Raw genomic sequence first — 115343 nt, 5'->3', positions numbered from 1 at the left:
GGTTGATCTCGAATGGCGTTACTTTCAATGGCAATGCCTCCGCGATCTATATCGTTCGGAGCAATCGACTTATCGTTCGCAACACCCAGGATCAACTCGATTTGATCGATAACATCCTTGGTTCCAGCAACGCAGCAGCGGGTTCGGCACAAGGCGCGAATAACTTGAGCTACGACGCCAAGGCGCGCATCCAGACCGGCCCCGGCGTGCCCGAGTGGAAATGGCGCGCCGTGAGCTTCGGCTGGAACGGACCCGTCTCGTCGTCGCAACAAGTTCGCCCGGTGCTGATCTCGCTGGCGATGGAGCGCGTCCTCACCGTCCTGCGCATCGGGCTCCTGCTGCTGCTCGCGGCGGTGTTGTTCGATGTCCGCAAGCTGCGTGCCCCGTCCGTACCCGCCGGCGCAAAGACGGCCGCAGCGGTATTGCTCTTCGCGTTCACCATCGCGCACGGCTCGGCGCAAACTTCGATTCCCGATTCCACCACTCTCGAAAAACTCCGGGAGCGTTTGCTCAAGCCTTCGGATGCCTATCCTCATGCCGCCGATATCCCGTCGGTGACGCTGACGCTCCAGCAAAACAAGGTCACCATGGATGCGGAGATCCACGCCGCCATCCGCACGGCGGTACCGATCCCCGGACGCCTGCCCGCATGGTCACCGATCAATGTCCTCGTCGACGACAAACCCGAGGTCTCGCTGCGGCGCGACGATGGCTTCCTGTGGGTGGTCTTGGAAGCCGGCATCCACCACGTGCATGTCGAAGGCTCACTCGGCAACATCACCGAATGGGAATGGAACTATGTGCTTCTGCCGCGGCAGCTCAAGGTGGACGCGCCTGACTGGAACGTGAGCGGGATCAAAGCCGATGGCGTCCCCGAAGCGCAGGTATTTCTCTCGCGCAAGCAGAAGGTCGTGGCCGCGCAATCCAGTTACGATCAACCGGCGTTGCAAACAGTCGTGAGCGTGGAGCGCGAACTCGAGCTTGGGCTCGTCTGGGAAGTGCACACCGTCGTCAAGCGACTCACGCCCACGGGTCGCGCGACCGAGCTACGCGTCCCGCTCCTACCCGGTGAAAATGTGCTGACCCCCGAGGCCGTGGTGAAAGAAGGGTTCATCGAAATCCGCCTCGGCGCGCGGGATCAATCCTTCGCCTGGGAAAGCGAACTGTCGGTGACCAAGCAACTGAGCCTCGCCACGCGTCCAGACGATACCTGGGTGGAGCATTGGCGCCTCGTCGCCTCGCCGGTCTGGAACGTGACGCTCGCCGGTCTCACTCCCACTTTCGAACAGCCGGATAGCCGCCTCGTCCCGGTGTGGCATCCGTGGCCGGGCGAAAAGGTGGACCTCAGCGTGAGCCGGCCCGAGGCAATCGCCGGCGCAACCATGACCGTGAATCACGCCACGCATGAACTGACCCTCGGCCGGCGTCAGCGCACCGCGAAGTTGAATCTCTCGTTGCGGAGCAGTCTCGGAGAAAATTTCCTCGTCGAGTTGCCGGCGGACGCGGAGGTCACTTCGCTGGTCCACGACGGCAACGCCGTGCCCGTACACAAGGAAGCGGGCAAGCTCGTCATCCCGCTGCATCCCGGCGAACAGAATGTGGCCATCGACTGGAAGCGCGATGTCTCGCTCGGAGCGTCCACGGCCATCGACGACGTGCGCCTGCCAGTGGAAAGCGCGAACGTCTCGAGCACGATTAGCGTGCCCGAGGATCGCTGGGTGCTATGGGCCGGCGGACCGCAACGCGGCCCGGCGGTGCGTTTCTGGGGCATCCTGATCTGCGCACTGCTCGCGGCCCTGGCCCTCGGTCGCATGGCGCGCTCGCCGCTCAAGACCGCGGAGTGGATGCTGCTCGTCATCGGCCTCACGCAAGTCCCCCTGGCCGCCGGACTCGCCGTGGTCGGCTGGCTCTTCTTCGTGACCTGGCGCGGCGGCGAAGGGTTCCAGCGTTTGAGTCGTTACAGCTACAATGTTCTGCAGATCTTCCTCATTCTTCTCACGATCGCCGCGCTCGTTATCCTCATCGCGGCGGTCGGCGAAGGATTGCTCGGTCGTCCGGAGATGTTCATCGCCGGCAATGACTCGACAGCCACCGAGCTGCATTGGTTCAAGGCGCGCAGCGAAGACTCACTCCCGCATTGCCGGTGTCTCTCCGTCTCCATCTGGTGGTATCGCCTCTTCATGCTCATCTGGGCGCTCTGGCTGGCCATGGCGCTCATTCGCTGGCTGCAACGCGGCTGGAAGAACTTTGGCACCGGCGGCTACTTCCACCACAAGCCGAAGAAAGCGCCGGCTCCGAGCACAACTCCCACGACGCCCACGACGCCCAACCCACCACCGCTCCCGGCGCAGAGTTAGGTTGAGACAAGACCCCGTTCTCTAGCGGCAGGACACCGCCCCCCGGGAGGATAGGAAGCATAGGAGATATAGGAGGAATGGGATTCTCATAACTCCTATTCTTCCTATCACTCCTATTCGGTGGTCACCGCTGCTCTTCATCGGTGAGCGTCTTGAGAAACGCCACCAACGCATGGCGATCCGCGGCGCTGAGATGCAGGCCACCGTCAGGATGCTTGGCGAGGTTCGGGTCCAGCGTGGCGCTCCGTTGCACTCCACTGCTGTAATGCTCGATCACTTCATCGAGCGTCGCCAGGCGACCGTCGTGCATGTAAGGCGCGGTGCGGGCGATATTGCGCAGGCTCGGCGTGGCAAACTTCCCGCGGTCGCTCTCCCGCCCGGTCACGCGAAAACGGCCAGGGTCGCTCCCGCTCGGCGCGAGGCCATTGTTGTGAAACTGGTGATCGGTGAAAAGCGGACCGCCGTGGCAATGAAAACAATCCGCTCCGAATTGCTGCGTGCGCGGATCGTATTCGGTCATAAACAGCTCGAACCCGCGCTGTTCGTCTGCACTGAGCGCTCCTTTTCCACGCATCGCGCGATCGAATTTCGAGTCATGCGTCGTGAGCGTGAGCAGATAATTCTCCAGCGCGAGACCGATCTTTTCCGAGGTGATTTCCGGCGAGCCAAACGTCGCCGCGAAGAGCGCGGGATAATCCTCCTTCGCCGCCAATTTCGCGGTGACGCGATCCAACGTCTCGTCCATCTCGGCATGATCTTGAATCGGCATCAACGCTTGCTCGCGGAGCGAGGGCGCACGCCCGTCCCAGAAGAAGCTCGTCTTCCACGCGAGATTGAACAGCGGCATGGCGTTGCGTGTGCCCAGCTGGTTGCGCACCCCCCGGCTCACCTTGCGCGGATCGGCGAACGCGGCGGAGGCCTGATGGCACGAAGCGCAAGAGAGGGTGCCATCCCGGGAGAGCGCCGTTTCGGTGAAAAGCTTCCTGCCCAGCGCCACGCGCTCCTCGAGCAAGGGATTGTCCCGCGGCAGATCGGGCATCGGAAACGTCGCATTCATCGTGAAGCGATAAGGCGTGTACTTCGCCGGCAGGAAAAGCGGACGCACGGGCGACGGTTGCGCAATCTCCGGCGCGGAAGACAGCACCTGCTGCACACGAAAAGCGCCGGGCAGATTCGCCACGAGCGCCGCCGCAATCGGATCACCTTCCCGCGAATGCGTTGCCTCGCCATCCCGGCCAAACGCCAAAGGCCGGGGCGCACTGAGCAGCGCCGCGACATCGAAGTCGAGCAACACGCCGGCATCGTGCGAGAGATCCAGTGGTGCAGTAAGATGAATCCGCGTGCGCTGTGGATCGCGTGCGAGGTGATAAGCAAAGCCTTTCATCTCCCCGTGGCTGTTCCGATACATGCCTTCCATCGCGAGAAAGATGTATCCTCCCTGCCAACTCCAGTGCAGCCCGTTCAGATTCGGGTTCAACGGATCGTCCGGCGCGAAGCGACTCGCCGGCGCCGCATTCGTTCCCGCATCGAGCCCCACATCAAAGCGCAGCGCTCGATACTTCCCTTCGGGCACCGCTTCGAAACGTGTTTCCATGCGCTGCTGGCCGGCATCCATCCACGCGTCCCGGCCGGGAAGTTCCACCCACGTGCCATCCTCGCGCTCCAACGCGAAACCGCTGAGCAAATAGCTCAGGCGCGTAATGGAGAACATCTCGTCCGTCGCATCCTGGTAACGCAGTGAATCGAGGCGCAACGGCTCACCATGGACGACAGGCCGGATTGCCACCTGCAAGGCCGCCGCCGAAGCAATGGCCCGCCCGAAGATGAGCGCAACGATCAACGCAATGGCCTGTCGGCGGAAGCGCATCGGATCGCTCAGTAACCAGTCGAGTCGTACGTCGCGAGACTCAACCGCGTGACCTTGTAGAAGCGTCTCGTGTTCAATCCCCCGCCCGTCTCCGTAGTGGTCGCCGAGCTAATGATTGAACCCACGGTCGGCGCGAGACTGATACTCGGCGTCACGGTGAGTGACAGCGTGGTCCAGTTCGTCAGATCGCTCGACGCACTGACCTGATAATTCCCGCCTTCCACCTCGTTCCAGGTGAGCGTGACATTCGAACTACCCTCGCTGATCGGGGCGTTCGCGTTCCACGTTTCGGTGGTCGACGCCGCGCCCTTGAAATACTGCGTCACCGTCTCGGTGATGGAACTCACCGTCCCACCCGTGGGACTGCCATAGTACCAGCGACTCCCGATGTAAGGATAAACCGGCGTGCCGTCGGCCTGGATCGTCACGAAATAGGCCCACGTGCCATTGGGAAACTCCGGCGTCACACAGTAACGCGCATTGTACATATTCAGGTCGAAGAAGATTCCGCCTGAATTCGTGCGCGAGCCCTGGGTGTAGCCAAGATTGCCGAGGTAATCATAATCTTCCCAATAATGCCCGAGCGTGTAAGTCGTCTGGTTCGGCGCCGTGCCCGTGACATAAGTCGTGCTCGGGCCGTACTGACCGCTGGTCAGCGTGTAGGGCGTGCCGGAAAGCGTACCGGTTTTGCCCTGCGCAAAAGCCGCCCATCCTGGCAAGGTGGTGCGACCGGTGGAGTTCAGGTTGGTCGTTCCGTTGGTCCCGTCGCGCAACTGATAGCCCGACACCATGCGCCGCACGCCGCCAATCGTTACCACCGGCGCGGACGTATAGCCCGAACCTCCGCTGGTCATGGTGACTCCCATCACCACGCCGCCCGAGATCACGGCCGTCCCGGCGGCGCCGGTTCCTCCTCCGCCCGTAAACGCGATCAGCGGGACCGATTGATAAAGCGAACCACCACTGATGATATTCACGCTGGTCACCGAGCCCCCACTGATATTCGCCGTCGCCGTGGCTCCAATGCTGCCGCCGTCATAACCATACGGGCCGTAGACTGGCAGGCCATCCGCGAGCCAGCCGAGAATCGGCGAATGCAGGAAGGTCGTGGTCGCGGTGTTTTCCGCATACTGCTTGGTGCCGCTGTTGTAGGTGACGTTGTCGCCCATGAGATAACGCGTGGCGATGGGATCGACGTGCGAGTGATATTGGCCGCTCTGCGGATTGTGCGAGAACGCATAGTCGAAGGAGACCGCTTCGTTCGGATACGCATCGCGATTCCACACGCCATCCCCCTGGCCGATGCCGGCCACCGGACTCGCGTCCTCGGCGTGCGACACGGAGTAGGAGAAGCCATCCGACATATTGAAGATCGCGATCCCATCGACAAGGAAGCCGATCGCGCCGCCCGCGGTGTGCGTCTTCGTGGTCGGAATCGCCGCCGGAGTCCGTGGAAAGCGGTAGACGGGCGTGAGTCCGCTGGCGCCCTGGTTCTTCGGCAGGTTGGGGTTATTCCAAGGCCCCATGATGTGCGCGCCCAAGCCGGTGTTTTTGAGGTAGACCCAACTCGCCGAGTAATCGATCTCATGCACCCCGCAGTAGGTCGGCGAAGTCTGCCCGGTCCACGTCGTTGCGGAGACGCCGTTGGTGCGATTGGTCGCGCTGGTGTAGATCCGGGCGTATTTGGTGGAGATCTGCGTCTGCCAGGAAGTGAGCAAGGGTTCAGCCTGAACCGATGCGTTGGTGATCAACGCGAGCGCCGTGAGAGGCGGAAAGAAGACGAGGCGATGCATAAGGGTGGTGGATTTGCCCTCCATACTGTCCGCCTCCCTTTAACCAATGATGAAGCGCCAACCGCAAAATTGTAAAGGGATGGTAAAAGATCGTGGCGGTTGTGCGATCCGAACGCCTCTACATTAAACGCAGAGGACGGTGAGAACGCAGAGGGCCGCAGAGGAGGGAGGATGAGGGATTAAAAAATGCGCGATCGGCAACCCCTACTCTTCTCCTAAATCGCGAAGCGCCATTTATTTCATTTTTTCGTCCTTTTCACTTCCTATCCTTTGTTCGGGCTCCGTCAGCGCCTAATATGGGCGCCGGCGGAACTACGCCGCTGCCAGCGGTCGGCAGCGGCGCAATCTCGACTTTATTTATACCGGAGAAAGTGGTCCCAGTCCGCGACACCGTGGTGATTGCGAATGAACACCGAGGCCGGCAACACACGCGGCGCGATCGGGCGCGCGCGCAAACGCAGGCCCGCCTCCTGCGGGAGACGGTCCGCCTTGCGCGTGTTCACTTCGCGGTGGGCGAGCACGCAGTTCTCCCACGTGGTCTTGCCTCCGCGCGAACGCGGCACGACATGGTCGATGTTCCCTTCCTTCGGCGTGAGCTTGCGGCCGGTGTATTGACACACGCCGCCGTCGCGCTCCCAAATCCCTCGTGCGCCGAATCTCGGACGCCGCATCGGCATCCGGGTGTAATTGGCCGCGACCACGACGGTGGGCACGCGCACGAGGCCGCGCCCCGTCTTCACCGCGAGATCATGCTCGCGGATCGGCAGCACGATCCAGTCGCGCCACTTGGTCGGAATGAAGTTGCCCTCGGCGATGTCCAGCGCGGTCGCCGCGTCGGAAGCCATCATGCAGAAAGCCTCCGCCGGCGTCTTGACGTGAATCGCCTGCCAGTGCCGGTTCAGGACCAGGACGGTTGGTTGGTTGAGGATGGAGGACATGGAAAAGTTGATAGTTGAGGGTTGAGAGTAGAGAGCCGCGGGAGCCGCATCGATCGCACCGAGCCGGGCGATCGATGGGCTTCCATTGGATGTTCGATGTTGGGTATTGGATGTTAGCGCGTAGCGCTCAGTCCTCCGCCCGTTCGCCCGCCGGGCACATCTTCACGAGCTTCGGGTCGAAACGGCCGAGCACGTCGACGAGGTCGGTCTGTGCGGCCATCACTTGCGCGATGTCCTTGTAGACGCCCGGCACTTCATCGAGGCCCGCGGAGAGCAGCTCCACGCCGGCGGCGGCGAGTTGCTTTTTCACCGCGCTCCACGTGAAGGACTGCAGGGCCTTCGTACGGCTCATCACGCGGCCTGCGCCGTGCGATGCGCTGAGCAGCGACTCGGGCGAACCCTTGCCGCGCACGACGTAACCCGGCGAAGCCATCGAGCCCGGGATGATCCCGAGCACTCCGGCACCGGCGGGCGTCGCGCCCTTGCGATGCACGATCACTTCGCGCTCTTCGCCGTTCACGACATGGCGCTCCTTCCAGGCGAAGTTGTGGTGGTTCTCGATATCGAGGATCGCATCCGCGCCGAGCTTCTTCGCAATGTGCTTGTGAATGAGCGCGTGGTTCGCCGCGGCGTAGCGGCCCATCAAGTTCATCGCGGCCCAGTATTCCTGGCCATCGGCATCGTCGAGCGAGAGCCAGGCAAGGTGCTTGAGCTCCTTCGGCAGGTGCTCGTGGCGCGCCATGGCGCGCTTGCTGTAAACGTCGCAGACCTGCGCGCCCGTGCCACGTGAACCGGAGTGCGAAAGTAGCGCGACGTGTTCACCCGGCTCGATGCCGAACGCTTCGGCCTGCGCTGCGTCCGCCGTAAACGCGCCGAACTCGACGAAGTGATTTCCGGAACCGCTCGTGCCGAGCTGCGACCACGCCTTGTCGCGCAGTCGCTGCGTCACCGGCGAGACGGTCCAGTCTTCGTCCATCACGTCGTGCTCACGGCGCTGTTTGAAGACACAGCCCATGCCGAAGCGCGTTTCGCTCTCGAGGATATTCGCGAGGCGATCGCGCTGGCCGGCGATGGTGTTGCCCTTGCGGTCGTAGACCGTGAGCTTCATGCGGCACGCGATGTCCACGCCGACGGCGTACGGGATCACCGCGTTGTCCGTGGCGAGCACGCCGCCGATCGGCAGGCCGTAGCCGACGTGCGCATCCGGCATGAGCGCGCCCGCCACCGCAACCGGCAGCGCACACGCATTGGCCATCTGCTTCACCGCTTCGGCTTCGAGGCCTTCTCCCCACTGGCGCCACGGTGCGAGTTCGGCGCGCGGCGTGAAAGGCGGACGATAGATGGCGCGGGCCAGCGGCGCGCGGACATCATCGGCAAAATAGGCCGGTGGATCGGCGACGATGCCAAAGATATCCGCCTCGACCTGGGCGCGATCGAGCCCCTGGGCGAAAAGGCGGCGCATGTGCGAGTTCGCGAGTTGGATCGCGTCGCCCTGCGGCACGCCGAGGCGGAGAAGATCTTGGATATTCATAGTGGTGGATTGGTTGGAAATCGAAAATCGGTTCGCCGCACGTGGGCCCATCGCGGGTGCAGAGCAGCGGTGTTTGTTCTTTTTGTCGCCATACTGCAGCCGGAGAGGGTTGTCACCCTTCCCCGGCTGCGATGATTGCGCTTCCTCAGTCGAGGAAGGCGACGTTCGCCTTTTGGCGCGTCTTGTTTTCGGTGTTCATCCGGACGCGATGCCACTCACGGAGCGTAATGGTCGCGTGGTCCGGGTGACGGACCGTGCCGCGAGCATACACGCCGGCGTCGCGGACGCGACGTTCCCAGCCCCAACGCCTGGCGCTCGGGCGATCGGCGATGAGCTGCTTGTATTCGCGATCGGTGAGGCCATTCGGGTATTCCGAGCACACATGCACCGGTTCGCCGCCGGTGCGGTAAAGCTCGGCCACCCAATGTGGCTTGCTTCCGCCTCCGCGGCTGATCGGTTCGTGGCGGTGGATCATTTTCTTGTCCACGTGGAAGCCCGGCACCGGCACGAAGAACCATTCACCCTGGCGGATGAAGGCACGATTGTGCCGGCGCGTGCGCTGCCCCTGGTTGAGGCGGGCCTCATCGGCCGCCTGGCGCACTTCGGCGGGCAGCAGGGCGAGTTTCGCCTGCGCCACGGACGAAGCGCCACCAGGCACGGCCGCGACAAACCATTCGCGTTCATCGTGTCCGCACAGGAAGCGATCGTTCGCCTCCGGGGTTTTCACGAGAAGCAGGAGATGGCGATCGTGGCGGTCGCACTGGAGCACGTCGATGTCGAGTTGCTCTTCGCGCACCGAGCTGAGCTGCATCTCGAAGAGCTGCCCCTGCTTGTCCGTGACGACATCGATGGCGTAATCCGCCCGGCGAAGACGCCGCGGCAGATTTTCTGGACGAACGATCCGGAAACGCGCGCCCATGTGGACGAACTGTTTCGCGATCGTTTTGGAACTCATAATGAATGAATTGGGTCACGCGCCCGGCTCGGCCGGTGGAAGACCGGAGAGCATCGAGGCGTGGCCCGGGTTATGTTTCAGGAAGAAGCCCCCATGAGGCTTCCCCGTCGGGTGGCAATGGAATGCGGAACTAACATTGGTGTGGATCGGTTGAGGTTTCGGTTTCGGGTGAAAGCGGTGGACACCGCCGGGCGCTGCGATCCCGGCGGTGTCGGTGCCAACGGCTCACGCCGTGAGCGCGTGGCGGCGGAAGAAACGGTTCAGTTCCTCCAGGTCGCCAACGGATTCTTCGGGCTCGGCGAGCGCTTCGAGTCGCGGCAGCTCAGCCGCGATGAATCGCGACAGCGCCTCGACTGGCGGCTCGACGGCGAGCTCCACCGCGGACTGCTTGCGCGCGACGAGAGCGTCGAGCGCGGCGCGCACTTCGGCTTCCTCGAGCACGCCCTCCACGAGTTCCGCGAAGAGCATCGGCACCGGGCCGAGCTGGCGCTCGATCCAGCGGCAGGCGAGGAGCGGCCGGAAGACGTAAAGATACTTCTTCAGGCTCACCTGTTCACGGCCGAGCAGGTAGTGGCGCCAGTTGCCGAAGGCCATGTGCAGGTAGTGCGCGAAGCAACGCCGCGGCGAGTAGAAGCCGGCGGCAAGTTCGCGAAACGCCGCGAAGAACTCCGGGTCGCAGCCATACACGACCGGCGACTGCAGCCACTCGAGCAGCGGCGGGTTGCTCTTGCGCAGGAGGCGCAGGGCTTTGCGCAGTTCCCAACCGCTGACGTCGAGATCCTCGGCGATCGGCAGTTCGATGACGTCGCGCCGCTCTTCGACCGAGAGATACCAGTCGCGCGAGTGGACGTAGAGAAAGCGCACGTCGTAATCGCTGTCGCGCGAGGCAAAACCCCACGCGCGGCTGCCGCTTTCGCATGCGTAGAGGACGCGCACGTTTCGCTCGGCTTCGACACGAGCGAGCGCGTCGCGGACGCGCTGATGGACAAGGTTGTCGGGCATGGGATTTCTCCTTTCTAATTAGGTTGATGGATGGAATTGCGGGATTTGGACGTGTCGTGAAAAGCAGTACGCAGAGAGTTAGCTATAAGCTGACGCTCTGTTACGTCAGATAGGGCAGAGCGGGCGGCGTTGCTGCCCGGCTCATCGAGTTCCCTGTTGTTTATGAAAGCTCTGTTGCCGCCGGTCCTCCTTCTGGCCGCATTCCTTTCTGGCTGCGTATCTGAACCCGACCCCGCCTACGATTTGGTCGCGGTGAATACCCTGGTGCTCAACGACCGGACGAAAGCGGCTGTCGCCGACGGCAATGCCGGGCGCTTGTCGCTGGCGGAGAGCCGTCGTTTCCTGAGGCAATCACGAGCACAAGCGCGCGGCGTCCGGGCGCGGGCCGATCAATGTCACTTGAGTAGGGACGAGTTGAAGATCCTCGATTGGCTCGATGGCGAATACGCCACGCTCTTGCGACGCCCGCGCCCTTTGCGCTCTGCCTCTGCGTTGCGCCTGCAAAACTCGCTCGCCGCCCTTCAGGACCTCCGGCCGGTCCGCATGTATTGGATCCAGGTCAAAGGCACGCCCGACACGAGTAATAATGACACCGATACTTCGGACACGGACAACAACCGGCACCACGATCACGACGGACATGATCACGGAGGGCATGATGGACACGACCATGGAGACAGCGGCGGCGGTCACGGTCACAAGTGATCGATGCGATCGAGATTAGTGACGGTGGGATGGATGGACAAGGAGCCTGTCTCTCAAGGCAGCACCGGGGCCGGAGCGGTCGCTCAATAGGATCCGCAGAGGGACGCCCGATAGCGTGTGGCTATCCGGCAATCGATCCAGCGAAGGAGAGCGGCGGGGCGCGGGCCGGCGTCTCCGCGAACGCGACCGCAGGGACGCGACGAGGAGCAAGCCAAGGAGAAACAGGCCATGTCCCAGACTGATTGGGATGGACATGGATATGGGTGGTTTAGGGTTGGAGGGCCGGCGAAGGCGGTAAACCTGCGCCGGGTGGAAAATCCGTTTGAGAAAAGCCCTAATGTTGGGAAAACTAGCCGGGTTAACCAAAATGCTTATGCCGCGTACCCCCACTCGGTTTTGCGCCCGCGTTGGTCTGGCTTTGCCCTTGGTCGTCGGCATGTACTGGTGCTCGAGTGGGAGCGTGAGTGCGGAGGAATCCGACGTTCACAAGACCGGCTCCGAAGCGGCGCTCTACAGTGGTGCGGCGTGCATCGCGCCGGACAACTATTTCCTCGACGAGGTCTGGACCAAGGTGGCCGCGCAGGCCTGCCTGAAGTGCCACAAGGTGGGCGGCGATGCGGAAGACACGAAACTTGTGCTGGAGGATCCGACACGGGAAAAGACGCCGGGGGAAGCGACGAAGCACAATCGTGCGGCCTTTGCCGATGTCGCCAGGCTGCGGGAGAAGAATGAATCCGCGATTGCTGCTCAAGGCGACCGGCGGGCTGGACCACGAAGGCAAGCAAGTGATCAAGGCCGACTCGACGGCTTACCGCATTCTCGCGGAATGGGTTCGTCAGGTGAACGATCCGCATGGTGGAAAGTCCGGCATGAAGATTGCCGTGAGTGCCCAGGACACCCGGTCTTTCTTCGACGGCGTGGCGATGCTGGATAATCGGAAGCTCATGCGGCGGATCACGCTTTCACTCGCCGGGCGGTTGCCGTCCGAAGACGAACTGGCCGCCGCGCAGAAAGATGGCGTGAAAGCCGTGGGGCCGATCCTCGACAAGCTAATGAAGGAGGATGCGTTCTACGATCGGCTCGCCGAGGCGTTCAACGACATCTTCCTCACGCGCGGTTACGATGGCGTGCCGGAAACGGCGCTCTCCTACGACAACTTCGAGAAGACGCGCAACTGGTGCCAGAAATACGACCTGAAGATCGAGGACAAGGCCGCGCAGCAAAAGGCACGTTACAAGCTGACCGATGATTATCGCGAGGCGATGCTGCGCGAACCGACGGAGCTGATTAAATACATCGTCCGCAACGAACGGCCTTTCACGGAAATCGTGACTGCGGATTACATCATGGTCTCGCCCTACACCGCACGGGGTTACGGCGTCTACGACGAGATGCGCGAGAAATTCCACAACCCCGAGGATCCGTTTGAATACCTGCCGGTGCGGCTCAGCGCGTTGAAGCATCGCAACGGCAAGGTGCAGGAATCGGCGACCAGCTTCTATCCGCACGCCGGGTTGCTCACCACCTTTCAATATCTGCGGCGCTATCCCACGACGGAGACGAATCGCAACCGTCTCCGGGCGCGCATGTATTTCCAGTTCTTCCTCGGCATCGATGTCCTGGAACTCGCTCCCCGCGTTTCGGACGCCGCCGCGATCACGGCGAAGTTCAAAGTGCCGACGATGGAGGCCTCCGAGTGCGTGATCTGCCATAAGACGATCGATCCGATCGCCGGGCTGTTTCAGGATTACTACGATTTGCCGGATGCACTTTTCGGCCCGCGCAAGGATGGCTGGTTCAAGGACATGTTTGTCCCCGGTTTCGAAGGCGAAAATTTGCCACCGCAGGATCGCTGGCGGGCGTTGCAATGGCTCGGCGAGCGCACGGCAAAGGATCCGCGCTTTGCCACGACCATGGTGGAGCACGTTTACTTTATTCTCACCGGCCGCAAGACGCTGCTGCAGCCGAAGTCACTCGACGATCCGCTCTACGATGCGAAACAGCGTGCCTATCGGGCGCAGCGCGCAGAGGTGGAACGCATCGCGAGTGTGCTGGTGAAAAATGGCTTCAATCTGAAAGTCGTTTTCAAGGAATGGGTGGCGTCGCCGTTCTATCGCGCGGATACCCGCAGCCCGATCGCCAATTCGCCGAACGCCGAACAGCGTCAGGCGGAAATGGCCGACCTCGGCATCGCGCGAATGCTCTCACCCGAACAACTCGAGCGCAAAATCACCGCGGTCTTCGGCAAGCCTTGGAACCGGTTGCGCGACAAACAGATCGCGATGCTCTACGGTGGCATCGATTCGAAGGAAGTAACCGAACGCGCGGTGGACCCGAGCGGGGCAATGGGCGCATTGCAGCGGATCATGTCGAACGATGTCGCCTGCAAAGAGGTATCCTCGGATTTTGCTCTCGAACCGACCCAGCGCCGGCTCTTCCCCGGCATCAAACCGGACGTGCTGCCCGGCGTCTCGACCGAAAATGACCAGCGCATTCGCGCGGCCATCGTGCATTTGCATCAGCTCTTGCTCGGTCAGTATGACATCAAGGAGAACGATCCCGAAGTGGACCGGACTTTCCAGTTGTTCGCCGGCATCCTCGAGGATGCCCACGCGCGCAAGGGCATCGAGCCGCAGGAGACATATAACTGCCGGGGCGATAATGAAAAGCGTCTTCCCGATCCCGACTATACCGTGCGTGCCTGGCGGGGTGTGGTCACTTATCTCCTCCGCCAGGAAGCCTTCCTCTATGAATAACAAATCCCGGCGCGATTTTCTGCAGCTCTGCGGCCTGGCTGGGCTCGGCGTGGCTGCGCCCGTGTGGTTTCCCACGCTCAGCCGCGCGGCCTCTGAGGAATTGGCGGCTTACGATGGACCCTACTACGTTGTCTTCAACGCCGCGGGCGGCTGGGACACGACGTATCTCATGGACCCGAAAGGGATCAATGGGATCAACCGTCTTTATAAAGACGGAGACATCCTCACTCATGGGAATCACAAATTCGCGCCGACCGCGGGGAAATTTCAGGTGGGGATGAGTAATGAGGATTTCTATGCCGAGTTTGGCAGCGAGTTGCTGGTGATCAACGGACTCGATTACTCGGTGAACAACCACTCGCCTGGCGCGCGTTACATGGCCACCGGCAAGCTCGACAGTGACGCCTATCCGACCTTTGCCGCGCTCGCCGCGGCCTGCAAAGGGCCGACGTGTCCGCTGGCCTTTCTGACTTTCGGCAACTACTCGAACACCGGCAATCTCGTGGCGATGTCGCGCATTCCGTACCTGCCTTCGCTGGCCAAGGTGGCGAATGCGGATTCCATCGAGGGCAACCTGCGGATGCCGTACGAAGACGACTTCGTCGTCGATCGCATCCAGCGGGCGCTGAAAGAACAGATCGACCAGCGCGTTGCGGATACGCTGCTGCCGCGCGTCGAGCGCGCGCAGAGCATGCTCTACGCGGCGCAGATGAATTCGCAATCGCTGCAGCGCATCACGCCTTTCATCCCGGCGAAGATCCCGAAGGAACGTTTGTCGCAGCAGGCGGAGATCGCGCTCGCGGCCTTCAAAGCCGGCGTTTGCGTGTCCGCAAACATCAGCATCGGGCAATTCGATAGTCACAATAACAACGACGTCGATCAGATGAAATTGATCCCGGAATTTCTCGCGGGCATCGCCTATTTTCTCCGGCGCGCGGAGGAATTGAAGATCCGGGAGAAGCTCGTGGTCATCGTGCAGAGCGAGATGGGCCGCACGCCGAATTACAACAACGGCAATGGCAAGGACCATTGGTCCATCGGCTCGGCGATGATCCTGGGGCCCGGCATCCGTGGCAACCGGGTGATTGGTGCGACGGATGAGAAGCAGTTCGCTGTGCCGGTGGTGCCCGATACGCTGGCGTGCGATGCCGCGAAGGGTCTGCGCATTCGTCCGGAGCATATTCATACCGAGCTGCGGGTGCTGGCGGGGATTGCCGATCATCCGATGAGCAAGAAGTTCCCGCTGGGTGTGGTGGAGAAGGATCGGTTGAAGGGGCTGTGGGGGGCGGAAAGTTGATAGTTGAGAGTTGAGAGTTGAGGGTTGAGAGCCGGTTTTCGGCTTGCCATGTCGCCAAGCCAAGGAAAGTGAGCCACCGGCGCCGGCGTCGCAAAGTGCATCGCCGACAGTGTTATCGCGGGAGATAACCCCGGCGGAGCGTATGCTCCACCGGGGCTTGTTCCCCCTCAAACAATTCTCGAATTCCGATTGCTCTCCCCTCCTACGAACTGAAGCCGAGCGACTTCAACGTGGTCGAGAAATGCAGCGAGACCATTTCCACGGCCTCGGCAAACACCTCCTTCACCGGAACACTGCGTTTCTTCGCCAGCGTCAACGCCGTGCGCCGAATCTCGCTGACGTGCGCGCCGGTAAAGGCGCGGCCATGGCAGAGTCGCCGCAGATCGGGCGTGAGCTGGCTCGCCTCGAAGTAGAGGTCCAGCAAACGATCCACTTCCTCGTCGCTCGGCCGCGTGAAGTGATATTTGCGATTGAACCGCACCGGACGGTTATTCACCGCCTTGTCGAGCAGGTGCAGATGGTTGGTCGTCGCCACGACGATCAATTGCTCCGGACGCTCGGTGAGGCCGGAGAGAAATTGCAGAAAATCCGCGAGCCGCAGACCTTCTCCATCGAGGCGCTCGCCGGCAAAGGAATCGATGTCCTCGAGGATGACCACGCACGGCGCCAGATAGTCGGTGATGAACGTAGTGAGCTCGGAAAAATTCACCTCCCCCACCAGGTAGCAACTGGAGAAGCCTTCGCGCACCGCTTCGTGGATGATCGCCTGGCACATCAGCGATTTGCCGGTGCCCGGTTCGCCGTAGAAGATCACCCCATTGGAAAAGCGCGTGTGCTTCAACTGGAAGAGCGTGTTGTCGTAGATGTCCTCGACCATGCGACGGTCGACGATGAGGCTTTCGAAGGTCGTCTCCGGTGTCGGTTTGATGACGGCGCGGAAGGTGTCCTCGTCGTCGCCCATGATCTGGAGATGTTTGCAGCGCAGCGGATTGCGAAGCCGGATTTCATCTTTCACTTCGCGCACGAGGCGCGTGAGATCGCGCGTAGCCTTGAACGCGTGGCCGCGGGTTTGGGGATCTGCGTGGTAGGCCAGCAGCACACCGCCCATGGAATAGACGACGATGCCCTTGGTAATCACCGGTTCGCAACGACCGTGCGCAATTTCCAATTCCGCCCGAGCGTCCACGGCGACCTCGAAGATGTCGTCGGCACGTTCTGCGAGAAAACGTTGAATCGTATAGCCGCACAGCCGGTAGCCGAACCAGGTCTGGTTGCTAAAGGTGTAGCTGAGGAGCGCGTCCTCGCGCACCGGGCCGTCGGAAAAGAGCGGCTCGCCGGCACGGGTAGCCTCGCGCAACAGGGTTTCAATTTCAGAGGTGGAAGTATTCATGGTGAATGGACTGATGGGTTGTGATGAGAGGGCTGCCCCGGCGAAGCGCGTGCCTCGCCGGAGCGTTGTTCCCCTCACAAATAGGGCGGACTAGTTTTCCGTGGCCGAAGGGCCAGGGTCGCTGGCACCGCGTGTTTTGTGCGTGGCAAGCAGCGGAGCGAGGTCGTTCATGACCAGCGTCTGCCGGCCTTCGGCGGCTTCGAGCGTTTGCAGGAAGCGCAGCGTGGCGAGGGCCGGGTGGTCTTCGAGCAGACGAGCGGCATTGGCCAGATTGCGCAGCGCTGCGGATTCACCGCGGGCTCGCTCCAACGCGGCCTGGCCTTGCTGACGGGCCTTGAGCGTTTCGCTGAAGGCCTTGCGCAGATCGCCTGGCAGCATGACATCGCGCACCTCAGCCGCATGGATTTGCACGCCGAGGGCCGCGGCTGCCGGAGCGACGAGCTCGCGCAGTTGAGCACCGAGCGCCACGCGCTGGCCGAGAAGAGCCTCCAGCGTCGCACCGGCCACCGCTGTGCGGATCGCTGTTTGTGTTGCACTGTAGATATGCCCGGTGTGATTGTCCGCGGTTTGCACCGCCTTCGCCGCATCGACCAATTGCGTGGTGAGTACGACGCTGAGCTTCACCGCGACGTTATCCGCGGTCAGCACTTCCTGTCCGGCCACCGCCAGCAGGACCTGGCGCCGATCAAGACACTGCAAACGGAAGTGCGTCCCCCAGCGCGCGTAAAGGCCCGGCGCAAATGCGGCGACGAGCTTGCCCCGACGATAGAGCAGCCCGACGAAGCCTTCGTTCACGAGGAATTCGCGGCGGTAGCGGGCACGCACCACGACCGTCGCCAGGGTGATGACAATGAAACAGGAAACGGTGAGAAAGATGAAATCGGCGTTCATGGGAATGGGTGTAGTTTGAGGTGAAAGGAATGCGCCCACGCCGGTGTCCATCGACTGGTCACGGGCAACGCGGCGCCATGGCCGGCTACGCAAAGCGGCCTCATCGATTGCGCGAGTGCGCCCGGAGCATCGGCGTGGTTGCTGTTTTGGGGCTTGAACCCAATCTCGGCTGTTTAAGCCGATTACCTGGTTTAATCGCGGGTGAGCCGATATGCGGAAACCGCAACCATCGATGACGGGCGGCCACTGGCGGAAATACCCAGCGAAAAAGGGAATGAACCCGTAGGGATTTGCACCCTCCTCAGCCGCTTAAAAGACGGCTGCTTCGCTATCAAAGCTTCGGGTTCGAAAGAGGTGTAAGGGGGGAACCAGAAAGCCCGCCCGGCGCGTCGGGCCGAACGGGCTTCTGGTTTGTTTGTGCTACCGCTAGAGTTCGATGGCCTCGATTTCGTGGACGAGGGCATGCTTGTCTTCCTCGAGGAAGCGCATCGTCTGGAACGCCTTGTCGGAGAATCCGGCGAGGCAGTAGACGTTGCGCTCCGGGAATTGGAGCGTGCCGTATCCGGCGAGGTCGAAGCTGAAGACATGCGGATCGCAACCCGTGCGCTGCTTGTAAGCGGCGAACGTGTCCGTCGGCGCCTGGTGGCCCATCCAGCCCTGCATGTCGGACAGGATGACGATGCGATCGTAGGCGCAGGTCGTGCGCTGGAAGATCGCGTGGAAGTTCGTGCCTCCCCCCGGCGCGTGACGCGCAATCTCACGCGTGAGCGTGAGCGTGGAGTCGCGGCGGTTGAGGGCGACGAAATCCGCATCGTTGCTGAAGACCATGACGGTGGCGCCGACATTGGCCTTGGCCAGCACGGCCGCGAAGAGCGAGCCAATGGCCAGCGGGCGGCCATTCATCGAGCCGGAACCGTCGAGCGCGATGAGCGTGCGGCCGTCGAACGCCGGCACATTGGCCAGCGACTTGTCGACCGCCTCGCTGAGCGCCGGCAGCACGTCACTGGCCCGCGGCAGCTTGCTCGACTGTACGGCCTCGAGGGCCGTGAGGTAGCGGAACGGCAGCACGAGCGACTTCGCGATGAGGCGCTCATCGACCAGCATGGCGAGCGCGGCATCCACGCACTGCGGAGCCTGCTCGAGAATGTTGCGCAGGTTTCGCAGGAGCGCGAAGTAGCCGAGCTTGCGCGAGGCGATGAGCTCTTCCCACGCGGCGCTCTTGAGCTCCGCGACTTCCTCCTCGTTCTCGCCGCGGGCACCCGCTTGCGTGAGCTTCGTCTCCCACGTGGCGGCCGGAGCGAGGTCACCACGCATGAGCTTGCGCAGCGGTTCGGAGTGCGGCGGATGGAGCAGATTCACCGCATCCACCAGCTTGAGCTCCGCCGTGTCGCGGCGGTACTTGGCGAGCTGGTACTCGTCAAACTCCGCGAGCGCCCGCGCCGAGGCCCTTCTTGAGGGCATTCGGGATCGGGCGCGCGTAGGCCGCGAGGTAGCAGGCGAGGATCTCGAGCACTGTCATCCGGTCGGTGGACGACACCGCGGTAGAAAGCGCTTCGTCCACGGGCGGCGCCCTTCACGCCACGCGCGAGTTCGGCGGCGACGAGGTGCGAGACCGAGCGCATGCCGGCACGCGTGCGCGCGTAGATGGCGGCCTTGGCGACGAAGGCCTTGTTTTCGGTGGCCGCGACGAGTTGCTTCACCCGCGCGGCAGTGGCATCGCCGCTGCGGTAGAATTGGTCGCCGAGCATCGCCGTGAGCAGGATCGAGACGAGCTCCGCCTTCGGCGATTGGGAGAAAGCGCAACCGCCGGCGAGGTTGGTGGTGTTGCCGCGGGCGATGCGCTTGAGCAGGGTGTTGAACTTCATGGTTCACCTCCATTGGTTGGTGGACGCGCGAAGGGCGCGACCGGGGTTGTGGTGGTTCTAAAAAAGGGGATTGCGCGGAGAATCCGGCCTGGGTGGTATCAGGCAATGAACGTGGCGTGCGAAATCACAGATCTCGCGTTGCCGGTTGGTGCCCGTCGAGGTGGATGGCCTCGCATTTCGGTTTCGAGTCGAAGGAACCCTGACCTCACTGCCGCGCAAAGGGATTTGAGGAGAAAAGCGGCGGGATAACTGCCGCAAAGCGGCAAGGCCGCAGCCCGATTTCTCGGACTATCGACTATCGAAGTAACCCCATCCTCACTGCCTCAAAGGTATTTTGCGGAGAAAGCTGGCCGGAGAATTGAAATCGAGCGGATTACGCCGCTCAATTCGACGGGATTTGAACCTGTAACATTGTACCTAACAGGTACATACTCTACCATTGAGTTACGAAGGAACTCCGGTCTCACTGCCGCAAAAGTGAATGAAAGCTTTTCCCGGAGAAAATCGGTGTGGGTTTCGCCCCCGGAAAATGGAGGCGGCAGGAGTCGAACCTACTAGTTCCAGAGGAACCAGCCGAAGTATCCCATACCTCGCTACCGGGAAAAAATCTTGCGGGGACTGGGTCGCTTATTTCTTGAGCAACTCGGACATCAGGCTGCCGTCCGTATCGAGCTTGCGTATTGCGAGGAGCAGGCGAGAGCGCGACTCCTGAAGATCTTCCCTCATTTGCGAAACGAAACCACTTTCGCGCTGCGCCAGATAGTTTATTTGCTGCCAATTGCGGACACCGTTCGTGTTCGGCGGCTGATAAGTGGCCATCGAACGCAAAGCGCCCGCGTAGGCGATGCAACATCTTTTCAGGTCCTGCGAGCGAGGATCCAGGATCGGCGTGACGCGTTGCAAAGACTTGATGCACTGGTTGAACTCGCGGTCGGGAAAAATGGCGAGGCCGCGGTCGTTGGTTGCCACCGGTCGGGCTTTGCTTTCCCCGGGACCCACGACATCGCTGACGAATAAATACGAGGCGGCAACGATCTCCTCGACTGAGCGGTTCAGGCTCAGCTCCGTTGGGAGCTGATTTTCCGCTGCCTTGAGCAGTGTCGCCGCGGAGAGATGATTCGGCGCGAGCCGCAGCACTTCCTTCAATTCCGTCTGCACGATGGGCGATTGCAAATAGTTTGGCGTGACCGTGGCCGGCAGACGGGCGCGGAGCGCATTGAATCGCGCAATCGCCTGCTGGACGTCTCCGGGCCGATCGGTTCGAGCCAGGCTGAGGGCCTGATCAATCGTGCCGATCGTGAAAATCTGCATCTCCCAAAGGGGCGAGGTGCCATCGAGCAAAGCAAAGTCCACGACGTCACGTGCATTGCGCTCGGGAACGAGCGCGATCTTGCATTTGCCTACGATCGCGCCACGCAACTTGTCGACCACCGCGCCAACCGGCTGCACCGTGCCGTCGACGGTGAGATCGCCGGTCACCGCTACCGAAGAGTCGAGCGCAATCTCCTGGGTCGCCGCCAGCATGACGATCGTAAAGCCCGTCCCGGCGGAGCCGCCATCCTTCGAAGTGAACTTATCCTCGAAACTCAGCCGCACGGAAAAGTTCTGCTCCCAATCCCGCGACCGCTTGCGCACGTAGCGAAGTCCTTCATCGAACGAAGTCTGCATCTCCGAACCAACTTCGGTGGTGAGCTTCGCGCTCACGTTATCCGGCGCTTCCCGGGTGGCATAAATTTGGGAAGTCAGCCCCATGCGACCATCCGTCCCGGGTCGCATGACAAAGAGAAGATGCAGATGGCCCGCGTCTTCGACCGAACGGCGTTTTGGATTGGAGAAAAGATGTTTGAACCACGGCGCTTCCACTTCCCCGGCCTGGATGGAGGGCGCGGACGGAGCTGCCGCCCCGCTCGGATCCGGCGACGGCGGCGTCACCGGTTCGATCTCTTCCGCCGATGACGCGGGCGCGGTTTGCGCCGTAGTGGTGCCGATGGAGTCGAGCCAATGATGGAACGAGCGACGCAGATACCAAGGCGAGAATCCCGTGGCCGTCATCGTGGCCCAGCCGACGAAACCCAGGCAGAAAGCAGCAAACCCGATGGCGGGCCAGCGGGATCTTTTACTCACCGCCCGTAAGCGGGCGAGGCACTCGGCTGACCGCTCCGTGGCGCAAGTCCGGCAAAAATTCTGTTTTCCTCGCAACACCACCTCGGCGGCCGAGTAGGTGCGACAACACAAGTCGCACCTCAAGGACAGGTTGTAGCTGGGCTGAGCACTCTCCGGCATGGGCGTTGGCAATTTCCGATTTCCTTCTCTGAGAAAGCAATACGGATGCCCTGCATCCGGGATATTACGTTTAAATACGCCGCGGCGGAATAGTAGTCGCGGCTGGATTCGAACCAGCACTCGCGGCGCTCTCGACGCCGTGCCTCTGCCAGGTTGGGCTACGCGACCTTTGGAATTGCGAAATGAGATTGGCGGAACGCGGAGGGCATGCTCCCCATCCGCTGTGAGGCGGACGATTTCTTTAGCGGAGAATCCCGGCTCGCTAGTCCGGTTCACGTTCCATGGTGCCCGCGGTGAGACTTGCACTCACACTTTTCCGCTTTTGAGGCGGATGTCTCTGCTCTTGGACTACGGGGGTCTGTTTTGGGGATGCTCCCGGTCGGGGTTGCACCGACACTGGACCGGGTTTAAGCCGGCTGCCTCTGCGTTGGGCTACGAGAGCAATCTCCCCTGTTTGGGATAAATGTTTCCCGGCGGCGTCTGCTGGTCGGGCTCCACCGGGAAAAAATGAAGTGGTGCTCCCGGCAGGAGTTTCGCCTGCAACCGCCGCGTTCGAAGCGCGGTGCTCTCTACATTGAGCTACGGGAGCGTTTTGATGGTATGAAAGTGGAGCGCGCGCCCGGATTGCCGCTCCGGCGGCATGCGGGATGCGCTCCGCGGTTCGGCATGGCGCTTCCGCGCTTGGCGTTCGCACCGGGTAAGAGCGGAGTTGCAGTCCGCCGCCGCGACTTCTTTGGCATCGCGCGCTTGTGTTTTAGTGATGGGGTGGCCGTCGGGAATCGCACCCGAATCTCCTGGTTCACAGCCAGGAACTCTAACTCTTGAGCTACGGCCACAGCTGGTTCGCCACAGGCGAAAGGGATTTCCTCCGGACGCCGACTCGAGGAGTGGCGGGAGGCTAATGTAAAGATGGTTGATGGCGGGAAACTGAAGCGGTTTCGAATCGAAATACGGCACCTGAGTTGCTATGAAAGCGGCCGATGACATCGTTCCTGCGCGCGCTGCCGGTTTGGCTGGTTCTAGGTGGGGTTTCGTGGTTGCTGGCCACAGCCGCTGGCGGGGATCTCACTGACCCAATCACTGTCGGCGCGTTAACTGCGGTACTTTTGCTGGCCGCCTGGCTGACTGCCATCTCCGGCTCGGACGATCTCGAATCCCGCTTCGGAAAGGCTTTCGCTGCGACGATCACCGTTCTCGTTTGGTTCGCGACATCGGTCATCGCCCAAGGGCGGATCGAAGCGCACCCCGAAGAAACGCCGAAGCTTCGGGTATCCTTCGGTGTAGCCGCCTTGCTCGCGACGGGAGTCGTTATTAAGACGCGATCTTATCCACGCTGGGCGACCCTTCGGGGCATCGGGATCACCCTCGCCGTTCCGGCGGTGCTCATCGGGATATTCCTAGGCTGTTATGAACTGAAGACCAAGTCGATCGCCGCCCGCGCCGAGGCGCGTTGGAACGAAATCGGCCTGCCGATGGCGGACATTGAAAAGACATTCGTCGCAGATCGTGAAAATGGCGGCTCGGAAGTGCTGCGCAAGATCCTCAGAGAAGAAATCGGTACCCGCTATTACAAGGATGGCACTCCCGCGGCAGCGCAGGAGCCGGAGATTGGGAACGCAAAAGGCCCTACGGCTCTCGTTGATGAGGCCGTCAAATCGCTCAGAGAATATCCGCCCACAGACGATCTCGATCTCTCTCTACAGACCGTGAGCCGGCTCCAAAGCATGGCGCCGACCATGGACGCCTGTTACCGGAAAATACTCGCCGCGGAACCGCCTACCTGGAGCACCGATCTTCATGACGGATATCAATTGAGCGTGCCGAATTTTCTCGGCGTTCGCAAATTCGCTCAGGTGGCGGCCGCCGATGCGTTGCGACGATTATCCAACGGTGACCAGGAAGGGGCCACGCGCGCAATCAATGCAGGGCTGCGCGTCGCCGACGGAATCCGGCGAAATCCGACACTGGTGTCATTGATGATCGGCATTGCGGTGGATGCGTTGCTTTCGGAAAAGCAGGTCCGCCTTCCCGCCTCGTCCGAGAATGGATTCGCCGCGATTGCTCAAGACACTGAATTTTACCGCGCCGCACTCTTGCGAAGCATGCAGGTCGAGGCGTGGGGTCTACTGCGGTTCTCCTTTCAGACCAGCAATGTGCTGGCTGATGATCCTCAGTCCAGGATGGCTTTTCTCCCGCGATGGATCAGACGGATGGCGGCCCAGCCTCTGGCTTATCGTCGTTCGGCTGTCGCCGCCCTGAACGATGCCGAGCACGCCGCCATCTTGAAGTCGCCGGAAACGATCACGCGGCCCGACCTGGGTGCCAGCCTGCATGAAGCGATCTCACAAGCGAACCCCAGCGAGTTGGAATGCAATATCGTTCGCGCGGCGATGCGCATTCATGCCACCTTGCTCCTGCGCGAACAGACGGAACTCATCCGGGAGGCGCGCGCACGACTCGCCGAGGGGCGCCCGCTCGAGACGCGGCAATCCGTGGTCTTTCCGCAATTGCATTGGGAACTCACGACCGATGCGGAAAAGAGCTCGGTATCCACCCGTCTCGTCAACGCGCCGGAGTGGATCGTCAAAGGCGAAGTAGCGCCCAAAGCCTTCTGGACGATCCCGGTCGATGGCAGCGTGGCCTGGAAGTTTCACCAACCGGCGCAGACGACCCAGCAGTAAGGCAAATCGTGGTTCCGTAAGCAGCTCCTGCTGCTTTACACCACGGAACCGAAAGGTGGATGCCAATGGCGGTACTGCCCCGCCTCGCTCGCTTTCAAAGAGCGGTAGACTACTTTTATCTGAATTGGCAAAGAGATCCCCTCGCTGGGCATTGCACCCAGTCCAACCGCGTCTGAGGCGGTTTGCTCGCTGATGGCATACGAGGGGAAATAAAGTTAGAGCCCCGTGTCGGACTCGCACCGACGATTACTCCTTTACGAGAGGAGTCCTGTGGCTGCTGAGGCAACGGGGCGAAAAGGAAAGTGCCAGGAGCCAGTAACGAGAGCCAAGTGGCATCACCATCTGGGCGCCGAACACTTGGCTCCTGGCTCTTGGCACTCCAAAACTGGAGAGCCACCACGGTAATGCTCCGTGTTATTCCGGGTAAGAACCGGACGCTTTACTTTTAAGCTAGTGGCCCGAGGAAAAAGTGGAGCGCCGCGTCGGTACTGCCCCGACTTGTCTGCGTTGGAAGCGCAGTGCATTGCTTCTATGCTAGTGGCGCGTGGTCGCTGCTCCGGCGCTCGCATCCGGTTGTTCCGCTCTTCAGGCGGGTGCTCTACTGCATGAGCTAAGCAGCGATTGAAATTGGTCCTTCCTGCGGGTATCGCGCCCACATCGCGCGGTTATCGGCCGCGTGCTCTGCTTTTGAGCTAAGGAAGGAGGAAAAATGGCTGGCCTTCACCGAACTGCCCGGTGAACTGCGCTTTCAGAGAGCGCCGAGTTTCTCGTTACTCCAAAGGCCAATCGAAAAGTGGCGCCCCCACCGTGACTCGCACACGGTTTCACAGATTGAGAATCCGTTTTCCTAACTCATGGAAGACGAGGGAAGTGAGGAAATTGGCATCGCTGGTGGGACTCGCACCCGCTAGGACCGGCTTGAAAGACCGGGCGCTCGAACTGCTTTGCATTCAGCGACATGGAAAATGGGGTGCCTGGCGAGTGCTGCCCTCGCGCGGTCTCCTTCACAGGGAGAAATGCTGCTGTTACATCACAGGCACCATTGGAATGGGAAAGTGGCACCAGCGCTTGGAGTCGCACCAAGCTCGCGCTGCGTAACAGGCAGGCTGCACACTCCGTGCATTCGCTGGTAAAAATGGTCGGGACGACAGGTAACGCTCCTGCTTGCTCCTGCTCCCAAGGCAGGCGCCTCACTTTTAGGCTACGTCCCGATGTGGGAAATGGTCGCGCGCCGGAGGATCGCACTCCGCAGTTCTTGTCCCCGAGGCAAGCGTCGTCGCTAGCTGACTCGCGCGCGTTTTGTTTTTTGAAATTGGTGTTCCTGCCGAGATTCGCACTCGGGGCTCGTCCTTCGCAGAGACGTGTGATTCTAACTTCACCACAGGAACGGAAAGTGGCGGATACGGCGGGTGCTGCCCCCGCTTCACCTCGATCGACAGTCGAGGACTGATGCTGTTCAGACTCGTATCCATGAATGGTCGCTCGACGAGGTAACGCTCCCCGGTTCGCCGGAAGTCGGCCGGCCGTTCTGCTTTTGAACTATCGAGCGGTAAAGGAAATGGTCGCCCGACGTGGTAATGCTCCACGGTCTGCCGGGCGTGGGCCGGTCGCTCTCCTTTTGAGCTATCGGGCGAAATGGAAAGTGGCGGATGGCTGACGACTTGCACGCCAACCCGTGTTGCAGGGTCGCATCGTTTTCGAGACGAGCCCGGTGCGCTTGCCCGGTTAGCCATCCGATGTGCTCCTGACAGGAGTTGTACCTGTGTTGTTCCGCTTAGAAGGCGGGGGCCTGCGTCTGCTCGGCCACAGGAGCGAAAGGCGAGGGGTGGCCACAAAGAGGCACAAAAGACACAAAAAGGAAGCCGCGCAGAAAGAAGTCCTTTGGTGTCTTTTGCGCCTTTTCGCGGCCATCCCAATGAATGAATGGTGGGTTGTGTCGGTAACGCTCCGACGCTGGTCCGGCTGGACAACCGCTTTACAGGCGGTTCGCGATCTTTACGCGGCTAACAACCCAAAGTGTTTGGGCGCCTGCCGACTTGGGCAGGCCGACCCCTGTTATGAAAATTGTGGACCACCACGGCTTTGCACCGTGCTCTTCCGCTTGCGAGGCGGGTGACCTCCTGAATGATCGAGTGGCCCAGAAGGAAAATGGGTAGCGGGGGCGGGAATCGAACCCGCGTATAAACGGCTTATGAGGCCGTCGCCTTTCCACTTGGCGACCCCGCAATTGGAATTGGAATTGGCACGGCGTCTCGGTGCCCTTCGACAAGCTCAGGGCCTAGGCGGCTGTCCCGAGCCCGCCAGGTTTTGGAGACCAGGCTACTTGCTGGCGGCCGCCATGTGGAATTGATGGAAAATTGGAGCGGTCAGCCGGAATGGCACCGCCGTCCGCTGAATAGCGCGCAGGCATCCCGCTGTGGAACGATGACCGCGAAATGGAAAATGAAATCAGTCGTGACTTCGACTGAGGATTCTAAGTCGGAGAGCGTCTCCCGCGATCAGTGCTTCTTTCTTTGCTCGTGAGCACTTTTTGATCTGAACCTCGCGACGCCGCGCCTGTGTATAATCGGCTTGAATTTCGACGAATAGCACAGCAACCGGCGGATCAACCTTGGTTGTCTGGCAGGCGGCTCCCGCTGTGTGGTCGCAGAACCTCGTTTCCGCATCGTCGGAACAGCCAACGTAGAGTTTTCCGGACCGGAGTTGAAGGATATAGACGATAGAGACACCCCTCGACAAGGCCGGGGCCATTCGACGCGCATCCTCGAACAACGACATGCATGTTTCGTAACAGAAGCCGCAGGCCATGAGCAAGCCGAGTGCGACGGGGCGCGTCGAATGGCACCGACATCCCCTGAATGGCGCTCAGGCATCCTGCTGTTGAACGATGGCCGCAAAAAGTGTTGGGGAATCGGCCTGATCGATAGGATCAGGCCGAATGTGCGGCGCGGGTGTATCAGCAGGATGCCCGCGCCGCGTATACGACAAAAAGAACAAACACCGCTGCCCCCTTTCGACACGAAGTCGAAGAGCGCACCCGCAGGAACCATTTCACGGCGGATCTTTCGGTGTTTCAGGCACACCTCCCGAGGTATAACTAATGAAGTTAGTTATACGAAGCCTCTGGACTGTTGGAAAAGTCAGGGGCGAGGGAATCAGACAATACAGGACCGCTAGCCATGATCGTGGGATCGAGTGGCTTGACACTTACTCCGCGAGGTGCAACCGTTGCCGCGGTTACTAACTCACGAAGTGCCTTGCTAGGGACTCTCTTGTATTGGTGACCGATTCCACCCCGTCGTCAGTTGCCGCTGGCGGCGGGGTTTTTATCGCCCACGTGGTTGTGGATTAAATGGGACGGATGATCTGGATGATTTATTAGGGATTCAGGAGGCGGCTTTCATGGCCGCGATAGGGAAAGGGGAAGATTACAGAGGGAAAAATGGCAGATGGCAGAGGCCAGATGGCCAATCGGAAGACTGCGAATGGGCTGAAAACGAAGAACCCTGCTGGCTTTGCGGGCGAGCAGGGTTCTCGAAAATCGATGATCTGGAAAAGATCGTGAACTACCTGCCAACCTCCTTGGTTAGACTTTGATTATTCTCTTCATTCGCAATGAACGCACGGGGGTTCCGCGCTTTGGTGACCTGGGCGTCAAAGGCAAATGAATGCCCTCCGGCGTCCAGACACATACCCACGCAATACGACCATGCGGTCGGTCGCGCAGGCGACGTATGCGAGATGGGGTATGTGGTGGATAACTTCATTGGTTTTGTATGTAATCGTTAATAAGTCCCCGTTCTTAGCTAGTCAATCACGATTTTCAAAATTTCTTCGCAATCGATAACATCGAACCGAGTCACCCGGGTAACACCGGCGCCTAATTCGAGTTGCGATCGAATTACTTTTGTCCGTGAGAATTGGCTCCGTTCCGGGCGGCGCGAACCGGGAAAGTGAACCCGGGCAAGGCTCCATGCGCATCGGGTGAATCTTCATGAAACCTTGCATTCATCAGCATTCGCGGCTAATGGGGCGCCATCCTTCCCTTCATGAAAAGAGCCTCGCTCAGTCCCTCCCGCGCGCCGCGGGCCCAGCTCTGCATTTTCGTACTGGCGATCACGCTCGGCGCCTCGGGAAGCCACGGCGAATACGCGCCGCAGGAGGGAGACGTTGTTTTTCAGTCCCTGCCCCACAATCCCCTCATCGACACCATCGAGGGCTCGACCGGTTCGCCGTTTTCGCACTGCGGGATCCTGCGAAAGGCCGGGGTGATTTGGAAAGTGATCGAGGCGATTGGCCCGGTGAAGGAGACGGACCTCGACGCTTGGGAGAAACAGGGGCGCGACGGGCAGTTCACCGTCTATCGGCTCAAGCCGAGGTACCGCGACAAGATCCCGACGTTCATCACTGCCGCGCAGAGCTACGAAGGGCTGCCCTACGACTACCACTACGAGATGGACGACCGGGCCATCTATTGCTCCGAGTTGATCTACAAAGCGTTTCGGAAGGCGACAGGCGAGGAACTCGGGCATTTGCAAAAGCTGGGCGAGCTGAAATGGCAGCCCTATGCGCCGGTCATCAAACAACTCGAAGGCGGGACGGTGCCGCTCGATCGCGTATTAATCACGCCGCGCAGCGTTTCCGAGGCGCCGCAACTGGAGAAGGTCTTCGAGCAGGCAAAGTAATACGTAGGGCCCACACTGTTCCGCGGGCCGGAGTCCATCATTGGCACGATCGCTGCGGCGGAGTGCGCTTGCCCGCGACGAGGCAACCGCCCACGATATATTCGATGATGGTGCACTCACGTCTCTCCGAACTTTTTGCGGAAAACTTTACGACCCTCGGGGAACTGGGCGCTTCCGTGTGCGCGTGGCACGATGGGCAGGAAATCGTGTCGCTGGCGGGAGGATACAAGGATCGGCAGCACGAGCAGGCGTGGGACGAAAATACCATGGTGCTCTTCTGGTCGGCCACCAAGGGGCTGGCGGCGGCGTGCCTGCTGCACGCCTGCCAGGAACACCACATCGCGCCGGCCACGCCGGTGGCGGAGGTGTGGCCGGAATTTGCCCAGGCGGGAAAAGAACGGGTGACGATCGCGCAGATGCTTTCACATCAAGCCGGTCTCGCGGCGCTGGCGACGCCGGCGCCGGTAATGGATCACGAAGCGGTCGTCGCCGCACTGGGCCGCCTCCGCGCCCGCGTGGCCGCTCGGCGAAGGGCACGGCTATCATCCGCGCACGTTTGGCTTCCTCGTGGATGAAACCTTGCGGCGCATCACCAAGGGGCGGACCTTGCGCGAATACTGGTGCGCGGAATTTGCGGAACCGCTCGGGCTGGAAGTCTGGATCGGTTTACCGCCGGAGCGCGTGCAAGAGCCGGCGTCCATATTCCCAGCGAAGAATTCGCCGCCGAAGGGCGATCCCTTTTACGTGGCCTTTCTCACCCCTTCGTCGCTCACCGCACGGGCCTTTGCTTCGCCGCGCGGATTGCACAGCGTGGCGGCGATGAATGCTCCCGAGGCGCGCGCCGCTTCCTTCGGCGCCTTCGGCGGCGTGGGCACCGCGCGCGGCCTGGCGAAATTCTACGCCATGCTCGCGCAGGGCGGGACCCTCGGCGAGCGGCGCTGGTTCGAGCCGTCGACCCTCGATTGGATGACGACAACGCTCACGCAAGGCCCGGATCGCGTGCTGCTGCTCGAGACCGCGTTCTCCGCCGGCTTCATGCGCGATCCGCTCGACGCCACAGGGCGGAAGATGCGCACGAATTTCGGCCCATCGGTCAAGGCATTCGGACATCCGGGCGCGGGCGGAAGCCATGCTTTTGCCGATCCCGAAAATCGCGTCTCCTTCGCGTTTGTGATGAACCAGATGGAGCCCGGCGTGCTGCCCGGACCGAAGGCATTGCGATTGATCGATGCTCTTTACAACACCCTCGGCGAGGTGGAGCGATGAACAGCGCGGCCGCTCTCGAGAAGTTTCTGCACGAAAAAATCCCACTGACCGTTTCCATGGGCGTGCAAGTGACGGAATGCAACGACCAACAGCTCATTCTGACTGCACCGCTGGAGCCAAACCACAACCATCTGGGAACCGCCTTTGGGGGAAGTCTTCACGCGCTGGCGACGTTAAGCGGCTACGGCCTCTTGTGGTGGCTGTTGCGAGAACCCGAAGCGCACATTGTGATTCGAGAGAGCACGATTCGCTACGAGCGGCCCGTGCACGATGTTTTGCGCGCCGTCTGCTCCAGTCCACCGGCACAGGAGATGGAACGCTTTCGTAAAGATTTCGGCCGCAAGGGAAAAGCCCGGATCGCGTTGGAGGCAGCCATCGTGCAGGACAACGAGATAGCAGCGTATTTTCGCGCTACATTCGTCGCCATCGGAGACCGCTCTTAGGCGGCCTGGCGGGCCACTCCAAAGGCATCCGCCTCCTATTTTCGACTTAAAAACCGCCACACCGGGCGAGGGTTTTTACTGGTTCGGGTATCGGTAGAAGTTCTTTCCGACCATGTTATGGAAAGTATGGGTACTGCTTGTTTTTAACAGACACAAGTGGGCCAATTCATACATACCCGCAGAAACTCCGAAGCTGGATTCACGCTCGTCGAAACGCTCGTGTCTACAGCCGTGGCGCTCTCCGGCCTGGCGGCTGCGGTGCTCCTCAATACCGCCCACTTGCGTCTGGTAAAATCCGGGCGGCAGTCGAATGCCGCCACGCTCAGCCTGCAGGAGCGGGTGGAAGAGATGCGTCTCGGCGATTGGCGGAAGATTACGAATCCCGATTACCTTTCAAACACGCTGCTCGCCGCCCCTCCGCGTTCGGCGGCCCCGCTGGACGCGATCTCGGAGCGCGTAACGATCACGGCGTATCCCGACGCGAGCGCAGCCCAGCAACTGATCGTGGAACGAGAGACAGACGGCCAGCGCGTGACACTGCTCAGTGGCAGCGGTCTGGAAAGCCAGCGCCTGGCGCAAGTGGAGTTTCGGGTGAGTTGGTCGGGCTCAGACGGCCGCCGCCGACTGAGAGCCACGACGACGATGATCTCGAACGGAGGCATCAGCCGCATGAATCTGCCGGGCTTCGGCACCGCAGGTGGCGCGCCGCCTTCGTCCCCTACCCCCGCGCCATCCGGAAGCGGCAGTTCGACGTCTTCATCCACAGCGACGGCGACTCCGACTCCCACACCCACTCCCGCATCCAACAATGGCAATGGTCGCGGCAATGTTGCGGGCAAATCCGGCAAAAAATGAACGCCTCACGCTTCTTCTCCCTGCGTTCACGCCGCCGAGGCTGGACCCTGGCCGAACTCATGGTCGCGATGGCGGTTGCGTCGCTGATGACCGCGGGCCTGATCACAGGATCGATCACGATCCAGCGCAGCTTCATGGCGAGCCGTCACCACATCGAGGCGCAGGCGCAGCAGATGCGGTTGATGGATTACATGACGCTCGATCTGCGCCGGGCGCTGAAAGTAGACACGAGCAACGGTACACTCACCGTCACCATCCCGGACTATTACGATGCGAATGGCGCGCCACGCGACCCGCAGATTTCCGGGGGCCAGGCCGTGTATGGTTCGCAGCCAGTCACGATCCAGTATTACAAATCGGGCGCAACTATCTATCGATGCGCGGGAAACACCCCCACCGCGCTGGCGAGCGACGTGGCGGATTTTCAGCTCACTTTCCTCGATGCCGGCCAAAGCATCCAGATCGGAGTGACCTTTGTGCCCACGTATCAGTTTGCCGGCAACAACACGGAGAATGTGCGCATCGGCACGGCCATCTACACGAACACGCTGTTGCGCAACAAACGCCAATATTAATATGCACCGCGCCTCTGCCCAGTCGGGCTCCACGATCGTCCTCGCCCTCGTCTTTGTCGGTATCCTGCTCGGGATCGGTAGCGTCACGATTTCGGTGCTTCAAAGCCGTTATCGACAGGTCCATCAAAACGCAAGCTGGGAGGAGGCGCTCCTCACCGCGGAAGCGGGGATCGACATCGCGGTAAATGAAATGCGCAAGGAACTCTACGATCCCACCAATGCCTGGAGCGGATGGTCGAACAGCCCGGACGCGACTTCCGCCGCGACGCCCGACCCCACGACAGGGAGCGCCTATTACACCTCAAAAGTTTTCGTGCGCGAAACGGAAGGCGGCCAGCGCTCCTATGCGAAGATCGCAGTGGATGCCCCGTCATTTCTGCGCGACGCCACCGGCGAGCAATGGTATCGAATTCGCTCGCTGGGCGTAGCCGAGGTGCCTGGCGGCGCCGTGGTGGCCGGCGACAAGTTGGACCTGGAATTGCGCAAGTTCGATCTGAACGTCGATCATCGCAGCGGCGAGCGAGTTTTTCGTCCGCAGGCGACCCGGCTGATCGAGGCCATCGTCAAGCCGGTGGGCACCTTTCGTCTCGCTCTTTTCGGCGGACAGACGATCTCGTTAAACAATCATAACGTGGTCGTCGACAGTTACGATTCGCGCGATCCGGCCAAATCCACCAATGGCGTCTACGACCCCGCCAAGCGGCAGCAGAACGGTAACATCGCGACCAATGGCACACTGATCGATGCGGGCGGCGCGCACGTCTACGGTTCAGCCGCGACCAATGGCGGCACCGTGCTCGATGCTACGAATGTCACCGGTGATGTTCGCGACGACTTTTACCAGGAGCTCTTCGCCGTGAATCGGCCCAACGTGACGCCGGACGTAGGCACGCCGACCTACGTCTCGAGCTCCACAACACTGGACGCAAAGGCCGGAGATCCCGCGCAATTTCTCTTGGGCAACGTTCAGCTCTCGGGACAGGACACCCTGCGTATTCGCGGAGCCGCGGATGGCAGCCCGACCTACGCACAGATCGTCGTCACCGGTGACGTCTCGACGAGCGGCCAGGCGTCGATCCAGCTGGATCCCGGTGTGAATCTCCGCATTTTCGTCGCCGGTAACGTGAATATCACCGGCAACGGAATTCTCAATCCCAACTCCGCACTGAATCTGCAAGTCTACGGCATCGACCGCGGAACGAACGCCGACGGTTCGCCGCAAAACCCGGGCACGGTGACCATTGCCGGTAATGGCGGCTTTAGTGGCACCGTGTATGCCCCGACCTATAACGTGACGATGACCGGCGGCGGCAATACGGATAACATCTATGGAGCCTTCATCGGCTGGACGGTTACAATGACAGGCATTCAGGCGGTGCATTATGACGAGGCCCTGGGCGATGGCGGACTCATTTCCGACTATAAAGTCGTGAGCTGGTTTGAGGACGCACGCTGACTGCGCTCTTGATCAGCCACGCTAAAGCGCATCCCAAATTCTAAAAGGATCTGGAGAGTTCCGCCGTGATTTCGCGCGCAAGGGCAAAGCAGGGCTGCAATTCCGCGATCATCGAGCAAAGCGGTGAGGTGGCGGTGCAATTCACGGGAATGTTCGTGGCCATCGGGCCAAGATGCTGAGGCGGGCGGCGAAGTCATCCGTTTGACCAAGTCGTCGAACACAGCGGGCGCGCCGACTGCGGCCAAACATACATAGAATTCCGGACAAACGTACCGCCACGTCTCACAATTGCTACGTCTTCCCCGATGCTTCTTTGACTTTTCCATACTCCGCTGTCTCCCAGCTTGATAACATAATTTTACCGTTGTTAACGGCGAAAATCCCGGCAATATCATCCTGTTCGAGGAAGCCCTTGTATGTCCTTTGTGGAGTCATGTCGGGTCTCGCTGAAGGTTTTTCCGCAACGACGGCGCTGCGGCCCGAGAGACTGCCCCTAACTCCTCCTATCTTCCCCCTATGATCGAAGCATTCCTCTCTTTCCTTTCCGGGAACGGTTTCATGCCGCATGGTCATTGCTATCTGTGGACGAAGCAGCTGATCGAACTCCATGTCATCTCCGATGGGTTCATCGCCCTAGCCTATTTCTCGATCCCACTCACGCTGGGATGGTTTGTCCGCCGACGTCGTGACATCGACTTCGGTTGGATGTTCATCCTCTTCGGCATCTTCATCCTGGCCTGCGGCATGACCCATTTCATGGAGGTCTGGAACATCTGGCACTCCAACTATTGGCTCTCAGGGTCGATCAAGGCACTGACCGCCATCACCTCGGTTCCCACGGCCATTCTGCTGACGCGGCTCATGCCGCAGGCGCTGCTGGTGCCCAGCCCGAAGCAATTGCAGGTCATCAATCGCACCCTGGAAGACGAAGTGCAGACCCGCCGCACCGCCGAGGAAAAGCTGCGGGAATTGAACGTGGAACTGGAAAGCCGCGTCGCGAGCCGGACCGCGGACCTGGAAGCCGCGAACGCAGAATTGCGCCGACTGCTCGAGGAGCAAAGACGCACCGAGGAGGCACTCGCACAGCTCGCCATCATCGTCCAATCTTCCGGCGACGCGATCATCAGCAAGGATATCGACGGCAAGATCACGAGCTGGAATCCCGGTGCGGAACGCACCTTCGGCTACAGCGCGCAGGAGGCCATCGGCCAATCCATGGCCATCATCTTTCCCCCGGAAAAGATGGACGAGGAACCGCAGATCCTCGAACGCATCCGTCTGGGCGAAGTGATCGGCCACTTCGAAACCGAGCGTTTGCGCAAAGGTGGCGCGCGGCTCGATGTCTCCGTGAGCGTTTCGCCGATTCGCGACATCTCGGGAAACATCATCGCCTCCTCCACAATCGCGCGCGACATCACCGAAAGCAAACAGGTCGAAGGGCAAATGCGCAAGATGATGACTGCGCTCGAGCGCAGCAACCAGGAGCTCGGGCAATTTGCCTACGTCGCCTCGCATGATCTCAAAGAACCGTTGCGTGCGGTGACGAGTTGCGTGCAACTCCTGCGCAAGGGTTACGGCGACAAGCTCGACGGGCGCGGGGTGGAATTCATCGATCACGCGGTCGACGGCGCCAAGCGCATGCAGCAGCTCATCGATGGCCTGCTCTCCTTTTCGCGGCTCGAGCAACAGGAGTCCGAGCTCCAGCTCGTGAACCTTTCCGCCCCGGTGCAACACGCTTGCGAAAACCTGGAGACCTCCATTGCGGAAGGCAACGTCCAGGTTCATGCCGGCGCTCTACCGACTTTGAAATGCCACACCTCGCAAATGGTGCAGCTCTTCCAAAACCTGATTGGCAACGCGGTCAAGTTCCGCCGCGACCAGGCTCCCGAAGTGTGGATCGACGCCGAGCGCAAAAACGGCGACTGGCTGTTCTCCGTGCGGGACAACGGCATCGGCTTCGAGCCGGAATTCAACGAACGCATCTTCGGTCTCTTCCAGCGACTGCACACGCGGCGCAAATACAGCGGCACCGGCATCGGCCTCGCCATCTGCAAGAAGATCGTGGAGCGCCACCAAGGTCGTATCTGGGCGGAATCCCAACCGAATCATGGCACGACATTTTTCTTCACCCTTCCCGACTAAATCACCATGACCCTACCCATCCACGGCGCCGTGGACATTCTTCTTGTCGAAGATAGCCCCACCGATGCGCTCATCACTCGCGAAGCTCTCACCCAGGCGCGGGTGCTCAATCGTCTGCATCACGTCGAAGACGGCTACGAGGCGCTGGAATTTCTGCGCCGCCAGGGAGCGCACGCCGAGGCTCCTCGTCCCGGCTTGATCCTGCTCGATCTCAACCTTCCAAAAAAGAGCGGCCTCGATGTGCTCACGGAAATCAAATCCGATCCCAATCTGCAGACCATTCCCGTCGTCGTCCTGACCACCTCGCGGGCCACCGTCGAAGTCGATGCCGCCTACCGGCAACACGCGAACTGTTTCATCACCAAGCCCGTCGAATTCGAAGACATGGCGCGCTGCATTTGCGCGCTGGAAAATTTCTGGTTTTCGATCGTCACCCTGCCGCCTCCCGCGAAATGAAAATGCCCGCCGACGAGTCCGACGTGGGGGCTGTGGCCGTACCCGACCGGAGAGATGAGGACCTCAAGCTCCTCGGCAGTGCGCTGTCGCACGATCTCGACGGCTCAGTCCGCGGCGTGAAGAGTCTATCCACCATCATCCTCAACCGCTTCGGCGCGCAATTGGATGACGAAGGCCGCGCCATGATGCGACTCCTCGGCAGTGAGGCCGAACGCGCCAATCGATTGCTCGATGGGCTGACGGACTGGCTGACCTATGCCCAGCAGCCGTTGACCCCAGCCTGGCAGGACACTTCGCGCATTGCCCGCGAAGCTTTCGGCACCGCCTCCGCGAGCGCCCGGGAACGCAAGATCGAGTTCGAGGTACCCAGCCTGCCCCGCGTTTGGAGTGACGAACTGGCCCTGCGCAAAGCGTTGCACGAACTGCTGGCCAACGCGGTCAAATTCACCGCGCGGCAAGCCACGGCCCACGTCACGATTGCCGCGCAGGAAAGCGATGGAGAGATTGTGCTCACCGTGGGCGACAACGGCGCCGGCTTCGAAATGGAGCACAGCAACCAACTCTACCGGCTCTTCCGCCGCATGCATCGCAAACAGGAATTTCCGGGCGAAGGCGCCGGCCTGGCCATCGTGCGCGAAATCATGCAACGGCACGGCGGAAGGGTCTGGGCCGACGCCAGGGTCGACGAGGGCGCCACCTTTTATCTCGCCTTCCCCAAGCCGGCGGAGGAGGACGCCGCCACCTAGCCATGCCGGACGCTCCCATTCGCATCCTGCTGGTCGAAGATTCGCCGACGGACGCTCTGCTCATCGAGCACGAGCTGAAGAACGGTGGATTTGACGTGGCCATCACGTGCGTGGAGAGCGAGTCGGATATTCGGGCCGAATTGTTGCGCGAGCACGACCTCGTCATGGCGGACTATTCACTACCCGGCTTCACCGCCATGGACGTGCTGGATTGGTTCCGGCAGAGCGGCGCCGATGCCCCTTTCGTCCTGGTGTCCGGCACGATCGATACCGAGACGGCCGTGAACTCGATGCGGCGCGGTGCGGCCGATTATATCTTGAAGCGCAATCTCGCCGCGCTTCCCGGCGCCGTGCATCGCGCGCTGGAGCGACAAAAGCTCCGGCGGGAAAAGCGCATCGCCGAGGAGAAAGTCGGCTTCCTCGCGAGCATGCTCAACCTCGCGCAGGACGCCATCATCGTCTGCGATTTCGATCGCTACCAGATCCAGTATTGGAACAAGGGCGCGGAAAAACTCTACGGATGGACCGCGGCTGACGTCATGGGCCAGGACATTCACGAGTTCATCCTTCCCGACAAGATGGAAGCCTGCGAGATGCTCAAGGCACTCGTCCGGCACGGCGAATGGAATGTGGAAGCTTATCGTGTGCGACGCGATGGAGAGCAAATCGCCGTCAGCGAGCGCGCCACCCTGGCCCGCGACCCGGATGGAAACCCCAGCGCGATTCTTTTCATCCATCACGACATCACCGCCCGCAAACGTGCCGAAGAGCAGATCCGCTACCAGGAAGCGCTCATCCGCGAGACGGGGGAGATCGCGCGCATCGGCAGTTGGGAATTCAATTTCCTCACCCGCAAGATCTACTGGACCTCGGAAGTGGCGCGCATTTTCGAACTCCCCACAGACACGCCGCCCGACGTGGGGTTGGGCTTCCGTCTTTTCTCGCGCGAACATTTGCGCAGGATCCGTGACGCGGCGAAAGCGGCCATGGGCAGCGCGATCCCCTTCGACCTGGAAGCGGAAATCATCACCGCGAACGATCGCCAAAAGTGGGTGCGCATGGTCGGCCACCCGGTCATCGAGAATCAAAGCATCGCTCGTGTCCGCGGCATCCTGCAGGACATCACCGCGCGCAAGGAAAACGAGAAGCAGCTTCACGACCAGGCGCGCCTGCTGGATTTCACCACCGACGCGATCATCGTCTCCGATTTCACGACGAGCGAAATACTCTATTGGAATCAAGGCGCGGAACGCATGCACGGCTGGACCGCCGCAGCGGCCATGGGCCGACCCGCGTGCGAGTTGTTGTCCTTGAGCAAGGACGCCGTGGAAGAAATTCTGCGCGAGGTGAGTCTGCACGGCGAATGGAGCGGCGAACTCCGCGAGCGGACCAAGGACGGACGCGAGATCATCGTCAGTTCACGCGCGACCCTCATCCGCGACGACGCGGGCCTGCCCAAGTCGATCCTATCGCTGCACAGCGATGTCACCGAGCAAAAGGTGCTCGAGTCGCAATTCCTCCGCGCGCAGCGCATCGAAAGTGTCGGCACGCTGGCCAGCGGCGTTGCCCACGACCTCAATAACATCCTTTCGCCGATCATCCTGGCCACGCCCTTGCTGGTGGAAGAGATGTCGGACGAGGCCCGGCGGTCCATCGTTCAAACCGTTCAGACCAGCGCGCGGCGCGGGGTGGAAATCGTCCGGCAACTGTTGACCTTCGCTCGCGGAGTCAGGGTGGAGCGAATGCCCGTGAATTGCGAAAATCTCATCGCCGAAATCGTCTCGATCGCGGAGGAAACTTTCCCGAAATCGATCGCCATCACGGTAAAGGCCAAACCCGGTCTGTGGACGGCCTTGGGCGATGCCACGCAACTTCAGCAGGTGCTGCTCAATCTGGCGATCAACGCCCGCGACGCCATGCCCTCGGGCGGTTCGCTGAATATCCTCGCCCGGAATTTCCTGGTCGACGACAGCTTCGCCAGCATGACCCCAGGCGCGAAGACCGGTGCGTACCTGCTCCTGCAGGTCTCGGACACTGGCACCGGAATTTCCAAGGCGATCATCGACAAAATTTTCGACCCCTTCTTCAGCACGAAAGAAGTCGGCAAAGGCACCGGCCTCGGCCTTTCCACCGTCGTCGGCATCGTCAAGAGCCACGGTGGTTTTGTGAATGTGGAGAGCGAACCAGGCCGCGGCACCACGTTTAAAGTTTTCATCCCGGCATCCGGTGCCGAAAGCGCGTCCCTGCACGATCCCGAGGAGGACTTGCCGCCCCCGGGCGGCCGCGGCGAGACGATCCTGCTGGTGGACGATGAACCGAACATCCGCGGGGTCGCTGAGTTGATCCTGCAACAGGCCGGCTATCAGGTCGTCCTGGCCGCGGATGGCACCCAGGCAATTGCCCGTTACGCGGAGCGCCGGAGCGAGATCAAGCTGGTCATCACCGATGCGGTCATGCCGTTTCTGGATGGCATCGCGTTGACCCGCGCGTTGCGCATTCTCGATCCGGATATCAAGGTCATCGGCACCTCCGGAAACAGCGACGACCAGCGTTCAGCGGAGATGAAAGGACTCGGGCTCGCGGCCTTTCTCACGAAGCCTTACGACAAACATACTTTGCTCATGACGCTCCACCAAGCCCTGCATCACCCTCCATCGTGAGACCGATTCGCATTCTTCTCGTCGACGATCACGCCGTGGTCCGCAATGGCGTCCGTTTTGTGATCGAAAAGCAGCCGGGCTGGGAAATCTGCGGTGAAGCGCAGACCGGCCGCGAAGGCGTGACCGCCGCCAAGGAACTCAAGCCCGACGTGGTCATCCAGGACATCACGCTCCCGGAATTGAGCGGCATGGAAGTGCTACGGCAGGTCAAAAAGGCGTTGCCGGACACAGAGGTCATCATGTTCACCGCACATGAGATGGAAGATCTCGTGCACCAGGTTTTCGACGCGGGCGGCCGCAGTTATCTGCTGAAGACCGATGATCCGTCGCACCTCATCGAAGCGATTCGGGCGGCTGCCGAGCACAAGGCCTACTTCACGCCGCGAGTTTCGCAGATCATTCTCCGCCGGTTGCAAAGCGGCTCCATGGGCGAACGTCCCGCGCCGGGCAACAGCCTCACCAGCCGCGAACGCGAAGCGGTGAAATTCATCGCCGAGGGTCGGACAAACAAGGAGCTCGCCGATGTCCTTGGGGTAAGTCTGCGCACCGCGGAAAGCCATCGCGCCGCGGTCATGCAGAAGCTCGGCCTGAAAACCATCGGCGAATTGATCCGCTATGCCCTGCGAAACGGGATCATCGAGCCGTAAGGCGGTGAGGCCATTTTTGTAGCGGCGGGCAGTTCCCCCCGAACGGCATAGGAGGAATGGGAAGGATAGGAATGATAGGAATCCTATACGTCCTATTCTTCCTATTCCTCCTATCCCGTCGACGTCTCCAGAACCGCCGCCACAGTGAAAAGTCACCCTTCGATCGCTATGACGTCGCCTGGACGTCAGGGTTTTCCCTGAAAAAACCGCGGCTAAAATGCGTACCACCCGTAAGGGTGAGGGAGTACGCCCCGTGACGGAGTTCTGCGAGCCGCCGTTCAGACGATTGCATACATCCTGCATCATTTAGGAGGTGTATGGAGGCCCATTTTACACCAGTCCGGAGGCACGCTGAGGCCGGCATCTCGATTGTCGAGGTGCTGGTGGCGACTTGTGTCATGGCGATTGGCTTTATCGCGGTGTGGACTTCCGCCGGACAATGCATCCGTTTCGCCCAATCGCACCGGGAGACCATCGCCGCGACGGAGACCCTCATGCGCCGCGTGGAAGACTGCCGGGCCGCCGGCTGGAACACGATCGTCAGCGCCGACAGCATCAAGGCCGATATCCTCCAGTCGCCCGCGGCCGATGGCAGCTACCTCAACAATCTCGAGGAACAGATCACCGTCACCCCCTATCCCGCCGTGACCCCGGCCCCGACGCCGATCGTCGTCCAGCGCCATTCCAATGGTCTCGTCGAGATCATCTCCCAACCCACCGCCGGCCTGTACCTCCGCTCTCTTCTCGCCGTGCGTGCCGATCTTCAGGTGACCTGGACGAGCGACCACGACGCGCGCCGGCGCCAGCGGATGTATTCCACCGTCATCTCCATGGAGGGCCTGCTGCGATGAGAGCGCGCCTCTCAAATATGAAACGCGCTTGCCGGGCGACAGCCGGCATCACGCTGGTCGATCTCCTCTGCGCCACGGGGCTCATCGCCATCGCCATGGGCGCGGCCTTGATCACCTTCGTCGGTGTCCAGCGCAGCCTCGCCACCTCACTCTACCAGGTGAATGCGCAGAACGATCAAAACCGCGTCTTCGCCTATCTCCGGCGCGATCTGCGCGGCGCGTCCAATGTGCAAATCACCGCGCAAGGCACGCAAATCACCATCACCGTGCCGACGCAAGCCGCCCCGACCCTCAATATCAACCTCGGTCTCTCGCTGCTCTCCCTGCTTGGCCCCTCACAAACGCCGGGGGCGACCAATACCATCCGCTACTATCGCCAGGGTACGAGCATCATCCGTGAATTGAACGGCACCCCAACCGGACTCTCGACCTCGGCCACGGCGTTTCAAGTGCGCCTCCATGGCTCGCTGGTCGAGATCGATGCCTCTTTTCAGCCGCGCTACTCGTTCGGCAGCCATCCCACCTCGACGGCTGCCACGACGTTCTCCGGCTACGTCCACCTGCTCGACGCCGCCCAGTAGTCTCATGAACACGATGTCCCTCCGTCGCCCTGCCGAACGCGGTCATGCGCTGCTCATGGCCATCGGCATCCTCATGATCCTGGCGCTCATCTCCGGAGCCACGCTCAGCGCGGTGAGCGCGCGCTACAAGACCGCCCTGCGCACTGCAGCGTGGGAGGAATCGCTGCTCGCCGCCGAGTCCGGCGTGGACATGACAATCGCCCAAGTCTCCGGGTTGTTGCCCGACGTGGAGTTGAACAGCAGCGGTGTGTCGCTCGGCACCTCGACGCCATCGCTCGCGCTCGTCACCGGCCTCCGGCTCGAGCCCGGCGGCCTCAACCTCGCCAACGGCTTGACCGTCTCTCTCACGATGGACCCGCTGGTGCACGGCGGAGAAGGCGCGACGACTTCCACTTCCACGGTGAGCATCGATGTCCTCCCGCTCAACCAGGTCCTCAATGGCCAGTTGCTCAGCAACCTCACCGGCCTGCTCTCGGGCAATTCGACGTCCGCGATCAATCTCCTGCGCATCCGCTCCACCGGCACCGTTTACCTCCCGGGTCCAAGCCGCACGTCCGATGTCTCGAAGCTCGACTCGCAGCTCATGCGCCTCGCGCTCGTGCATGATCCGGCCACGGGCAACGCTGTCAGCAAACCCTTCGTCCAGCGGCAGATCGAAGTGCTGCTCAAGCCGGTGTTTCCCTTCGAACACGGCGTCGCCACCGATGGCCTCATCAACGCGCCGAACAGTTCGAATTTCGACAGCTTCAATTCCGCCAGCCCGCTGGCCAGCACCTGGGGCCTCTACGATTCCTCAAAGCGCCGCTCGAACATCGAAGTCTCGACCAACAGCTCGAGCATCACGCTCGGTGGCACCGTTTATGGCAACGTCCTGACCGACGGTTCGACTCTCGCAAAATCCGCGCAGATCACCGGCACGGTGAATGACAGCTACTTCCGCTCGCTGCCCTCCGTGAAAGGGCCAACGTGGACGGCGACCCCGACCACCGTCAGCGGCTCGAAGTCGGTCACCGCCGGCGCCCTGCTTTCGCCCGCGCAATATCAATTCAACTCCGTGAACGGCACGCTCCACGTGCAAGCCAATGTGCTCGGCAGCCTGGGCGGCCTCGGCGGGCTGCTCGCACAACTCCCCGTGGTCGGCAGCGTGGTCAGCTCGGAAGCCGATATTTATGTTACCGGTGATTTCTCGGGAAACATCATCGTCGATCCGGGCGTGAAGGTACGCCTCTACGTGCAAGGCAATCTCACCTGCACGGCCAACCAATTGCAGAACAACAGCCAGCGCGCTTCCGAACTGCAAATCCTTGGCGTTCCCTCCACGGACGGCGCAACTCACACCATCAGCATCGACACCACCGGCAATCCGATCGCCGCCATCTACGCCCCCACGCACAACGTGACGCTCACGGGCAACGGCGACTTTTCCGGAGCCATCACCGCGGCGCAACTGCAGATCCCCGGCAGCGCCAACATCCACTTCGACGAAGAGCTGAGTCTCGAGACGGGCCTCATTCTCGGTTACGAGCTGGTGAGCTGGCAGGAGATCGAAGTCGCGCCTTAATCGGAGAACCCCCATGACCATCACCCTCCCCCATCTGTCCTATCGGAAAATCACGCACTTTTATCCTGTCGCGCTCGCCGCCGCCTGTGCGGCGATCGTCTGGATGGCCGAGCGCAATCACCGGACGCAGGAACAATACGCCACGCTCCAGCATGCGCTGACGAATTACTTCCATTCCGCCCGAAACGACGCCCAGGACGCCTTCGACGCCGGCGATTTCCAACGCGCCGCCGCACTGCTCGATCCCACCGCTTCCGGGACGAAGAGCGATGCCTCCACGCTCTTCCTGCGGGCCCGCTCCCTCGAGTGCCTGGGTTACTTCCGGGAAGCCGCCGACGCCTACACCACGCTGGAGCAGATGCCCGGCAAACATCTCGCCATCCTCCGCGGAAAAGCCTTTTGCCAACGCATGGCCAGCGAGCGCACGCCCAGCCGCATCCCTTCGCGCGAAGTGCTCTACCGTTTGCACGATGAGCTGATGCATCGCGGTGATCCGGCCTCGGCCCGTTTCGTCGCCCGCAAGTTGCTCCCCGACCTGCAACCCCTGCGCGACAGCCTGTTCGCGCTGCTCCACGGATTGGACAGCGACGCGCAACTGACCATCAACAAAGACAGCGGCCTCGTCGACGTCACCATCACCCAATGGAAACCGCAGATGGCCGATCTCCTCCGCGACCTGAAAATCGGTCGCCTGAACCTCGCTCTCTGCAACCTGGAGGACGCCCGCGAACTCGCCGGCCTGGAGATCCACTCGCTCATTCTCAGCGACAGCCGGGTGAACGACCTCACCCCGCTGCGCACCATGCCGCTCCACCAACTCCTGCTCGATCACACCCACACCGCCGATGTGCGCCCGCTGGCCGGCCTCCCGCTGCACGAGCTGAATCTCTCCCACACCATGATCGGCTCCGTGCAGGCGCTCGCCCTCTGCCCGCTGCAAAAGCTCGACCTTTCCCACACCGCCGTGCGCGACATCGAGGCGCTGCGGGGCATGGAATTGCGCGAACTCGATCTCTCGCACACCCACGTCACCGATCTCTCCGCGCTCTCCGGCATGCCGCTCGAGCGCCTCACGCTCAACGACAGTCCCGTCCACGATCTGCGCGGCCTCGCCGGCGCGAAACTGAAATCGCTCTCGCTTGCCGGCACCGCCATCAAAGACCTCGACGCCCTCGCCGGCATGCCGCTCACCGAGCTCGATCTCCGGGGCTGCGAACTTCTTACCGACGTCCAGGCCCTCGCCGACTGCCCGAACCTCGAGCACGTCTATCTCCCACGCCAGATCAAAGTCCCCGCCAACCACTGGCAACTTTCACGCCTCAAATTCATCGAATACGAACGCCACAACGAAACCTCCCTCGCGCGAAAGTAGAGGAACGCTTCCAAAAAGGGGAAAGAGGCCAAACAAAAGGGGTTAAAAGGCAGAGACGCAGCGCGGCAGAGACGCAACCAAATGCCGCACCCATTTAAACGCAGAGGACGCCGAGAACGCAGAGGGCCGCAGAGGAGGGACCACGGATTTCGCGGATTACACGGATTAAAGAAATCGAACCGTCACTGCCTTCAATCCGTGAAATCTGTGAAATCCGTGGTTAAAAAAATACCGCAGGCTGCGTACACTGTTTAGGTTAGCACTGCAGAGGATGGCCAGCGGCGCGTTGTCTTTGGAGTTTGGACCGCCCCCCCTATTATTCTAAACGCCCACGATGGAGACCACGACATTCCGCCGATGCGGCGCGCGGCGATGCTCGAACAAAAAAATCCCCTGCCACGTGCCGAGCAACATCTGCCCTTGGGCAATCGGCACCACCTCGCTCGTGCGCGTCAACACCATGCGCAGATGCGACGGCATATCATCCGGCCCCTCCGCGGTGTGCACGAAATAATCCTGGTCCTCCGGCACCAACCGCTCGAAAAACGCATGCAGATCCGTCCGCGCTGAGGGATCGGCATTTTCATAAATGATGAGACTCGCGCTGGTATGCTGCACAAATACGGTCGCCACACCGGTGGTCACTCCGCTTTTGCGCACGATCCGGTCGACCTCGTTGGTAATCTCGTAAGTACCCTTGCCCTTCGTGGCTACGGACAAAGTTTCGGTGAGAGCTTTCATATGGTTCTATTCAGAAAACCGATGCGACGGCGGGCTCGTCAACCCCGCGCTCGTTGAGCAACCGTCTTGGGACATTTCACGTTCTTGTCCTTTGCCAGGATCAACCGCAACATCCATTCCGATGAACCGCGTCCCTCTCGTTACCCGGATTCTGTGCGCCGCTGCCGTCGCCCTCACGCAATACCACGGCTGGAGCGACGACTCGGCGCTCATGCCATCGCTTCCGCCATTGAAAAACGATCTGGCGCGGGAGCTGTCGGAAGAATCCAAGGCCGCATTGCTGCGAAAAATCACCGCCCTGGAAAAAAACGCCAAGGCCACGCCGAACGATCCTGCCATCCGTTCCCAGCTTGGCGCCGCCTACTTCAAGCTGGGCAGCGGTTATCTCAAGATCGGGAAACCGAAAGAATCCGCCGAGGCTTTTCAAACGGCGGTCGGTTTCACACCAGCGAATGCGGACGCTTGGGAAGGATTGGGCATCAGCCTGAACTCGCTGGACAAAATCAACGAGGCCCTGGAAGCGCTCCAGCACGCGGCGGAGGCCGATTCCAAGTCGTTCGATATCTGCATGCTCCGCGGGGTCACTCTCCTCAGGGCGCGGAAGACTTCCGAAGCGCGAGACACCCTGGCCAAAGCAGTGGAACTCGATCCCGACTCGAAAAACGCCCATGCCATTCTCGGGTTTGTTTATCTGCAGGAAGGCAAACCGCAGGAGGCGGTGGCGGAGTTTGGCCGCGCCCTGAAGATTGCGCCGAATGACTCGGAAACATTAGCCAATCGCGCCATCGCGCTACTGGCCATGCACGACCTGCCGGGTGCCATCGCCGCCACGCAAGGCGCTGTCGCCGCCAATCCCGACAATCTCGCCGCCCGGCGAAACCTCGCGGCCTTCCTCGCCAAAGCTCAGAAGTATGATGAAACGGCGGTTGAGGCGAAGGCGCTCATTGCCCGCCAACCGGCAGACAAAGAGGCGTGGGCACTGCTCGGTGAAGCCGACATCAAACGGGAGCGCTACCCGCAAGGCGTAGAGGAGATGGAAAAAGCCCGGGCGCTCGGTTTCGATTCCCCGGAGGCATCCTTAGAGCTGGCCAACGGCCTGGTCTCCGTTGGCAGACTCGACGACGCGGAAAAAACTCTCACCGGACTCATCTCCGCAAACCCGAAAGATGCCCACGCGCTGGCAGCATTGAGCAATCTCCGCCTCAAGCAAAAGCGCGTGGACGAGAGCAACCGTTACGCCAAGGAAGCGCTCGCCATCGACCCCCAGAATGTCGTTGCCCTTTTAACCCTGGGCAATAATTGCAACACCGCGAATCAACCGGATGAAGCGATTCGCTACGCCCATCAGGCGCTGGCCGCTGATTCCGGGAACTGGCGCGCGTGGGGAGTTATCGGCCTGGCGGAAGAACACCGCAACCGGTCCGCCGAGGCCGTCGCCGCCTATAAAAAGATCACGGAACTCGCGCCGCACCAATTCGGGGGCTGGCAAGGGGTGGCACGATTGTCGAACGACTACTCCGAGGCCTGTTCTGCCGCCGCCAAGTCATTCGAATGCGCTCCAGACGATCCCGCAGAGCAAACGCTTCTGCCGTACACCCAGGCTCGATTGGGAAAATACAGCGACGCCGTCGCCTCCTACGAATCCGCCTTGAGCAAATATCCCGGCAACAAAATGCTCGCCGAAGAATTCAGCAAACTGATCTCCAGTCGGCGGGGCGGCGAGGAGGCCTTGCGAGAGTTCCAGAACCTGGTGAAACAGCGGCCCGACTGGCCGCTTGGTTGGCGGATGGTGGGCTATAATTTCGTGATGCTGGATCGATATTCCGAGGCTGAGGAGGCCATGCAGAAGGCAATCCATCTCGACGAGAAGGATCCCATTTTCCGGAGAGATTTGGGGCTGGTCTATCTCGGACTCTTCCAGACCAAGGATGCCATCCGCTTCGCTAGGAAAGCCGAAGACGCATTTCGGAAGGCCCTGGAGCTCGACCCGAAACTCACGAGCGCCAGTCTTCAGCTTTCCCAGGCGCTTCTGACCCAGCATCGGGCGATTGAAGCTGAGGACTTTTGCCGCAAAGTGATCGACGCGGATGGCAAGTCCGTCCCGGCATGGCAAATCTTGAGCAAAATCCGCAACGAGCGAGGACATTTCCCCGAAGCCGTGCAGGCCATCGAGATGGCGATCCGTCTTGCACCACGGGAGATCTCTTCCTGGAGCACATTGCAGGAATTATACACGCGCCACAAGGATCCGGCGGGACAGGAGAAAGAGTTGAGGCAACTTCTCCATGAACTGCCGAAAACGAGCACAGGGTGGAACTTTCTGGGCGCCCTGTTGATGGGTGAAGGAAAAATCGACGACGCCATCGATGCTGGACGGAGAGCGGTGGAAGTGGATGACAAAGACGCCGTCGCTTGGGACACGCTGGGCTGCGCTCAGAGCAGGGGTGGTCATTTCGAAGAGGCCATGGAGTCCCTGAAAAAAGCGGTTTCCTACCGCCCCATTTTTGGGAATGCGTGGACGACCCTAGGCTATGTCTATCTCCAGTTGGGAAAAATCGATGAAAGCATCGATGCCTGTCAGCATGCTTTGAAGATCAACCCGCAGAACGCGCCCAATCTGCAAAATCTCGCGACAGCCGCTTTCAAAAAAGGAGACACCGGATTGGTCAAGGATGCGTGCGGTCGATTGGAGGAAATCAACGCACCCCTTGCCGCTGAACTACGGCGGAAGTATTTGAAGTAACGCTAGCTTTTCAATTTCCGCGTGAACTCCACCAGCGATTGCGCCAGCGCGGCAAGCTGCTTCGCTTTCCGCTCATCCTTGAGCTTGCCGGAATCTTCAAACGCCTCGTGCGCTTTGGGCACCGTCACTTGCTCGGGAACGACGCACACCCCGATGTTGCCGAGGATCGAACGCACGGTCATGAGACTGCGCATGCCTCCCAGCGCTCCGGGCGAAGCCGAGCAAAGCGCGGCCGTCTTGCCGCGGAAAGCCACGAGATCCGGCTCGTCATCGCTCTCGCTGCGCGAAGCCCAGTCGATGGCGTTCTTCAGTGCGGCGGTGATGGAACTGTTGTATTCCGGCGAAGCGATCAGGAAGCCATCACTTTCGCGCAGCAGCGTCTTGAATTTCTTCGCCCCATCCGGAAGCCCGGTGGAATCCTCGATGTCCTGATCGAAAAGCGGGAGATTGAGCTCCCGGAGATCGACCACCGTGACTTCCGCGCCCGCCGCGCGGGCCGCTTCCGCCGCGATGGTGATGAGCTTCTTGTTGAAGGATCGGGTCCGCAGACTGCCGGCAAAGGCAACGAGTTTTGGTTGGCTCATGCGCTTATCGGAAACGGAATCGAGCGTGCAGGAAAGAAGAAAGAGGCGGCTGTGCCAGCCGCCTCTCTCATTGAGAAAAGTCTCACTCCTCGGGGACCTGCCAAAGCTTGCGCAAGAGCTTCAGCATCGCCGGGTCGTGCTCGGCCAGTTGCTCGCGGGTCGAAGGGATACCAATCGTTGCGGCCGAAAAATGACTCGGGTGCATTCGGCGAAATATTCCCCGCTTCGTTCGTCATCGCATAGGCGGGCTCGAAAGTGTCGGGTCGCCCCGGGCGCAATGAAACGCTCGACCCGGTCGTAACTGCCCGAGGACTTGGCGCGCTCGTAGGCCGCTTTGATCTCCGGGTTGTCGAAACCAAGGACTTGATCGTGGTAGGCGTGCGCCAGTTCGTGCAGCACGAAAACCGGCATGCGCTTCGTCTCCGCCTCGAAGATGCGCACATTCGTCATTTCCACACCCTTCGCCACCAGTGGATCGCGGCCATTGGCGCGCACCCAGTTAATGTCCGGATGATACTCCGCGTGGGGCGCAAAATGCGGATACTCCGGCGAGATCCAGATCGGCACCGTTTGGAGCAGCGCGACGGCCGACGGCGGCATCACGCGGATGATTTCCTTGAGATGCCCCGCGAGCAATTCGACCGCGCGCACCGTGGCCGCGGCCTGATTCTTCAGCAACTCATCGCTAATCAACACCGTCCACCCCTCAATGTGCCGAGTCTGCCGGCCGGTGACGACCATCCGGGGATCCTGCGAGGCCACCAGTTTCGAATCCAGCAACGCGCTCAGATTGGCGCGCGCGCGCGCGAATCGCGGATCTGCCGCCACGTTGTGCAACTCTGCCGGATCGTTTTTCAAATCGTAGAGTTCCTCCTCCGGGTGCAGGCCGCAGGCCATCTCGAAAAAGGGCTTCATCGCCGGCTCGTTGCGGTGCTCGAGCAGGTATTGCTTGGTCGGCGAAGGGTCGATGTTGAAAAGAAACGCGCCCGCGTCCTTCGGCCATTCGCCATTCGTGAAGTTGGTCTTGTGCTCCGAAAACCGCGCCTCTTCCTTGTGCCAGGTCTCCGGATTGTAATTGCGGATGTAGCTGAAACTCGCGTTGCGGATCGCGCGGCACGGATACGGAAACACATGCCGCTCCATACCGGTCAGCACAAAGCGATGCGTGAGGTCCGCGAGGTCGGATTTGCCGCTGGTCAGGATGGGCAGCAATGAGCGCCCGGTCATCGTCTCGGGCGGCATCACGCCAGCCGCGGCGAGGAAGGTCGGTGCGAGGTCGGTGAGGGAAACGAAATCCGTGAGCGTGCGGCCACCCTTGACCTTCGCGCCCCAGCGGATGGCCAGTGGTGCGTGGGTCCCGGTGTCGTAAAGCGTGGCCTTGCAGCGCGGGAAGGGCAGGCCGTTGTCGCCGCTCATCACGACGATGGTATTCTCGAGGTCGCCCGCCTGTTCGAGCAGCGCGAGGATTGCCCGGCAGTCCGTATCGTAACGCTGGGTGCGGAAGAGATAATCGCAGAAATCTTTGCGCGTCGTTTCGTTGTCCGGCAGGCAGGCGGGCAATTTCACCTTCGCCGGGTCGAGGCCGTTTCGTTCGCCTTCCTCGTAGCGATAGGGCCGGTGCGGGTCATCGCAGCCAAACCAAAAGCAGAATGGCTCTCCCGCCCTTTGCTGCTCGTAGAATTCCACGAACGACTTGAACTGCGGCCCGAACGGATCGTGATGGGTGAACTTGTACGGGCTCGGCTCCGCTCCTTTGCCACAAAAGCCAATCCGATATCCCGCGGCGTGCAGCAGGTCGGCATAAGTCGGTTCATTCGCGCGTAGCGAGCCGCCGAGATTTGCGCCATCGCCCAGGCGCCACGGCCACTGGCCGGTGGCGATTGCATTGCGGCTCGGCGTGCAGGAAGGCGAGGCCACGTGCGCGTTGGTAAACATCACTCCCTCGCGCGCCACGCGGTCGAAGGTCGGAGTCTTGATTACAGGATCGCCCAGCGAACTGGCATTCGGCCACGACCAATCGTCGGCCATGAGGAAGAGGATGTTCGGATGGGATGAGTCGGCGGCCCTGGCCACGCCGACGGCGCCGATCATTGCCAGGCTGAGGGCGATGAGCGTGAGGAATTTTCGGCGTTGGGAGCCGTAGGGAGCGTGGGGGAAAACATCCAACATCCAACACCGAACATCCAACATCCAATGGCGCCAGCGCAAGGCAGGAACGCTTTCTGCGATTGGATGTTGGACGTTGAATGTTCGGTGTTGGATGTTGGGCCGCAGGCCTCCTACCCGCCTGCTTCGAACCCGGGATACAGTGTCATGCCACCATCGATGAAGAGCGTCGTGCCGTGGATGTAATCGGCATCGTCGCTCGCCAGCCATGCTACCGCGCGGCCGATTTCGTCCGGTTCGCCGATGCGCTTGTAAGGGATGAGCTTGAGCAGCGCGGCATAGTGCTCGGGCGTGTCCCAGGCTTGGGTATTGATCGGCGTGCGGATGGCGCCCGGCGCGACGGAGTTTACCCGGATGCGCCACGGCGCGACTTCCTGCGCGATGCTCTTCATCATCAGCATCACCCCGCCTTTCGAGGTCGCATAGTTCACGTGACCCGCCCAAGGGATCACTTCGTGCACGGAACTCATGCAAATGATCTTCCCCGCCGCACACGAGATCTCCGGCCGCACACCCCGCGCGCGGAATTCGCGCACTGCCTCACGCGCACACAGAAATTGTCCCGTGAGATTCACGTCGATGACCTTTTGCCACTGCGCAAGCGTCATATCGATGAACGGCGAATCGACCTGCAGCCCCGCGTTGTTCACGAGGATATCCACCGTGCCGAATTCCTTTTTCGCCGCAGCAAACATGCCCTGCACTTCGGCTTCCTTGGACACGTCGGCCTGGACGGCAATCGCGCGGCTGCCTTCGGCGATGATGGCGTCGACACATTCCTGCGCGCCCTTGGTGTCGTGGCCGTAGTTGACGACGACGCTGGCGCCGGCTTTGCCGAGTTCGATCGCCACGGCTTTGCCGATGCCCGAACTCGAGCCGGTGACGATCGCGCTCTGGCCCGCCAGCAGGGCACGCTTGGGCACTCTAGGCAGGATGGGCTCTGGATACTGCGGGTGGGATTGTGGGTCCATGGTGGGTGACGGATTGAATGACATTCGCGCGCGGACCGTGCGTTGCGCTCAGCCCCGTTCTATCGCCACATCCGTTGCGCGACCAATCCACGTTTGGCTGGAGCGGGCTACGAGGAGATCGCTCTGACTCAGCGAAGAAGCCGGCAAAAATGGTTGGACCAAGCTCATGTGAAATTTGCATTCGGGATGAAATCAGGATCGCCCGTCGTTCGTTTCCCTTATCGACAACCAAATGCTATCGTGTGGCCCAAGCCACGCGGAGCTGTTCAATCCACTTCGAACCATGACCAAGCGCACCTTTCTTACGACTACGCTGCTCGGCGGCGTCGGCATTGTGGCCGGCGCGAGATACCTGCGTCCTGACAAAACTTTCACTGCCATGCATACCGACCCCGATGCTTCCACCGTCACCGTTCGCCTCGTCGATGAAAACGGAAAACTAACCGAACCGCTGACCGTCCCGAAGGTCACGATGTCCGATGAGGCATGGGTGGCCCGCCTGACTACCGCGCAATACAACATCACGCGCAGCCATGGCACGGAACAGCGCTTCTGCGGGGTCTTCCACGATAACCACAAGCACGGCCTTTATACCTGCATTGGTTGCGGGCTCCCGCTTTTCCGTTCCGATGCGAAGTTCGACTCCGGCACGGGTTGGCCGAGTTTCTTTCAACCCGTCGCGGATGAAAACCTCGGCAGCACCCGCGATGTGAGCTTCGGCATGGTGCGCAACGAGATCCATTGCGTACGCTGCGATTCTCATCTCGGCCATGTTTTCGAGGATGGCCCCAAACCGACGGGTCTGCGTTTCTGCATCAATTCCGCCGCGCTCGATTTTCAGGAAGACGGCGTGAAGCCGGCGCGTGAAAAGGTCCTCTTTGGCGCGGGCTGTTTCTGGGGTGTCGAAGCGAATTTCGCCAAAGTGCCTGGGGTGACGAACACGCGAGTCGGCTACGCCGGCGGCATTAAGAAGGATGCGACTTACGAGGATGTCTGCTCACACAAAACCGGCCATGCCGAGGTGGTCGAGGTGGAATACGATCCGGCGAAGCTCAGCTTCAGCGCGCTGTTGGATGCGTTTTGGGGAATGCACGATCCCTCCACCAAACAACGCAACGGGCCGGACATCGGCGGCCAGTATCGCTCCGCCATTTTCTTCACCACACCGGAACAGGAAACGGTTGCGCGCGCTTCCGCGGCGCGTCTGGAAAAGAGCGGGAAGCTATTCGGTCCGGTAGCCACGGAGATCTCCCTCGCCGGACCGTTTTACGTCGCAGAGGAGTATCACCAAAAGTACTACGCCAAACACGGCGCGGCGGGGTGCAAGATTCCATAGCCAGGCCGCATCGACTTTCGCTCGAGATACAGGCCCGCAGTCCTTCTATCGCGGAGCGATGCACCTTGCTCCCCAGAACTCTCCTGCGCGACCGCACTTACCGCGTGGCGACCTGCTTCGCATCAAGGAAGGGGACGGGCGTGTCGTTCTCGTGGCAGGGCAACGCGGCGCGGCAGGACAGAGGAGAAGGCAAAGCATCAGAGTCTGAAAAATGCCGTATCTTCCTCACCCCCTGCCCATTGTGCCTTCTGGCTAATGACGAGCCTCGAGTCCACTACCCCTAGTGTTTTCCCTTGCTCCTCACTCCCGCTCGCGATAAAAACAATCGCGGCCACTCGCGGATCAGCAGCCCAATTCCATTCAGCGTCCTCATGAAAACCGAGATCTCGAAGTTCTGTGAAGCCTATCTCCACGTCCTCAATGCCCTTCCGCCCGCGATGCGCGACGCCACGGCGGCCATGGAAAAAGGCGACGCCGAGGGATTGCTCCAGCGCCCTCTGGCCACGCTGAACGACACCCGCGCCCGCCTGCGCAGCCTCGTCGAGAAACTCGAGAGCCAGCAGGCCTACCTCCTCATCTTCGGCCCCCTCAAGAGCGGCAAATCCACGCTCATGAACGCCATCAGCCGCACCTATGTGAGCGAGGTCACCTCGCTCCCCGGCTACCCCTGCCTGGTCTACGTCCGGCACAGCGACCAGCCGCACTTTTCCGCCACGCGTTACAATGGCCGCGAGACCGTTTTCGCCGATGGCCGCATGTTACGCGACGTCATCGCCGACAGCCACATCGCTCTCGCTGAGCAGATCCGCGAAGCCGAAAACCGCCGCGGCGACTTCGATCCGCGTCACGACTTCACCGAAGCCATCCGCCGCGTGGATGTGAAGATCCCCGTCGATAGCCTCGCGGAGTCCAGCACCGTGCTCGTCGACACCCCCGGCCTCTACAGCCGCATGAATTTCGGCTACGACGTGCTGACCCGCGAGTTTCGCGACAGCGCGGCCTGCGCCGTCTTCGTCGTCAAAACCGACAACCTTTACCTCGAGCAGGTCTTCGCCGAGTTCAACCAACTCCTCGGCCTCTTCAGCCGCATCTTCCTCGTCATCAACGTCGACTCCAGCAAGCGCGACCTGCAGCCCGACGGCACGCTTTCGCCCAGCACCGAGAGTCGCGACCCACAGAAGATCATCGAGGCCTTCAAGACTCTCTCCATGGCCGGCCCGCTGCGGACCGCTTACGAAGAAGGCCGCCTCCGCCTCCACGCCGTCGATCTCCTCAACGCCGCCTCCAGTTTCCTCGCCCAACCCGCCCAAAACCATGCCACTACAACCTCCGCCACCACCCCGAGTTCCGCCTACAACGCCTCGCCCAACAACGGGTCCAACGGGAAGCAGCACGACGACGACGCCCAGCGCATCGCCTTCGACGCCTTCCTTGCCGACCTCACCGACTACCTAAACAGCAGCGACTACACGCGCGAATTCATGCGCGACAGCCTGCGGCAGGGCTCGACCTTCTGCGCCGAGATGCGCGACGTCTGCGAAGGCCCGGAGATGAAAGAACTCGTCGCCCAGCAGGTGCAACTCGCTGAAGAAATGTCCGGGCTGAACGAAAAGATCGCCACCACCGAACGACTGCTCGGCGTCTCGTGGGAAGCCGTCTTCGACCAGGCTCGCACCGAGAATGGCAAAGCGATCGACCGCGCCGCGCGCGAAAAAGGCGAGGCGCTGGTGAAAGATCTCACCACCGCGCTCGATGAATGGTACGGCACCGATGCCAGCCTCGCGGATCTGGCGACGCGTCATTGGAATCCCATCATCACCCGCGCCGCGCGCGACCTCTCGGAAGCATCGCGCAGCCGCCTCCGTTCGTTGCTCGGCGGACCGCTCGGCGGCGCCGAACCCGCCGCGGCCGTGATGACCGACCTGCACGACATCGACTTCGATCTCGCACCCACCGCCGCTGCCGCCACTCCCGCACTCGCCACGGCCGAGCCCACCGAGGCCTATCCGCTGGCGATCAAAGCCGAGCACGTCCCGGTGAAGAAATCTTTCGGCGATTGGATGCTCTTCCGCGGCCTCAACAGCGTCCGCCGCCGCATCTTCGGCGAAGACCTGCAACAGACCATCGCCCCCGAGATGAAGGCGAAACGTCTCCCCGCCGAGACCACCCGCGCCGCATTGCTCGAGATGGTCAACGCCGCCGTCCGCGAACGGTTCCCCGAGCACCCCGCCAAATTTGCCGCGTCGCTCGCCACCGCCTACGCCGGGAAATTCCGCCAGAGCATCCTCGAACGCCTGCGCCAGCAGCGCGACGAATTCGCGATGGCCAACGCTCAGCGCCAGGGCCCACATGACACCATCACCGCGATCCTCGCCGCCATGAAAGCCCTCGACGAACAGAGCAGCAAATCCGTCGCCGAGATCATTCTCATGGCCCAGCAGGAAACTGGTGAGACGATCGAATTCCCCGGCGCCACCACTCTCACGGCGGAAGCCGAGCCCGCGACCGCCGACGCCACCGCCGCGTAAGCTTTCGAGCACTCGCTCGACATCCGTTCGGTCGTAATCGCGATCCCGCAATCGCCGGATCGCCATGCCTTTTTCGCACCGCGCCTCGGAGAGCGAGGCCGCTGCATCGCTCGCGCTACTGCCACACCGCTCGGCAGTGCGCGAAGCGACCCAAAAAACAAACCGTCATCCTGAGCGATGCGGAGCGAAAGCCGAGCAGCGAGACGCCTATGGGACTGTGGGGCAAACCTCCAATTTCTCGGTCCGGAGGTCCAAAAACAAACACGCCTCCGGCGCCCATCTTCTCCCCACCGCATCCGAGTCCAGCGTCGCCTCCGCTGGCCATTCCGCATTCCGCACTCGCCATTCCCGTTTTCCAATCCCTTGACTCCTCCCCTCACGGTCCTACGTTTCCTTCTAACAATAGAAAGGACCCCCATTCTATGGAAATCGTCGGTACCGTCACCAGCCTCCTGAGCGACAAGAGTCCCAACATCTGGTCTATCAAGCCAGACGCCACCGTTTACGAAGCCATTGAGTTGATGGCCGAGAAAAACATCGGCGCACTTCCCGTCGTCGATCGCGGCCGCCTTCTCGGCATCCTCACCGAGCGCGACTACGCCCGCAAAGTCATCCTCGAGGGCAAGTCTTCGAAAGACACCTCCGTCTCCGCGATTATGTCCCGGAGTCCGATTACCGTCACCCCCGCGGATACCGTGGGTGAATGCATGCGGATCATGACCGATAAACGCGTGCGCCATCTCCCAGTCATGGAAGGCGGCGACTTCGTCGGCATCCTTTCCATCGGTGACGTCGTCCGGTGGATGATCTCTGCGCAGACCGCGACCATCGATCAACTCACACGGTATATCTACGGGGAATAGCGAATTCCCCGGAGGCGAAATCAGTGCGGTAGCGACGCCGGCCCAGGCGCCGGAAATCTTCGCGTCGACGTAACCGACGCCGAGACCTAAGCATTACCCACATCTTTGGCCGGTTTCGGGGACAGCGGGGAATTCGGCCGCGGCTCACTGGGAGGGGCGACTTTCTAGAAAAGACCCTGCGTCGCGGAGCGGTGCCCTTCAGTGATGGCGCTTCGCGCCAAGGTTTTTTCGATCGGCGACTAGGAAGTCGCCGCTTCCAGGAGCGCCATTCGTAGCGGCGTCTCCCTATGGCGGAGACTTATGTATAAAGATCAGCTCGGTGAGCACCGCTTGCGACCGCTCAATCGCAACGCGCTCTTGCTTTCTCGCATTTGCAAACACGGCGAAGCGTCCGCGGAAAATTCGCGCAAAAAATTTTCGCGACGACCCGTGTTTCTCCACCCGAATCACTGCTCTCAGAACATCTACGCACATCGTCCGGCAGGGGTTCGGACTGACGCGTTGTTAATTATCATAACTCCCCACTGTCCCCATCGCGCGCTTACATACATCCACCCACAAAACGCTGGCATTTCCGAGTGGCGCGATCATCGGGAATCTCTCCTACGTGTTATCCGAATCCCTGACTAACTCCTCAGCCTCCATCCCGGCGGCGCCTCTGTAACACTGGCATATCCGATGCTGAAACGCCGTTCATGCCCACGACCATTCTTTCGCCCCGCGCCAGCACCGCTGCGCGCACCTTCCGCATCCTCGCCGTCGACGACGATCCCAACTCCACGCTCCTCACCAAGATCGCCCTCGAACGCACCGGCCGCTTCGCCGTCTGCGAAGTCAACGACCCTCACGCCGCGGCCGCCGCTGCCCGCCTCTTTGGCCCCGACCTCGTCGTCATGGACGTCGACATGCCGCGCCTCGATGGCCGCGCCGCCGCTCTCCTCATCCAGTCCATCGCCGGTCTCGAGGAAGTCCCCGTTCTCTTCGTCACCAGCCTGATCCCCGAGGGCACCGCCGCCAGCCGCAACGCCTTCGGCTGGCACGGCCCGCTCGAGAAGCCCGTCTCCCCGAAGCGCCTCGCCCGGGCCATCGACCACATCCTCCAGCACGGCGTCCTCGATTCCTGAAGTAACTCCGCCGCCTCGACACAGCACATCCACTCGCGCTCTCCGCGCCGTACCCGATCTCATTCGCATGCAACTTCCCAAAAGCACTTTCGAAAGCGCCCGCGTCCTCATCGTCGACGACGACGTCCGCAGCTCGCTCCTCATCGAGCGCATGCTGCGCGGCCACTTCCAGGTCCACATCGTTAACGACGAACGCGAGACCTTCGAAGCCTTCGAGCGCCTGCATCCCGATATCCTCCTCCTCGATATCTACATGCCGCACATGGATGGCTTCGAAATCATGCGCAAGCTCCGCGAAAGCCTCGCTGCGGATGACTTCTTCCCCATTCTCGTCCTCACCGGCGACCAGAGCCCCGACACGAAACTGCGCGCCCTCAGCGCCGGCGCCAAGGACTTCCTCCACAAGCCGCTCGACGCCGCCGAAGTGACCGCCCGCATTCGCAACCTCCTCGAGACCCGCTTCCTGCACCTCGAGTTGCAAAGCCATAACATCTTCCTCGAGGAGCGCGTCCACGAACGCACCGCCCAGCTCGAATCCACCCTCGCCAATCTGCGCACCACCCAGGCCCAGGTCATCAAGCAGGAACGTCTCGCCGCCCTCGGCGTCATGGCCAGCGGCATCGCTCACGATTTCAACAACACGCTCTCCTCCATCCTCGGCTACGGCGAGCTCCTCCTCGAGAGCCCCGACCACACCGATTACCTCAAGCGCATCCTCAGCGCCGGACACGATGCCCGCCAGATCGTCCGCCGTCTCCGCGAATTCTACAAAGTCGGCAACACCGGCGAGCCCCTCGCCGCCGTTCATCTCAACCCGCTCATCGATCAGGCCGTCACCCTCACCATGCCGCGGTGGAATAACCAGGCCCTCACCTGGGGCGCCCACATCACCGTGAAGCGCGAATTCCGCGAGCTCCCGATCCTTGCCGGCAACCCCGTCGAACTCCGCGAACTCTTCACCAATCTCATCTTCAACGCCGTCGACGCCCTGCCGCACGGCGGCCAGATCCTCATCCGCACTGCCGTCGAGGGCGAGACCATCGTGGTCCGCGTTACCGACGATGGCCTCGGCATGGACGGCGACACGGCGCGCCGCTGCATGGAGCCCTTCTTCACCACCAAGGGCGAACAAGGCACTGGCCTCGGCCTCAGCGTCGCCCACGGCATCGTCAAGCGGCACAAAGGCACCATCCATATCGAGACCGAGCCCCATGTCGGCACCACCGTCATCCTGCGCTTCCCCGTCTCCAGCGAGGTGACCTCACCCGAGACTCTGCCTATCACTCCGGCCCTCGAGCGGCCGCTCAAGATCCTCTTCGTCGACGACCAGCCGATCATCAGCGAACTCGTCTCCGAGCTCCTGCGCTCCGATGGCCACGCCGTCGACACCGCGGGCAGCGGCGGCCTTGCCCTCGAGAAATGCCAGCGGGTCAATTACGACCTGGTCATCACCGACCTCGCCATGCCCGGCATGAATGGCGGCCAGCTCGCCGGCGTCCTCCGGCAGTTGAACCCGGCCAAGCCCATCATCATGCTCACCGGTTTTGCCGATCTCGTCGGGGAAGCCGGCCCCGGCACCAATATCGACCGCGTCCTGGCCAAACCGGCGAGCCTCGAAGAACTGCGCCGCGCCATCTTCGAAGTCTTCACCCAGGACCGGCTCGTCAAGCTCAGCGACCTCAGCGCGGCCTCGCCGAACCAGGCCCAGCCGGTGGTGTAGTCCAAAGCATTACCCCCATCTTATTCCAGGGTTGCGTAAGACGGTAGTCCCTGGGGAGGGGCGACTTCCCAGTCGCCCTGCGTCGCTTAGCGACGCCCCAAAAAAGAGAGGCGCTTCGCGCAACGGTTTTCCGGCCGGCGACTAGGAAGTCGCCGCTCCCAGCACGATCCGGCGCTGACACACAAAAACCGACCAAAGATGTGGGTAATGCTTAGCTGTAGCCACCGCGCTCAGCCGCCGTCCCTTGGGTCATAATTGTTTGGGTCGATAAAGCAGATGAAGAGCGCGGATACCAGATCGATCCGCTTTTAAACTTTTCCCCATTCCCTGGCCAATCTCATTCCGGAATTTCGCCGATTCCTAAAGCCGATGCGGCCAAACGAAACGAATTAGCAACACATACGCAAAAGCCATGACCAGTTACGATTACCTGATTGTCGGTGGTGGAATGACGGCGGCAGCCGCGGCGGATGGCATCCGCGAGGTCGATGGAAGCGGCAGCATCGGGATGTTCAGCATGGAGGCAGATACTCCTTACAACCGTCCTCCCCTCACCAAGGCGCTCTGGAAAGGCAAGTCGATGGACACCATCTGGCGGAAGACGAAGAACGTCGATTTGCATCTCGAAAGCGAAATCACCAAACTTGTTCCGAGCGAGAAGCGGGTCTCAGACAGCGGCGGAAATGGCTACACCTACGGCAAGCTAGTGCTGGCCACGGGCGGCAAAGTGCGGCGCCTGCCTTTTGATGACGAACACATTATTTATTTTCGCACGGTGGCGGATTACCGGCGTCTGCGGGTGTTGACCGAGACTGGCAAAAGATTTGCCGTCATCGGGGGCAGCTTCATCGGTTCGGAGATCGCGGCGGCTTTGGCCATGAACGGCAAGCAAGTCGTGATGATCTTTCCCGGCAAAACCATTGGAGCGCACATTTTTCCGGAAGCGTTGGCGCAATTCATTTCCCAGTACTACGAACAGAAGGGCGTCACCCTGCTCGCCGGTGAAAAAGTGATCGCCTCCGAGATGCGGGATCATCAGCACTGCTTGAAAACGGCCGGCGGCCAGGAAGTCCTCGTCGATGGCGTGGTGGCCGGCATTGGCATCGAACCCAACGTCGCCCTGGCCGAGAGCGCCGGCATCGCCACGGACAACGGGATCGTGGTGGATCCATTTCTGCGCACGCCGTTCCCGGATATTTATGCCGCGGGAGACGTAGCCTCTTTCTACAACCCTGCCTTGGGAAAGCACCTGCGCGTCGAGCACGAAGACAACGCCAACTCGATGGGACGCCTGGCCGGACGGAACATGGCTGGAAAGAACGAGCGGTATGACCATTTGCCGTCCTTCTATTCGGACTTGTTCGATCTGGGCTACGAAGCCGTTGGCGAACTGAATTCGCAGCTGGAAACCTTCGCCGATTGGGTGCGCCCCAACGAAGAAGGCGTCATCTACTATCTCGATCAAGGCCGAGTGCGTGGAGTGCTTCTCTGGAACGTGTGGGACCAAGTGCCCGCGGCCCGCGACCTGATCGCCCAACCGGGACCTTTCACCGCCAGTACGCTCAAAGGACGGCTGCGGGCAAAACCCAAAGAAAGCTAAATCCGGTCACACGCGCGCAGCGCCATTCCCCTTTTTCTCCTCTCTCCTCGTTCCCAAGCTCCAGCTTGGGAATGCCCCTGTCTGCGAAGCTCCTGCTTCGTGGGGCAACCAAAGGAAGCTGGAGCTTCCAAGACGAGTGCGTGTCCAAGCTGGAGCTTGGGCACGAGAGTCGGTTGAGATAAGGCTGAGCACACACCATGAGCCGCCAGACCGACCTCCGTGCCTTTGCCGAGTATTGGCTGAGACGTCCCCTCACCCCGGCGGATGTCGTAGCCGTTCCGTCCGCCGCGAAACTGCCCGCGGCGCTCCGTGAGATCTATGAAACCTTTGGCGGCTGCGCGGCCCTCACGCAACCGCACAATTCTCTTCTGCTCCCCAGCGATATGGAGATCGCCGATGGATACTCCATCTTTTATGCCGAGAATCAGTACCTTGAGTACTGGAGCTTCAAGACCGAAGAAGCCGGGGCGGATGATCCCATGGTCTACCAGTCCATAGACAGCAACCAGGTCTTTTTTGGACCCCGGAGGAAATGCTCCTCTCCGAGTGGATCAAGACGATGACCCTCTGGCAGCTCGTCAATGGCGGTTACGCTCATCGCGCCTACACCTCCGGCATTCCCGACGCCGCGAAGACCATCTCCGCGATCTATCCGCAGGTCGGGGGCCATCGAGACGGCAGCGCCCGCTTCTTCGGAGCCGACGGAACCCTCGTCTGTCTCGCTGGTAGCAAATCCACCTCCGCCGTCTGGGTTGCCGCCGCCGACCAAAGCACCTTCGAAACCTTAATCGACCGCCTCGGCTTCGAGTGGGACTACAACTCGCTGGATGGATGAGCACGGAGGTCCCTTTTCGCGAACCTAGTCGGGCTGTCAGAAAATGTCAGCTGACCCCTGTTTCCCAGAGATCATCGCTGGTTGTTCCGCCGGATTCTTCGACTGCGTTCCAGTCGTTCCACTCCCTCCACTCCACTCAGAATGACCGCGAGGTGGGCGGTCTATTTATTTCACAGCCTTCCAAGCTGGTGCCGCTGGTGAATGCAACTTTCTGGCCGTCGCGGGTAAGGCTGATTTTCCAAGCGACGACTTTGTCGACTGGCCTACCGGCGGGGAGGCGCGGGGGATTTTCGCCTTTGTGCGCCGACGAGTTGGAAGTAGCTTAGACGCATGACTACGACCGCTGCGGCTGTTTACGAGAAAGGCGTCCTGCGCCCACTTTCGCCGCTGCCGCTAGCAGAAGGTGCGCGGGTGGAAGTGACAGTGACGGACGAAATAGCGCAAGGAATTCCCGGGGCGATGACGGGACGGGCCGGTGTGGAATTGGCCCGATTGTGGTCGGCGATGCCGCATCTTTCCTCGGAAGAAGCGGCGGCGTTTGAGGATGATCTATTTGGTCCGGAACGTTGACGAAGCGAAGCAGCGCCTATCCAAAGCATTGCACTCTTAAGCTGGCGGCGCTGGGGACAGCGCGGCTACAGACGTTTCTTTTTGTCCTCTGCGCGCGCTTATTTCCCCGCCACGTCCTTGGCCCGGCGGTTGTAGCTGTCGAAGCTGCTGCCGCTGGTGAATTCGACTTTCTGGCCGTCACGGGTCAGGGTGATTTTCCAGGCGACGACTTTGTCGACGTGCATGTCGGAAGAGCCGTGCATGTGGCCGCCGATGTGGAAACTGCCGACGTCGACGGTGCCAGTTTGCGCGGCGTGCAGCGCGGCGATCTTGGCCGTGCCGGTGTAGCGCTCGACGGTGGCGCTTTCCGAAAAATAGCGCTGGATGAGGACGATCGATTCGACCGGGGTCTCGGGGAGTTCTTTGCTGGAGGTGTTTTTGACATCCATCTTCAGCGTCATGTCGTGGTCGATCTCCATGTTGCCGACGCCGTTGACGGTGACTTTGTCGTTGCGGTTGACGACTTTCTTGCCGATCTCGACGAGGAGGCCGGCTTTTTCCACCGCGAGCACGGAGCTGACGGAGAGGGAAAGAGAGAGCAACAGGACCGCCAGGGGAGATTTCATCACACGCAACGCCTTCATAGTGGGGCGCTGGTATACGTGGGAAGACGGGGAGGGGAAGTTTAGATTTGAGGGTGCGAAAGTTGATGGTTGAAAGTTGAGCGTTGAGAGCCGCGCTTTCTGAAGCGCGCCGTTTTCCGGGCATAGTCGCATCGGAAAATAGCTCCGCGCGAAAACCCACGGAAATTGGAGGTCTTTCGACTGCGCCCATGCTTCCCCGCTCCGCTCAAGATGACACATATTTGGGGAGCGCTTCGCGCTGTTGTTGCCGGACGTCTACTCGGAGGAACACCGTATATGAAGTCGCCGCGGTGGGAGGGATTTGGGCGCTGACGAAGCGGCGGCCCTCCGGTTGGCGCGCTCGTTCCCTTTCTGCGCGGAGCGCGCCCGCTAGCGGGAACGCGGGGGACTCTCAACTCTCAACCCTCAACTATCAACTTTCCCTCATTCCACGCCGGCCGCCTGCACCGTGACCGTCGAAGTCGACGACCTTCCGCGATCATCCAACGCGACGATGTGGTATTTCCCGGGCGCGGGGCGCCACGGCAGCGTCTCGCGGGCGGAGGTCGCGCCGAGGAAGGCTTTGCCGGCGAACCAATAGAGGCGGACGACGTCGGCTTCGCTGCGGGCCTGGAGAGAGATGGTGCCGGTGGCGTGGTCACCGCCGGGGCGTACGGCGTAGGTCTGGCCGTTGGCGGGACAGGTGATTTGCGGCGGCTTGCCGGTGCGGGCGAGGGTCTCGACGCCGCCTTCGGCGCCGGGGGCAAAGGGCGGTGGGCGGCGGCGCGGCAGGCCGGCGCGCTCGAAGAGGGCGAGCAGGTCGGAAGGCCAGAATTCGTAGACGGCCCGTCGGACCTCGCGCGTGCCATCGTCATCGGACGGCACGCGGAGTCCGGTCTCGGCATCCACCAGGATTTCGCGATGTACCTCGCAGGGGGTGATGGGCGAAACGCCGGGAATGAACCAGCCGGTGACGCGATGGTGGCACGCGGCGGTGGGAAGCTGTCCGCTCTCGGCGCAGAATTCGACGCGCTGAAGATTGGCGCCGGTCGGAGGCTGGATGGGGCGCGGGTGGGCCCGGCCCTGGGGTGCGCAGGGTATCGATGATCTGGAACAGCAGCGGGCCGGCGCAGGTGCGGCCGACGAAAGTAGCGCAGCGGCGGCCGTCGAAATTGCCGATCCACACCGCGAGGACGAAGTGGTCGAAGACGCCGATGGACCAGGCGTCGCGGAAGCCCATGGAGGTGCCGGTTTTCCAATAGATGCCATCGGCGCCGGCCTCGGTGCCGATGTCGGGACGCGGAACGTGGCCGAGCATTTCGAGGGCGAGGAAGGCCGCCTCGGGGCTGACGAGGCGCGTGCCGCCTTCGCTGGGCGGATGCGGCAGGGTCCGCTGGAGCGGGCGCAGGCGACCGCCATTGGCCAGCGCGGCGTAGAGGCGCACGAGCTCTTCCATGGTCACTTCGCCGCCGCCGAGCGGGAGAGCGAGGCCGTAGTAGCTCTCTTCGTGCGGGAGGGCGACGCCGCCTTTGCGCAGGAGCTGATAGAAGGTGGGGTGCGTAAGTTGCGCGGCGAGGGCGACGGCGGGGACGTTGCGGCTGCGGGCGAGGGCATCAGTGGCGTGGATGGGGCCGGCGAAGTCGCCGTCGAAGTTCTCGGGGTTGTAGCCGCCGAAGCGGCGGGGCGCATCGGTGAGCATGGTGAGCGGGTGGATGAGGCCCTGATCCATGGCGGCGGCGTAGATGAAGGGCTTGAGGGTGGAACCGGGCGAACGGCGGCTGCGCGTGCCATCGACCTGGCCGGAGATGGCGGGGTCGAAGAAAGCGGCGGAGCCGGCCTGGGCGAGGACTTCCATGGTGCGGGTGTCGATGAGCATGGCGGCGGCGTTGCTCACGCCGAGGCGGCGGTTGGCGTCAACGTAGGCGGCGATGCGGCGCTCGAGCAGGCGCTGCAGGTCGCGGTCGAGAGTGGTGGTGATTTCACGCTGCGTAGGATCGCGCCGCGCGACCCGGAGGACGAAATGCGGGGCGACGAAGTCACGCGTGAGGTGCGGGCGGATGGGGACGGTGTCGACATCGAACGCATCCGAATCGGAACTGGAGGGACGTCCCGCTTCAGCGAGATCGCTTCCTTGTCTGGCGTCCGCCAGGCTGCAAAGGCGTGCGGCGAGGCGATGCGAAGCGGCGGTAAGAGCGGGGTTGGCGGACTCGGCGCGCGGGGTGCGGCGCGTGGGACTCTGCGGGACGACGCTCAGGGCGATGGCTTCGTGCGCGGTGAGGGCGGAGGCCGGTTTGCCGAAGTAGAGCAGGCTGGCAGCGCCGACACCCTCGATGTTGCGACCGTAGGGTGCGAGGTCGAGGTAGTGCTCGAGGATTTGCGCCTTGGTGTAATGGCGCTCGATCTCGAGGGCGCGCCACATTTGCAGGAGCTTGCCGCGCGCGGTGCGAGTATGCAGGCCGTAGCGCAGGCGGGCGAGTTGCATGGTGATGGTGGAGGCGCCGCCGCGCCCGCGTTGGCCGAGGCCGAGGTGCCACGCGGCGCGGAGGACAGCGACGGGATTGATGCCGGGGTGTTTCCAGAAATGCTGGTCCTCATGGGTGAGGGTGGCGTTGACGAGTTCGGGGGCGATCTGCGCCAACGGCGTGGGCAGGCGGTATTTGTCATCGGCGCTGAGGGTGAGGCGGAGGAGATGGCCATCGCGATCGAGGACGCGCTGCGACCAGCTAAGGCCATCGAGCGGCGGCGGCGCGGGCAGAAAGAACCAGCCGGTGGCCAGCAGGAGCGGGATGAACGCGAGTGCGAGGCCGAGGCGTTTGAAGAAATCGGCGATCACGGGGGAGCGGCGGCGAAACGGCTTGGTGTAGGGCGTGTGTAACCACGCGCCGGGATCGCGCATTCGCGGCCAGAGTGGCCCCTGGGGAGGGGCGACTTTCCAGTCGCCCTGCGTCGCGAAGCGACGCCAAAAGGGATGGCGCTGCGCGCGTTGGATTCGATCAGCGACTGGAAAGTCGCCGCTCCCAGGACGCTGCACGTGCCGCCATGCACGACGGCCCAATCCGTAAACACAACCTAAACTGATCCAGAGCCAGCGCGCTTTTTTCATGGCGCCGTCGGTGACGGTGATCTTGCCCGGGAGCGAGCGCGCCTTGATCGCGCGGTCGTACATCGATTCCGCGAAGGTGGGAGGGACGATGAATTCGCCGCGGTTGGTGGGCTTGATCTTGTAGGTCACTTCGCGCACGCGGCTGTCCACGCCGCCGAAGAAGACGACGCGGTCTTCGCGGACGTCGACGTAATCGAAGCCGTGGGAACCGACGCCGGGCTCGAGCGAACCGGCGGCCATTTCGAATCCACCGGGCATAAGATCGACGATGGCGATGTTCGAGAGTTCGCCGTGCAAACTGCGGATGAGGAGGCGCACGGTGATGGGTTCGCCGAGCGCCGCGGTGTGGGTGACGGCGCCCTTGTCGTCAACGAACTCGCGGAAGATTTCGAGGCCATCGGCGACGGGCACGGTGGGCAGCGCGTCGTCGTAACCGGCTTCGACGACCTGGTAGAAAGCGCCCATCCCGTGCACCGGATTCTTCGCGGTGAAACGTAGCGCGGTGGCATTCGCGGAGAAGGTGCCACGCTTCAAGAGCGTGCTGCCTTCCATGCGCAGTGGTGTTTCGCGCTTCGCGCTGATCTCGGTGACGCCGAGTTGCGGGACGGTTTGCGTGAGGGTGAGGTGTTGCGAATAGCTCTTCAACGCAAGGACGGCGCAGGCGGCAGAGAGGGTGTTGAAGCGGCCGTCGCCGATTGGGCGCGTGATGATTTTCTGGAAATCCTCGGCGCTGACGCGCTTGAGCAAATCGGGGAAATGGCGGGCGATGATGGCGATGTATTGGGAATCGGCGCCGAGCGCGGAATGGAAATCCCACCACTCGTGCGGATCGTGGACGCCGAGCTTGTAGCCCTTGATGAGGCGCTGCGCGTCGTCGTGTTTTTTCAGGAGCTCATCAGCGCCGGCGAGATAGACGGCGGTGAGGTCGCCGGTCCACTGCTTGGGGTAATGCTTGTCGAGGTAATCGCGGAGATTGAGGATGTAGTTCGTGGTGACGACACCTTCGCGTGTGAGCAGGTAGATGGCGTAGGCCTGGATGCGCGCCTCGCGGAGGTCGTGGGGATCGAGCACGACCATGGCTTGCAAATGGCGCAGGCCGCTTTGGAAGACATTTGCCGGAGGGGCGAAGCCGGCGGCTTTCGCCTCGATGAGGAAGTGCATGACGTAGGTGGAGACGAAGTCGATGCGGTCGCTGCTGTTTTCCGCGGCCCAATAGCCGAAGCCGCCCTGGTCGTTTTGGCGGCGGCGCAGCGTGGCGAAGGTGTGCTCGAGCTGTTTACTGATTTCGCCGCGGGTGAGGCCGAAGTCGGCTTCATCCGCGAGCAGCAGGCGACAGAAGGAGCCGCTGGTGATTTGTTCGGAGCAGCCGTTCGGGTAGTTCTTGAGGAACATATCGAGGCCGCGCGCGAGGCCGAGGGGCAGCGCGGAGACAGTGGCGTCGAGTCGGCGGAAGTCGGGATGGATGCGGCGCTCGACGGGAATCTCGTAGGCGTCCTTGAGGAAATTGCCGCTGCGCACGGAGGTCATGAACGGCACCGCGGGGCGCACGCTGAGCGTGGAGCGGAGTTTGGATTCCTGGCCATTCGCCGAGGCGCGGAAGAGGAGGCTCGCGGAGCCGAATTTTTCCTTCGCACGCACGGTGAAGGTGGTGCTGATCTCGCGGCCTTCGCTGATCTGCAGCGGGTTCGCGGGAGCTTTGACGATTTCGAGATGCTCGGAAGGTTGGGCGGTGACCTGGACTTCGGCGTTCTCGCCCGATCCTTCCACGCCATTCGCCACGGTAACGCTGACGTCGAATTGATCGCCGGGCGCGGCGACCGTCGGGACATTGGGCGTGAGCACGAAGGGACCACGGACGAGCGAGTTCATCTCCGCGGAGCCGACGGCATCGGGCGCGACGGCCACCGCCATGATGGTGAGTGTGCCGCTGAAGTAATCGGGCACGTCGTAGATGACTTCGCGCTCGCGCGCGTCGGCATCAATGATCCCCGACCAGAAGACCACAGGCTTTTCCGTCACGCGCCGGAAAGGGTTGAGATGTTTCTCGCCGTCGCCGCCGAAGGCTGAGGCCGAGCGAAGGATGGAATATTCCGGCAGGATGAGATCGACGATCTGCCGGGTCTGCACCATGAGCGCCGCTTTGCGGAAGAAGTGCGCGAGCGGGTTGGGCAGTTGGTAATCGGTGACCTGCAGGATACCCTGGTCGACGGCGAAGACCGCGATGCGCGAGGGCCGGTCGGTCTTGTAGCTGATGTGCAGCGGTTCGCCAGGCTTCGCCTTGGCGAGCGCGTGCAGAGTGATGGGCAGGCGGCGTTTCTCGATGTTCGCCTTGAACGACTCGACCGCATAGCTGAGCGGCGACATGAAGACTTCCTTCGAATCGAGCGCACGCACGAAGCAGACATTCACATAGCCCGTGCCTTCGAAATCCGCCGGCACCTTGATGTGCTGCACGGTGCTGGTGCGGTCGGCCTTGAACCAGGTGTGCGCGTAAACTTTATCGCGCTCGATGGTGATGAGTCCCGCGCCGGTATACGGCGCGACGATGCTGATCTCGATATCGTCCCCGGTGTTGTATTGCGGGCGCGAAAGCTTCACCTGCAGTTCGGCGTCCTTCTCCAGCGAACGCGACACCGCGCCGCGGCCCACGACGCAGAACGACACGCGACTTATCCGCGTCTCGTCATCCTTCTCGCGCAGCTCAAGCACGTAGTTCCCTGGCACATCGGTCGGCACGGTGTATTTCAAGCCCTCCTCGCCAATGCTCACCTTTTCGGTGCGGATGACATTCTCGCGCATGACCGATTCGTAGACGTAGTTGCCGTCCTCATTCTTGCTCAACACGGAGACGTAGACCTGCTCGATGAGCCGCGCCTCGAGGTCCTCCACCGCGATCTTCTTGAGCGTCGGGTCGAGCGCGATCCACTCGAGGGTGTGCGCGCTGCCCATCTTGAGATAACTGAAATCGCCGTCCGGCTTGGCGCCGATGACATAGGGCGAGGCCGAGACGAGCAGATGGTTGCTCGTGTTCACGCTGCGGCCGCCGTCGGCCTCGAAGCCTTCCACGTAGAGGGTCATCGCGTAAGTCGCATCGGCGAAACGATCCAGATTGAGCTCGAAATCCGCCACGCCCTGGTCGTTGGTCTTTTCTTCACCGATCTCCACCTCCTGCGCCTTTCGCTCTTTCTTCTCGTCGTAGAGACGATCGTAAAAGGAGAAGCCGGGATATTCCTGGAATTCAAAATCCGCCGGCGAGAGGACCATGTGCGCCTTGATCCGCCGGGCGGTGGCCGGCGTGCCGTAGAGATTGCGCAGCGTGACTGCCGCGCGCAGATCATCCGGTGTCACCCAGCCGGACTTCGTGTCCTTCGACAACACCGACTCGATCTTCATGCGATCGGGCAGGAACTCCTTCACCGTAACCGAGGTTTCACCAAGCAGCGTGCCACGCTTGCCGTCCTTCACCAGATAGACGCTGATCGTATAGGCGCCCGTGGGCGATTCATACGCCGTCTGGTAACTCGTCTCGGCATAACCCATCGCGGGCAAGGCCAGCTTGCGCACCTGCACACTCGTCCCGCGCGCATCGAGGATCTCCGTCTCGACCGGCAACCCTTCGAGCTTCCCGCCCCAGTCGCGCTGTTTCACGATGAGGCCAATGCGAATCTCGTCACCCGGGCGATAGATGCCGCGCTCGGTGAAGACGAAGGCATCGAGCTCGGCGCCGGAACGGCTCTCCACGCCGCCGGTATCGAAGCGCGAGTAATCGACCAAGCGATCGCTGCGTGAATAAGGTATGAAGGCTACGTCGTTGCCCCGCCGCGCGACGAAGGCGACGGGAGTCTTTTCGCGGGTCGGCTTGCCGAGGGAGGGGAAGTTCACATGGCCATCCGGCGCGGTCTGTGCGGTCAGCAGCGGCACGCCGTTCTTCGCGAGCACTTCCACAGCGACACCCCCGAGCGGATCCCCCGTCTTGATCGACATGAGAAAGACATCGCGGCTGCCGTCGGTGTTTTCCTTCACCACCATGCCGATGTCGGTGATGAGAATAAACCGCCCATCCCCGACGTTGGTCTCGCTATCCTCGCCGTTCGTGTCGTCCTCCTCATCGGCGGCTCCCGCCTCTTCGCGATCTGTGCGTTCAGTACTTTCTTCCGCATTTTCCTGATTCTCCGCGTCCTTCTTTTTCGGCGGCGTCCACTCGCGAGCGCGGAGGAAGAAGAGTCCCTGCATGGCACTGCCGCCGTCATCGGCGGGATGCAGATGTTTCGAAAAATCGAATGCCGAGTAGTTCGCCTTGAACTTGTTTTTGAAGTTGATCGATTGCCGCTCCGTGGCGATACGCGCGATGTTTTCCCGGCCAAAGTGGTAGTTCACGAATTCCGGGTTCTGGAACTCGCCGCGCGTCTGGCTCACGAGATGGTTGATTTGGTCCGCCGGCACGCGCGCGACCTCGTACTCGATGGTGCGCACGCCGCGCGATTTGATGGAGAGCTTGTGCTCGCCATTGAGCGCCAGCACGCCCCCCTGCCCCTGGATCTCGATTTCCCGTGGCAATTCCGGCACCGGCATGATCGCCGCGTAATCATCGCGCAGCAAAAAGCCGCCGAGCGCATGCACGCCCTTGTCGATGGTGACGTAAAGCTGACCCTCCGCCTCCAGGCTCACCTTGAAGCTATGCAACTCCGAGTTCTCCCTGGCCGACGGCACGGCCTTGATCGGCAGCAGCGTGGCTCGCTTGAGCACTGCTTCATCGATTTCCTCCGCGCTGGACCAATCCTTTTTCTCCGCGTCGTCATCTTCCTTGGCCGGCTTCCGCTTCGGCAGCAGATAGACGTGCAGCCCTTTCTGGATGTCCTCCGTTTTCGCCGCGCCCTTGGTCTCGATCATAATCAACTGCTCGGGATCGCCCTCGTTGTTCCGCACGATCGTACCGGTGGTCTTCGAAATCCGGAAGAAGCTATAGATATCCGGCACCTCGACTTTCTTTTCGACCTCCGCGCTCGTCACCGCACCGCCTTGCAGGGTCGGCAGGCCTTTCTCCAATGTCACACGTAGGAAGTCCTCGTGTTCCGGCAGAATGAGCGGGCTCGTGCGCAGGTAAGCGATGCGTTGATGCTGGCCCGCGGTGAGGGTGAATTGGGGCGCACCCTTCTTAAAGATCTCCGACTCGCCGATGACGGTCAGCTTCAACCGTTTCTCCAATTCCACCAGATCGACCCGGTGGGTGAACTCAAACGTCGCCACCACCTGCTTCACCGTCGGCTCCGTCGGATCGGTGTAAAACTCGATCTTCGAGATCTCCGCGCCGAACGGCGGCGTCGTGGCCTCGACGACATACTTCTCCAGCAACACGTGCGAGGGAAAGAGGCTGCGGTCGAGCGTGATGCGGTATTTCTGATCGGCCGGCCAATCCTGTTTCGGCTCGAAGACGAGCAGGCGATCGCTCGCCCAATGCCAGGCGCCATTGGCCGGTGGGTCCATTTGGATTCCTCTCACCGCCGGGGCGGGCGTGGCGTGTGACCCGGAAGCCACGGCTTGCAAGGTGGGCTTCGTCATCTGGTCCAGGCGGGCCACCGAGCCGCCGAAGCGGATGTAAATCGGCCGCGGCTTCAGCTCCTTTTCCATCGGCGTAACCCCCGGCGATTCCACCGTGACGCTAATCGTCACCGGCTTGGGCCGATGCCGATACCAATTCCACGTCTGCCAGCCCCCGGCGATCAACGCCGCCAGCACCAGCACGGTGATGACGCTGGCGCGACGATGGCCTCGCACCCAATTGAATCCGGTCCGTGCCGAACGTCGCGGCCACTCCGGAGGATTCCAATGAAAGTCGCCGACGAGGAGAGAAAGGAAGCGCTGAAATTTGGTAAACATGGAAGGGCCGCGGTAGATGTTCCCGCCTCCTTTCCCATACGGGCGCGCGGCCGGCGTTCTTTCAGTGATTTCGAATAAATTCCTGAATGCAGGCCGCGGCATTGATTTTCGTCCCTTCGCAGCGCCAGCGCCGGCGCTGCATCCATCCTCGGGCGGATCCGCGCATCGAGGTGATCCAACCTCTAGAGCTTTGCGGGAGGGCCCTTGGTCTCGACCTCCAGTCGGTAGGCCTGCAAACATTCGTGCCGCGAATCAAAGAGCCGGTTTTCACCGATCAGTTTGGTCAACCCCATCTGTTCCAGGTCGCCTTGATGTCTCTCCTGAACACGGGCCAGGGCGAGGACGATGCCCGCTTGGGCCAGGTCTTGTTGCAGGTCCGCCAGAGCGCGGCCGGCGGAATAATCGATGCCGGTAATCGCGCCGCAATCGATGACGAACCAGCGCACCGGCGTCGGCGACTCACGGACGATCCCCCGGGCCTGCGCCGCAAAGAATCCCGCGTTGGCGTAGTACAAATCCGAGCCGAACCAAAACATGACCAACCCGGGCTCAATCATCCTGCCCGGCGCTGCCTCCTCCAATCGCCAATGATCGACGTCATCCCGGACGATGACGCCCGCGCGCGGCCGATAACTCCGGCGGACATGTTGCAGCAACGACAGAACCACCGCGAGGATGATCCCATCCTCGACCCCGAAAAGGATCACCGTGGCGGCGGTGGCCAGGGCGACGGCAAACTCCTGCGGCATCTTGCGACGGATATCCGCGAGGCCCCGGTAATCCACGAGTTTGACGCCAACCATGAAGACGATGGCGGAGAGAACCGCGTTGGGGAGGAAACTCAGGGGCTTCGTCAGGAAGAGCAGCACCAGCAACACCACCACCGCGGTGGTGAGGTGCGACCATTGGCTGCGGCCTCCAGCCCCGTCGACCATCGCGGTTTTAGTGGGGCTGCCATTGACGACAAACGTGCTGCTGCAACCAGCGACCACATTGGCCAGCGACAAGCCGACCAGATCGACGTTCTGGTTGAATTGATCCCGGTAACGCAACGCATAAGCGCGGGAGGTAGCCGCGCTTTGCGCCAGGATAACGATGAAACAGGAGAGGGCGATGGGCAGAATCAGCTTCACGTCACCCCAGGTCACCTCCGGTAATCCGAGGTGTGGCAGTCCGCCAGGCACTTCGCCCACGATCTTGATGCCGTTCTCGCCCCAATGAAAATACGCGCTGGCCACCGTCATTCCGATCACCGCCAGCAATGCCCCCGGAAAGCGTGGTGTCAGCACTTCCGATCCCACGATGATCGCCAGCACCGCCAGGGCGATGAACAACGTCGCCTGGTGCATTTCCGGCAGGTGGTCAAATGTGAAGAGCAATTGCTGGACGACTCCGTGCCCGCCCTTCTCGATGCCCAGCATTCCGGGCAATTCGCCGAAGGCCACCTGAACGCCGACGCCGGAAAGAAATCCCACCAGCACGGTGCGCGACAGGAAATCGGCGAGAAATCCCAGCCGCAGAATTCTGGCGAGAAGCAAAACTCCACCAGCCACCATCCCGACCAAACTGGTCAGGGCGACATACCTCGGCGTGTTGGCGGTGAATGACAACGAGACCAACCCAGCCGCCACCATCGCCGCCGTCGCCGAATCGGCGCTGACGACCAGATGTCGCGACGAGCCCAAAACGGCGAACACCAACACCGGCAACAACAGCGTGTAAAGTCCGGTGACCACCGGTGTGCCGATGATCTTGGTATAGCCCATCACTTCCGGGATGCCGAGCGCGGCGAGAGTGATGCCGGCCATAATGTCCGGCCCGAGGCGCGCCTTGTCGAAAGGCAACAGGCCTTGCAGCAGTGGAAAACGCCATCGCTGCGCGGTGGTCGTCCTCTTGTCAGTATTCCTGTCTGTCCGGGGCATGGTGAACTCGGGATCGACCGGCTTTGGCTGGTGCCATCATTGGCGGAGCAGCACCCCCAGCAGGGCGAGAATGCCAAGCACCGCGATGAACGCCGCAGTCGCGCCCGCCAGCGATGGCGGAAGACCCGGGCATTCTTTTCGGATGACCTTCAGCGCGCGGCGATGTTGCAATTCGGACAACAGGAGCGCCGCCAGTCCGCAAACGATCATCAGCAGGCCAATGGCTCGTGGAGTCAGCAACGGCCCGTTTGCGGGATGTTGCTCGCGAACCCACTCAAAGAATTTCGCGATGGCGAAGCCAAATGAAATGAACGACAGCGCTGTGCGTACCCAGCCCATTTGCGTGCGTTCAAAGGCCAGGTAAGTACGTTCGTATGCGAGCCGCACCCGAGGGTCCGCACTGGAAGAGGAAGTGGCGTTCTCGCTCATCGGAAAAGCAGGATCGCGAGGATCTGCGCAGAAAGCCGGTGGGGCTGTGGAAAAACCGGATGGATGCTGGCACCAGCGACCCTTGGCCCGCCGAAACAGGAAGGCGGAAAGGCGGAAAGAAGGGAAAACTTCATATGCCGGCAGGGACAAGCGAAGATGATAAATTTCGCAGAATCGCTCCACAGGCAAAATAGGACCTTTGTCCCATACCTCCTCGATGCCGGTGCCACACGCCCTGCACCCGCCACGCGACCGGGAATTGGTTTCGAGGGTTACTCTCGGGGCGGCGCGGCGGTAGAGCGCAGCGGCTATAGCGCTTTCACTTTGACCGCACCTGTCGCTGTTGCCGGAGTCCTCACTCCTTGCTCCAGCGAATATTCCGTCGGACACCCACGACGTAAAAATGATCGTCCGCATCCTGGATGTAACCCGCGGCATTGATCTTCATTCCTTCGCTCCGCAGACGTTTGCGCTGCAACTTCGCGAGGGTCGCATCCATCCGTGGACTAATCCGCGCATCGGCACTTACCACGCGGTGCCACGGCAACTCCGCCGATTCTTCTTCGGTTAAACGGCTCATCACAAACGCCACATGCCGCGCCATCACATTCATGTGAATGGCAATGCTCCCATAGGTCGTAAATTTGCCCGGCGGGATGAGGCCGACCAGGCGGATGACCTCCGCGCGGATGCGGGCAAACGCTTTGGATTTCGGTTTCGGCATGGATTCATTAGGCGGTTGTTCCTCCGCTGCGCAAGAGCCGGCTCCCGTATCCAGCGACCGTCGTCAGGGTCCCCGCCATTTGTCTCTCAGAGGCTGTGGAATAAAGCGGCAGCGAGATTATTTGGCCCGCGAATCACACAGATGACGCCAATGAAAAATACGCCCATTTGTGTCATTCGCGTAATTCGCGGGCACTTTTTTCACAGTCTCTAAACCTAAATAAAGGAATGAATGGCCGCAAAGAGGCACAAAAAGCGCAAAAGCGGATCTTTGCAAAATACGACAGTTTCGCCCGCCGGGTGTCCATGAGCGCCACCCACTGGGCCGAGGAACATTTTCCTTTTGAGCCCTTTGTGCCTTTTTGCGGCCATTCCCAATCCCGCTTTTAGGCTAAAGGAAGAGCGCGCGCGGAGTTAGAACAACCGTGAGTCCTCGCCCACCAGAAATAGTCTCTCCCGGTTTCCTATCGCGTCGGCAATTTCTGGCCAGAGCGAGCACCGCTGCAGCCGGCTCGATTCTCCTCACCCATTCTCGCGTCCTCGCCAGCCCGGTTCCCTATGACCGGACTCTGCGCGATCGGCTTTGGATGTGGGGTCATGACGCCGGCTCACTCCAGAAAGGCTATGGCATCGGCGGTCCCGACGACATGACGCCCGGAGTGGCCCTCCGCTACATGGGCATTCCGAATGTCTGCATGGTGCGCTTCACCGGCACGCCATTGCCGCCTTTCGACGATTACGTGAAGCAGTTTGCCGACGCCCGCCGACTCACCTGGAGCTTCGTCGATGGGGCTAGGAACTATACCACCGAGCAGAAGCTGCAGCAGGCGCTCGACCTCGCTCGGAAGACGCCCAATCTCGTCGGTCTGGACATGGATGATTTCTTCATCGGCGATGCGACTCCGAAAACGGAAGGCGGGGGAGCCGCGGCCAATCTCACTGTCGCGCAAGTCGAACAGGTGAGAAAGGAACTGACCGTCAATGGCCGCCGGCTCGATCTCTCGCTCGTCGTCTACTCGAACCAGTTGCGCCCGACGATCCGGCGCCACATCGACCTCGTGGATCTCGTCTATTTCTGGACATGGAAGGCGCGGGATTTACCGAAGCTGGAAGATAACTTCGCGGCTTATCAAAAAATCGCTCCCGGCAAGCGCACACTGCTGGGCATCTACATGTGGGACTTCGGCGAAAAGAAAACGATCCCCCTGGGGTTAATGGAGCATCAATGCCGGCTCGGTCTGGAATGGTTGAACCAAGGTAAGATCGAAGGGCTGATCTTTCATTGCACGCCGCTCTGCGGGATGCATCTGGAAGCCGTGGAATGGTCGAAAGACTGGATCGCCCGGCACGGGGACGCAGTGATGCCGGGCTGAAGAATTTTTAAACGCAGAGGTCGCGGAGACGCAGAGAAGAAGTGTGGAGGGGTTGGTGTGGACTAAAAAACCGCGGATGGACTCGAATCAACGCGAATCGGAAAACGCATTCGTCTTCCTACCCATTCGCGTCCATTCGCGGTCAAAAAATCTACGCAGGCGAGCCACATGCTCTGTATCATCGCGCTCGGAGATCGCGATCGACCCAAGCGCCATCCCAAGTTCGCCATACTAGACCTTTTGCGCGATGAGGAAGAGATGCTTTTCGGGTGGCTGATCGTATTCCAAATGCCGGCAGACACAGTCTTCGGCAGCGATGATTTCGAGGGTTTTTGGGGTGCCGAGGACGCTGTAGTAAACGGGTGGTCCCATCGCGGAGTCGCGCTTTTCCTCCGAGGCATCCAGCCCAGCGGTCGTCCAGATGAAAACACCTCCCGGAGCCAAAGCGCGGCAGAGCTTGCGCAGGACATTCTCGCTCTGCGCGAGAGGCACGTGCCAGATGCTGTCCCACGCGGTGATGAAATCATACTGCCTGCTGGGCGCCCACTCACACACATCCTCGTGGTAAAAAGTCACGTGGGGATTCCGCGCCTTCGCGAGGGCAATCATTTGCGCGGAGATATCAAGTCCCTCGACGATGTATCCGTGACTCTCCAGTAACCGAATAAAGCGCCCATTGCATCCGGAACCCACATCCAAAGCCGCACCGCCGCCCGACCGGAAATGGAGAGCATGCTCGTGTTGGCGAATTCCATTGCTCTCGAGATGCGGCTCCAGCCAGCGATGGGCGATGGCGTCGTAGCTTTGGGCAATCTCGGCCGGATGCATGATCGCCGTTCAGGTTGAGATCGAGGGCGAAAGTCGGAATTGGGGGTGACCGAGAATGGCTTGTTCGAACGCCGGTTGCTGATCCGCGGGGACATCGGCGGGGAACTTGGCGCTGGAACGGGTCCACTTGGCCAGCCATTCGGCGCCGAGCAATTCGTAACCAAGGTGCGACAATGTTCGCAACGCGGCCGGGGTGAGGGCGATAGTCGTGTCCGTTTTATCGACGGTGCCGCAGCCGCGCGCGATGTGGAATCCAGAGGCCAGCAGGGCGGCGCGAATCGGCGTCGAGCACGTATAGGTAAAGAGTTCCGCGGCGCGGCCAGCACAGGCGGCGAAAATCTCGCGGAAGGCACTCAGCGTCCATTGGGCGCCGTCGGTCTTGCTGGAGAACATGTCGAAGAAAATGAGATCCGGTGGCGCGGGAGCACGAGAGATGGAAGCGAGGAAATCGCCCTGCACCAGAGTCCAGCTCAAGCCGGGATGTCGCGGCGACTGCCAGCGTCCTTCGTCGAGAATACCGGCGGTGGCCGCGTGGCGCAGGTAGGTGAATTCGCGATTGTGCTGAAAGGCGAGGCGCAGCGGGTCGAGGTCGTTTTCGAAACTAATCAGATGCATGGGCCGGACGGGCCCGGCGGCGGCCTGACTTTCGTAGCAAAGGATCGCGGCCATGGCATTGGCGGCCGCGCCGAGCCCCACATCCCAAATGACCAGTGGCTCGGGGCTCGCGCCGGTGTTCTCTTCCGCGGAAATCTGCAGGCGCGCGGCGAGGTCCGACTGTTCGATGTAGAGGCGATGCGCCTCGACCATCGGCGGCGTGCGCGAATGCATGATCTCGCCCGAGGAAATCTGCCGGATGCTGCAGAAACCTTCCGGTGCGCGATGCACCTCGTAGTTCCCCCGGTGGAAGGCCATTTGGCGTCGCGGCTTCTGCTTCTTGATGGGATGGTCCGCGTCCGGCTCATGCAGAAAGGCGCGCTTTTCCCGGTAGAGGGCGAGAAAGCGATCCTCAAAGATGCTCTGCCGGATGTCGCGCATGAGCTGGTGGTAAAAGTAAATATTGTGCTGCCCGATGAGCTGCCAGCCGAGGTGCTCGCCCGTCTTTGTAAGATGATGCAGGTAGGCGCGCGAAAAGTGGGTGCAGGTAGGGCAATGGCAGAGGGGATCGAGAGGAGCCTCGGCGAATTTGTAAACGCCCCGCCGCAATTGCAGAAAGCCGCGCGACGTAAAGGCGCCGCCGCGCTGCGCCACCTGCGTGGGGATAATGCAGTCGAACATGTCCACGCCTCGATGGACCGCTTCGAGGATGTCGAGGGGCGTGCCCACGCCCATGAGATAGCGCGGGCGATCTTGCGGCAGAAATTGTGTGGTTAGTTCGCAGGTGTCCTGTCGTTCACTCCGGCTTTCACCGACCGCGAGTCCGCCGATGGCAAAACCATCGAAGGGCATCTCGCACAAACCGGCCGCGCTCTCGCGGCGCAGCTCGGGGAAGAGCGCCCCCTGGACGATGGCAAAGAGGGCCTGGGGCGAATCTCCGCGAGCCTCCAGGCTGCGTGCCGCCCACCGCTGTGTGATCCCAAGTGCGGCCCGCGCCGTGGCCGCATCCGCGGTGGAGGGGATGCATTGATCGAGCGCCATCATGATGTCGCTCCCGATGGCTTTCTGCGTCTCGATGCTGAGCTCCGGGCTGAGCAGGATGGTCCGTCCATCGAGATAGCTCTTGAACGCCGCCCCCTCCTCAGTCATCGCCCGCGAGTGCGGCAGCGAGAAAATCTGGAAGCCGCCGGAATCGGTGAGCACCGAGTGTCTCCAACTCATGAACTCGTGGATGCCGCCGATGCGGCGGAAGACTTCCGGCCCCGGTCGAAGCAGCAGGTGATAGGTATTGGCCAGGAGGATTTGCGAGCCCGCGTCTTCGAGCGACTGCGTGAGCTGCCCCTTGACGGTTGCCTGCGTGCCGACCGGCATGAAGAGCGGCGTCAGGACATGGCTGTGCGCGGTCCGGAAGGTGCCGGCTCGGGCGCTGGAGCCAGTGGCGTGCGCCTCGACGTGGAAATTCAGACGGCCGTGGCTCAAGGACGTGTCCACCCACGGCAGCCCAGTCGATCGAATTCCATGTGCCAGCAAGGGGCGATACAAGCAGGTAGCGGGGTCATTTCGAGTCCGCTATTATGAAGCATCCTTGGGCATCGGCAATCCGCAAACTAAAGCGCGTGAACGCAGCGCCGGGGATACCGATCTTCGAGCGGCATGATAAAACGACGCGCCGGAGGCGTTCCTTTCGTAATCTTTAATCGTTAATCTTAATCCTTAATCGCCATTACGAGTGGGAGGATTAAGGATTAAGGATTAACGATTAACGATTAAAAATTAAGGATTAAGGAATGAAGCGAGCCGCCGCACGCGAGTGGGTTACCCATCGCGCTCGGAGACCGCGATCCACCCGGACGCCATACCGGTTCGCTCGGTTTTCTGATCCCGTGATGCACCGCTCCAGCGCGGCTATTTCCCCGCCACCGCGGTGATCTCTTGCTTCAGCGGCTCGAGGATGAAAAGTCGCACGGCTTTCTGCACGGTCTCGCCATGACGCGGGAGGTGAAGGCCGTTCACGGTTTGTTCGAGTTGGCCGAACCTGGTGCGGGCGGATTCGATGGCGGGCGGCTGCCCGCGCAGATCCCGCCGCAGGTTGGTAATCTCGTTAAAGAGCGCATTCCCGAGGTCTCCGAGAAGATTGACCACGCTCGGCGTCTGCACGGCCTCATGCTTTCCATACGACATCTCGTAGGGAAAGATCGCCGAGAGTTGCTTCTTGTCGCCGAGGAATTTCGCGGCCGCGCCCGCATCCGCCTTCAGGGCAGAGAGTCTCATGAGCAGCGAGCCGTAGGCCTTCTGGTCATCAAATTGTTCAGGGCCTGTGCCGGTGAAGGCGATCTTCTTCTCCCCGCCGCCACCGGTCTTCTCCGGAACCGGCGCATAATGAAACCACTCTGTGTCGGCCTTTTTGTCCGAAGCCGCTTGTGCGGCCGTTGCGAGGAGAGTCCACGCGGTGTTCACCGCCTCGGTCGTGGTCTTGTCGTCCGGATTCGGCTTATGATCCTGGAATGGCTTGATCTTGTAGACGTCATACGTCTGCTCGAACTTCTGGCGGACTCCGCCCAACAGCCCGGCGATGACTTGCGCCGGCTGCCCCTTAAGCATCAAATCCGGATGCTTGCTGAGCGCACGATTGATCAAGCCGGTCATGTACGGGACCATCGTCTTCTCCCAGTATTTGCCTGCCGGGGTCGTGGCGCCGCCCTCATTTCCCTCCTCGTCGTCATCATCATCCTGGGTCTTTTCCGTGTGGAGATCAGCCTTGAATTGTTCCCAATCCTTTTCCACATGCACGACCTTCTCGACGGTGGTCGGGTTCAGGATGAAGGATCCCTCCGGGACTTCTTCGATCAGGGCCGTCACGCGGTCCCGGATGCCCTTGAGCCGATCCCTGAACGCCTTTTCCGACGCCCCGCTCTGCGTGTCGTTTTTGACCCGATCCGCCCAGCCGGTGGTGAGCTTCGTCAGCCGCTTGCGCAGATCGGCGATGACTGGCCCGTTCTTCAAGATATTTATCCCGACCTGCACCGCCTCCTTCTGCTCGGTGACCAGCTTGAGCAACTTGGCGTAATACTTGTCCTTCGAATGCTTGGTCTTTAAGGCCTGCTCGTAGATGCCAATCTTGGCGAGGAGGTGGGTCGCCGCCGCTTCATCCTTCGTCTTGTGGAAGAGCGTGAGCTCCTTGCCCATGCTGACTTTTTCGGTCAGGCTGCCGGTGAGGCCGGTCTTGTCCCGTGCTTTCGACCATTCTTTTTCGGTGAGGACTCCATCAAAGGGTTCGGCAGAGGAAGGCATGAGGGAGTTGTAGCGGAATTAGCGCCAGCAGATAAAGTGAAAATACGGGGATCAACTCTGCTGACAGAGATCTCGCCACGGCAAGCGGGCAGCGTGCCGGCTCCAGCCAACGAAGCCGCGCGCCAATTCGCCACGCAAAACCCCTTCTCTCGGCGCCGCAACCATACCGCGACCAGCATCTCTGATGTGCTCACTACCAGCCAATGGCGAAACAGCGCACTCTACAATGAAGCCGATCGCCGCGTCGGCCAAAGAGATGGCCTGGCCGTGGATATCCTGGTCGGGGACCGCTGCTGGCTTTCGCTCGTCGCCACGCGCAGCCGCTGGGCTTTACCGGAATTGAAAGAAACCAGTTCACCCTGCTGGCGCCCCACGTTCGCGCCGTCTGGAAGCGATTGTACGCGGCGGAACGCCCGATGGCCGCAGGCCCCGGGGTGGAATGCCTGCGCACTGACGATCGAGAACGGCCGGGGAGTTCGTTCAGGCCTTTTTCACGAAGCAAGCCTTCAGGAAGAGGGCGCTCCCGTCGATCTTGCAGGAGATCTCGTGATCGCCATCCACGAGGCGGATCCCTTTCGCCTTCGTTCCGCCCTTGATGACTTGCGACGATCCCTTGAGCTTCAAATCTTTGATCAAGGTCACCGAATCCCCATCCGCCAGCACTGTTCCATAGGCGTCCTTCACGACTCGCGGGCCGGCGAATTCCTCCGGCTTGGTTTCATGTGCCCACTCATGTCCGCACGTCAGGCACTCCCAATGATCGGGGTGCTCCAAAACGTCGTTCATTTCGCACATGGGACAGGCGGGGTTACTCATGAAAACGAGCGTAGCATCGCGAGACGCCGATGCTCAACGGCTGGTTTGTCGCGGTTCCGGTAATCTGGTGAAACAAACTGGTTTCGGCCTAATAATTGCCCTCCGCAATATGTGCCATGCGGGCGTTCGGGCGACTTAGAGACTGTGAAAGAAATCGCCAGCGAGGTCTCGGGCCCGCGAATCACACAGATGACGCGAATGAAAAACACTCCATTCGTGTCATTCGCGTGATTCGCGGGCCCTTTTTCACAGTCTCTTAGGTTCATTGTCGTGAGCCCCTTTGGTTTCCCCAAGAGTTTCCATACATTGGCGCAGGTCCGAAAGTTCCAGCGGTTTCTTTAGGATGCCTTTAACCCCAAGCTGTTCGTAACCCGGAACCAAATCGTTGTTCATATTCGTCAGGAAAACAATGATTCCCGCCGGGTAACGGATGGATCGCAGCTTCGTAACGAGATCGATTCCACCCATGGCCGGCGTGTCACCATCGGCTATGATCAAGTCAAAGGGTTCCTGGCCCGGTTTGCCATCACGGTTTTTGGCCACCGTTATCGCCCTGCGAGATCGGCTTGAGGAATTTGCCAGCACGCTCCGGCGTACCGGCGACCTCCACGCGCACCGCTTCCGGCGCTTTCCTTTCGGGATGCAACGGAGCACTGGACGGCACCGACGAAAGCGCAAGAATCTCCCGCGCACGCTGCAGCGACGCTTCGATATGGGGACAGACGTTTTCCTCACCCATCTGGTCGATGAATCCTGCTTTGATCATCGTTGCGTAAGGTTGGGTGTGTGGGGCGCTGAGGATCAAATACTGGCCTCGCTTGTGCATCTTCTCGTAGAGATCTTCCAGCGCGTTGAGGCCGGTCGCATCCATGGCCAGCACCTTGCGCATGCGGAGGATGAGAATCTTGGGCTCCTGCCGCGCCTGCTTGAGCGCAGTTTCCAGCTTGTCCGCCGTGCCGAAAAAGAACGCGCCGAATACCCGGAAAACGAGCACCCCATCCGGCACATCCTTGCCCACCAGCGAATGTTGCGAGCCTTCGGTCTCGGTACTTTCATCCACCGCGATGATTTGCGTGGTTTCGGACATGCGCTTGATAAAGAGCACTGCGGCCAGAACCATTCCAACTTCCACCGCTACGGTCAGATCAATCAGCACTGTCAGGCCGAACGCCGCCAAGAACACCGCCGCGTCACTTCTTGGCCATCTGGGCAATCGGGCAAAGTGGTGCCACTCACCCATATTGAAAGCCACTACGACCAGCACAGCGCTGAGGGTCGCCAGCGGGATGAATTTAGCCAGGGGCGCCGCGACCAGAAGGATGACCAGCAAAGTGACGGCGTGAGTCATTCCGGCAACCGGGCTGCGTCCGCCGTTCTTCACGTTGGTCGCCGTCCGAGCGATGGCGCCGGTCGCGGCGATGCCTCCGAAAAGCGGGCTGAAAATGTTGGCCACCCCCTGCGCGATCAACTCTTGATTGGAGTCGTGCCGGTCATCGATCATTCCATCGGCAACCACGGCGGACAGGAGCGATTCGATTGCCGACAGCAATGCGATGGTCAACGCTGGTTGGAAGAGGTTGTGGATGTTTTGCCAGGATAGGTCAGGCAATTGCATCTTCGGAAGCCCCTGAGGAATCCCGCCGAAGCGCGTGCCGATGGTCTCCACCGGGATTTGGAAAATCATGACGAGCGTCGTACCGAAGAGCAGCGCGACGATGGATCCGGGAACTCGCCGCGCCCACTTTTTAGGCCACAAGACGATGATCAACAGCGAAGTTACTGCGAGGACCAGCGTAGGCCATTGCAGGGTATTGAAATGCTCGCCAAGCACTCTGACCTTTTCCACGAATTCCGCCGGCACCTTCTCAACGGTCAGTCCGCAGAAGTCTTTGATCTGCGTGCTGAAGATCAGCACCGCGATACCCGAGGTGAATCCGATCGTGACCGGATACGGGATGAACTTGATCGCCGCACCGAGCCCGGTGAAACCCATCGCCAGCAACATAAAGCCGGCCATGATCGTACAGATGCCCAGATTGGTGACGCCGTATTTGGCGATGATCCCATAAACGATCACGACGAAGGCACCCGTCGGTCCGCCGATCTGCACTCGCGAACCTCCGAGCGCGGAAATGATGAAGCCAGCGATAACGGCGGTAAAAATGCCGGCCTCCGGTTTGACTCCGGAAGCAATGGCGAAAGCCATCGCCAGCGGAAGCGCGACGATTCCCACTGTGAGGCCCGCCACCAAATCGGCGAAGAGCTGTTCGGAGGTGTATCCGCGGAGGCAATCGAGGAGTTTCGGACGAAAGATCGGTCTTTTGGCAGTGAGCGAATTCACGATTGAGGACAGGATTCAGACCTTTGGTTTGGTGTGCCCATGCGGGTTGGCTCAAAGCTCACCAGGGCGATTCACTCACGGCCAAACTGGGCAGGAGCGATTCCTTCGCGGGCTCGTGCAACGCCTCGATCACGGCATTGGTGAAGCTTGTGGTCGTTCCGTTGCCGCCGAGATCTCCGGTCGTTGCTTCACGGTGTCCTATGACGGAACGGACAGCTTGCTCGATCCGATTGGCCTCTCTATGCAAATTTACATGCCGCAGCAAAAGCACACCGCTTAAAATCAGCGCGGCCGGATTTGCGATTCCTTGCCCAGCAATGTCGGGCGCACTGCCATGCACCGCCTCGAACATCGCGCATTCCGCGCCGATGTTGGCGCTGGGGGCCAAGCCCAACCCTCCGATCAGACCGGCGCATAGATCGCTGACGATGTCTCCGTAAAGATTTTGGAAAAGGAGGACATCAAACTGTTGCGGGTCGAGCACCAACTGCAGGCAGCAGTTATCGACGAGAATCTCGCGATAGGAGACAGCCGGATATTTCCTGGCAACCTCACGGCAGCATTGCAGAAAGAGGCCATCGGCTTTCTTCATGATGTTCGCTTTGTGCGCGACCGCCAGTGTGCGGCGAGGACGGTGGCTGGCCGCGCGGAAGGCGTATTCGGCGATCCGCATCGATGCTGCCGCGGTAACGATTTTAACCGCCTCTACCTTTCCCTGACCGCGATCATGCTCGATACCAGTGTATGCCCCTTCGGTGTTCTCCCGAACGATTAAAAGCTCCACGCCGTCCCATCGGCTCTCGACCCCAGCGAATGATTTGCACGGCCGCACATTCGCATAGAGACCGAGCGCGGAGCGGAGAGTTACATTAATGGAACGCGGACCTTCTGCGATCGGAGTGGCAAGAGGCCCTTTGATCATCAACCGATGTTTCCGGGCACTCTCCACGATCGCTTTAAGGGTGCTCCGATCATCCGTGGGGGAATTGTAGGGGTCCCAAGTGATCGGCACCGACGCCGCTTGGAAAACTTTGACGAGGGCGGATGCAATTTCCGGCCCGATGCCGTCTCCGGGCACGAGCGTCACAATGAAGTGTGGTTTCATACGGAGTTTAGTCTCCAAATGTGATGTCGGCCGCGCGGACCACCTGGACCATTTGCTGTCCAGTCGCACGCAGCGCAAGCGATGCATGCTGGTCCGTTGTCAGTGCCTCGCCTCCGTCGTTAATAGCGATTCGTTTCCGGTTCATCAGCGTGAACGAAGGGATTCATGAGCACCGCTCGACGAATGCCGCTCAACGCGTTTCGGGGATTTGGTCTTTTTGCTTCCAGCCCCCGTCCTGGCCGGTGGTGCAGCGGTCTCCGGCGACCGCTCTTCCGCCGGATAAATGAATACGCCGCAATTGTCGCAGACGCTAAAATCGTCCGGGATGCGGAGAAGTTCAGCCACGCGCCCCCGAGGCAGCGCCAGATGACAAGCACCACAAATGCCTCGATTGACAGGTGCGATACTCAGTTTGCCGCGAGCGGTGAAAGAGTCGTGATGAGCGAGAATGGAAGTCGGCAGCAGGTCACGCAGGGCTTCAATCTCAGCGGCGAGCGATTTGCCTTCATTGCTGCGTTCTTTGAATTGGCGTCGCGCCCTCTCAAGTTGGGTGAGTTGCCGAAGCCGGGGCATGATATTGTGCGCTTGATTCATTGCGCTTCCGCTGTTTGCATCCGCCGTGCCACGGAATCCTTCCAAAGGTTTAAAATGTTGCCGCTGTGGCAATTACAATGTTTCCAACACCGGGGAGCGATTGCAAAAGAATGGGAGAAAGCGCAAATATTGCGCTCCAGATCAAGATACGTGCAGCCCATCTCGTAAAGCGTGTGGCGCAGGCGTGCACAAGATGGGTACGCTGAGAAGGAAGTCCTTGTGCGAACTGGCGAAAGCGTCTCCGAGGCTGAGAGACTGTGAAAAGTGCCCGCGAATTACGCGAATGACACAAATGGGCGTATTTTTCGTTGGCGTCATCTGTGTGATTCGCGGGCCAAATAATCTCGCTGCTGCTTTATTTCACAGTCTCTGAGAGAAACAGCAAAGAAAGACCGTCTCACGCGGGCGAATACACGGACCATGCGGTCAGAAGAGTCGTGATCTAAAATTGGCTCGTGGAATATTTCAGAGCGGTTGCGTGAAGATCACCTTCCCAAACGCATCGTAGACTACAAGCACCGCGTCCTTGCCCTTCGCCACTTCTCGCGCTGCGTCGATTGCTTCTAGCATATCCCCGCATTCTCTGGTCGTTTTCTCTCCCTCGACGTGGAGCCGGACGCCCCCCTCAATGTCGGAGTAGATGAAGATTCTCACGCGCGCGAGCCGTGAGCCACTCATTCTTTGGTTTTTCGCCAGAATTTGAGTGCGTCGTCAAAATGAGATTCCTCGCACTTGTAGCCAGCGGGTATTTCATCGCAGAGTCCGCAGTAAGTCGCCACGCGAGTTCCCAATGGCACGCGCGCTAATTCCCCAGCCACATGCCGAGTGTATTGATTGTACATTTCCATGGACAACTCCAGCGACGAATCGATCCTTCCCATTTTGAACAGATTCTCCTCGAACGGATTAAACAAATAGTATGCGCCGTAAGCGGAGAAATCGATCGCGGTGACGTTGGTGTGGATAATCTCGGCGTTTGGAATTTGCTCCTGCTTGATGGTGTCGAGCGCCAAACTCGCCAAGTGCTTTCGCTGCTCAACTCCCGTGAAATGCCCCGCGGTTGCAAGCGCGCCGACCATACAGAATTTTCCCGGCCCGCAGCCGATATCGAGTACGCGAGTTCCCGGCTCAGCCACCAGGAATTCGGCCGCCTTTCGGGCGATCACTACCGGCGTCCAATGGCGCGCCGACAACTCCCGAATCCAAGGCGGATAAACCAAATCGAATAGTTCGTCTTCTACGGAGAAAAGGGTCTCAATTTCATCAGGGCCATCAAGGGTACTCACAGTTCGAACCCTTGATCATTATTCGTGCCGCGCCCGCGATCGAAATACATAACATGTTGGCGTATGGCCGGATATACCATGTCACGGCGTACCCAAGAGGCGGAAATGCTTGTCGTGAGATTCGTCTCGGTGCAAAAATTGCACTTGTGATCCGAACAGGGTGCAATAGCGTCGGCCTGAATGGATCCTGCCAAAATTCACATTCTCGTACTGGATCGTGATCCTGCGGCCGCCCGCGCAATTTCCGCCTCGCTACAACCGGTTGGGTATCAAGTTTCAATTGCCTCGAATGAACCGGCGGCGCTCATTCTTGCAGAAGAAAAGCTCTTTAACCTCGTCGTAAAATCCTTCGACGAGCAGCGGATCGACGCCATCGCGTTGATGAACAAAATCCACGGCATTACGCCAGATACTCAATTCATTTTCGTGAGCGAGAAAGGGACGATCGGCACCGCCGTGGATGCGATTCGCAAGGGGGCGTTCGACTATCTCTCGAAGCCGATCAAGGCGGATCAATTGATCGAATCGGTCAGAAAGGCCCTGGAGCACCAGGCGCTTGTCGCGGAGGATCAACGACTCAAGCTCCGGCTGCGCCGGCGTTCGGAGCCGGATATTTTTGCCGGGAAGAGCGCAGCGATGCAGGAGATCAACCGCCTCATTCAGCAAATCAGCCCCACGGATGTCACGGTCCTAATCGAAGGAGAGAGCGGCACGGGAAAAGAAATTGTCGCTCGGGCCATCCACGAAAAGAGCCGCAGGAACGCCCGGCCATTTATCGCCGTCAATTGCGCTGCTTTGCCGGACAACTTGATTGAAGCGGAACTTTTCGGTCATACGCGCGGCGCGTTTACGGGCGCTATCAGTGACCGCCCGGGACGGTTTCAGCTTGCCCACGGCGGAACACTCTTCCTCGATGAAATTGGAGATCTTTCCTCGAAAGGACAGGGCGATTTACTCCGCGTCCTGGAAGATGGCATCTTCCGTCCTGTGGGCAGTCACAAGATCGAACGCGCGGACGCCCGCATCGTCGCTGCGTCCAACAAGAATCTCGAAGCTGAGGGTATTAACGGGAAATTCCGCGAAGATCTGTTCTATCGATTGAACATCGTCACGATTCACATTCCACCCCTTCGCGAGCGCGCCGAGGATATTCCACACCTTGTGCAATCATTCTCGGAGCACTTCTGTGCGAAGCATCGCCGCCGCCAGAAGAGATTCAGCCGCGAAGTGGTCGCTTTCTTTCAGACACTTCGCTGGCCGGGCAATGTGCGGCAATTACGCAACATCATCGAGCGCTTGGTCGTCACCGTGCCACGCAATGTAATCGAAACGGAAGATCTTCCGGCAGCGCTCGTGCAGTCATCGCGGCCGGATCAAGCCTTCACCATTCAGCCCGGTATGTCGCTGGCCCAAGTTGAAGCCGAGTTAATCAGGCAGACACTGCTGAAAGTCACCTCCAATCGAGCGGAAGCTGCCGAACGACTGGGCATCAGTCGACGCGCGCTCCAATACAAGATCGTGCGCTATGGATTGGATCGGTTGCCGAAGACCCAACCGCACCGAGCCGCCGCCGCGACCTGACCTGGCAGTGGGCGAGGCGAAAGCGAAGTAGGCCATCCGAACCAGCAATGCGGGTTTGCTGCCCACGCCCTCCCCTTCGGGGTACTTTCCAACGTGCCCAGCTCGCGGAGGAGATAAGGGGTGGCGCTTGAGCGAGCTTCGGACGCGAATTGCACGTTGAAGGTCGAAGATTCAAATCACCGCTGGTTTAAGCAGATCAATCCAACGCAACACTTTCACAGCAAGGGCGGGGTCGCGGTCCACAGCGATGGAATGAATGTTGGCCAGCATTCGCGTGAGGAACTGCGGCGGCTTAATGGGCTCCAGGTGTCCCGGCGTGAGTGCCAGGTTCAGGCTCGCCAAGCGCTCGCGGCACTCGTCCAGACCAACGCGCCGTCCACCGTTGAAGGGGTCGAAGAACTGTTGGCCGTGGCGAATCAAAAAGTGACCCGGCAAGCCTGCGCCGGAAATTGAAATCCCGGCACGCCGCCCGACAAGGATATAGACCAGCGAAAGGGTAATGGGGATGCCGAGGCGCGTATCCACGATTTCCGGTAAAAGCGAATTGTTGATGTTGTAGTAGTCCGCCTCGTTGCCGCGCAGCCCTACGTCGTGCGCAAGAAACTCGACCAGTGTTTCGATTTCATCGACTGGGCTCTCGGCTTTCTTCAATCGGCGCGCGACTTCCCCTCCCCACTCATCGAGCGCCCGGCGCTGGCCGGCAAAGTCTTCGCCAGCGAGGAAGGTGGCCGCGAGCTTCCAGGCGGCCTCTTCCAAGTCGCCGTCCTGGCCGCAGTGCGCACAGAAGTCCTCGAATATCCCATCGGCTTCCGCAGCCTCGATCTTGGCGATTACATCGCGAAGGTGCCTGACGGCTTCGGCGGGCGCTTCTACGATCCATTGACGCAGTTCGGGGAGGGCTTCGTGACCGCGTCCAATGAGCTGGCCTTTGATGAGCGCCACCGTGTGGGGATCATCATCTTCCGCCAGCAGGCGGATCAGGGCATCGCGTTGCGTGGTCATCCGCGTTCACCTTAAATCCGAAACGGGCCGATGAGCGAGTGAATGATCAGCGACACACACTCACAAACCGCATATCGGCCAGCCGTGAAATCAGAGAAGGCTTCCCCTCCCCCGAGCCCGCCCCGCAGAGACAGGACGTCCTACAGCTGCGTGATCTTGGGGATGAGGCGGTCAAGGAGTTTGCGGGCAGCGTTTTCCAAGGCGGATTTTCCAGCGACGTTTTCTGCCAGGTCGACGGCCACGTCGGTTTGGCGGTCGGTGAGCGGGAGTTTGCCGTCGGTGGCGCGGGCGGCTTTGAGTTCCAGCCGGGAACGGCAGGAGACGAGGTTGGCCCGGCGGCCGGCGAATTCGCTGAAGGCCTCGCCGCTGATCGCTACGTCGGCGACCTTGTTGGTCAGCTTCGGATCGATGACCTCGAAGCCGAGTTGTTGCAGGCTCAGCTTCAGTTCCGCCTCCACGGCCGGATCGATGACCGGATGGCTGAGGTGCTGTTCGGTCACATTGACCGAGAGGTCGGGAGCTTGCGGCCCTGGACCAATTGCTTGAGGCGGGCGATTTGTGCGCCGGGCTCTTCGGCCTTGGCTACGAGGGCGGCGTTTTGTGCGGTGAAAATGGCTTCGATCTTGGGCGCGAGTTCGCCGACCGCCTTGTCCAGGCCGGCGGCATCGTTGTAAGTGACCATCTCGCCGAAGACGCGGCTCGTCTCCGTGCTCATGACTTTGGCGACGAGAAATCTGCCGATACTACACGTCAATCGAGAGAGGCAATTCCGGTCGTCTCAGGTGTTACCACGAGCGCGTAGCGAAGGCGGGGCATTTTCTTTCCAAACCGTCGCTTGTCTCCTACAATAGGCGCGCCCGCCGCATGAACGCTCAATTCCAATTACTCTTCCACGCAGATCATCTGAAATTTGCTCTCATTCGAGAGTTGGACGATTGGCGACGGGAATTCGACAAATTCAGGGAGGCGCTGAGTTTCGCGAAGAGCGAAGGCGCGATTGAACTCCCCTTTCTGGTGCTTGATGAGGGCGATCTTTATTCGGAATCCATCGTCACAGTGGAGCCCAAGAATCGAAATCCCATGATTCACGACTCAGACGAACTCGCCGCGTTTATTGGCAGGACTCTACACACTAGAGACAGTTGCCGCGTGTTCTTCGATGTGCTCCAACGCTGCTGGGATATGCCCCCGCCTCGGCAGGAAAAAGCTGTAAAAGCATTTGCAAACGAGCACGGCTGGGAGGCGAAGATTCACGAACCCGGCGCTTATGGAATCGTTGCGGATTTCACTTCTGCGTCATCTTGAGTCATGCCGTCGGGCAACGCGTGTATGAAGGGCTGAGCCTTTCACTCGCGTAGTCGGGCGCCCTTTTTCGCCACAGCTTTCCGTCGTTCTTCCTCTTCTTTCTTGGCCTGGTGTTTCGATAGCAGCAGGCGCACGCAAACGGGCATCCCCCAAGGGGTCGCGATCCCGTCCGCTCCGCCTCCGGTGCCTCCGGCGGTTTGGAAAAAGGCGCTTCGCGCGGCGGCTCGCCCGAAGTCACCGGCCACCGTGAGCCTCTCGACCGCCGCCTCGGCAGTCGAACTGCAAGTTCTCATCCCCCGGCGGGTCCGCCATCTGCCAGGGGGCCTCGCCGCGGAGCCCAAGCATCCTGGCAGATCGCGGATGGGGGGGGATTGCGGCCACGACCCCGTCCGCTCTGCGGTGTGCGCCTCCGGCGGTTTGGAAATCTTGCGCTTCGCGCAGGGGCAGTCGAACTGCAAGTTCTCATCCCCCCCCATCCGCCATCTGCCAGGGTGCTTGGGCTCCGCGGCGAGGCCCCCTGGCAGATGGCGGATGGGGGGGGATTCGAACCCCCGTTACCTTGCGGTAAACACGCTTTCCAGGCGTGCGCATTCGACCACTCTGCCACCCATCCTTTGGCTGCGGGGCGGCAATAGTGCGGTAAAAGCCGCTTTGTGCAAGTGGATATCGGCGGGGAACTACTTTTTACCGGTGGCGCGCAGGGTCGGCGCGTCGAGGTCGAGTTTGGAGAGGGGGACGACTTCGAGCTTGGGAAAGAGGGCGCGCAGCGGTTTTTCGACGACTTTGCCCTGCCCGGCGACGACGACGTTGCATACATCGGCGGTGAAATGTTTCTCAGCGAAGGCTTGCAGGTCGGCGGGGGTGATCTGGTCGACGTGGTCGACGTAACTCTCGAGGGAATCGAGGGGCAGGCCGTAGAGGGCGAGTTCGCCGACGCGCTTGACGTACCCTTCATTGGTCTCCAGGTCGCGGGAGAACGCGCCGGTGAGGACGTTCTGACGCGTCTTGAGATAATCGACCGGCGCTGGTTCCTTGCTGAGGCGCTCGATCTCGGCCTGGACGACTTTGACGACTTCGGCGGCGGATTCGTTTTTGGTCTGCGCACCGGCGATGAAGAGGCCGCCGTTGCGCCAGGTGGAGAGGCCGCTGCCCGCGCCGTAGCTGAGGCCGCGTTTGACGCGCACTTCCTGGTTGAGCCGCGACGAATAGCCGCCGCCGAGCAAGGCATTGGCGACCTTGCCGGCATACCAGTCAGCCGCTTCGCGCGCGATGCTGGGGGCGGCGACGTAGACGGCAGCCTGGCCGGCATTGGGCATGTCCACGAGAATGGCGCGCGCATGGGGCACGGGCGCGGGCACGGGCTTTTCGGCGGGCTTGGCGGCGCCGTTCCAATCGCCGAAGATTTTTTCGGCCATGGCGAAGGCATTCCCGGCAGTGATGTTGCCGGCGATCACGAGGATGGAATTGCCCGGATGATAGGCGCGGTCGTGCAGGGCGACGACGTCCTTGCGGGTGATGCGGGCGAGGTCGGCCGGCGTGCCATTTTCGGGATGGCCGTAAGGCGCGAGGCCGAGCGTGGCGCGGCTGGCGGAGTACTTGGCCACGTTGCCCGGTTCCTCGAGCGCGAGGAGCAGGTCATCGAGAGTCTCCCGGCGCTGGCGATCGATTTCTTCCTTGGCCAAAGCGGGGTTGCGGACGAGATCGGCCACGATGGCGAGGGCGGGCTCGGCGTTGCTGGAAAGCGCGGTGAGCTTCACTCCGGTGGCATCCCAGGTGCCTTCCGTTTCGATCTTCGCTCCGAGCGCTTCGGTCTCCTCGGCGATCTTTTGCGCGCTGCGCGTGGTGGTCCCGCGCTTGAGCAGAGTGGCGGTGAAATGGGCGAGACCGGCAAGCTTCGCCGGGTCGGATTCCGCGCCGGTCTTGATCAGCAATTGCGCGCTGAGCAGCGGCAGACCGGGGCGCTCGATGACGATGACACGGAGGCCATTGCCCAGCGTCTTTTCCTGCGCGGCAATGATTTTCGCGTGATGCGGCTCACCAGCTTTCGGGAGCCCGGCGACTTCGACTGCGTGAACGGGCAGCACGGCCACAAAAGAGGTAGCCACAAAAAGGCGCAGGAAGCACAAAAGGGAATGATGCGAAGGCCTCGCTGCTTTTGCGCCTTCTGTGTCTTTTCGTGGCCAATCGATGAACGGCTTCATTTCTTCGCTTTGCCTTTCGTCTCTTTGGTCTTCATCGCTTCAGGGAGGTATTCGATCACGAGCTGGTTGGCCGGGGTGAAATACTTTTGCGACACGGCTTGCACCTGTGCCGGGGTCACGGCCTGCAAATCGCCGAGATCGGTATTCACCCGATTCGGGTCGCCGTAAATTGCCGCCGCTTCGCCGAGGGCGCTGGCCTTGCCTTCGAAGGTTTCGCGATCGACGAGCTTGGAAAGCAGGAGCTGATTGCGCGCGATGGTGAGCTCCTCGTCGCTGATCGGTTTCGCGGCGATCTTGGTAATTTCCTCGAAAAGCGCGGCCCTGGCTTTGTCGATCGGGACGCCGCTGGCGAGAATGACTTCGTAAGTGAGCAGGCCGAGATCCGCGCGCAGGTCGGCGGAGTATTCGGCGCTTTGCGCGAGCTGCGTTTCATAGACGAGCTTGCGATACAGCCGCGAGGATTCGCCTCCGCTGAGGACTTGCTCGGCCACGCGCAACGCCGGCGCATCCGCCGAAGTGACGGACGGGCCGAGATAGGTGACGGCGAGCGCGGGCAGCGGGACGCGCGCGTCGTAGGCGATGATCGGTTTCGGATTGTCGCGCGGCGGTTCCTTGGTCGTGACACGCGGGATCGGTGCGTCGGGCTTCGGAATCTTGCCGAAGTATTCGTCGACCCATTTCTGCAACTGCTCGGGCTCGAAGTCGCCGACCACGACGAGCACGGCATTGTCGGGCCGGTAGAAGGTAGTATGAAAGGCGCGCACTTCCTCGAGGTTCGAGGCGTCGAGCTCCTCGATGTTGCCGATGGTCGGGCGCTTGTAGGGATGCTCGGTGAAGGATTTTTTCTGGATGAATTCGCCGAACTCGCCATACGGCTCGGCGAGCACGCGCTGGCGGTACTCCTCTTTCACTACTTCACGTTCGAGGGTGAAGTTGCGCACGTCCACGGTGAGCGCGCTGAGGCGCTCGGCCTCGGCCCAGAGCAGGCGCTCGAGATTGTTCGAGGGCACGGTCTCGTGGAAAACGGTGACGTCGTCCGCGGTGTAGGCGTTGTTCTCGCCGCCGACGTCTTCGGTAAGACGATCGAGAAATTCCGAGGGCATGCGCTTCGTGCTCTTGAACATCATGTGCTCGAAGAGATGCGCGAAGCCGCTGCGTCCGGCCGGGTCGTCCTTCGAGCCCACGCGATACCACATCTGGATGGCGGTGGTCGGGGCGCTGTGATCTTCGAGCCAGATGAATTGCAGCCCATTCGGCAGGGCGCGCTGTTCGAACTTGAGGGGCGGGATACTCTCCGCGGCGCGGCCGATGGCGAGCAGCACGGTGAGAACGAGGAGGGCGGCGAGTCGGGTGGGGCGCAAGGTGGTGGGAAGGGTGGCGGCGACCACAGCGATTGGCAATTCGGAATGCAGGTCTGCCAACGGGGTTAATCGTTTGGCAGCGCTGACCTGTGGGAGAAATTTATCGAATTTAACCCGGTGGCCATCAAGGGAGCGATAGGACGGATAGGATTAATCGGCGGCATGAGATGGCACGGAGCGGAGCATTGCCGAGCGCGGGTCGCGCCTGCTAGGAATGCCCTTCCAATGAAACTCGCTGTCCTCAACCCCCGGGGAAAAGACCCGTCGCAGAACTTCGCCGATGGCGCGGGCGCTCCGAATGAGAAGGCGCATCCGCCGGTGAGCGGCCATGCTTTTGCGGCATGCACGAGCGGCGCGTTTTTTCGCAAGGACCAGGAGATTCCGGCGGACCAAAAGGAGGTGCTGGTGCTATTGCGAGATAACTTGAAGGCGTGCCGTCAGGCGATGGTCGAGTTGCGCGGCACAGGCAAGACCGTGGCGATCGCGTGGAAGGAAGCGGGCACGATGCAAGTCGCCGAGCAATTGGCCAAGCCGGCGACGCTCAAGCTTTTCCAGGAGATCTGCCAGCGCGCGGATGGGGCGATCGCGACGACGCCGGATCTGGTGCCGTTTTTTACGGCGGCCGGGGTGCGGCATGTGGAGTTCATCCCGACGCCGTATCCGCTCGAGGACCCGCGCTGGAATTTCGCCACGCCGATCGAGGAACGCCGTGGGATTTTTGTCGGCACACGGGATTTTCGCACGCCGTCGCGGAATCATCTCGCGGCGTTACTCTCACTGAAGCAACTCGCCGCGTCGATGTACGAGACGGTGACGGTGATCAATGAAAACGGCTGGCGCGGACGCGGGATGCTGGGGCGCCTGGGATACGACGAGCATTTGCTGAAAGTGATCGACGGCCGGCTGCCGTATGCGCGCTATGTGCGACTGATAGGCAAACACAAACTCGTCTGGCAACTGGATGCGAGCGGCGTGCCCGGCCAGGTCGCAGGCGATGCGCTACTGGCGCGCGTGCCCTGTGTGGGCGGGAATGGCGCCACGGAGCGATTGGTGTTCCCGGATCTCTGCGGACACGGACGCGATACCGAGCAGCTTTTCGACATCGCCGCGCGTTTGCTGGAACATCCACACGATGTCGAAGACGTAATGCAACGCGCGGAGGAAGTGGCGAAGGACAAGATCTCATTCACCGCCGGCGCGAAGCGACTGGAGACGTTCTTCCGGCGGATTGGGCGATAGGTGGTGATTAATTCCGCGCCACGGTCGCGCCGAGCAATTGCTGCGCGCTGATGCCGTGCAACTCGTAGATGCGCAGGATCGTTTCCTCGATGAGGTTGTTCGGGCAACTGGCGCCGGCGGTGAGACCAATGGTCACGGGACGCTCAGGGAGCCAGTTTTCCGTGGCGATCTCCTGCTTGGCGTGCTGGTCGAAATGGACGATGCGCTGGCGCGATTCCAGGCGGCCGGCATTGCGGATGAAATAGGTCGGCAGCTTGGCCTCGCCCATCTCGGCGAGGTGCGAGGTGTTCGAGCTATTGTAGCCGCCGATGACGAGCAGTAGGTCCATCCGCGAATCGAGCATTTCCTTGAGCGCATCCTGCCGCTCCTGAGTGGCGCCGCAGATGGTGTCGAAGAAACGGAAATTCTGTTTCGCCGGCTCGGCCCCGTCGCGGTCGCGGACGGCGGCCTCGATGCGGCGCTGCACTTCCTCGGTCTCGCCGCGCATCATCGTGGTCTGGTTGGCCACACCCACACGACGCAGGTGCCGGTCGGGATCGAAGCCCTCGCTGAACGCCCCGCGGAACTTCTCCAGGAACGCCGCCTTGTCTCCGCCGTGGCGGATATAATTGCAGACGTAATCGGTATCCGCGAGCGTGAGGACGACGAGATAGTGTCCCTTTCCACTCACCACCGCACGCGATGCGGTCGCCTTGGTTTCTTCGTGTGAGGCTTTGCCATGGATGATGGACGTCACATCGTCGCTGGCATTTTGCCGCACGCGCTTCCACACGCTCATCACGTCGCCACAAGTGGTGTCGACGATCTGGCAGCCGAGTTCCTTGATCCGCGCCAGGGTGCCCACATCAGTGCCGAAGGCCGGCACGATGACGACGTCATCGCCGCGCAAGTCCTGCACCTCCGCCTCCTTGTCCTTGCCGAGCAGGTTCTTGATGCCCAGCGCGACGATTTGCTCGTTCACCTCGGGGTTGTGGATGATTTCCCCGAGGATGAAGAGCCGGCGATCTTGAAAAACCTTCGCCGCCGCATAAGCGAGATCGATGGCGCGCTCGACGCCGTAGCAGAAGCCAAATTGCTTCGCCAGGCGCACGGTTACACCATCACAGCTCAACGTGCCACCACCGGCCCGCAGCTTCTCCACGATCTCGCTGCGGTAGTGCGACTCGACTTGGGCCTGCACCGCCGCCATGACGTCCGGAGTGCGGAGATTGACGCGGGCGGGCTTGGAGGAGTCGGATTGATCCATGGCAGGAAGCTCTTAATCGTCATCTTGATCTTCGCCTTAATCGCCGCTGTTCGTGCCGGATTAAGATTACGATCAGGATTAAGATTAAGAAAAGGGCTCGTTACGGACGGTCGACGAGGAGCGGTTCCGTCGGCTTGCTGAAGATGCGGTCGGAGATGAGGAGGCCCGGAAGCGGGTCCGGATCCGCGTAATCCAGCGGGCGTTTCATATTCTTGCCGATGGTCTGATCTTCGGGCTGGCTCTGAGCGATATTCACCGGGGTGCCGGGCTTCGCGAGCACATAGAATTTCGGCGCCACATTGTGGTGCAAGCGGATGCAGCCATGGGTGCGCGGCGTGGGCCACACGGCACCTTCATGAAAGCCGTAGCCGGGCGCGAATTCACTCCACCAAGCCATCGGGAAACCGACGTAATGGCCATGCGCTTCCTCGGCTTTCGCCGGCTGGATGTTGTCTCCGTTGACCGAGAAGCCATATTCACCCGAGCGCTTGTTCGGGATCTTGCCGGAGATACGGAAGTTACCCGTGGGTGTCGGATGGTCGGGCTTGCCGATGGCGCAGGCGGTTACGAGCAGCGGCGTATTCCCCTCCATCACGTAGACGGCACGATTCGAAAGCGAGACCTTGATGCGAACGTCATTCGGGTTGTGCGGCTTATACGCAACGACGTTGTACGTCGTGCGGGCGATAGGGCCATTGGCGCAACCGGTGAGCAGCGCGACAGCCGCGAGTGCGGTGAGAGTGAGAAGGCGTTTCATTGGTGGGTTTTTGAAGCTTGCTATGCAACGGTGCGAGCGAGGCTTTGTCAAATGCTTCGCCGTGGGACTGTCGGGTTTCTCGCGACAGGACTACGCCAGCGTCACGGGATACTGCTTCAGCTTCCACGGCGCGCGGTAGGGGCGCGAGTAGCTCTTGCAGCCGTGCGCCACTTGCGGATTGGCCAGGTCGAGCTTCTTCGCGTTCCATTCCACGGTCTTGCCGCTCTGGTAGGCGATGTTCGCGAGGTGGCAGCACATCGTGGTCTTGGCCATGGAATAGATGTCGCTCCGCGGCTTTTCGCGCGTCTTCACGCAATCGATGAAGTTCTGCCAGTGATCGTGCGGCGGTGATTTCTCAAATGCTTTCGGGCCGGGGTTATCCTTGTTTTCCGGGAACCACTGGTAATCCGTGCGATCCACGACCAGCGTGCCCTTCGTGCCGATGAATTCCGCGCCATGGGTGCGGCCGCCGTCGAGCCCGCGCCCATTGGTGAAACGCGTTTCCCAGTTCATGAGGAAATTCGGGAAGCGGTAGATGGCCTGCATCGTGTCCGGGGTATCGCGATCGTCTTTGAGCGCGTAGATGCCGCCATCGCAGGCCACGCTCAGCGGATCGCTCTGCTGCATGCCGAGGAAGACGATATCCATCATGTGCACGCCCCAGTCAGTAACGAGGCCGCCGCCGTAGTCGTAAAACCAGCGCCAGTTCCAGTGCGAACGGTTGGGATTGTAGGGCCGCTTTGGCGCCGGGCCGAGCCACATATCGTAGTTGAACCCTTCGGGCGCGGGACCGTCCGGCTTCGGCTCCATGGGTTTCGGCCAGCCGCCGAACGCACTGACAAACCACGCCCGGCACACGGCGATCGTGCCCATCTCCCCCGAGCGCACGAAATCGATCGCCGTCTGGAAATGCTTCACGCTGCGCTGCCAGGTGCCGATCTGGATCACGCGTTTGAAATGCTGCGCTGCGCCGAGCATGGACTTCGCTTCCATGATGTCGTGCGAAATCGGCTTCTCGCAATAAATGTCCTTCCCCGCCTCACACGCCGCGATGAAGGGAATGGCGTGCCAGTGATCCGGCGTGGCGATCAGCACGGCGTCGATATCCTTGCGATCAAGCACCTCACGGAAGTCGCCATACACCTTCGGGTCCGGCTGCCCGGCTTTTTTCAAAATCTCCAGCGCCTTGTCCTGCTGCGCCTTGTCGACGTCGCAGACCGCCGCGAATTCCACGCCTGGCACCTTCAGCAGTCCCGACATATTGCTGCGCCCCATCCCGCCCGCACCGATGATGCCCATCACCACCTTTTCATTCGCCCCCTGCGCGCGTGACATGACCCGCGCACTCAACCCGAGCCCCAACGCCGCGGTGGAAGTGCGAGTGAGAAACGAACGACGAGTCATGGGTGTTTTCATAGAGGGAACGAATGGGAAATTCCGGGAGAGGGAAGAAGCTTAGGAGTTTCCAGACGCCCGCGCGTTGCGGCAATCACATTCGCCGGGCCATCGGCACCGCCGACCGTGGCAGAACCGCCGCCAAAGAGTTTTTAAACGCAGAGGCCGCAGATTCGAAGCTTGGTGAGAAGTCCGCGGTGCCGTGGGGACAACCGCAGACAGAAGTGAGGGGGTGCTGATGATCTCTCATTGGATGTTGGATGTTCGGCGTTGGATGTTGGATGTTCTCTCCTAGTCCCTCGCAAGCATGTCCACCTTCGCTCTCACTCCCGTCGAATCCCGTGTCCTCGGCTGCCTTATCGAAAAGGAACGCACCACGCCGGAAAACTACCCACTCTCAATCAACGGCCTCACCGCTGCCTGCAACCAGAGCACCAATCGCGAGCCGGTGATGTCGCTCGATGAAAAAACCGTCGAGAACGGCGTGAACGCCTTGCGCGAAAAGAAACTGGCCAGCGTCATCTTCGGCGCCGGCTCGCGCGTGCAGAAATATAAACACCGCCTGCTCGAGCACTATGAGCTCAACCTCCGCGAAGTCGCCCTCCTCTGTGTGCTCCTCTTGCGCGGACCGCAGACTCCCGGCGAACTCCGCGGCCGCACCGAGCGCCTCTCGCCTTTCGAAAGTACCGCCGAGGTCGAAATCTGCCTCGACGAACTTGCCCGCGGCGATTCCCCGCTCGTCCTCAAACAACCCGCCCGCCCCGGCCAAAAGGAAGCCCGCTACGTCCAACTCCTCTCCGCCGAAGTCCCTGAGCAAGACCTGGCCTCAACGATTTCGTATCAGCCCTCTGCCATTTCCTCCGAGCCCGCCACTCCCTCCAAACTGGAAGCCCTCACCACCGAAGTCGCCACCCTCCGCACCGAACTCGAACAACTCCGCGAAGAGTTTCGCACCTTTCGGAGGCAATTTGAGTAGAGTAACTATTTACTCTCTTTCTTTCAAGCTTACAACAACCGCGCCAATTGGACCAAACGGACCTTGCGCCACATTATCAACACTGCGCCACGTCAGCTTCACACCACGCTCATTCGCTGTTCGATAAATGCAATCGATGATGCTGAAGTTGGCCTCGGGTATGCCGGGCGCGCTAAACTTTAGCGACGACAAACCTGAATTTCGAAGCGGCAAAATGAGCGCCATCCCGACCAACCCCTGGATGTTGTGATGAAGCTCCACGTGGTCGATTTGGTTGGATTTAAGCAATGCAAAATCGGCCCGATTTAAAGAACTCAACACCTCATCGAATGTTTGAAAATGAAACCCACCGTTATAGCTTACTAGTAACCGAGCGATGGGACGGGGGTCGATTTTAAAATGCGATAAACTGCAGGCAGCAAAGAAGTGTTCTTCGGGTTTTAGTTTCATCTGCTGGAGGAGCAATACTTGCTCGCGCGCCCACGCGGACATCACAAAGTCCGACGCCGCGATGGCCTCTGTTCCACGTGCGGCAGTTCGACAAAAGTGATCGATATAACCGATAAATCGCTCACCCGAACGCCCATGCATGTTACCAGCCAACCCTCCGACCGTTCCCACACCAAGAAAGTCTTGCCCGAAGGACCTAGTTGATATCGCTGCCATTCCGAGGAGTTTCCCATTTTCAACAATTGGTCGTAACCGGTGAGCATTTTCTTTGATGTAACTATCCAAAGAAGGATCACTTTGAACGCGGGCAAAGGAGATCGCTCGAAGCCACTTTTCATAGGCTTGTTCGGACAAAGGTTGAGCGGCGTGAACCATAGTAGAAACGCCGTTTGGCTCTACGCACCAGACGTCAACGTCCAGACCCGCGACCAATGCCGCAACGTATTCGGTTATCTTGCAGGAAATATTTTTCGCGCCCATGGTGTTCCGTCTGATCAAAACCTCATTCTCGTCTTTTAAGGCTCCGATCTTGAGCGAAAGAATCACGCGGGTAGAGGTGCTGAAATCAGGTCTCTTCCCCTCGATCAGCAACGGACGAAGCGACAGCCCACGGGAAAAGCGGAGTTCGCATGTCGATTCGAGAGATGCATCCCATCGACGGCTTATTACCGAAACCGCATCCGCGATCATAAACGATGAATAGAAGCCTATCCCAAAACGACCAATTGATTGAAAACCGGACGCACGAAGGCCCGGGAACTCGCTACGGACAAGAGAGGATACCCAAAAGCTTGTACCAAAATCCAATAACGGTCCTGTAAGAACTCTTTTGGACATTCCAACGCCATCGTCTTCAATGATCAACACTAACCCGTCGCCGTCTCTATGGATGCGAAGACGAATAGAACCAACAAAGTCGCGCTGAATAAATCGCCTCGCCGAGATCGCATCCCTCGAATTTTGAAACAACTCTCGAAGAACCACGCCTAGTTTATCCTCACTTCCATAAAGCTGCTCACCCCCGAGCGTCTTAACTAGTTTTTCGATGTTGCCAACGTGTATTTCTGCCGAGCAGGGGGACCACCCAACCGTCTGAATTAAGCTCGCCATCGTTTCAGGGGAACCGGCTCCACGAACGGATTTCACGGCAAACGGCGGCGAACTTGAGACGCCTCGTTCGATTAATAGAGTATTCGACGATCTGATTTCCTTTTCGGCGAGACACGCCGCATCGTAGGCGATCCACCAGGACTCAGCTTCGGACAGCGGGAATCCCCTAGTGGAAGTGACTACGATAGTCTCACCTAATTTATCGCTAATATCTAAAGCGGGCCGTCCAATCCAATTCTGAGCTTGCCAATGCTTCAGAGAAATTCCACGTCGCCGGAGCAGTGCGTGAAGAAAATCGGGCGCACGATTATTATCAAAACTTAGCGCGTCAGCACATCTCAGAAGGCAAGCGATCTTAATCGGATCTACGCGCCAGGCTGATGGCAATTCGCCTGACGCATTGAATTGCCCTGGCAGACGGGAGGAAATATCTTCGATATCCCAATGATGGCTCGCCGCGATTCGACCGATTAGTGGCCCCAAATGAATCCGCAGATGATCATCGGTAATTAAATACCGCTTTTCTGAAGTCGCAGGATCACTCCACGCTATCTCTGCGAGTTGCATTGCTTGGCTTGCGTGCAATTCTCTCAAAGCCAGAAAATCCGCGGCGGAGCGCTTCTCCTGATCGGACCGCGCATCAGAATCTGCACATTCCGAAGCATAAGCATCGGCCCACGTCACAGAAGAGCGGACCGCCTCTACGCCACCATCGTACGCTTCGAAGCAAAGGGCCGCGTCGTGGAAAAGAATGGCGCCTCCAAGCACAAACCCCTCGAGCGGATTCAACGGATATCCAGAACCCGCCAGCAAAGAAGCACTTTCCCAAAGTGCGTCTAAATGAGCTATTCCATGAACAGTAAGCCCCGGAAGTTGCGCTTGAATCCGCGCGGTTAAAACGTCGATGCGAGATCGGAATTTACGAAACTCATTTCGAAGCCTTTCTCGATACCCTTCCAACGGATCATCAATTTGCGCCAAAGTAGTTTTCCACAGCGCAGTTTGCTCAAACTCTGAATTCATAGTTTTAGCCAGTTATATCTCTTATCATTTATATCGTGGCAAATTTATCAATCGCCTTGCTCAAGAGCTGTCCGCATTTTGAATTCTTCACTGATTATTTATGATCTTCAACACTAGAGCAGTTTAGGCTGCAATACTGGATATGTATTCAAATCGACTGTGTGTCCTTGCCTCCGCCCTTTTTGTCGCAAACGCCCTCGGAGTCGAGCCCACCCTCCCCAAGATCGGTGCGGCCATTGAGGACATGGTGGCGAAGAAGGAGGTCGCCGGGGCGGTGACGGTAGTGGTGACGAAGGACAGGGTGTTGCATCTCGAGGCGACGGGGTTGGCGGATGTGGCTTCGAATCGGCCGATGGCGACGGATTCGCTCTTTTGGATCGCTTCGATGACCAAGCCGACCACCGGGACGGCGGTGCTGATGTTGCAGGATGAAGGGAAGCTGAAGGTCAGTGATCCGGTGGCGAAATACCTTCCGGAATTTGCGGCGCTGAAGACGCCCTCGGGCAAGCCGGCGAATCTCACCATCGCGCAACTGATGACGCACACCTCGGGACTCGGCGAAGCCGATGCGGAGAAGGCGAAGCAGGCGCGCACGCTGGCGGAGATGATCCCGCTCTTCCTCGCAGCGCCGATGCAATATGAGCCGGGCGAGAAATGGAAATACACGCAGAGCGGGATCAATACGGCGGCGCGCATCGTGGAGGTGGTCAGCGGACAGACGTTCGATCAATTTCTGCAACAGCGGTTGTTCGATCCGCTCGGGATGAAGGACACGACTTTCTATATGACCGAAGCGCAACACGCGCGATTGGCGACGGCCTATGCGAAGAACAAAGAGACTGGTGCGCTGGAGGCCGTGCCGCCGCGCGCGGATTACGATGGAACGCGGAAGCGTCCGCCGCAAGGCAATGGCGGGCTCTACTCGACCGGGCCGGACTACGCGCGCTTTTGCCAGATGTTGCTCGGCGGTGGCGAACGAGAGGGGCATCGCTATCTCAGCGCGGAGGCGATGCGGTATCTCACCACACCGCAGACGGGCGATCTGCCGACCGGGTTTTTCCAGAACTCGACCTTCGGCCAGTACGGGATGAATTATGGCTGGGGTATCGGCGTGTGCATTTTGAAGAAGCCGCATGAGGGCGTGGCGGCGATGCTATCGCCTGGCACGTTTGGTCACGGCGGTGCGTGGGGCACGCAGGCTTGGGTCGATCCGGTCAAGGGGGTGGCTTATGTGCTGATGGTGCAACGGTCGAATTTTCCGAACAGCGATGCGAGTCCGGTGCGGCGCGCGTTTCAGGAAGCGGCTCAATAGGGAAGTTGATAGTTGAGAGTTGAGAGTTGAGAGCCGCGCTTCGTGTGGCAGGGCGTTGGAACTACAGCGATAATCTGCGAGCGTCGGGTTCGCTGAACCCGGATGGAGGCAACTGATAGCCGCGCAGGGTGTGCGCGACGGCATCACGTGACCTTCTCTTTTCATCACTAATGTTTCATTTTGTTTTGGATGATGCTTTAGCGATTACATTGCCCATTCACCACCCTCGTTTCCCCCTATGCTCTCTCGACTCGTCGCCCTCCTTGTTGTCTCCGCTGCCGTCACGGCTTCTGCTGGTGAGTTCAAAGCCGGCGCCGCCGCGGAAGTCATCACGCCGCCTCTCGGCACAGTGATCAACGGCAACTTCCGTCCAATCCCTGCCGCCAATGTCCACGATGAACTTCACGCCCGCGCGCTCGTGCTGACCGATGGCAAGACCACGCTCGCTTTTGTCGTCGTCGACAATTGCCTGATCCCGCGCGAGGTCTTCGATGCGGCGAAGAAAATCCTCACCGAGGAGGTCGCGCTGCCGCCGGAGAATGTGATGATGTCGTCCACGCACTCGCACTCGTGCGGCTCGGTGGCCGGCGTGTATCTCACTCCGCCAAGCGAGGAGTATCGGGCGCAAATGCCGCGCTACATTGCCGACGCCGTCCGCCGCGCGATGCATAATTTCGCGCCGGCGCGCATCGCCTGGGGCAGTGCCAGCCTGCCGGACGAAGTCCATTGCCGGCGTTGGCGGCTGAAGGAAGGCGCGAAGGCGCCGAATCCCTTTGGCGGCAATGATCTCGTGAAGATGAACCCGGGCGTCAATAACCCCGATCTCGTCGAACCGGCTGGGCCAACCGATCCGCAGATTTCCTTCATCGCCGTGCAACACGCCGACGGCCGCCCGCTCGCGCTCTTCGCCAACTACTCGCTGCATTATGTCGGCGGCGTCGGCCCGGGCGATCTCTCCGCGGATTACTACGGTGTGTTTGCCGATCGCATCCAGCAACTGCTCGGCGCCGATCGCCAGGATCCGCCTTTCGTCGGCATCATGAGCAACGGCACCAGCGGCGATATCAACAACATCCCCTTCCGCGGCCCGGACAACCGGGCAAAAGGACCGTACGCGCAAATCAACAAGGTCGCCGATGAGGTCGCGACCGAAGTGCAGCACGCCCTCGCCGGCGTGCAGTGGCATGACGACGTCCCCCTGCGTGTAGCCACACGCGAACTCACGCTCGCCACGCGCAAGCCCTCCGCGGAGGACGTGGAAAAAGCCAAAGCCATCGTCGCCGATCGCCCTCCGCTCGCGCTGAAGACGGCGTCGGAAATCTATGCGCGCGAGCAGATCCTCCTCGCGCAATATCCCGACACCATCACCATGCCGCTCACGGCGTTTCGCATCGGCGATCTCGCGGTGGCCGGCTGGCCGAATGAAGTCTTCGCCATCTCCGGTCTCGCGATGAAAAAGGATTCGCCGATCAAGCCGATGTTCACCATCTCGCTGGCCAATGGCTGGTACGGTTATCTGCCCACGCCCGAGCAACACCCGCTCGGCGGTTATGAGACGTGGCGCTCACGCACGAGTTATCTCGAGGTCGGCGCCGAGCCGAAAATCCGGCAGGCGTTGCTGGAAGTGCTGGGACAGTTGGCGAAGCCGTAGCGGAGGCCACCCCGGCGCGTGAGACACTCCCTACAACTTTACCCGTTCCAACTCTTGCCATCCCATTTAATCACCCGCTCGATCATCGAGGCCACGTCATCGGAAAAGACGCGGAAGAGCGTTTCGCCCTTGTCGGCCGTGGAGAAGCGCGGGCGGCCGATGTGGCCGGGTTCGGAGCGCTCACGGGTGATCCATCCGCGCGAAGCGGGAGTGAAGGGCGTGCCGAAAGCCACCGGCGGAGCCTGCTTGTAATCGCCCACGAGGTGCGGCGCGAGGCGCAGCATCATCGACGTCTCCCATTCGCAGGCATGGCCCATCTCCCGTTGCACGATCGCCGGATCGGCATCCCACGGACGCGAGCCGAGGCTCCAGTAAGTCGCAAAAAGAAATAACACGTCGTCGAGTTCTCGATGGCGTTGCCGCAACTCGAAGATCGCCTGGCGGCCCGGCACGTCGTTCCCGCCATGCCCGTTCACGAAGAAGAAACGGCGGAATCCGTGATGGAGAAAATTCTCCGCCAACCCGTTGAGCATATCGAGATACACCCGTGGCGCGGCCGAAAGCGTTCCGGCAAAATCGAGATGATGTTCCGAATTTCCCAGCCACTGGAGCGGCGCAAACAGCGCCTTCTCTTCAAACCGCGGCACCACGCGCCGAATCACTTCCCCGAGTAACAGACTGTCGGTGAACACCGGCAGGTGATGCCCATGCTGTTCGAGCGCGGCCAGGGGAAAAATGATCGGCGTATCCTTTGGCAAAGCGGCCACCGCGGGCCAGGGAAGATCGACGAGTTGCATTACGTGATTTTGCCAAAGGAATTTGGCGCATGGCCAGCGGTTTGCAGGGCGGAGTATTTGAGTCGCATTGAAAAAGTATCCCGGTGCGAGCGCATTTCGAACACCCAACGCCCGCCTCCACCGCGATTCAGTGGGTTGGCCGTAAGACTCGTTTCGCGAGCCCGCGATAACAAGTAATTAACGAACGATATATGCAGCCATGGATCTGATCTTTCATGATCGGCGCGAGGCGGGGCGGATCCTCGCGTCGCACTTGCGCAACTACACCGGGCGCGAGGACGTCATCGTCCTCGGCCTGGCGCGGGGCGGCGTTCCCGTGGCTTTCGAGGTCGCACGGCAGATTGGTGTGCCGCTCGACGTCTTCGTCGTGCGCAAGCTCGGCGTGCCCGGCCATGAAGAACTCGCCATGGGAGCCATCGCCTCCGGTGGCGTGCGCGTGTTGAACCCATCGGTGATGCGCTGTCTCAACGAACCGGAACGCGCATTGGCGGCCAGCACCTTGGAACAGACACGCGAACTCACCCGGCGCGAGGCGGATTATCGCGAAGGCCGGTCGCCGCTCGCGCTCCGCGGCCAGACCGCCATCCTCGTGGATGACGGTCTGGCCACGGGTGCGAGCATGCGTGCCGCCATCGCGGCCCTGCGCCAGCAGGGCGTCGCCCGCATCGTGGTCGCGGTGCCCGTTGCCGCCCCCGAGATCTGCGAAGAGTTCGAAGATGAAGTCGATGAATTCATCTGCGCGAGCAAGCCGAGTTATTTCCATTCGGTCGGTGAATTCTACAAGGACTTCTCGCAAACCACGGATGAAGAAGTGCGCGAACTTCTCGCGCGCGCGGAAGCGGATTTGAAGGGGAAATAAGGGGGAGGTAGAACATCCAACGTCCAACATCGAACACCCAACATCCAATGGTCTGCTGCGGGACGCTTCGGGAAAAGGTTAACGTACCGTGGGGACCGACGTTTTGATCCCAAAACGAATCGGCGATGATTGCCGATCGCGCGCCGAGCCCTCCTGATCGGATGTTCGATGTTGGGTGTTCATTCCCCTCATTTGCGGTTAAACCTCCCCGATGCCCAAGCGCCCACCCCCCTCTTCCCCGCGCGTCGTCGTCATCGGCGGGGCGAACACCGACTTCCTCGTCCGCGCGCCGCGGTTGCCGCTCCCGGGTGAAACCGTGAATGGCGAGGAATTCGACCACGCCGAAGCCGGAGGCAAGGGCGCGAATCAGGCCGTGGCCGCGGCGCGCCTCGGTGCACGGGTCACCTTCGTCGGACGCGTGGGCGCCGATGATCGCGGACGCGCTCTGCTGCGCCGCCTCGCCGCCGAGGGCATCGACGGGCGGGACGTGGTCCGGGACCCTCGCAGTCACACCGGCGTCGCGCTAATCAGCGTCGACGCCGGCGGCGAGAAACAAATCCTCGTGTCTCCCGGCGCCAATCAGCGCCTCAGCGCGGCCGATGTGCGGCGCCCTGCCGTGGCTCGCGCTATCGCCGGCGCCGATGTCCTCATTCTCCAATTCGAAGTCCCCCTCACGGCCAGTCTCGCTGCTGCTCGCCTTGCTCATCGCGCCGGCGTTCCCATCGTCCTCGATCCAGCGCCGGCTTTGCGCAATCCGCCGCCGAATATCGCGAAACAGCTAACCGCGCTCTTGCGAACCGTCACCGTCCTGCGCGCCAACGAACACGAAGCCGAGGCCCTCACCGGCATCCGCGTGACGGACGGTTCCACCGCCCAAATAGCCGCCGAATATTTGCTCACCAAATTCGGCCTCCGCGCGACCGTCATCGCTGCGGGGCAAGGCAACCTCGCCGTCTGGCACGAGTCGGCGTCGGCCGTGCGCCGTCCCCCATCCACTGTTCCCCTCCGCACTTTCTACCTTCCCCGTCTGCGGGTGAAAGCCATCGACGCCACCGGCGCGGGTGACGCCTTCGCCGCGGCCCTGGCCGTGGCACTCGCTGAAGGACAACCGATTCCGAACGCCGCGCACTTCGCCAACGTCACAGCCGCTCTCGCGACCACCAAACTCGGGGCGCAACCGGCCCTGCCGACGCGGGCCGCGGTATTGAAATTCCTGCGGAGCGCCGTCACGAGCGAATAGGACACCGGCAACGAATTCGCGAGATGAATTCATTTGAGAGAACGCGGAAAACAAATGGGACAATCAGCAGATTACCTGCCGATTGTCCCATGAAGGATTGTTCCCTGTTTTATCGAGCGGGTTCCTCGGGCTGTCGGCTGGCAGCTTACTTGGCCGGCGAAGCGTTCCAGACCTTGATGTCGTCGAAGAGGCCGCTCTTGCCGGAGACACCGAGTTCGATCTTGGACTTGGTCTCGTGGCCGATGCCCGGCGACTTGAAGTAGGCGACCGGCGTGCCGTCGATGGTCACGCGCATTTGTTCACCCACGGTCTCGACGACGAGCGTGTACCACTTGCCCTGCTCGAGCTTGTGCGCGAGCGGGAAGCTGATGGTGTGGGTCGAGAGGAGCTTGCCGATCTCCTCCTTGTTCTTGACCGGGTCTTTGCGGAGCTCGATAAGCTGGTTGCTCTGCGTGCCGTCGCGCTCGTCGAGGATTTTCACCTGGTCGAGGAGGACCTGGGCGCGGCAAAGATGGCCGTAGTGCGAGCCAGTGAATTTGCGGTCGTCGAACTCGACGTCCATCAGGGTGTTGCCTTCAAAACGGATCTTCACTTCGACGACGCTGTCCTTGGTGGGCAATTCGAGGCCGTAGACGGCAGCGTGCTTGGTGACCGCCGGCTTGCCGTCCTGCGCGGGGACGTCCTGATCGCGGGTTTGGGTGCCCTTGAGGACGCCGTTTTCAAAGGTGAAAGTGTCGACCACGCGATGCCACTTCGCATCGTGGGTGGTGCCATTGAAATCATCGGAGAAGAGCAACTCGCCTTTCTTGGCGATGGACTCTTTCGGAATCTCCGGAAGCTGGGCGGCGAAAGCAGCAGACGAAAGGAGAGCAAGGGTCAGGAGGGTGTGGAAACGCATGGGGAGTAGAGTGTGAGGGAGCGAAGCTTTAGCGCGCCGATTTGTTAGGGACAATGTCCGAATTCGCTGGGAAATGAGGTGATCAGGAAAGCGACGCCGCGTCCTTGCGATGCTGCATGCCGCGGATGACGGTGAGCAGCAATTGCAGACGGCGTTGGGCGCGACGCTCCGCGGCACCCTGCAGGCCAATTAACGCGCTTTGCAGTAGGAAACACGGAAACAACGCATTCACCAATCCCGGCGAAAGGTGGGAATGGAAGATCACAGCCGCCAGGAATCCGGCGACGAGCCAGAAGACAATATTTAGGAACAGGTATTGACCCCAAATGCCACTTTGCGCGTCGCGATTGAGTTCAAGCATGGCCTTGAGTTCATCGGGTAGCGGGTCGGGAAACGAAGCGGGCTGGGTTGGAGAAGACATAGACATTCCGGGGTTGAATTCCGAGTCTGAGCGTGCCGCGCCAACCTCGTGGAGACGAGGAGAAAGGGTGGCGGCGAATCGCTGGGGAGCGCGCCCGTCCCGGGTGCTGGTTTCGGCGTCTCGCCGAAACGAACTTTGATTCGCTGACGATTCAAAGTTCTCGTGCAGCCGAGCGGGATGGAAGTCCGCGACGGCGGGACGCCGTTGCCAGCACGCGGGACGCATGCGCTCCCCGGAGCTCTGTCGCGCCGCGCCTTACTTTGGCAGTGCGTCGAATTCCGCCTTCAGCTTTTTGCCGCGTTCAGGATTCACCATTTGCATATAGGCGATCATGCCGCCGACCCAGGCGGCGAAGTGCGGGTGCTGTTCGCGGTTTTGCGCGGCGAGCCCTTCGGTCTTCGCCCGGTGCAGAATGGCCCGCAGGCGGCGCACGGTTTCGCGCGGAACGTTGGGGCGTTTGTTGACGACGATGCCGGTGACCGTCTGCTGCGCGCTCGGACGCTGCACGCGCGTCTTGGTTTCGTTGACCGTGAAGTTTTCTTCCTGCGCGATGTGGCGAAGGCGGGCGAGGATCCAGGCGGTTTTCTGCGCGGGTGCGCCGCTGGTGGAAAAGGTCAGGTCGTCGGCGTAGCGCGTGTAATCCCAGCCGAGCTTGCGGGCGAGTCCGGTGAGGCGGGCGTCGAGGCCACGCGCGGCGAGATTGGAAAGCGCGGGACTGGTGCAGGCGCCCTGCGGCAAGGCGCGAGGGCCAGTCGCGACGTGCAACTCACGGCCGGCGTAAGTCACGCGCTGGCGCGGGCACTCGGTGCAGAGCAGCGCGAGGATGGTGGCGACGGCGGGCGAGTAGCCGAGTTCTTGAAAGATACCCTTCACCCGCGGGAAGGTGATCGTCGGGAAGAAGTTCTTCAGATCGGCATTCACCACCACATCGCGGCGGACGTGTGGCACGGCGTTGCTCATCGTGCCGCGATGGGCGACGAATCCATGGGCGGCCTCGTGCAGCGGAATGCGATCCAGGATGTTGAGCTTGATCCAGAGCTGGCACCGCGCCATCTCGCGGTGCGGCGCGGCGAGCTCGCGGGTGCCGCCGGATTTCTTGGGAATGGTGAACCGCACGTAATGCGTGACGGCACACGCCTCGCTGTGAAAGGCGAGCCAGCGCAGACGCGAAATTTCGAGGTCGAGCACTTTGGCGACATCGCCGGAAGTGGCCAGCACCGGCAGGTTAAGCTGCTGGAGCTTCTCGACATTCGCCCGGCGATCCGCGAGGCCGCCGGAGACGCCACGGCCGAGGAAAATGATATCGGTGGCGCGCCGCTGCGCGACGGCCTCGGCGTGCTTCCGTTGGCGTTCGGCGGACTCGGCGATCTTCTGTTCCTTGCGCCGGCGACGTTCCTCCTGGTCCGCGGCAACGGCGTGGTCGGCCACATTGCCGATACCGGCGAGATCGGGCCGCAGCTCGGCCATCTTCGCGCCCACATCATGAATCTCCACGAGTTGCTCGGGCGTGAGCAGACCTTGCGCGACCATCGCGCGATCGATGAGCAAGGTGCGCGGCTGGGTGGGCGCGGGAATCTGGTCGCGCCGGTCATAATTGACACTCGCCCAATTCCACTTGATGCCGCGCGCCTGTTTCTTCGCTTCTTCGGCGCTCACCGGCGTGAACTGGCCGGCGTCGAGATTCAGCGTTGTGCTCCGCGGAGGTGCCGAGCGCGGCGGCGACGGTTGGGCCGGCCGAGCGGCTCCAGCGGCCGGAGGGATCGGCGGTGGCGCGCCGGGCGTGTATGGCCGATCCCCCGGACGCGGTACCGGAGGAGGCGGAGACGATCGCCGGGGTTGGGGCTTCGAGCCTTTGAAAAGCTGCCTCAAGAGCACGACGAGGGCTCCAGCAATGGCGCCAAGGGGAATCATGAAACTCGCGTCGAGGAGAAGAAGGAGAGTGGCGGGTGGTCTCACTGACTACTCGCTCAGGACCGAGACCGTTAACCAAGGCACCGCCCGCTACCGTCGTGGGCGGAACCCTTGGGTTGTCTTGGCCGCCCGCGACGGTAGCGGGCGGTGCCAAACGAACAACGGCCTTGGGGAAGCATGGCTGGGCAAACGCAACCGCGGCGGAACGCCGCAGCATGGTGGTCTCAGTGAAGACCAGCCCGCCACTCTCAAATCGTCTTTACCTCACGCGCCTCCTTTCTCGCCAGCTTGCGCGCGGAGGCGGGCAAACCATTCGTCGTTTCCACCGGTGGAGGGCGTCTGATTCAAAGCGAGCCAGCGCAAGGCCAGCAAATGCCGGCACGGACCCATCCGAATGCCCGCGCGTTGATGATGCCCGCATAGGCAGCGTCCACGCTTGATCCGGCCATCGGTATCGACGAGGACCTCGACCGGCTTGGACTCGACCTTGCCGGTGAAAATAAAACCGCCACTCGGCGCGGCGACGGTGCTTTCGACGATCGCGCGCTTGCGCACGAGCAAATCGTGCATGGCGGCGAATTCCGGATTCTCCGGCCCGAGCTCGGCCTCGCCGAGGACGCGCGGCATGATCTGCCGCCAGCGATACAAGCCCGCGTCGAGATCGGCGATGAGCTGACCGGTATGGGCGAGATGCTTCAACGCCGAAGCGACGAAGGAAGGCGGATGATTCACCGCGCGGACGATGTCGTTGAAAGATTGCGCGCGAACGGTGCGCATGTGCTGCGCCACGGTCTCGATCTGCACCGCGCTGGCCGGCGCGGGCGGTGCGAGCATGTCGAGCGCGGAGCCGTGCGTCCAATCGTTCGCCGTCCAGCCGCTGAGGCCGAGGGTGAGCCGCATCTCGCCCATGCGCGCCACCCAGAAGCTCGGGAAGCCGGTGCCGAGCAGGTAGACATCCACGCTCTCGATCATAGGCAACAGTCGCGCGAGCGCGAGCAAGCGCTGGCGTCCCCAGATGCGCACGGGCTCGGCCCAATCCGCTTCGGCCGTGGCGCCGTAAACCGGGATGCGCGTCTCCCACGGCTCGAGGACGAGCGTGAGGCCTCCGCCGTGACGCTCGAAGCGCAAGGCGCGTGGACTGGTGCGGGCGCGATGGCGCTTCAGCCACACCATCACGGAGTAAAGCGCTTCGCGGGTCAGCGTGACGCGGCGCATCGGCAGCGTCATCGCGCTTTGCAATTGCATGAAGCCGCGCAGCCAGCCATCGGGAAGATCGATCTTTTCCTCGCGATATTCCATGCGCCCGTGCGTGGCCACGTCGAAACCTTGCGGGTCCACGCGGAAACGCGTTTCGCGATAGGAGCGCAGCGCCTGGAACTCGTGATAGAGATCCCACGAGTAATCGACATTGGTTGTGCCGAGCTGGAGCTGCTCGCTCGGGCCGAAGCCATCGTCGCGATTCACGGTCAGGCAGCCGTAGCTCGATTCATCCGCGCTGAAGCACTCGAAAAAGACCACGTCGTTGGCCACCGTCACCACGGGATCACACGGCATGAGCAGCCGCCAGAGCTCCATGTCCGTCTGGCGCAAATGGTCGGCGTATTTTCGGCGGGCATCCCAATATTGATTGAGGAGGCGATGGTGCTGGCGTTCGAAATCCGGCGGCAGCGGCACCCGGCTTTTGGCGTAAACGTCGGCCTTGGCCTGCTTCAACGCTTCGCTGCGGACATTGCGCACGCGAGCGGCCTCGGAAGCTTTCCACGCCTCGTAAGCGCTTTTGTCGCGCTTCTTGTAGCGGTGGTCGCTGATGACGACATCGTGCAGCGCCGAGATGGCCTCACGAAAGCGCAAGGTGTGACGCAATGCGGCATCAAAGGCCACCGGTTCGCGGGAGAGATTCGGAGAGAATGAGAGCGAGCCGTCGGTGAGCGCACTGCGGCCGAGGTAGGCAAAGGAAAGGTTCATGCCGTCGCCGCCTCCGTGGTGAATTTCAATTCCGGCAAGTTCGCCCGCACTGCATCGATCAGCTCGGGGCGTTGCGCAAGCAGGGTCATGACCGACGCGAGACCGACGCGCATTTCCGGACCGCGCACGCTGCGGATGGCCACCACCAGCACGGGCAGCAGCGCCGGCGAGCGCGCGGGTTCGGCGGCAATCGCTTCCGCGAGCTGTCGCACGGCCTTGGCTTTCTGACGTCCGCCACGATGCACGCCGAGCAGCACCGCGGACCAGACTTGCGCGAGGCGATCGGGATCGGGTTGACGCTCGCGGCGCTCGAGTTCGTCGACCATCTTCAGCCGCAAATCTTCAAAAGGTGTCTCGGCGAGCCGGCTCCACAGCGCGGAGTCGCGGTAGCCGAGCGAACCTTCGGCCACGAGCCAGGTCCACGCGGCCGCGCGGGTTTCCGGCAGGAGGCTGTCGAAAAAGCGGCTCACCGCATTGAGGTTGTAAGCCTCCGCGGTGCCGAGGCGAGCGAGCGTCCAGGTAGCGATTTCACCGGCGACCACGGCGCATTGCGCGGAGGCCAACGCGGCCAGAGCCGGAGTCACATCGGGAGAAATCGAGCGCGCTTGCAGGAAACGGAAACCGAGCTTCGCCACCGGTACCGGCCTGGCGCACGTGAGCTCGATGCACTGCGCGAGCGCGAGGCGTTCCCCGGTCACGTGCTTTTCGAAAGCGGCGCACAGGGTAGCGAGCGCGGTCAGATTCTTCGTGCGCAACAGGTCCAGCCACGTGGTGACGGAAAGCTTCTCCAGGCCACTCTGCGTTTCGAAAAGCTCCGCGCCGAATTGCTGCACACGCTCGTCTTCATGATCGAGCAAGGCGAGCAATTCCACTGGGGTGAGCTCGAGCGATTTACCAACCCGCCGGAACATCTCCATCGCCCACATGCGCACGAGTTGCGAGTGCGCGCCGATGATCACTCCATGCAACACCCGCGCGGCTTCGGGCGTTTCCCAGGCTTTGGCAAAACGCGGTGCGGCTTTTAACTCAGCAAGCGAGTGCCCCTCGGCGAGGCCGATGTGATCGGGCTTGAAGGCCAGCGCCTCACTACCGCGGAAGCAGATGTTCAGCAGCGACCAGCTATCGAGGATGTGCTCCCCCTTCTCCAGGTCTTCGTCGCGATAATGCTTCAACGCCGGCGCGATAGCCGCGGGATAGTCCGCGGGCTGTCGATAACCGAGCCAGCGGAAAAAGCGCCACACCCGGCGGTGCAGATAGTAACGCGTGCGTTGCGAGAAGAGACGCCCGTGGCGCGGCATGCGCATGGGCTCCTGTCGCGTGATCATCTTGCGCGCGCGATAGTCGTAAGTGGAGACGGTGCGCGTCTGGCCA

General features: G+C 61.0%; 88 protein-coding genes and 11 tRNA genes (2 of these 99 only partly in view). 42 read left to right on the top strand and 57 right to left on the bottom strand.

The window, feature by feature from the left end; genetic code table 11:
• Positions 1 to 2357: the final stretch of a hypothetical protein gene (locus CFE428DRAFT_RS38460; protein ID WP_006981146.1), read on the top strand. The gene continues 2377 nt to the left of window position 1, outside the view; only the last 2357 of its 4734 coding nucleotides appear in the window; the start codon falls outside the window, past its left edge; the stop codon is at positions 2355 to 2357.
• A gap of 124 nt (positions 2358 to 2481) precedes the next feature.
• Here the strand turns inward: CFE428DRAFT_RS38460 and CFE428DRAFT_RS33975 are convergent, their stop codons facing one another.
• The 6 genes from CFE428DRAFT_RS33975 to CFE428DRAFT_RS18465 form a co-directional block, all read right to left on the bottom strand.
• Entirely contained in the window at positions 2482 to 4224 is a 1743-nt protein-coding gene (locus CFE428DRAFT_RS33975; protein WP_006981145.1) for an MbnP family protein, read from the bottom strand.
• Positions 4225 to 4232: 8 nt separating this feature from the next.
• The gene (locus tag CFE428DRAFT_RS18485; RefSeq protein ID WP_157447569.1) at positions 4233 to 6017 is read right to left on the bottom strand and encodes a YHYH protein; all 1785 of its coding nucleotides are present in this window, start codon (positions 6015 to 6017) and stop codon (positions 4233 to 4235) included.
• 353 nt (positions 6018 to 6370) lie between these two features.
• Positions 6371 to 6955: an HNH endonuclease gene (locus tag CFE428DRAFT_RS18480; RefSeq protein ID WP_006981143.1), complete on the bottom strand. Its 585-nt coding sequence runs from the start codon at positions 6953 to 6955 to the stop codon at positions 6371 to 6373.
• Positions 6956 to 7082: 127 nt separating this feature from the next.
• Positions 7083 to 8486: an RtcB family protein gene (locus tag CFE428DRAFT_RS18475; protein WP_006981142.1), complete on the bottom strand. Its 1404-nt coding sequence runs from the start codon at positions 8484 to 8486 to the stop codon at positions 7083 to 7085.
• 145 nt (positions 8487 to 8631) lie between these two features.
• Entirely contained in the window at positions 8632 to 9441 is an 810-nt protein-coding gene (locus CFE428DRAFT_RS18470) for a hypothetical protein (protein WP_006981141.1), read from the bottom strand.
• A 225-nt stretch (positions 9442 to 9666) separates the two neighbouring features.
• Entirely contained in the window at positions 9667 to 10443 is a 777-nt protein-coding gene (locus CFE428DRAFT_RS18465) for a nucleotidyltransferase domain-containing protein (protein WP_006981140.1), read from the bottom strand.
• A gap of 162 nt (positions 10444 to 10605) precedes the next feature.
• On the opposite strand from CFE428DRAFT_RS18465, the gene CFE428DRAFT_RS18460 reads away from it, so the two are divergent.
• The 3 genes from CFE428DRAFT_RS18460 to CFE428DRAFT_RS18450 all read left to right on the top strand — a co-directional run bounded on the left by CFE428DRAFT_RS18460 (position 10606) and on the right by CFE428DRAFT_RS18450 (position 15201).
• The gene (locus CFE428DRAFT_RS18460) at positions 10606 to 11148 is read left to right on the top strand and encodes a hypothetical protein (protein WP_006981139.1); all 543 of its coding nucleotides are present in this window, start codon (positions 10606 to 10608) and stop codon (positions 11146 to 11148) included.
• A gap of 728 nt (positions 11149 to 11876) precedes the next feature.
• Positions 11877 to 13904 (top strand): DUF1592 domain-containing protein, encoded by a 2028-nt coding sequence (locus tag CFE428DRAFT_RS18455; RefSeq protein WP_006981137.1) that lies wholly within the window; start codon positions 11877 to 11879, stop codon positions 13902 to 13904.
• Positions 13897 to 15201 carry a DUF1501 domain-containing protein gene (locus tag CFE428DRAFT_RS18450; protein ID WP_006981136.1) on the top strand — a complete coding sequence of 435 codons (1305 nt, stop codon included), beginning with the start codon at positions 13897 to 13899 and terminating at the stop codon, positions 15199 to 15201. Before CFE428DRAFT_RS18455 ends, CFE428DRAFT_RS18450 begins: the two co-directional genes overlap by 8 nt.
• Positions 15202 to 15403: 202 nt before the next feature.
• On the opposite strand, the gene CFE428DRAFT_RS18445 is transcribed toward CFE428DRAFT_RS18450, so the two are convergent.
• The 10 genes from CFE428DRAFT_RS18445 to CFE428DRAFT_RS18400 form a co-directional block, all read right to left on the bottom strand.
• On the bottom strand, positions 15404 to 16591 hold the full coding sequence (locus CFE428DRAFT_RS18445; RefSeq protein ID WP_006981135.1) for an AAA family ATPase: 1188 nt from the start codon (positions 16589 to 16591) through the stop codon (positions 15404 to 15406).
• Positions 16592 to 16681: 90 nt separating this feature from the next.
• The gene (locus tag CFE428DRAFT_RS18440; RefSeq protein WP_006981134.1) at positions 16682 to 17482 is read right to left on the bottom strand and encodes a slipin family protein; all 801 of its coding nucleotides are present in this window, start codon (positions 17480 to 17482) and stop codon (positions 16682 to 16684) included.
• Between the two features lie 275 nt (positions 17483 to 17757).
• Positions 17758 to 17829, bottom strand: a tRNA-Lys gene (locus CFE428DRAFT_RS37535).
• 79 nt (positions 17830 to 17908) lie between these two features.
• Entirely contained in the window at positions 17909 to 18943 is a 1035-nt protein-coding gene (locus CFE428DRAFT_RS18435; protein ID WP_006981133.1) for a TROVE domain-containing protein, read from the bottom strand.
• Entirely contained in the window at positions 18838 to 19347 is a 510-nt protein-coding gene (locus CFE428DRAFT_RS37530; RefSeq protein ID WP_042725280.1) for a hypothetical protein, read from the bottom strand. Before CFE428DRAFT_RS37530 ends, CFE428DRAFT_RS18435 begins: the two co-directional genes overlap by 106 nt.
• A 382-nt stretch (positions 19348 to 19729) precedes the next feature.
• Positions 19730 to 19796 (bottom strand) — tRNA-Asn (locus CFE428DRAFT_RS18425).
• Between the two features lie 178 nt (positions 19797 to 19974).
• Complete coding sequence (locus tag CFE428DRAFT_RS18420) at positions 19975 to 21471, bottom strand: S16 family serine protease (protein ID WP_157447568.1); 1497 nt, start codon at positions 21469 to 21471, stop codon at positions 19975 to 19977.
• A 252-nt stretch (positions 21472 to 21723) separates the two neighbouring features.
• Positions 21724 to 21798, bottom strand: a tRNA-Leu gene (locus CFE428DRAFT_RS18415).
• A 345-nt stretch (positions 21799 to 22143) separates the two neighbouring features.
• A tRNA-Arg gene (locus CFE428DRAFT_RS18405) sits at positions 22144 to 22219 on the bottom strand.
• Between the two features lie 172 nt (positions 22220 to 22391).
• A tRNA-His gene (locus CFE428DRAFT_RS18400) sits at positions 22392 to 22466 on the bottom strand.
• A gap of 144 nt (positions 22467 to 22610) precedes the next feature.
• Between CFE428DRAFT_RS18400 and CFE428DRAFT_RS18395 the strand changes: the two genes are divergently transcribed.
• Entirely contained in the window at positions 22611 to 24311 is a 1701-nt protein-coding gene (locus CFE428DRAFT_RS18395; RefSeq protein ID WP_006981129.1) for a hypothetical protein, read from the top strand.
• Between the two features lie 219 nt (positions 24312 to 24530).
• On the opposite strand, the gene CFE428DRAFT_RS18390 is transcribed toward CFE428DRAFT_RS18395, so the two are convergent.
• From CFE428DRAFT_RS18390 to CFE428DRAFT_RS41180, 6 genes are all read right to left on the bottom strand, one after another.
• Positions 24531 to 24603, bottom strand: a tRNA-Thr gene (locus CFE428DRAFT_RS18390).
• A gap of 844 nt (positions 24604 to 25447) precedes the next feature.
• Positions 25448 to 25522, bottom strand: a tRNA-Pro gene (locus CFE428DRAFT_RS18385).
• A 102-nt stretch (positions 25523 to 25624) separates the two neighbouring features.
• A tRNA-Arg gene (locus CFE428DRAFT_RS18380) sits at positions 25625 to 25699 on the bottom strand.
• Between the two features lie 351 nt (positions 25700 to 26050).
• Positions 26051 to 26124, bottom strand: a tRNA-Arg gene (locus tag CFE428DRAFT_RS37525).
• 336 nt (positions 26125 to 26460) lie between these two features.
• Positions 26461 to 26537, bottom strand: a tRNA-Met gene (locus tag CFE428DRAFT_RS18375).
• A gap of 222 nt (positions 26538 to 26759) precedes the next feature.
• Complete coding sequence (locus CFE428DRAFT_RS41180; protein ID WP_042725317.1) at positions 26760 to 27062, bottom strand: GIY-YIG nuclease family protein; 303 nt, start codon at positions 27060 to 27062, stop codon at positions 26760 to 26762.
• Positions 27063 to 28360: 1298 nt separating this feature from the next.
• Between CFE428DRAFT_RS41180 and CFE428DRAFT_RS18365 the strand changes: the two genes are divergently transcribed.
• From CFE428DRAFT_RS18365 to CFE428DRAFT_RS18340, 7 genes are all read left to right on the top strand, one after another.
• Complete coding sequence (locus CFE428DRAFT_RS18365) at positions 28361 to 28996, top strand: YiiX/YebB-like N1pC/P60 family cysteine hydrolase (protein ID WP_006981126.1); 636 nt, start codon at positions 28361 to 28363, stop codon at positions 28994 to 28996.
• Between the two features lie 104 nt (positions 28997 to 29100).
• Positions 29101 to 29571 carry a serine hydrolase domain-containing protein gene (locus CFE428DRAFT_RS35880; RefSeq protein ID WP_006981125.1) on the top strand — a complete coding sequence of 157 codons (471 nt, stop codon included), beginning with the start codon at positions 29101 to 29103 and terminating at the stop codon, positions 29569 to 29571.
• A complete protein-coding gene (locus tag CFE428DRAFT_RS35100; protein WP_006981124.1) occupies positions 29564 to 30262 on the top strand; it encodes a serine hydrolase in 699 nt (232 codons plus the stop codon). The genes CFE428DRAFT_RS35880 and CFE428DRAFT_RS35100 overlap by 8 nt, the downstream gene beginning before the upstream one ends.
• A complete protein-coding gene (locus tag CFE428DRAFT_RS18355; protein WP_006981123.1) occupies positions 30259 to 30705 on the top strand; it encodes a YiiD C-terminal domain-containing protein in 447 nt (148 codons plus the stop codon). The genes CFE428DRAFT_RS35100 and CFE428DRAFT_RS18355 overlap by 4 nt, the downstream gene beginning before the upstream one ends.
• 219 nt (positions 30706 to 30924) lie before the next feature.
• Positions 30925 to 31560: a hypothetical protein gene (locus tag CFE428DRAFT_RS18350; protein ID WP_131989722.1), complete on the top strand. Its 636-nt coding sequence runs from the start codon at positions 30925 to 30927 to the stop codon at positions 31558 to 31560.
• Positions 31557 to 32135 (top strand): prepilin-type N-terminal cleavage/methylation domain-containing protein, encoded by a 579-nt coding sequence (locus CFE428DRAFT_RS18345; RefSeq protein ID WP_006981121.1) that lies wholly within the window; start codon positions 31557 to 31559, stop codon positions 32133 to 32135. Before CFE428DRAFT_RS18350 ends, CFE428DRAFT_RS18345 begins: the two co-directional genes overlap by 4 nt.
• A gap of 1 nt (position 32136) precedes the next feature.
• Complete coding sequence (locus CFE428DRAFT_RS18340) at positions 32137 to 33591, top strand: DUF7305 domain-containing protein (protein WP_006981120.1); 1455 nt, start codon at positions 32137 to 32139, stop codon at positions 33589 to 33591.
• 40 nt (positions 33592 to 33631) lie between these two features.
• Here CFE428DRAFT_RS18340 and CFE428DRAFT_RS40540 read toward each other — a convergent pair whose 3' ends face one another.
• Entirely contained in the window at positions 33632 to 33754 is a 123-nt protein-coding gene (locus CFE428DRAFT_RS40540) for a hypothetical protein (protein WP_272941126.1), read from the bottom strand.
• Between the two features lie 353 nt (positions 33755 to 34107).
• Here CFE428DRAFT_RS40540 and CFE428DRAFT_RS33960 point away from each other — a divergent pair, with 353 nt between their 5' ends.
• The 9 genes from CFE428DRAFT_RS33960 (at position 34108) to CFE428DRAFT_RS18295 (ending at position 44607) form a co-directional block, all read left to right on the top strand.
• Positions 34108 to 35733, top strand: coding sequence for a sensor histidine kinase (locus tag CFE428DRAFT_RS33960; protein WP_006981119.1), 1626 nt, complete (start codon positions 34108 to 34110; stop codon positions 35731 to 35733).
• Between the two features lie 6 nt (positions 35734 to 35739).
• Positions 35740 to 36189: a response regulator gene (locus tag CFE428DRAFT_RS18330; protein ID WP_006981118.1), complete on the top strand. Its 450-nt coding sequence runs from the start codon at positions 35740 to 35742 to the stop codon at positions 36187 to 36189.
• Positions 36186 to 36935: a sensor histidine kinase gene (locus tag CFE428DRAFT_RS18325; RefSeq protein ID WP_006981117.1), complete on the top strand. Its 750-nt coding sequence runs from the start codon at positions 36186 to 36188 to the stop codon at positions 36933 to 36935. The genes CFE428DRAFT_RS18330 and CFE428DRAFT_RS18325 overlap by 4 nt, the downstream gene beginning before the upstream one ends.
• A 2-nt stretch (positions 36936 to 36937) precedes the next feature.
• Positions 36938 to 39595 (top strand): hybrid sensor histidine kinase/response regulator, encoded by a 2658-nt coding sequence (locus CFE428DRAFT_RS18320; protein WP_006981116.1) that lies wholly within the window; start codon positions 36938 to 36940, stop codon positions 39593 to 39595.
• On the top strand, positions 39592 to 40242 hold the full coding sequence (locus tag CFE428DRAFT_RS18315; protein ID WP_006981115.1) for a response regulator: 651 nt from the start codon (positions 39592 to 39594) through the stop codon (positions 40240 to 40242). Before CFE428DRAFT_RS18320 ends, CFE428DRAFT_RS18315 begins: the two co-directional genes overlap by 4 nt.
• 317 nt (positions 40243 to 40559) lie before the next feature.
• On the top strand, positions 40560 to 41093 hold the full coding sequence (locus CFE428DRAFT_RS18310; RefSeq protein ID WP_006981114.1) for a type IV pilus modification PilV family protein: 534 nt from the start codon (positions 40560 to 40562) through the stop codon (positions 41091 to 41093).
• Between the two features lie 17 nt (positions 41094 to 41110).
• Complete coding sequence (locus CFE428DRAFT_RS18305; RefSeq protein ID WP_042725275.1) at positions 41111 to 41674, top strand: PulJ/GspJ family protein; 564 nt, start codon at positions 41111 to 41113, stop codon at positions 41672 to 41674.
• 13 nt (positions 41675 to 41687) lie between these two features.
• A complete protein-coding gene (locus CFE428DRAFT_RS18300) occupies positions 41688 to 43235 on the top strand; it encodes a DUF7305 domain-containing protein (RefSeq protein ID WP_131989723.1) in 1548 nt (515 codons plus the stop codon).
• A gap of 13 nt (positions 43236 to 43248) precedes the next feature.
• Positions 43249 to 44607, top strand: coding sequence for a leucine-rich repeat domain-containing protein (locus CFE428DRAFT_RS18295; protein WP_006981111.1), 1359 nt, complete (start codon positions 43249 to 43251; stop codon positions 44605 to 44607).
• 321 nt (positions 44608 to 44928) lie between these two features.
• On the opposite strand, the gene CFE428DRAFT_RS18290 is transcribed toward CFE428DRAFT_RS18295, so the two are convergent.
• Complete coding sequence (locus tag CFE428DRAFT_RS18290) at positions 44929 to 45348, bottom strand: secondary thiamine-phosphate synthase enzyme YjbQ (protein WP_006981110.1); 420 nt, start codon at positions 45346 to 45348, stop codon at positions 44929 to 44931.
• A gap of 121 nt (positions 45349 to 45469) precedes the next feature.
• On the opposite strand from CFE428DRAFT_RS18290, the gene CFE428DRAFT_RS18285 reads away from it, so the two are divergent.
• Positions 45470 to 48091 (top strand): tetratricopeptide repeat protein, encoded by a 2622-nt coding sequence (locus CFE428DRAFT_RS18285; RefSeq protein WP_006981109.1) that lies wholly within the window; start codon positions 45470 to 45472, stop codon positions 48089 to 48091.
• A 2-nt stretch (positions 48092 to 48093) separates the two neighbouring features.
• On the opposite strand, the gene CFE428DRAFT_RS18280 is transcribed toward CFE428DRAFT_RS18285, so the two are convergent.
• The 3 genes from CFE428DRAFT_RS18280 to CFE428DRAFT_RS18270 all read right to left on the bottom strand — a co-directional run bounded on the left by CFE428DRAFT_RS18280 (position 48094) and on the right by CFE428DRAFT_RS18270 (position 51812).
• On the bottom strand, positions 48094 to 48675 hold the full coding sequence (locus CFE428DRAFT_RS18280) for an NADPH-dependent FMN reductase (protein ID WP_006981108.1): 582 nt from the start codon (positions 48673 to 48675) through the stop codon (positions 48094 to 48096).
• Between the two features lie 120 nt (positions 48676 to 48795).
• The gene (locus tag CFE428DRAFT_RS18275) at positions 48796 to 50844 is read right to left on the bottom strand and encodes a sulfatase family protein (protein ID WP_006981107.1); all 2049 of its coding nucleotides are present in this window, start codon (positions 50842 to 50844) and stop codon (positions 48796 to 48798) included.
• Between the two features lie 110 nt (positions 50845 to 50954).
• The gene (locus CFE428DRAFT_RS18270; RefSeq protein ID WP_006981106.1) at positions 50955 to 51812 is read right to left on the bottom strand and encodes an SDR family oxidoreductase; all 858 of its coding nucleotides are present in this window, start codon (positions 51810 to 51812) and stop codon (positions 50955 to 50957) included.
• Positions 51813 to 52095: 283 nt separating this feature from the next.
• Between CFE428DRAFT_RS18270 and CFE428DRAFT_RS18265 the strand changes: the two genes are divergently transcribed.
• From CFE428DRAFT_RS18265 to CFE428DRAFT_RS18225, 9 genes are all read left to right on the top strand, one after another.
• Positions 52096 to 53148 carry a bifunctional methionine sulfoxide reductase B/A protein gene (locus CFE428DRAFT_RS18265; protein WP_006981105.1) on the top strand — a complete coding sequence of 351 codons (1053 nt, stop codon included), beginning with the start codon at positions 52096 to 52098 and terminating at the stop codon, positions 53146 to 53148.
• A gap of 371 nt (positions 53149 to 53519) precedes the next feature.
• Positions 53520 to 55676: a GTPase domain-containing protein gene (locus CFE428DRAFT_RS18260; protein ID WP_006981104.1), complete on the top strand. Its 2157-nt coding sequence runs from the start codon at positions 53520 to 53522 to the stop codon at positions 55674 to 55676.
• 422 nt (positions 55677 to 56098) lie between these two features.
• Positions 56099 to 56539 (top strand): CBS domain-containing protein, encoded by a 441-nt coding sequence (locus tag CFE428DRAFT_RS18255; RefSeq protein ID WP_006981103.1) that lies wholly within the window; start codon positions 56099 to 56101, stop codon positions 56537 to 56539.
• A 695-nt stretch (positions 56540 to 57234) separates the two neighbouring features.
• Complete coding sequence (locus CFE428DRAFT_RS18250) at positions 57235 to 57663, top strand: response regulator (RefSeq protein WP_006981102.1); 429 nt, start codon at positions 57235 to 57237, stop codon at positions 57661 to 57663.
• Positions 57664 to 57730: 67 nt separating this feature from the next.
• Positions 57731 to 59383 carry a response regulator gene (locus tag CFE428DRAFT_RS18245; protein ID WP_006981101.1) on the top strand — a complete coding sequence of 551 codons (1653 nt, stop codon included), beginning with the start codon at positions 57731 to 57733 and terminating at the stop codon, positions 59381 to 59383.
• Positions 59384 to 59795: 412 nt separating this feature from the next.
• Complete coding sequence (locus tag CFE428DRAFT_RS18240) at positions 59796 to 60983, top strand: NAD(P)/FAD-dependent oxidoreductase (protein WP_006981100.1); 1188 nt, start codon at positions 59796 to 59798, stop codon at positions 60981 to 60983.
• A gap of 197 nt (positions 60984 to 61180) precedes the next feature.
• A complete protein-coding gene (locus tag CFE428DRAFT_RS18235) occupies positions 61181 to 61546 on the top strand; it encodes a hypothetical protein (protein WP_006981099.1) in 366 nt (121 codons plus the stop codon).
• Positions 61516 to 61818: a hypothetical protein gene (locus tag CFE428DRAFT_RS18230; RefSeq protein ID WP_006981098.1), complete on the top strand. Its 303-nt coding sequence runs from the start codon at positions 61516 to 61518 to the stop codon at positions 61816 to 61818. The genes CFE428DRAFT_RS18235 and CFE428DRAFT_RS18230 overlap by 31 nt, the downstream gene beginning before the upstream one ends.
• 330 nt (positions 61819 to 62148) lie before the next feature.
• Positions 62149 to 62388, top strand: coding sequence for an antitoxin family protein (locus CFE428DRAFT_RS18225; RefSeq protein WP_006981097.1), 240 nt, complete (start codon positions 62149 to 62151; stop codon positions 62386 to 62388).
• Between the two features lie 98 nt (positions 62389 to 62486).
• On the opposite strand, the gene CFE428DRAFT_RS18220 is transcribed toward CFE428DRAFT_RS18225, so the two are convergent.
• The 6 genes from CFE428DRAFT_RS18220 to CFE428DRAFT_RS18200 all read right to left on the bottom strand — a co-directional run bounded on the left by CFE428DRAFT_RS18220 (position 62487) and on the right by CFE428DRAFT_RS18200 (position 75045).
• Positions 62487 to 63011, bottom strand: a complete 525-nt coding sequence (locus tag CFE428DRAFT_RS18220; protein ID WP_006981096.1) for a hypothetical protein — start codon at positions 63009 to 63011, stop codon at positions 62487 to 62489.
• A gap of 423 nt (positions 63012 to 63434) precedes the next feature.
• Positions 63435 to 63875 (bottom strand): hypothetical protein, encoded by a 441-nt coding sequence (locus CFE428DRAFT_RS37520; RefSeq protein WP_157447567.1) that lies wholly within the window; start codon positions 63873 to 63875, stop codon positions 63435 to 63437.
• Positions 63862 to 71970, bottom strand: a complete 8109-nt coding sequence (gene pbpC / locus CFE428DRAFT_RS35870) for a penicillin-binding protein 1C (protein WP_006981094.1) — start codon at positions 71968 to 71970, stop codon at positions 63862 to 63864. The genes CFE428DRAFT_RS37520 and pbpC overlap by 14 nt, the downstream gene beginning before the upstream one ends.
• Before the next feature lie 182 nt (positions 71971 to 72152).
• The gene (locus CFE428DRAFT_RS18210; RefSeq protein ID WP_006981093.1) at positions 72153 to 73892 is read right to left on the bottom strand and encodes a SulP family inorganic anion transporter; all 1740 of its coding nucleotides are present in this window, start codon (positions 73890 to 73892) and stop codon (positions 72153 to 72155) included.
• A 36-nt stretch (positions 73893 to 73928) separates the two neighbouring features.
• Positions 73929 to 74321 (bottom strand): YidH family protein, encoded by a 393-nt coding sequence (locus CFE428DRAFT_RS37515; protein ID WP_006981092.1) that lies wholly within the window; start codon positions 74319 to 74321, stop codon positions 73929 to 73931.
• Positions 74322 to 74676: 355 nt separating this feature from the next.
• On the bottom strand, positions 74677 to 75045 hold the full coding sequence (locus CFE428DRAFT_RS18200) for an MGMT family protein (RefSeq protein WP_006981091.1): 369 nt from the start codon (positions 75043 to 75045) through the stop codon (positions 74677 to 74679).
• A gap of 227 nt (positions 75046 to 75272) precedes the next feature.
• Here CFE428DRAFT_RS18200 and CFE428DRAFT_RS38455 point away from each other — a divergent pair, with 227 nt between their 5' ends.
• The gene (locus CFE428DRAFT_RS38455) at positions 75273 to 75434 is read left to right on the top strand and encodes a hypothetical protein (protein WP_006981090.1); all 162 of its coding nucleotides are present in this window, start codon (positions 75273 to 75275) and stop codon (positions 75432 to 75434) included.
• A gap of 197 nt (positions 75435 to 75631) precedes the next feature.
• Positions 75632 to 76417 (top strand): hypothetical protein, encoded by a 786-nt coding sequence (locus CFE428DRAFT_RS18195; RefSeq protein ID WP_006981089.1) that lies wholly within the window; start codon positions 75632 to 75634, stop codon positions 76415 to 76417.
• A gap of 231 nt (positions 76418 to 76648) precedes the next feature.
• Here the strand turns inward: CFE428DRAFT_RS18195 and CFE428DRAFT_RS18190 are convergent, their stop codons facing one another.
• The 7 genes from CFE428DRAFT_RS18190 to CFE428DRAFT_RS18160 all read right to left on the bottom strand — a co-directional run bounded on the left by CFE428DRAFT_RS18190 (position 76649) and on the right by CFE428DRAFT_RS18160 (position 85392).
• Positions 76649 to 77245 carry a class I SAM-dependent DNA methyltransferase gene (locus tag CFE428DRAFT_RS18190; protein WP_006981088.1) on the bottom strand — a complete coding sequence of 199 codons (597 nt, stop codon included), beginning with the start codon at positions 77243 to 77245 and terminating at the stop codon, positions 76649 to 76651.
• Between the two features lie 9 nt (positions 77246 to 77254).
• On the bottom strand, positions 77255 to 79330 hold the full coding sequence (gene tgt / locus CFE428DRAFT_RS18185) for a tRNA guanosine(34) transglycosylase Tgt (RefSeq protein ID WP_006981087.1): 2076 nt from the start codon (positions 79328 to 79330) through the stop codon (positions 77255 to 77257).
• A 414-nt stretch (positions 79331 to 79744) separates the two neighbouring features.
• Complete coding sequence (locus tag CFE428DRAFT_RS18180) at positions 79745 to 81130, bottom strand: hypothetical protein (protein ID WP_006981086.1); 1386 nt, start codon at positions 81128 to 81130, stop codon at positions 79745 to 79747.
• A 480-nt stretch (positions 81131 to 81610) separates the two neighbouring features.
• The gene (locus tag CFE428DRAFT_RS18175) at positions 81611 to 81946 is read right to left on the bottom strand and encodes a zinc ribbon domain-containing protein YjdM (protein ID WP_006981085.1); all 336 of its coding nucleotides are present in this window, start codon (positions 81944 to 81946) and stop codon (positions 81611 to 81613) included.
• A 246-nt stretch (positions 81947 to 82192) separates the two neighbouring features.
• Entirely contained in the window at positions 82193 to 82489 is a 297-nt protein-coding gene (locus CFE428DRAFT_RS18170) for a response regulator (RefSeq protein ID WP_006981084.1), read from the bottom strand.
• Positions 82473 to 84287, bottom strand: a complete 1815-nt coding sequence (locus CFE428DRAFT_RS18165) for a SulP family inorganic anion transporter (protein ID WP_006981083.1) — start codon at positions 84285 to 84287, stop codon at positions 82473 to 82475. The genes CFE428DRAFT_RS18170 and CFE428DRAFT_RS18165 overlap by 17 nt, the downstream gene beginning before the upstream one ends.
• Before the next feature lie 58 nt (positions 84288 to 84345).
• Positions 84346 to 85392 carry an isocitrate/isopropylmalate dehydrogenase family protein gene (locus CFE428DRAFT_RS18160; protein ID WP_006981082.1) on the bottom strand — a complete coding sequence of 349 codons (1047 nt, stop codon included), beginning with the start codon at positions 85390 to 85392 and terminating at the stop codon, positions 84346 to 84348.
• A 165-nt stretch (positions 85393 to 85557) separates the two neighbouring features.
• Here CFE428DRAFT_RS18160 and CFE428DRAFT_RS18155 point away from each other — a divergent pair, with 165 nt between their 5' ends.
• Complete coding sequence (locus CFE428DRAFT_RS18155) at positions 85558 to 86154, top strand: hypothetical protein (protein ID WP_006981081.1); 597 nt, start codon at positions 85558 to 85560, stop codon at positions 86152 to 86154.
• 506 nt (positions 86155 to 86660) lie between these two features.
• On the opposite strand, the gene CFE428DRAFT_RS18145 is transcribed toward CFE428DRAFT_RS18155, so the two are convergent.
• Positions 86661 to 87272, bottom strand: coding sequence for a class I SAM-dependent methyltransferase (locus tag CFE428DRAFT_RS18145; protein WP_083805227.1), 612 nt, complete (start codon positions 87270 to 87272; stop codon positions 86661 to 86663).
• A 180-nt stretch (positions 87273 to 87452) separates the two neighbouring features.
• Here CFE428DRAFT_RS18145 and CFE428DRAFT_RS18140 point away from each other — a divergent pair, with 180 nt between their 5' ends.
• Entirely contained in the window at positions 87453 to 88853 is a 1401-nt protein-coding gene (locus tag CFE428DRAFT_RS18140; RefSeq protein WP_006981078.1) for a sigma-54-dependent transcriptional regulator, read from the top strand.
• Positions 88854 to 89024: 171 nt separating this feature from the next.
• Here the strand turns inward: CFE428DRAFT_RS18140 and CFE428DRAFT_RS33945 are convergent, their stop codons facing one another.
• From CFE428DRAFT_RS33945 to CFE428DRAFT_RS18125, 3 genes are all read right to left on the bottom strand, one after another.
• Entirely contained in the window at positions 89025 to 89855 is an 831-nt protein-coding gene (locus tag CFE428DRAFT_RS33945) for a transglutaminase family protein (protein WP_006981077.1), read from the bottom strand.
• Positions 89856 to 89995: 140 nt separating this feature from the next.
• Positions 89996 to 90355 (bottom strand): hypothetical protein, encoded by a 360-nt coding sequence (locus CFE428DRAFT_RS18130; protein ID WP_006981076.1) that lies wholly within the window; start codon positions 90353 to 90355, stop codon positions 89996 to 89998.
• A complete protein-coding gene (locus tag CFE428DRAFT_RS18125; RefSeq protein WP_006981075.1) occupies positions 90352 to 90570 on the bottom strand; it encodes a hypothetical protein in 219 nt (72 codons plus the stop codon). The genes CFE428DRAFT_RS18130 and CFE428DRAFT_RS18125 overlap by 4 nt, the downstream gene beginning before the upstream one ends.
• Positions 90571 to 90719: 149 nt before the next feature.
• Here CFE428DRAFT_RS18125 and CFE428DRAFT_RS18120 point away from each other — a divergent pair, with 149 nt between their 5' ends.
• Entirely contained in the window at positions 90720 to 91160 is a 441-nt protein-coding gene (locus CFE428DRAFT_RS18120; RefSeq protein ID WP_006981074.1) for a hypothetical protein, read from the top strand.
• A gap of 525 nt (positions 91161 to 91685) precedes the next feature.
• On the opposite strand, the gene CFE428DRAFT_RS18110 is transcribed toward CFE428DRAFT_RS18120, so the two are convergent.
• From CFE428DRAFT_RS18110 to CFE428DRAFT_RS18100, 3 genes are all read right to left on the bottom strand, one after another.
• Positions 91686 to 91773, bottom strand: a tRNA-Ser gene (locus CFE428DRAFT_RS18110).
• A 64-nt stretch (positions 91774 to 91837) separates the two neighbouring features.
• Positions 91838 to 93265, bottom strand: coding sequence for a M16 family metallopeptidase (locus CFE428DRAFT_RS18105; RefSeq protein ID WP_162145282.1), 1428 nt, complete (start codon positions 93263 to 93265; stop codon positions 91838 to 91840).
• A gap of 92 nt (positions 93266 to 93357) precedes the next feature.
• The gene (locus CFE428DRAFT_RS18100) at positions 93358 to 94782 is read right to left on the bottom strand and encodes a M16 family metallopeptidase (RefSeq protein WP_202797461.1); all 1425 of its coding nucleotides are present in this window, start codon (positions 94780 to 94782) and stop codon (positions 93358 to 93360) included.
• 165 nt (positions 94783 to 94947) lie between these two features.
• Between CFE428DRAFT_RS18100 and CFE428DRAFT_RS18095 the strand changes: the two genes are divergently transcribed.
• Positions 94948 to 95961: a glycosyltransferase gene (locus CFE428DRAFT_RS18095; RefSeq protein ID WP_006981071.1), complete on the top strand. Its 1014-nt coding sequence runs from the start codon at positions 94948 to 94950 to the stop codon at positions 95959 to 95961.
• Between the two features lie 7 nt (positions 95962 to 95968).
• On the opposite strand, the gene CFE428DRAFT_RS18090 is transcribed toward CFE428DRAFT_RS18095, so the two are convergent.
• From CFE428DRAFT_RS18090 to CFE428DRAFT_RS18080, 3 genes are all read right to left on the bottom strand, one after another.
• Positions 95969 to 97207, bottom strand: coding sequence for a 4-hydroxy-3-methylbut-2-enyl diphosphate reductase (locus CFE428DRAFT_RS18090; protein WP_006981070.1), 1239 nt, complete (start codon positions 97205 to 97207; stop codon positions 95969 to 95971).
• Positions 97208 to 97307: 100 nt separating this feature from the next.
• On the bottom strand, positions 97308 to 97964 hold the full coding sequence (locus tag CFE428DRAFT_RS18085) for a L,D-transpeptidase (protein ID WP_006981069.1): 657 nt from the start codon (positions 97962 to 97964) through the stop codon (positions 97308 to 97310).
• Positions 97965 to 98054: 90 nt separating this feature from the next.
• On the bottom strand, positions 98055 to 99368 hold the full coding sequence (locus CFE428DRAFT_RS18080; protein ID WP_049975680.1) for a Gfo/Idh/MocA family protein: 1314 nt from the start codon (positions 99366 to 99368) through the stop codon (positions 98055 to 98057).
• Between the two features lie 298 nt (positions 99369 to 99666).
• On the opposite strand from CFE428DRAFT_RS18080, the gene CFE428DRAFT_RS18075 reads away from it, so the two are divergent.
• Positions 99667 to 100335 (top strand): YceH family protein, encoded by a 669-nt coding sequence (locus tag CFE428DRAFT_RS18075; RefSeq protein WP_006981067.1) that lies wholly within the window; start codon positions 99667 to 99669, stop codon positions 100333 to 100335.
• Between the two features lie 9 nt (positions 100336 to 100344).
• Here CFE428DRAFT_RS18075 and CFE428DRAFT_RS35090 read toward each other — a convergent pair whose 3' ends face one another.
• Positions 100345 to 102918, bottom strand: a complete 2574-nt coding sequence (locus CFE428DRAFT_RS35090; protein WP_006981066.1) for an HD domain-containing protein — start codon at positions 102916 to 102918, stop codon at positions 100345 to 100347.
• Between the two features lie 142 nt (positions 102919 to 103060).
• On the opposite strand from CFE428DRAFT_RS35090, the gene CFE428DRAFT_RS18065 reads away from it, so the two are divergent.
• Together CFE428DRAFT_RS18065 and CFE428DRAFT_RS18060 are read left to right on the top strand one after the other, a co-directional pair.
• On the top strand, positions 103061 to 104230 hold the full coding sequence (locus CFE428DRAFT_RS18065; protein WP_006981065.1) for a serine hydrolase domain-containing protein: 1170 nt from the start codon (positions 103061 to 103063) through the stop codon (positions 104228 to 104230).
• Positions 104231 to 104468: 238 nt separating this feature from the next.
• Positions 104469 to 105881, top strand: a complete 1413-nt coding sequence (locus CFE428DRAFT_RS18060; RefSeq protein WP_006981064.1) for a neutral/alkaline non-lysosomal ceramidase N-terminal domain-containing protein — start codon at positions 104469 to 104471, stop codon at positions 105879 to 105881.
• 38 nt (positions 105882 to 105919) lie between these two features.
• Here the strand turns inward: CFE428DRAFT_RS18060 and CFE428DRAFT_RS18055 are convergent, their stop codons facing one another.
• Complete coding sequence (locus tag CFE428DRAFT_RS18055) at positions 105920 to 106678, bottom strand: creatininase family protein (RefSeq protein ID WP_006981063.1); 759 nt, start codon at positions 106676 to 106678, stop codon at positions 105920 to 105922.
• Between the two features lie 199 nt (positions 106679 to 106877).
• On the opposite strand from CFE428DRAFT_RS18055, the gene CFE428DRAFT_RS18050 reads away from it, so the two are divergent.
• Positions 106878 to 107537, top strand: a complete 660-nt coding sequence (locus CFE428DRAFT_RS18050) for a phosphoribosyltransferase (RefSeq protein WP_006981062.1) — start codon at positions 106878 to 106880, stop codon at positions 107535 to 107537.
• Between the two features lie 211 nt (positions 107538 to 107748).
• Positions 107749 to 108777: a ribokinase gene (locus CFE428DRAFT_RS18045; protein WP_006981061.1), complete on the top strand. Its 1029-nt coding sequence runs from the start codon at positions 107749 to 107751 to the stop codon at positions 108775 to 108777.
• A gap of 145 nt (positions 108778 to 108922) precedes the next feature.
• Here the strand turns inward: CFE428DRAFT_RS18045 and CFE428DRAFT_RS18040 are convergent, their stop codons facing one another.
• The 5 genes from CFE428DRAFT_RS18040 to CFE428DRAFT_RS18020 form a co-directional block, all read right to left on the bottom strand.
• Positions 108923 to 109675 (bottom strand): hypothetical protein, encoded by a 753-nt coding sequence (locus CFE428DRAFT_RS18040; protein ID WP_006981060.1) that lies wholly within the window; start codon positions 109673 to 109675, stop codon positions 108923 to 108925.
• A gap of 82 nt (positions 109676 to 109757) precedes the next feature.
• On the bottom strand, positions 109758 to 110096 hold the full coding sequence (locus tag CFE428DRAFT_RS18035) for a hypothetical protein (protein WP_006981059.1): 339 nt from the start codon (positions 110094 to 110096) through the stop codon (positions 109758 to 109760).
• A gap of 255 nt (positions 110097 to 110351) precedes the next feature.
• The gene (locus CFE428DRAFT_RS18030) at positions 110352 to 111752 is read right to left on the bottom strand and encodes a reverse transcriptase family protein (RefSeq protein ID WP_202797460.1); all 1401 of its coding nucleotides are present in this window, start codon (positions 111750 to 111752) and stop codon (positions 110352 to 110354) included.
• Between the two features lie 519 nt (positions 111753 to 112271).
• Positions 112272 to 113972, bottom strand: a complete 1701-nt coding sequence (locus CFE428DRAFT_RS18025) for a hypothetical protein (protein WP_006981057.1) — start codon at positions 113970 to 113972, stop codon at positions 112272 to 112274.
• Positions 113969 to 115343 carry the 3' portion of a hypothetical protein gene (locus CFE428DRAFT_RS18020; protein WP_006981056.1) on the bottom strand. Its footprint extends 404 nt past the window's final position, so the window shows 1375 of its 1779 coding nt (coding positions 405-1779); the start codon falls outside the window, past its right edge; it ends in the stop codon at positions 113969 to 113971. The genes CFE428DRAFT_RS18025 and CFE428DRAFT_RS18020 overlap by 4 nt, the downstream gene beginning before the upstream one ends.

Source organism: Chthoniobacter flavus Ellin428 (assembly GCF_000173075.1).
Lineage (GTDB): Bacteria > Verrucomicrobiota > Verrucomicrobiia > Chthoniobacterales > Chthoniobacteraceae > Chthoniobacter > Chthoniobacter flavus.
Note: the sequence above shows the minus strand (reverse complement) of the source record. Positions and strands in the feature narration are given on the sequence as shown.

Excerpts from the sequence above, each read along its gene's own strand:
- CFE428DRAFT_RS33975 (WP_006981145.1), bottom strand. The coding sequence starts at position 4,224 with ATGCGCTTCCGCCGACAGGCCATTGCGTTGATCGTTGCGCTCATCTTC.
- CFE428DRAFT_RS18485 (WP_157447569.1), bottom strand. The coding sequence starts at position 6,017 with ATGCATCGCCTCGTCTTCTTTCCGCCTCTCACGGCGCTCGCGTTGATC.
- CFE428DRAFT_RS18480 (WP_006981143.1), bottom strand. The coding sequence starts at position 6,955 with ATGTCCTCCATCCTCAACCAACCAACCGTCCTGGTCCTGAACCGGCAC.
- CFE428DRAFT_RS18475 (WP_006981142.1), bottom strand. The coding sequence starts at position 8,486 with ATGAATATCCAAGATCTTCTCCGCCTCGGCGTGCCGCAGGGCGACGCG.
- CFE428DRAFT_RS18470 (WP_006981141.1), bottom strand. The coding sequence starts at position 9,441 with ATGAGTTCCAAAACGATCGCGAAACAGTTCGTCCACATGGGCGCGCGT.
- CFE428DRAFT_RS18465 (WP_006981140.1), bottom strand. The coding sequence starts at position 10,443 with ATGCCCGACAACCTTGTCCATCAGCGCGTCCGCGACGCGCTCGCTCGT.
- CFE428DRAFT_RS18460 (WP_006981139.1), top strand. The coding sequence starts at position 10,606 with ATGAAAGCTCTGTTGCCGCCGGTCCTCCTTCTGGCCGCATTCCTTTCT.
- CFE428DRAFT_RS18455 (WP_006981137.1), top strand. The coding sequence starts at position 11,877 with ATGAATCCGCGATTGCTGCTCAAGGCGACCGGCGGGCTGGACCACGAA.
- CFE428DRAFT_RS18450 (WP_006981136.1), top strand. The coding sequence starts at position 13,897 with ATGAATAACAAATCCCGGCGCGATTTTCTGCAGCTCTGCGGCCTGGCT.
- CFE428DRAFT_RS18445 (WP_006981135.1), bottom strand. The coding sequence starts at position 16,591 with ATGAATACTTCCACCTCTGAAATTGAAACCCTGTTGCGCGAGGCTACC.
- CFE428DRAFT_RS18440 (WP_006981134.1), bottom strand. The coding sequence starts at position 17,482 with ATGAACGCCGATTTCATCTTTCTCACCGTTTCCTGTTTCATTGTCATC.
- CFE428DRAFT_RS18435 (WP_006981133.1), bottom strand. The coding sequence starts at position 18,943 with ATGCCCTCAAGAAGGGCCTCGGCGCGGGCGCTCGCGGAGTTTGACGAG.
- CFE428DRAFT_RS37530 (WP_042725280.1), bottom strand. The coding sequence starts at position 19,347 with ATGAAGTTCAACACCCTGCTCAAGCGCATCGCCCGCGGCAACACCACC.
- CFE428DRAFT_RS18395 (WP_006981129.1), top strand. The coding sequence starts at position 22,611 with ATGACATCGTTCCTGCGCGCGCTGCCGGTTTGGCTGGTTCTAGGTGGG.
- CFE428DRAFT_RS41180 (WP_042725317.1), bottom strand. The coding sequence starts at position 27,062 with ATGGCCCCGGCCTTGTCGAGGGGTGTCTCTATCGTCTATATCCTTCAA.
- CFE428DRAFT_RS18365 (WP_006981126.1), top strand. The coding sequence starts at position 28,361 with ATGAAAAGAGCCTCGCTCAGTCCCTCCCGCGCGCCGCGGGCCCAGCTC.
- CFE428DRAFT_RS35880 (WP_006981125.1), top strand. The coding sequence starts at position 29,101 with ATGATGGTGCACTCACGTCTCTCCGAACTTTTTGCGGAAAACTTTACG.
- CFE428DRAFT_RS18355 (WP_006981123.1), top strand. The coding sequence starts at position 30,259 with ATGAACAGCGCGGCCGCTCTCGAGAAGTTTCTGCACGAAAAAATCCCA.
- CFE428DRAFT_RS18345 (WP_006981121.1), top strand. The coding sequence starts at position 31,557 with ATGAACGCCTCACGCTTCTTCTCCCTGCGTTCACGCCGCCGAGGCTGG.
- CFE428DRAFT_RS18340 (WP_006981120.1), top strand. The coding sequence starts at position 32,137 with ATGCACCGCGCCTCTGCCCAGTCGGGCTCCACGATCGTCCTCGCCCTC.
- CFE428DRAFT_RS40540 (WP_272941126.1), bottom strand. The coding sequence starts at position 33,754 with ATGGCCACGAACATTCCCGTGAATTGCACCGCCACCTCACCGCTTTGC.
- CFE428DRAFT_RS33960 (WP_006981119.1), top strand. The coding sequence starts at position 34,108 with ATGATCGAAGCATTCCTCTCTTTCCTTTCCGGGAACGGTTTCATGCCG.
- CFE428DRAFT_RS18330 (WP_006981118.1), top strand. The coding sequence starts at position 35,740 with ATGACCCTACCCATCCACGGCGCCGTGGACATTCTTCTTGTCGAAGAT.
- CFE428DRAFT_RS18325 (WP_006981117.1), top strand. The coding sequence starts at position 36,186 with ATGAAAATGCCCGCCGACGAGTCCGACGTGGGGGCTGTGGCCGTACCC.
- CFE428DRAFT_RS18320 (WP_006981116.1), top strand. The coding sequence starts at position 36,938 with ATGCCGGACGCTCCCATTCGCATCCTGCTGGTCGAAGATTCGCCGACG.
- CFE428DRAFT_RS18310 (WP_006981114.1), top strand. The coding sequence starts at position 40,560 with ATGGAGGCCCATTTTACACCAGTCCGGAGGCACGCTGAGGCCGGCATC.
- CFE428DRAFT_RS18305 (WP_042725275.1), top strand. The coding sequence starts at position 41,111 with ATGAAACGCGCTTGCCGGGCGACAGCCGGCATCACGCTGGTCGATCTC.
- CFE428DRAFT_RS18300 (WP_131989723.1), top strand. The coding sequence starts at position 41,688 with ATGTCCCTCCGTCGCCCTGCCGAACGCGGTCATGCGCTGCTCATGGCC.
- CFE428DRAFT_RS18295 (WP_006981111.1), top strand. The coding sequence starts at position 43,249 with ATGACCATCACCCTCCCCCATCTGTCCTATCGGAAAATCACGCACTTT.
- CFE428DRAFT_RS18290 (WP_006981110.1), bottom strand. The coding sequence starts at position 45,348 with ATGAAAGCTCTCACCGAAACTTTGTCCGTAGCCACGAAGGGCAAGGGT.
- CFE428DRAFT_RS18285 (WP_006981109.1), top strand. The coding sequence starts at position 45,470 with ATGAACCGCGTCCCTCTCGTTACCCGGATTCTGTGCGCCGCTGCCGTC.
- CFE428DRAFT_RS18280 (WP_006981108.1), bottom strand. The coding sequence starts at position 48,675 with ATGAGCCAACCAAAACTCGTTGCCTTTGCCGGCAGTCTGCGGACCCGA.
- CFE428DRAFT_RS18275 (WP_006981107.1), bottom strand. The coding sequence starts at position 50,844 with ATGTTGGATGTTTTCCCCCACGCTCCCTACGGCTCCCAACGCCGAAAA.
- CFE428DRAFT_RS18270 (WP_006981106.1), bottom strand. The coding sequence starts at position 51,812 with ATGGACCCACAATCCCACCCGCAGTATCCAGAGCCCATCCTGCCTAGA.
- CFE428DRAFT_RS18265 (WP_006981105.1), top strand. The coding sequence starts at position 52,096 with ATGACCAAGCGCACCTTTCTTACGACTACGCTGCTCGGCGGCGTCGGC.
- CFE428DRAFT_RS18260 (WP_006981104.1), top strand. The coding sequence starts at position 53,520 with ATGAAAACCGAGATCTCGAAGTTCTGTGAAGCCTATCTCCACGTCCTC.
- CFE428DRAFT_RS18255 (WP_006981103.1), top strand. The coding sequence starts at position 56,099 with ATGGAAATCGTCGGTACCGTCACCAGCCTCCTGAGCGACAAGAGTCCC.
- CFE428DRAFT_RS18250 (WP_006981102.1), top strand. The coding sequence starts at position 57,235 with ATGCCCACGACCATTCTTTCGCCCCGCGCCAGCACCGCTGCGCGCACC.
- CFE428DRAFT_RS18245 (WP_006981101.1), top strand. The coding sequence starts at position 57,731 with ATGCAACTTCCCAAAAGCACTTTCGAAAGCGCCCGCGTCCTCATCGTC.
- CFE428DRAFT_RS18240 (WP_006981100.1), top strand. The coding sequence starts at position 59,796 with ATGACCAGTTACGATTACCTGATTGTCGGTGGTGGAATGACGGCGGCA.
- CFE428DRAFT_RS18235 (WP_006981099.1), top strand. The coding sequence starts at position 61,181 with ATGAGCCGCCAGACCGACCTCCGTGCCTTTGCCGAGTATTGGCTGAGA.
- CFE428DRAFT_RS18230 (WP_006981098.1), top strand. The coding sequence starts at position 61,516 with ATGCTCCTCTCCGAGTGGATCAAGACGATGACCCTCTGGCAGCTCGTC.
- CFE428DRAFT_RS18225 (WP_006981097.1), top strand. The coding sequence starts at position 62,149 with ATGACTACGACCGCTGCGGCTGTTTACGAGAAAGGCGTCCTGCGCCCA.
- CFE428DRAFT_RS18220 (WP_006981096.1), bottom strand. The coding sequence starts at position 63,011 with ATGAAGGCGTTGCGTGTGATGAAATCTCCCCTGGCGGTCCTGTTGCTC.
- pbpC (WP_006981094.1), bottom strand. The coding sequence starts at position 71,970 with ATGTTTACCAAATTTCAGCGCTTCCTTTCTCTCCTCGTCGGCGACTTT.
- CFE428DRAFT_RS18210 (WP_006981093.1), bottom strand. The coding sequence starts at position 73,892 with ATGCCCCGGACAGACAGGAATACTGACAAGAGGACGACCACCGCGCAG.
- CFE428DRAFT_RS37515 (WP_006981092.1), bottom strand. The coding sequence starts at position 74,321 with ATGAGCGAGAACGCCACTTCCTCTTCCAGTGCGGACCCTCGGGTGCGG.
- CFE428DRAFT_RS18200 (WP_006981091.1), bottom strand. The coding sequence starts at position 75,045 with ATGCCGAAACCGAAATCCAAAGCGTTTGCCCGCATCCGCGCGGAGGTC.
- CFE428DRAFT_RS38455 (WP_006981090.1), top strand. The coding sequence starts at position 75,273 with ATGAATGGCCGCAAAGAGGCACAAAAAGCGCAAAAGCGGATCTTTGCA.
- CFE428DRAFT_RS18195 (WP_006981089.1), top strand. The coding sequence starts at position 75,632 with ATGTGGGGTCATGACGCCGGCTCACTCCAGAAAGGCTATGGCATCGGC.
- CFE428DRAFT_RS18190 (WP_006981088.1), bottom strand. The coding sequence starts at position 77,245 with ATGCATCCGGCCGAGATTGCCCAAAGCTACGACGCCATCGCCCATCGC.
- CFE428DRAFT_RS18180 (WP_006981086.1), bottom strand. The coding sequence starts at position 81,130 with ATGCCTTCCTCTGCCGAACCCTTTGATGGAGTCCTCACCGAAAAAGAA.
- CFE428DRAFT_RS18175 (WP_006981085.1), bottom strand. The coding sequence starts at position 81,946 with ATGAGTAACCCCGCCTGTCCCATGTGCGAAATGAACGACGTTTTGGAG.
- CFE428DRAFT_RS18160 (WP_006981082.1), bottom strand. The coding sequence starts at position 85,392 with ATGAAACCACACTTCATTGTGACGCTCGTGCCCGGAGACGGCATCGGG.
- CFE428DRAFT_RS18155 (WP_006981081.1), top strand. The coding sequence starts at position 85,558 with ATGAGCACCGCTCGACGAATGCCGCTCAACGCGTTTCGGGGATTTGGT.
- CFE428DRAFT_RS18140 (WP_006981078.1), top strand. The coding sequence starts at position 87,453 with ATGGATCCTGCCAAAATTCACATTCTCGTACTGGATCGTGATCCTGCG.
- CFE428DRAFT_RS33945 (WP_006981077.1), bottom strand. The coding sequence starts at position 89,855 with ATGACCACGCAACGCGATGCCCTGATCCGCCTGCTGGCGGAAGATGAT.
- CFE428DRAFT_RS18125 (WP_006981075.1), bottom strand. The coding sequence starts at position 90,570 with ATGAGCACGGAGACGAGCCGCGTCTTCGGCGAGATGGTCACTTACAAC.
- CFE428DRAFT_RS18120 (WP_006981074.1), top strand. The coding sequence starts at position 90,720 with ATGAACGCTCAATTCCAATTACTCTTCCACGCAGATCATCTGAAATTT.
- CFE428DRAFT_RS18095 (WP_006981071.1), top strand. The coding sequence starts at position 94,948 with ATGAAACTCGCTGTCCTCAACCCCCGGGGAAAAGACCCGTCGCAGAAC.
- CFE428DRAFT_RS18090 (WP_006981070.1), bottom strand. The coding sequence starts at position 97,207 with ATGGATCAATCCGACTCCTCCAAGCCCGCCCGCGTCAATCTCCGCACT.
- CFE428DRAFT_RS18085 (WP_006981069.1), bottom strand. The coding sequence starts at position 97,964 with ATGAAACGCCTTCTCACTCTCACCGCACTCGCGGCTGTCGCGCTGCTC.
- CFE428DRAFT_RS18080 (WP_049975680.1), bottom strand. The coding sequence starts at position 99,368 with ATGACTCGTCGTTCGTTTCTCACTCGCACTTCCACCGCGGCGTTGGGG.
- CFE428DRAFT_RS18075 (WP_006981067.1), top strand. The coding sequence starts at position 99,667 with ATGTCCACCTTCGCTCTCACTCCCGTCGAATCCCGTGTCCTCGGCTGC.
- CFE428DRAFT_RS35090 (WP_006981066.1), bottom strand. The coding sequence starts at position 102,918 with ATGAATTCAGAGTTTGAGCAAACTGCGCTGTGGAAAACTACTTTGGCG.
- CFE428DRAFT_RS18065 (WP_006981065.1), top strand. The coding sequence starts at position 103,061 with ATGTATTCAAATCGACTGTGTGTCCTTGCCTCCGCCCTTTTTGTCGCA.
- CFE428DRAFT_RS18060 (WP_006981064.1), top strand. The coding sequence starts at position 104,469 with ATGCTCTCTCGACTCGTCGCCCTCCTTGTTGTCTCCGCTGCCGTCACG.
- CFE428DRAFT_RS18055 (WP_006981063.1), bottom strand. The coding sequence starts at position 106,678 with ATGCAACTCGTCGATCTTCCCTGGCCCGCGGTGGCCGCTTTGCCAAAG.
- CFE428DRAFT_RS18050 (WP_006981062.1), top strand. The coding sequence starts at position 106,878 with ATGGATCTGATCTTTCATGATCGGCGCGAGGCGGGGCGGATCCTCGCG.
- CFE428DRAFT_RS18045 (WP_006981061.1), top strand. The coding sequence starts at position 107,749 with ATGCCCAAGCGCCCACCCCCCTCTTCCCCGCGCGTCGTCGTCATCGGC.
- CFE428DRAFT_RS18040 (WP_006981060.1), bottom strand. The coding sequence starts at position 109,675 with ATGCGTTTCCACACCCTCCTGACCCTTGCTCTCCTTTCGTCTGCTGCT.
- CFE428DRAFT_RS18035 (WP_006981059.1), bottom strand. The coding sequence starts at position 110,096 with ATGTCTTCTCCAACCCAGCCCGCTTCGTTTCCCGACCCGCTACCCGAT.
- CFE428DRAFT_RS18025 (WP_006981057.1), bottom strand. The coding sequence starts at position 113,972 with ATGAACCTTTCCTTTGCCTACCTCGGCCGCAGTGCGCTCACCGACGGC.